Origin of the sequence: Mucilaginibacter sp. (assembly GCF_041660805.1) — a bacterium.
Taxonomy (GTDB): Bacteria; Bacteroidota; Bacteroidia; order Sphingobacteriales; family Sphingobacteriaceae; genus Mucilaginibacter.
In genome coordinates this window covers 1-105,160 of the sequence record NZ_JBAZVP010000018.1, presented here as the reverse complement: position 1 = coordinate 105,160, position 105,160 = coordinate 1, and the positions used below count along the sequence as shown (strand labels likewise).

The 105,160-nt window shown below is 41.9% G+C and carries 84 protein-coding genes; 41 read left to right on the top strand and 43 right to left on the bottom strand.

The window, feature by feature from the left end; all coding sequences use genetic code 11:
* Positions 1 to 2: 2 nt before the first annotated feature.
* The 10 genes from mraY to WC743_RS19345 all read left to right on the top strand — a co-directional run bounded on the left by mraY (position 3) and on the right by WC743_RS19345 (position 12,702).
* On the top strand, positions 3 to 1,220 hold the full coding sequence (gene mraY, locus WC743_RS19390) for a phospho-N-acetylmuramoyl-pentapeptide-transferase (protein ID WP_373014657.1): 1,218 nt from the start codon (positions 3 to 5) through the stop codon (positions 1,218 to 1,220).
* 41 nt (positions 1,221 to 1,261) lie between these two features.
* Positions 1,262 to 2,620 carry a UDP-N-acetylmuramoyl-L-alanine--D-glutamate ligase gene (gene murD / locus WC743_RS19385; RefSeq protein ID WP_373014655.1) on the top strand — a complete coding sequence of 453 codons (1,359 nt, stop codon included), beginning with the start codon at positions 1,262 to 1,264 and terminating at the stop codon, positions 2,618 to 2,620.
* A gap of 61 nt (positions 2,621 to 2,681) precedes the next feature.
* Positions 2,682 to 3,827, top strand: coding sequence for an FtsW/RodA/SpoVE family cell cycle protein (locus WC743_RS19380; protein WP_373014653.1), 1,146 nt, complete (start codon positions 2,682 to 2,684; stop codon positions 3,825 to 3,827).
* A gap of 114 nt (positions 3,828 to 3,941) precedes the next feature.
* Complete coding sequence (gene murG, locus WC743_RS19375) at positions 3,942 to 5,045, top strand: undecaprenyldiphospho-muramoylpentapeptide beta-N-acetylglucosaminyltransferase (RefSeq protein ID WP_373014659.1); 1,104 nt, start codon at positions 3,942 to 3,944, stop codon at positions 5,043 to 5,045.
* Positions 5,046 to 5,257: 212 nt separating this feature from the next.
* Positions 5,258 to 6,613 (top strand): UDP-N-acetylmuramate--L-alanine ligase, encoded by a 1,356-nt coding sequence (murC, locus tag WC743_RS19370; RefSeq protein ID WP_373014650.1) that lies wholly within the window; start codon positions 5,258 to 5,260, stop codon positions 6,611 to 6,613.
* Positions 6,606 to 7,610, top strand: a complete 1,005-nt coding sequence (locus WC743_RS19365; RefSeq protein WP_373014648.1) for a cell division protein FtsQ/DivIB — start codon at positions 6,606 to 6,608, stop codon at positions 7,608 to 7,610. The genes murC and WC743_RS19365 overlap by 8 nt, the downstream gene beginning before the upstream one ends.
* A 1-nt stretch (position 7,611) precedes the next feature.
* Complete coding sequence (gene ftsA, locus WC743_RS19360; RefSeq protein WP_373014646.1) at positions 7,612 to 8,958, top strand: cell division protein FtsA; 1,347 nt, start codon at positions 7,612 to 7,614, stop codon at positions 8,956 to 8,958.
* 127 nt (positions 8,959 to 9,085) lie between these two features.
* Entirely contained in the window at positions 9,086 to 10,681 is a 1,596-nt protein-coding gene (ftsZ, locus tag WC743_RS19355; protein ID WP_373014644.1) for a cell division protein FtsZ, read from the top strand.
* A 230-nt stretch (positions 10,682 to 10,911) separates the two neighbouring features.
* The gene (locus tag WC743_RS19350) at positions 10,912 to 12,156 is read left to right on the top strand and encodes an aminotransferase class I/II-fold pyridoxal phosphate-dependent enzyme (protein ID WP_373014641.1); all 1,245 of its coding nucleotides are present in this window, start codon (positions 10,912 to 10,914) and stop codon (positions 12,154 to 12,156) included.
* A gap of 369 nt (positions 12,157 to 12,525) precedes the next feature.
* Positions 12,526 to 12,702, top strand: coding sequence for a histone H1 (locus WC743_RS19345; RefSeq protein ID WP_373014639.1), 177 nt, complete (start codon positions 12,526 to 12,528; stop codon positions 12,700 to 12,702).
* A 158-nt stretch (positions 12,703 to 12,860) separates the two neighbouring features.
* On the opposite strand, the gene dapA is transcribed toward WC743_RS19345, so the two are convergent.
* Complete coding sequence (gene dapA / locus WC743_RS19340; RefSeq protein WP_373014637.1) at positions 12,861 to 13,739, bottom strand: 4-hydroxy-tetrahydrodipicolinate synthase; 879 nt, start codon at positions 13,737 to 13,739, stop codon at positions 12,861 to 12,863.
* 98 nt (positions 13,740 to 13,837) lie between these two features.
* The gene (locus WC743_RS19335) at positions 13,838 to 15,676 is read right to left on the bottom strand and encodes a UbiD family decarboxylase (RefSeq protein ID WP_373014635.1); all 1,839 of its coding nucleotides are present in this window, start codon (positions 15,674 to 15,676) and stop codon (positions 13,838 to 13,840) included.
* A 150-nt stretch (positions 15,677 to 15,826) separates the two neighbouring features.
* Here WC743_RS19335 and WC743_RS19330 point away from each other — a divergent pair, with 150 nt between their 5' ends.
* The 4 genes from WC743_RS19330 to dctA all read left to right on the top strand — a co-directional run bounded on the left by WC743_RS19330 (position 15,827) and on the right by dctA (position 18,698).
* Positions 15,827 to 16,138 (top strand): nucleotidyltransferase family protein, encoded by a 312-nt coding sequence (locus WC743_RS19330; RefSeq protein WP_373014633.1) that lies wholly within the window; start codon positions 15,827 to 15,829, stop codon positions 16,136 to 16,138.
* The gene (locus WC743_RS19325; protein ID WP_373014631.1) at positions 16,125 to 16,469 is read left to right on the top strand and encodes a DUF86 domain-containing protein; all 345 of its coding nucleotides are present in this window, start codon (positions 16,125 to 16,127) and stop codon (positions 16,467 to 16,469) included. The genes WC743_RS19330 and WC743_RS19325 overlap by 14 nt, the downstream gene beginning before the upstream one ends.
* A gap of 69 nt (positions 16,470 to 16,538) precedes the next feature.
* Positions 16,539 to 17,378, top strand: coding sequence for a sulfite exporter TauE/SafE family protein (locus WC743_RS19320; RefSeq protein ID WP_373014630.1), 840 nt, complete (start codon positions 16,539 to 16,541; stop codon positions 17,376 to 17,378).
* Between the two features lie 81 nt (positions 17,379 to 17,459).
* Positions 17,460 to 18,698: a C4-dicarboxylate transporter DctA gene (dctA, locus tag WC743_RS19315; protein WP_373014628.1), complete on the top strand. Its 1,239-nt coding sequence runs from the start codon at positions 17,460 to 17,462 to the stop codon at positions 18,696 to 18,698.
* Here the strand turns inward: dctA and WC743_RS19310 are convergent.
* A complete protein-coding gene (locus WC743_RS19310) occupies positions 18,695 to 19,468 on the bottom strand; it encodes a carboxypeptidase-like regulatory domain-containing protein (protein ID WP_373014626.1) in 774 nt (257 codons plus the stop codon). The genes dctA and WC743_RS19310 overlap by 4 nt on opposite strands.
* Positions 19,469 to 19,712: 244 nt before the next feature.
* On the opposite strand from WC743_RS19310, the gene sucD reads away from it, so the two are divergent.
* The 7 genes from sucD to WC743_RS19275 all read left to right on the top strand — a co-directional run bounded on the left by sucD (position 19,713) and on the right by WC743_RS19275 (position 28,139).
* Positions 19,713 to 20,591, top strand: a complete 879-nt coding sequence (gene sucD, locus WC743_RS19305) for a succinate--CoA ligase subunit alpha (RefSeq protein ID WP_373014624.1) — start codon at positions 19,713 to 19,715, stop codon at positions 20,589 to 20,591.
* A 227-nt stretch (positions 20,592 to 20,818) separates the two neighbouring features.
* Positions 20,819 to 22,336 carry a serine hydrolase domain-containing protein gene (locus WC743_RS19300; RefSeq protein WP_373014622.1) on the top strand — a complete coding sequence of 506 codons (1,518 nt, stop codon included), beginning with the start codon at positions 20,819 to 20,821 and terminating at the stop codon, positions 22,334 to 22,336.
* Positions 22,337 to 22,412: 76 nt separating this feature from the next.
* Entirely contained in the window at positions 22,413 to 23,189 is a 777-nt protein-coding gene (locus WC743_RS19295; RefSeq protein ID WP_373014620.1) for a TlpA family protein disulfide reductase, read from the top strand.
* A 166-nt stretch (positions 23,190 to 23,355) separates the two neighbouring features.
* On the top strand, positions 23,356 to 23,727 hold the full coding sequence (locus WC743_RS19290) for a methionine-R-sulfoxide reductase (protein WP_373014619.1): 372 nt from the start codon (positions 23,356 to 23,358) through the stop codon (positions 23,725 to 23,727).
* 655 nt (positions 23,728 to 24,382) lie between these two features.
* Complete coding sequence (locus WC743_RS19285; protein WP_373014617.1) at positions 24,383 to 25,354, top strand: ribonucleoside-diphosphate reductase small subunit; 972 nt, start codon at positions 24,383 to 24,385, stop codon at positions 25,352 to 25,354.
* A gap of 102 nt (positions 25,355 to 25,456) precedes the next feature.
* A complete protein-coding gene (locus tag WC743_RS19280) occupies positions 25,457 to 27,829 on the top strand; it encodes a ribonucleoside-diphosphate reductase subunit alpha (protein WP_373014615.1) in 2,373 nt (790 codons plus the stop codon).
* A gap of 109 nt (positions 27,830 to 27,938) precedes the next feature.
* The gene (locus tag WC743_RS19275; protein WP_373014613.1) at positions 27,939 to 28,139 is read left to right on the top strand and encodes a cysteine-rich CWC family protein; all 201 of its coding nucleotides are present in this window, start codon (positions 27,939 to 27,941) and stop codon (positions 28,137 to 28,139) included.
* Between the two features lie 238 nt (positions 28,140 to 28,377).
* Here WC743_RS19275 and WC743_RS19270 read toward each other — a convergent pair whose 3' ends face one another.
* The gene (locus WC743_RS19270) at positions 28,378 to 28,710 is read right to left on the bottom strand and encodes a hypothetical protein (RefSeq protein ID WP_373014611.1); all 333 of its coding nucleotides are present in this window, start codon (positions 28,708 to 28,710) and stop codon (positions 28,378 to 28,380) included.
* 185 nt (positions 28,711 to 28,895) lie between these two features.
* Here WC743_RS19270 and fabG point away from each other — a divergent pair, with 185 nt between their 5' ends.
* The 4 genes from fabG to WC743_RS19250 all read left to right on the top strand — a co-directional run bounded on the left by fabG (position 28,896) and on the right by WC743_RS19250 (position 35,315).
* Entirely contained in the window at positions 28,896 to 29,639 is a 744-nt protein-coding gene (gene fabG, locus WC743_RS19265; RefSeq protein WP_373014609.1) for a 3-oxoacyl-[acyl-carrier-protein] reductase, read from the top strand.
* Between the two features lie 502 nt (positions 29,640 to 30,141).
* Positions 30,142 to 32,256, top strand: coding sequence for a hypothetical protein (locus tag WC743_RS19260; RefSeq protein WP_373014607.1), 2,115 nt, complete (start codon positions 30,142 to 30,144; stop codon positions 32,254 to 32,256).
* A gap of 49 nt (positions 32,257 to 32,305) precedes the next feature.
* Positions 32,306 to 34,321 carry an NAD-dependent DNA ligase LigA gene (gene ligA, locus WC743_RS19255; RefSeq protein ID WP_373014605.1) on the top strand — a complete coding sequence of 672 codons (2,016 nt, stop codon included), beginning with the start codon at positions 32,306 to 32,308 and terminating at the stop codon, positions 34,319 to 34,321.
* A 16-nt stretch (positions 34,322 to 34,337) separates the two neighbouring features.
* Positions 34,338 to 35,315 carry a Gfo/Idh/MocA family protein gene (locus WC743_RS19250; RefSeq protein ID WP_373014603.1) on the top strand — a complete coding sequence of 326 codons (978 nt, stop codon included), beginning with the start codon at positions 34,338 to 34,340 and terminating at the stop codon, positions 35,313 to 35,315.
* 65 nt (positions 35,316 to 35,380) lie between these two features.
* On the opposite strand, the gene WC743_RS19245 is transcribed toward WC743_RS19250, so the two are convergent.
* Positions 35,381 to 35,557, bottom strand: coding sequence for a DUF6496 domain-containing protein (locus WC743_RS19245; protein ID WP_167516215.1), 177 nt, complete (start codon positions 35,555 to 35,557; stop codon positions 35,381 to 35,383).
* A 150-nt stretch (positions 35,558 to 35,707) separates the two neighbouring features.
* Here WC743_RS19245 and WC743_RS19240 point away from each other — a divergent pair, with 150 nt between their 5' ends.
* Positions 35,708 to 36,583, top strand: a complete 876-nt coding sequence (locus WC743_RS19240) for a nucleoside phosphorylase (protein WP_373014601.1) — start codon at positions 35,708 to 35,710, stop codon at positions 36,581 to 36,583.
* An 83-nt stretch (positions 36,584 to 36,666) separates the two neighbouring features.
* Complete coding sequence (locus WC743_RS19235) at positions 36,667 to 37,761, top strand: AI-2E family transporter (protein WP_373014599.1); 1,095 nt, start codon at positions 36,667 to 36,669, stop codon at positions 37,759 to 37,761.
* 12 nt (positions 37,762 to 37,773) lie between these two features.
* Here WC743_RS19235 and WC743_RS19230 read toward each other — a convergent pair whose 3' ends face one another.
* The gene (locus WC743_RS19230; protein WP_373014597.1) at positions 37,774 to 38,079 is read right to left on the bottom strand and encodes a hypothetical protein; all 306 of its coding nucleotides are present in this window, start codon (positions 38,077 to 38,079) and stop codon (positions 37,774 to 37,776) included.
* A 21-nt stretch (positions 38,080 to 38,100) separates the two neighbouring features.
* On the opposite strand from WC743_RS19230, the gene WC743_RS19225 reads away from it, so the two are divergent.
* The gene (locus WC743_RS19225; protein ID WP_373014596.1) at positions 38,101 to 39,135 is read left to right on the top strand and encodes an MBL fold metallo-hydrolase; all 1,035 of its coding nucleotides are present in this window, start codon (positions 38,101 to 38,103) and stop codon (positions 39,133 to 39,135) included.
* Positions 39,136 to 39,138: 3 nt separating this feature from the next.
* On the opposite strand, the gene WC743_RS19220 is transcribed toward WC743_RS19225, so the two are convergent.
* The 6 genes from WC743_RS19220 to WC743_RS19195 all read right to left on the bottom strand — a co-directional run bounded on the left by WC743_RS19220 (position 39,139) and on the right by WC743_RS19195 (position 44,693).
* Positions 39,139 to 39,735: a hypothetical protein gene (locus tag WC743_RS19220; protein ID WP_373014594.1), complete on the bottom strand. Its 597-nt coding sequence runs from the start codon at positions 39,733 to 39,735 to the stop codon at positions 39,139 to 39,141.
* 93 nt (positions 39,736 to 39,828) lie between these two features.
* Positions 39,829 to 40,089, bottom strand: a complete 261-nt coding sequence (locus tag WC743_RS19215; RefSeq protein ID WP_373014592.1) for an Ada metal-binding domain-containing protein — start codon at positions 40,087 to 40,089, stop codon at positions 39,829 to 39,831.
* A complete protein-coding gene (locus WC743_RS19210) occupies positions 40,086 to 40,793 on the bottom strand; it encodes a 2OG-Fe(II) oxygenase (RefSeq protein WP_373014590.1) in 708 nt (235 codons plus the stop codon). Before WC743_RS19210 ends, WC743_RS19215 begins: the two co-directional genes overlap by 4 nt.
* A gap of 1 nt (position 40,794) precedes the next feature.
* Complete coding sequence (locus tag WC743_RS19205) at positions 40,795 to 41,649, bottom strand: bifunctional helix-turn-helix domain-containing protein/methylated-DNA--[protein]-cysteine S-methyltransferase (protein WP_373014588.1); 855 nt, start codon at positions 41,647 to 41,649, stop codon at positions 40,795 to 40,797.
* Positions 41,650 to 41,869: 220 nt separating this feature from the next.
* The gene (dacB, locus tag WC743_RS19200) at positions 41,870 to 43,279 is read right to left on the bottom strand and encodes a D-alanyl-D-alanine carboxypeptidase/D-alanyl-D-alanine-endopeptidase (protein WP_373014586.1); all 1,410 of its coding nucleotides are present in this window, start codon (positions 43,277 to 43,279) and stop codon (positions 41,870 to 41,872) included.
* Complete coding sequence (locus WC743_RS19195; protein ID WP_373014584.1) at positions 43,257 to 44,693, bottom strand: APC family permease; 1,437 nt, start codon at positions 44,691 to 44,693, stop codon at positions 43,257 to 43,259. The genes dacB and WC743_RS19195 overlap by 23 nt, the downstream gene beginning before the upstream one ends.
* A 155-nt stretch (positions 44,694 to 44,848) precedes the next feature.
* Between WC743_RS19195 and WC743_RS19190 the strand changes: the two genes are divergently transcribed.
* On the top strand, positions 44,849 to 47,107 hold the full coding sequence (locus WC743_RS19190) for a sodium-translocating pyrophosphatase (protein ID WP_373014582.1): 2,259 nt from the start codon (positions 44,849 to 44,851) through the stop codon (positions 47,105 to 47,107).
* Positions 47,108 to 47,194: 87 nt separating this feature from the next.
* On the opposite strand, the gene WC743_RS19185 is transcribed toward WC743_RS19190, so the two are convergent.
* Positions 47,195 to 48,103, bottom strand: a complete 909-nt coding sequence (locus WC743_RS19185) for a DUF4440 domain-containing protein (protein ID WP_373014581.1) — start codon at positions 48,101 to 48,103, stop codon at positions 47,195 to 47,197.
* A gap of 230 nt (positions 48,104 to 48,333) precedes the next feature.
* On the opposite strand from WC743_RS19185, the gene WC743_RS19180 reads away from it, so the two are divergent.
* The 3 genes from WC743_RS19180 to WC743_RS19170 all read left to right on the top strand — a co-directional run bounded on the left by WC743_RS19180 (position 48,334) and on the right by WC743_RS19170 (position 51,711).
* On the top strand, positions 48,334 to 49,890 hold the full coding sequence (locus tag WC743_RS19180) for an amino acid permease (RefSeq protein ID WP_373014580.1): 1,557 nt from the start codon (positions 48,334 to 48,336) through the stop codon (positions 49,888 to 49,890).
* A gap of 75 nt (positions 49,891 to 49,965) precedes the next feature.
* Positions 49,966 to 51,138: an MFS transporter gene (locus tag WC743_RS19175; protein WP_373014578.1), complete on the top strand. Its 1,173-nt coding sequence runs from the start codon at positions 49,966 to 49,968 to the stop codon at positions 51,136 to 51,138.
* 3 nt (positions 51,139 to 51,141) lie between these two features.
* Positions 51,142 to 51,711 (top strand): MarC family protein, encoded by a 570-nt coding sequence (locus WC743_RS19170; RefSeq protein WP_373014576.1) that lies wholly within the window; start codon positions 51,142 to 51,144, stop codon positions 51,709 to 51,711.
* A gap of 132 nt (positions 51,712 to 51,843) precedes the next feature.
* Here the strand turns inward: WC743_RS19170 and WC743_RS19165 are convergent, their stop codons facing one another.
* The 4 genes from WC743_RS19165 to guaA all read right to left on the bottom strand — a co-directional run bounded on the left by WC743_RS19165 (position 51,844) and on the right by guaA (position 58,418).
* The gene (locus WC743_RS19165) at positions 51,844 to 54,240 is read right to left on the bottom strand and encodes an ABC transporter permease (RefSeq protein WP_373014574.1); all 2,397 of its coding nucleotides are present in this window, start codon (positions 54,238 to 54,240) and stop codon (positions 51,844 to 51,846) included.
* Positions 54,241 to 54,479: 239 nt separating this feature from the next.
* Complete coding sequence (locus WC743_RS19160) at positions 54,480 to 55,676, bottom strand: RsmB/NOP family class I SAM-dependent RNA methyltransferase (protein WP_373014573.1); 1,197 nt, start codon at positions 55,674 to 55,676, stop codon at positions 54,480 to 54,482.
* On the bottom strand, positions 55,673 to 56,932 hold the full coding sequence (locus tag WC743_RS19155; protein ID WP_373014571.1) for an ABC transporter substrate-binding protein: 1,260 nt from the start codon (positions 56,930 to 56,932) through the stop codon (positions 55,673 to 55,675). Before WC743_RS19155 ends, WC743_RS19160 begins: the two co-directional genes overlap by 4 nt.
* Positions 56,889 to 58,418, bottom strand: a complete 1,530-nt coding sequence (gene guaA / locus WC743_RS19150) for a glutamine-hydrolyzing GMP synthase (RefSeq protein WP_373014569.1) — start codon at positions 58,416 to 58,418, stop codon at positions 56,889 to 56,891. Before guaA ends, WC743_RS19155 begins: the two co-directional genes overlap by 44 nt.
* A gap of 82 nt (positions 58,419 to 58,500) precedes the next feature.
* Between guaA and WC743_RS19145 the strand changes: the two genes are divergently transcribed.
* Positions 58,501 to 59,370 carry a hypothetical protein gene (locus tag WC743_RS19145; protein WP_373014567.1) on the top strand — a complete coding sequence of 290 codons (870 nt, stop codon included), beginning with the start codon at positions 58,501 to 58,503 and terminating at the stop codon, positions 59,368 to 59,370.
* Positions 59,371 to 59,404: 34 nt separating this feature from the next.
* On the opposite strand, the gene WC743_RS19140 is transcribed toward WC743_RS19145, so the two are convergent.
* The 10 genes from WC743_RS19140 to WC743_RS19095 form a co-directional block, all read right to left on the bottom strand.
* On the bottom strand, positions 59,405 to 61,867 hold the full coding sequence (locus WC743_RS19140; protein WP_373014565.1) for a DUF5686 and carboxypeptidase regulatory-like domain-containing protein: 2,463 nt from the start codon (positions 61,865 to 61,867) through the stop codon (positions 59,405 to 59,407).
* A 141-nt stretch (positions 61,868 to 62,008) separates the two neighbouring features.
* Positions 62,009 to 62,998, bottom strand: coding sequence for an L-glyceraldehyde 3-phosphate reductase (gene mgrA / locus WC743_RS19135; RefSeq protein ID WP_373014563.1), 990 nt, complete (start codon positions 62,996 to 62,998; stop codon positions 62,009 to 62,011).
* 188 nt (positions 62,999 to 63,186) lie between these two features.
* A complete protein-coding gene (locus WC743_RS19130; RefSeq protein WP_373014561.1) occupies positions 63,187 to 64,482 on the bottom strand; it encodes a folylpolyglutamate synthase/dihydrofolate synthase family protein in 1,296 nt (431 codons plus the stop codon).
* Positions 64,483 to 64,772: 290 nt separating this feature from the next.
* The gene (locus tag WC743_RS19125) at positions 64,773 to 64,928 is read right to left on the bottom strand and encodes a hypothetical protein (RefSeq protein WP_373014559.1); all 156 of its coding nucleotides are present in this window, start codon (positions 64,926 to 64,928) and stop codon (positions 64,773 to 64,775) included.
* Between the two features lie 397 nt (positions 64,929 to 65,325).
* Complete coding sequence (locus WC743_RS19120) at positions 65,326 to 66,147, bottom strand: energy transducer TonB (protein WP_373014557.1); 822 nt, start codon at positions 66,145 to 66,147, stop codon at positions 65,326 to 65,328.
* A gap of 92 nt (positions 66,148 to 66,239) precedes the next feature.
* Positions 66,240 to 66,641: an ExbD/TolR family protein gene (locus WC743_RS19115; protein ID WP_373014555.1), complete on the bottom strand. Its 402-nt coding sequence runs from the start codon at positions 66,639 to 66,641 to the stop codon at positions 66,240 to 66,242.
* Positions 66,638 to 67,351, bottom strand: a complete 714-nt coding sequence (locus WC743_RS19110) for a MotA/TolQ/ExbB proton channel family protein (RefSeq protein ID WP_373014553.1) — start codon at positions 67,349 to 67,351, stop codon at positions 66,638 to 66,640. Before WC743_RS19110 ends, WC743_RS19115 begins: the two co-directional genes overlap by 4 nt.
* Positions 67,352 to 67,412: 61 nt before the next feature.
* On the bottom strand, positions 67,413 to 68,510 hold the full coding sequence (locus WC743_RS19105; protein WP_373014551.1) for an SPOR domain-containing protein: 1,098 nt from the start codon (positions 68,508 to 68,510) through the stop codon (positions 67,413 to 67,415).
* A gap of 37 nt (positions 68,511 to 68,547) precedes the next feature.
* On the bottom strand, positions 68,548 to 70,416 hold the full coding sequence (locus WC743_RS19100; RefSeq protein WP_373014549.1) for a hypothetical protein: 1,869 nt from the start codon (positions 70,414 to 70,416) through the stop codon (positions 68,548 to 68,550).
* Positions 70,417 to 70,427: 11 nt separating this feature from the next.
* Positions 70,428 to 73,589 carry a tetratricopeptide repeat protein gene (locus WC743_RS19095; protein ID WP_373014548.1) on the bottom strand — a complete coding sequence of 1,054 codons (3,162 nt, stop codon included), beginning with the start codon at positions 73,587 to 73,589 and terminating at the stop codon, positions 70,428 to 70,430.
* Positions 73,590 to 73,849: 260 nt separating this feature from the next.
* On the opposite strand from WC743_RS19095, the gene WC743_RS19090 reads away from it, so the two are divergent.
* Entirely contained in the window at positions 73,850 to 74,971 is a 1,122-nt protein-coding gene (locus WC743_RS19090; protein ID WP_373014546.1) for a hypothetical protein, read from the top strand.
* Here the strand turns inward: WC743_RS19090 and WC743_RS19085 are convergent.
* From WC743_RS19085 to WC743_RS19060, 6 genes are all read right to left on the bottom strand, one after another.
* Positions 74,968 to 75,336 carry a PleD family two-component system response regulator gene (locus WC743_RS19085; protein ID WP_373014544.1) on the bottom strand — a complete coding sequence of 123 codons (369 nt, stop codon included), beginning with the start codon at positions 75,334 to 75,336 and terminating at the stop codon, positions 74,968 to 74,970. The two genes, WC743_RS19090 and WC743_RS19085, sit on opposite strands and share 4 nt — an antisense overlap.
* A gap of 754 nt (positions 75,337 to 76,090) precedes the next feature.
* A complete protein-coding gene (locus WC743_RS19080; RefSeq protein WP_373014542.1) occupies positions 76,091 to 79,024 on the bottom strand; it encodes a M16 family metallopeptidase in 2,934 nt (977 codons plus the stop codon).
* A gap of 299 nt (positions 79,025 to 79,323) precedes the next feature.
* Complete coding sequence (locus tag WC743_RS19075) at positions 79,324 to 80,223, bottom strand: NDP-sugar synthase (protein ID WP_373014540.1); 900 nt, start codon at positions 80,221 to 80,223, stop codon at positions 79,324 to 79,326.
* Between the two features lie 57 nt (positions 80,224 to 80,280).
* Positions 80,281 to 81,396 (bottom strand): M42 family metallopeptidase, encoded by a 1,116-nt coding sequence (locus WC743_RS19070; RefSeq protein WP_373014539.1) that lies wholly within the window; start codon positions 81,394 to 81,396, stop codon positions 80,281 to 80,283.
* Between the two features lie 217 nt (positions 81,397 to 81,613).
* Positions 81,614 to 82,030, bottom strand: coding sequence for a GNAT family N-acetyltransferase (locus WC743_RS19065; RefSeq protein ID WP_373014537.1), 417 nt, complete (start codon positions 82,028 to 82,030; stop codon positions 81,614 to 81,616).
* 29 nt (positions 82,031 to 82,059) lie between these two features.
* Positions 82,060 to 83,601 carry an acyl-CoA carboxylase subunit beta gene (locus tag WC743_RS19060; RefSeq protein WP_373014535.1) on the bottom strand — a complete coding sequence of 514 codons (1,542 nt, stop codon included), beginning with the start codon at positions 83,599 to 83,601 and terminating at the stop codon, positions 82,060 to 82,062.
* Between the two features lie 150 nt (positions 83,602 to 83,751).
* On the opposite strand from WC743_RS19060, the gene WC743_RS19055 reads away from it, so the two are divergent.
* The 5 genes from WC743_RS19055 (at position 83,752) to WC743_RS19035 (ending at position 88,120) form a co-directional block, all read left to right on the top strand.
* Positions 83,752 to 84,042, top strand: coding sequence for a hypothetical protein (locus tag WC743_RS19055; protein WP_373014534.1), 291 nt, complete (start codon positions 83,752 to 83,754; stop codon positions 84,040 to 84,042).
* Between the two features lie 155 nt (positions 84,043 to 84,197).
* On the top strand, positions 84,198 to 85,796 hold the full coding sequence (locus WC743_RS19050; RefSeq protein WP_373014532.1) for a SulP family inorganic anion transporter: 1,599 nt from the start codon (positions 84,198 to 84,200) through the stop codon (positions 85,794 to 85,796).
* Positions 85,797 to 85,810: 14 nt separating this feature from the next.
* Positions 85,811 to 86,536, top strand: coding sequence for a carbonate dehydratase (can, locus tag WC743_RS19045; protein WP_373014530.1), 726 nt, complete (start codon positions 85,811 to 85,813; stop codon positions 86,534 to 86,536).
* 137 nt (positions 86,537 to 86,673) lie between these two features.
* Positions 86,674 to 87,414 carry a YoaK family protein gene (locus tag WC743_RS19040; RefSeq protein ID WP_373014528.1) on the top strand — a complete coding sequence of 247 codons (741 nt, stop codon included), beginning with the start codon at positions 86,674 to 86,676 and terminating at the stop codon, positions 87,412 to 87,414.
* A 31-nt stretch (positions 87,415 to 87,445) separates the two neighbouring features.
* A complete protein-coding gene (locus WC743_RS19035; RefSeq protein ID WP_373014527.1) occupies positions 87,446 to 88,120 on the top strand; it encodes a carbonic anhydrase in 675 nt (224 codons plus the stop codon).
* A 20-nt stretch (positions 88,121 to 88,140) separates the two neighbouring features.
* On the opposite strand, the gene WC743_RS19030 is transcribed toward WC743_RS19035, so the two are convergent.
* Together WC743_RS19030 and pruA are read right to left on the bottom strand one after the other, a co-directional pair.
* Positions 88,141 to 88,476 (bottom strand): hypothetical protein, encoded by a 336-nt coding sequence (locus tag WC743_RS19030; protein WP_373014525.1) that lies wholly within the window; start codon positions 88,474 to 88,476, stop codon positions 88,141 to 88,143.
* A gap of 133 nt (positions 88,477 to 88,609) precedes the next feature.
* Positions 88,610 to 90,247 carry an L-glutamate gamma-semialdehyde dehydrogenase gene (gene pruA, locus WC743_RS19025; RefSeq protein WP_373014523.1) on the bottom strand — a complete coding sequence of 546 codons (1,638 nt, stop codon included), beginning with the start codon at positions 90,245 to 90,247 and terminating at the stop codon, positions 88,610 to 88,612.
* A gap of 563 nt (positions 90,248 to 90,810) precedes the next feature.
* Here pruA and WC743_RS19020 point away from each other — a divergent pair.
* The gene (locus WC743_RS19020) at positions 90,811 to 91,158 is read left to right on the top strand and encodes an MmcQ/YjbR family DNA-binding protein (RefSeq protein ID WP_373014521.1); all 348 of its coding nucleotides are present in this window, start codon (positions 90,811 to 90,813) and stop codon (positions 91,156 to 91,158) included.
* A gap of 123 nt (positions 91,159 to 91,281) precedes the next feature.
* Here WC743_RS19020 and WC743_RS19015 read toward each other — a convergent pair whose 3' ends face one another.
* Positions 91,282 to 91,626, bottom strand: a complete 345-nt coding sequence (locus WC743_RS19015) for a hypothetical protein (RefSeq protein ID WP_373014519.1) — start codon at positions 91,624 to 91,626, stop codon at positions 91,282 to 91,284.
* 85 nt (positions 91,627 to 91,711) lie between these two features.
* On the opposite strand from WC743_RS19015, the gene WC743_RS19010 reads away from it, so the two are divergent.
* Entirely contained in the window at positions 91,712 to 91,996 is a 285-nt protein-coding gene (locus WC743_RS19010) for a hypothetical protein (RefSeq protein WP_373014517.1), read from the top strand.
* Here the strand turns inward: WC743_RS19010 and WC743_RS19005 are convergent.
* The 7 genes from WC743_RS19005 to WC743_RS18975 form a co-directional block, all read right to left on the bottom strand.
* Entirely contained in the window at positions 91,959 to 92,930 is a 972-nt protein-coding gene (locus WC743_RS19005; RefSeq protein ID WP_373014515.1) for a DMT family transporter, read from the bottom strand. The two genes, WC743_RS19010 and WC743_RS19005, sit on opposite strands and share 38 nt — an antisense overlap.
* Positions 92,931 to 93,008: 78 nt before the next feature.
* Entirely contained in the window at positions 93,009 to 96,269 is a 3,261-nt protein-coding gene (locus WC743_RS19000; protein ID WP_373014513.1) for a carboxypeptidase regulatory-like domain-containing protein, read from the bottom strand.
* A gap of 187 nt (positions 96,270 to 96,456) precedes the next feature.
* Positions 96,457 to 97,902: a hypothetical protein gene (locus tag WC743_RS18995; RefSeq protein WP_373014511.1), complete on the bottom strand. Its 1,446-nt coding sequence runs from the start codon at positions 97,900 to 97,902 to the stop codon at positions 96,457 to 96,459.
* Positions 97,903 to 98,014: 112 nt separating this feature from the next.
* The gene (locus WC743_RS18990; RefSeq protein WP_373014509.1) at positions 98,015 to 100,807 is read right to left on the bottom strand and encodes a TonB-dependent receptor domain-containing protein; all 2,793 of its coding nucleotides are present in this window, start codon (positions 100,805 to 100,807) and stop codon (positions 98,015 to 98,017) included.
* 117 nt (positions 100,808 to 100,924) lie between these two features.
* Entirely contained in the window at positions 100,925 to 101,293 is a 369-nt protein-coding gene (locus WC743_RS18985) for a helix-turn-helix domain-containing protein (RefSeq protein WP_373014507.1), read from the bottom strand.
* 121 nt (positions 101,294 to 101,414) lie between these two features.
* Entirely contained in the window at positions 101,415 to 102,746 is a 1,332-nt protein-coding gene (locus WC743_RS18980) for an MBL fold metallo-hydrolase (RefSeq protein WP_373014505.1), read from the bottom strand.
* 149 nt (positions 102,747 to 102,895) lie between these two features.
* Complete coding sequence (locus WC743_RS18975) at positions 102,896 to 104,965, bottom strand: M13 family metallopeptidase (RefSeq protein WP_373014503.1); 2,070 nt, start codon at positions 104,963 to 104,965, stop codon at positions 102,896 to 102,898.
* Positions 104,966 to 105,160: the final 195 nt, after the last annotated feature.

The following is a 105,160-nucleotide window of genomic DNA, read 5'->3' as shown; positions in this document are numbered from 1 at the left end:
ATCTGAATAAAAATTACAGCATCCCGGGTACAGGTGTATTCCAGTACTACACATTCCGTATGGCTATGGCGGTAATTGTATCGTTATTGGTAACTACTGTTTATGGCCGCAGACTAATTGATTACCTGCGTTTTAAACAAGTAGGCGAAACAGTAAGGAATTTAGGTTTAGAAGGCCAGATGCAAAAATCAGGTACGCCTACAATGGGCGGCCTCATTATTTTGTTAGGTATTTTGGTGCCTACGCTATTGTTTGCCAGGCTTGATAACATCTACATTATAATGATGCTGGTTACCACTGTTTGGTTAGGCGCTATTGGCTTTTTAGATGATTACATAAAGGTATTTAAAAAGAATAAAGAAGGCCTTGCAGGCAGGTTTAAAATTACCGGTCAGGTTGGTTTGGCCATATTTATAGGGTGGACAATGTACTTTAACAGTAACATTACCATGAGGCAGGAAGTTAAGCTGCCGGTTAAGTATGATGTGCCTGTAGATTTTCATATCCGTGGTGATAAACAGGTTTTGACCCAGGATATTAAGTCGACTAAAACTACCATTCCTTTTTATAAGAACAATGAATTTGATTATGGTAAGGTGCTGAAATTTTTAGGGCACGGCTATGAGCAGTATGCGCTGCTGGTGTTCATGTTCTTCGTGATCATTATTATCACCTTTATATCAAACGGGGCCAATATTACTGATGGTATTGATGGCCTGGCAACAGGTACATCGGCTATAATAGGGCTAACGCTGGCTATACTGGCTTATGTTTCGGGTAACACCCTGATAGCCGATTACCTGAATATTATGTATATCCCCAACTCGGGAGAGCTGGTGATTTTTGCCGGTGCATTTGTTGGTGCGTGCGTTGGGTTTTTATGGTATAACTCTTATCCGGCACAAGTATTTATGGGCGATACCGGCAGCTTAGCCATAGGGGGTATCATTGCGGTGTTTGCTATTGTGATCCGTAAAGAATTACTGATACCGGTGCTTTGCGGAATTTTCGTGATAGAGAACATGTCGGTTATTATACAGGTAGGTTGGTTTAAAATTACCAAAAAACGTTTTGGCGAGGGCCGCAGGGTGTTTTTAATGGCGCCCCTGCATCACCATTACCAAAAAAAGGGCTTCCATGAGTCAAAGATAGTGACCCGTTTCTGGATCATTTGTATTATGCTGGCCATTATAACGGTAATAACGCTGAAATTACGATAGAGATAAGAATCAAGATACAAGAATCAAGAGGTAAGACAAAAGTGAACAACAATAAAAACATATCAACCAAAAGGCTTGCCATTCTTGGCGCCGGCGAAAGCGGCGTTGGGGCAGCATACCTTGCCTTACAGAAGGGGTATGATGTTTTTGTTTCTGATTTTGGGCCGGTTGCAGATCATTATAAGCAACAGCTGCAAAGCTGGAATGTGAAGTTTGAGGAGAACGGTCATACCGAGGCGGAGATACTAAGCGCCGCTGAAGTAGTTAAAAGCCCGGGTATACCTGATAAGGCCCCGATTGTAAAGAAACTTGTAGAGAATAACATCCCGGTAATATCCGAAATAGAATTTGCAGGCAGATACACCGATGCCAAAATGATATGTATTACAGGATCAAATGGTAAAACAACTACCGCAAGCCTTACTTATCATATCCTGAAAAATGCGGGCTTTAACGTTGGCCTTGCAGGCAACATTGGTAAAAGCTTTGCCTACCAGGTAGCTACCGAAAAATATGAATACTATGTGCTGGAGATAAGCAGCTTTATGCTGGATAGCATGTATAAGTTTAAGGCAGATATAGCCGTATTGTTAAACATTACGCCCGATCATTTGGATAGGTATGATTATAAACTGGAGAACTATGCGGCATCCAAATTCAGGATAACACAGAACCAAACCGGCACCGATCATTTTATTTATTGTGCAGATGATGCCGAAACAATAAAGGTAATGGAAGGCAAAAAGATAGCGGCGCAGCAACTGCCGTTCTCGATACAAAAAAAGATTACAACGGGAGCATATCTCGATAAGGACAATATTGTCATAAACATACACCAACAACATTTTACAATGTCAATTAATGAACTGGCCCTGCAGGGAAAGCACAACATCTATAACTCTATGGCATCGGGTATCGTTGCCAAGGTGCTTGAGCTACGTAACGAAACGATGAGGGAGAGCATGGGTAACTTTCGCAATATTGAGCATAGGCTGGAGTCGGTTGGTAAAATATCTGGCATCAGCTTTATTAATGATTCAAAAGCTACCAATGTAAACTCTACCTGGTATGCCTTAGAAAGCATGACAACTGATGTAGTATTAATAATGGGCGGTGTCGATAAAGGCAACGATTACAGCATGCTTAAACAATTAGTTAAGCAAAAAGTAAAGGCCATAGTATGTTTAGGTAAAGACAACAAACGTATACACGATGCTTTTGAAGACGATGTAGAGGTAATAGTAAACACATCATCAGCTGCAGAAGCTGCACAGGTGGCGTATCACCTGGCAGAAAAAGGCGATACCGTGTTGTTATCACCCGCATGTGCAAGCTTTGATCTGTTCAAGAATTACGAGGACAGGGGCAGGCAGTTTAAAGAAGCAGTTAAGGAACTATAGTTTAAGAGGTTAGAGTCAGGAATCAAGAGAAGATTTGTGAGATCACAACAATAAATAAGGCATGAATCAAATACTCAATAATGTAAAAGGCGACCGGTGGATATGGCTTATTGTCATATTGCTATCGGTATTGTCGTTGCTGGCTGTTTACAGCTCTACGGGTACGTTGGCTTACAAACAAGGTAAGGCAAATGAAACGTATCTGATAAAGCACATGGCCATGATATTGGGTGGTATTGCGCTTATGTATGTATCGCACAGGTTAGATTATCGCTGGTACGCGGGGATCTCAAAAATACTGATGGTTATTACCATTCCTTTATTGCTATATACTTTGCTGTTTGGTAACCACGTGAATGATGCAAGCAGATGGATAGCTATACCAGGAACAGGTTTAACCTTCCAAACTTCTGATTTGGCTAAACTGGCATTAATTACTTACCTGGCACGTACATTATCGCGCAAGCAGGAAAATATTAAGAATGTAAAGCAATCATTCATCCCTATTATGGGGTCGGTTTGTGTGGTGTTTATATTAATAGCGCTGGCTAACCTTTCTACAGCGCTTATGCTGTTTGGTGTGAGCATTTTACTGCTTATCATTGGTCGTATCAGCATCAAACAAATAGCGGTGGTTTGCCTGGCAGGTGCCGTATTGTTAACAGGTGTTGTAATGTTAGGCCCGCGTCGTAAAACATATATTTCACGTATCCATGCGTTCATGCATCCGGAAACGGCTAATAAAGATAAATCGTTCCAGTCAGATCACTCCAAGATAGCTATTGCTACAGGTGGTGTATTAGGGAAGGGGCCTGGAAACAGCACAGAGCGTAACTATTTACCGCACCCATATTCAGATTTTATTTATGCAACCATTGTTGAAGAATATGGTTTAGTAGGTGGGTTTATGCTGGTAGGTATTTATCTGTTCTTGTTATACAGGTGTATAAAAATTGTCACCAAAGCGCCAAAGGCGTTTGGGGCATTGCTGGCAGCGGGGTTAAGCTTTAGCCTAACCATACAGGCCTTTGCCAACATGGCGGTTGCAGTAGGTTTAGGCCCGGTAACGGGTGTGCCATTACCACTTGTTAGCATGGGAGGTACATCTATACTATTTACGAGCATAGCGTTCGGTATCATATTGTCGGTTAGCCGTGATATTGATGAACCCAAAAAAGTACTTGTAGGAGAAATAAGAGAAGCGTAAGCCCCCTACCCCCTAAAGGGGGAATGGAATAAATGATTAAAGAGCAAATGAAGATATTAAATAGCCATAAAGTTGTTCAAAAACTCCCCCTTCAGGGGGCTGGGGGGCTACGTCGTGGGTAAACGTGTCATCATTAGCGGCGGCGGTACAGGAGGGCATATCTTCCCTGCTATTGCTATTGCCAATGCTTTAAAAAAGCTTGATCCTGCTATTGAGATATTGTTTGTAGGCGCAAGTGGCCGTATGGAAATGGAAAAGGTTCCGGCTGCGGGTTATAAAATTATAGGGTTAGATATCCAGGGGATCCAACGCAAGTCCCTCTGGAAGAATGTGATGTTCCCGGTAAAGTTATTAAGAAGTGTGCGCAAGGCCGTTCAAATAATTAAAGATTTTAAGCCCGATGCGGCGGTTGGTGTGGGTGGTTATGCTTCTGGCCCGCTTTTATACGCGGCCTCATTAAGGGGGATCCCTACATTAATACAGGAGCAAAACTCTTATGCGGGCATTACCAATAAATGGTTGGGTGCTAAGGCAAAGAAAATATGTGTGGCTTTTGATGGTATGGAGAAGTTTTTTCCGTACGACAGGATCATTAAAACCGGTAACCCCATCCGTAAGGAATCGGTAAATATTGCCGGTAAGCACATGCAGGCACTGGAGTTATTCAAGCTATCGTCATTTAAAAAAACGATACTGATAACCGGCGGAAGCCTGGGCGCACGTACACTGAATAACAGCATACTGGCAGGTATTGATAAATTGATAGCTGCCGATGTGCAGGTGATATGGCAAACGGGTAAGTTTTATTATAAAAGCATACTGGACGCTTTAGGCCCTAACCCCCACCCGGATATATGTGTGGTGGAGTTTTTAAGCCGTATGGACCTTGCTTTTGCTGCCGCGGATATAATTATATCAAGGGCGGGCGCCGGCACCATTGCCGAACTGTGTGTGATTAAAAAACCGGTGATACTGGTGCCATCGCCAAACGTGGCGGAGGATCACCAAACCAAAAACGCGCTTGCATTAGTAGAAACAAACGCGGCCATATTTGTTGCCGACAGGGATGCCGAAGCAAGACTGGTTGATAAAGCATTGGAGCTTTTAAATGATAAGGAATTACAAAGAAAATTAAGCAATAACATTGGCGCGCTGGCCCGTCCGGATGCTGATGAGATTATTGCAAAAGAAGTTATCCAAATAACAAACAACAATTAAGTAAGCTTCTCCGTCCGCGATGCGGGCGGAAAGCTTGTTATTAGTTGGATTAGTGAATGGAGAGTAGTTAGGATTAGTGAGTAGTTTATTAAGTGATTAGAGAGTAGTTAAGAATATACGGAATAATAAAAAATAAAAGCGTTGACGAGTTAATATAGCTGGCAAAAAACCACTCACCACTTAACTCAATCAACCATTCATCAAAATAACAAATGGAATTAAGCAACATACAAAGAGTTTACCTGGTTGGGATAGGCGGCATAGGCATGAGCGGCCTGGCACGCTATTTTCATCATTTGGGTTGCGTTGTATGTGGTTACGATAAAACGCATACTGCCTTAACAGATAGTTTGCAAAACGAGGGGATCCGGATAGTTTTTGAAGATAACCAGGACTGGATACCTATGAGTTTTCAACAACCATGCGATAGTACGCTGGTTATATTTACACCTGCTATTCCAAAAGATTCGGCTATTTTAAATTACTTTCAGAGAAAAGGCTTTGAACTGCAAAAACGCTCACAAGTATTAGGGTTAATTAGCCGGGGCATGTTCACCATTGCAGTAGCGGGTACACATGGTAAAACTACTACATCGGGCATGATAGCGCATATCCTCAAAGATTCCGGTAAAGATTGTTCGGCGTTTTTAGGTGGTATCTCATCTAACTATCAAACCAATGTGCTTTATGGCGATAACAACATTGTAGTGGTTGAGGCCGATGAGTATGACCGCTCGTTCCTAACCCTTAATCCGGATATTGCCATTATTACATCAATGGATGCCGACCATTTAGATATTTACGGCGACCATGCACAATTAACAGAATCATTCCAGCTGTTTGCATCGCAAATTAAACAGGGTGGGGTATTAATATACAAAAATGGTTTGACGTTGCCCCGAGGCCTAACCTACGCTATTGATGGGCAGGCTAATTCGGTAGCATCAAATATCCGAATTGAGGAAGGTAACTTTTATTTCGATTTTAAAAATGCCAGCACATCAATCCCCAATATAAAAATGGGCATTGCCGGGGTGCATAATATTGAAAATGCCACGGCTGCTATTGAGGCGGCCCTGCATGTAGAAGTATCGCCGGATGCGATACACGAGGCACTGGGTTCTTTTAAAGGCATTAAGCGCAGGTTTGAATATATAGTAAGGAACGACAGGCATATTTACATTGATGATTATGCGCATCACCCCGAAGAATTAAGGGCTGCCATAACATCGGTAAAAAGGCTTTTTCCTGATAAGAAGCTAACGGTTATTTTTCAGCCGCACTTGTTTACCCGCACGCGCGATTTTGTAGACGGCTTTGCCGAAGTGCTTGATATGGCCGATGAACTTTTACTGCTTGATATTTATCCCGCCCGCGAATTGCCAATAGAAGGGGTGACCAGTGAAATGATCATCAGCAGGATGAAATTAGCAAACAAGAGAATTTGCGGAAAGCAGGAGAGTATTGAAATAGTAAAGAGTGAAATGCCCGGGCTGTTGTTAACCGTGGGGGCAGGAGATATTGACCAATTGGTTGAACCTTTAAAACAAGCTTTAGAAAATGTTTAAGAAACGCATTTGGAAACCGCTGCTTGTTGGCCTTGGCTGGACTATCTGCCTGGCTGGCCTGGTGGTGCTTATGAGTTTCATTCAGGTAAAAAAATCTGAAGTGGTTTGCAAGGGTATCAAAGTGTTTATACCGGGTAACCAGTATTTTATTGACAGGCAGGAAATTGATAGAATTTTAGAGATGAGCAGCCACACATTAGTTGGCCGCCGTATTGATAATATTAATATCCACGAACTGGAAAACAAACTGAAGGTTAATCCATTTATTGAGTTTGCAAAGGTTTATGTTGATATGGACGGCACTATACATGTGGAGGTAAGCCAGCGCCAGCCCATACTTCGTATCATGAACCGGTTCGATCAGGATTTTTATGTAGATCAGCATGGATTGAAAATGCCGCTATCGCAAAACTTTACCGCGAGGGTGCTTGTAGCCAATGGTTTTATTGACGAGCTTTTTGCCAAGAAGGTAGATTCACTGCATACCGTTTTGGCAAAAGATATATTCCGTACGGCTGATTTTATAAGGCGGGATTCGCTTTGGGATGCCCAGATAGCACAGATCTATATTAACGAGCAGCACGAAATTGAATTGATACCACGGGTAGGCAACCAAAGGATCCTGTTGGGCAATGCCGATTCATTAAGCCTAAAGTTTAACAACTTAAAAGTGTTTTATAAACAGGCGCTGCCATTGGTAGGGTGGGATGCGTATAAGCTCATTAACATTAAATATTCAAACCAGGTAATAGGGGTTAAAAACGAAACCCTGCAAGATTCATTAAAGACTGCAGCGGCCCGTAAAGCAAAAACTGCCGATTCATTACAGGTGAGCATGGCCGCTATTAAAGAGAAGCGGGACTCTGTTATTACCTCGGTTATAAGCGATGAGGTTGATAAGCCCGAAGAAAGTAAACCGGCAACAGTGGATAAGCCAAAGGTTGAAAAACCAACAACAAATAAAACGGATAAGAAGACATCTATTAAAAAGCAATAATATGGACAAAAGTTCAACACAAGAAAAAAGCTCGCCAATTGTAGTAGGCCTGGATATAGGAACCACTAAAATTTGCGCTATTGTTGGCCGTAGGAGCAAAAACGGCAAAATTGAGGTTTTGGGGATAGGTAAAGCAGAATCGGCGGGGGTTACCCGTGGCATGGTATCAAATATCGATAAAACAGTACAGGGCATTACCCAGGCAGTAGATGTGGCCGGTTCCCAGTCAAACGTCGAGATAAGGATAGTGAATGTTGGTATTGCGGGGCAGCATATAAAAAGCTTACAGCACCGTGGCTTAATAACCCGTAAGGATTTAAACACCGAGATAAGCCGCAAGGATATTGATAAGCTTGTTGAGGATATGTACAACCTGGTAATGCCTCCGGGCGAGGAGATCATTCACGTGCTGCCGCAGGAATTTACTGTGGATAACGAGCCGGGGGTTAAAGATCCTATAGGTATGGCAGGCGTACGATTGGAAGCTAACTTCCATATCATATCCGGCCAGGTTACGGCTATTAAAAACATTGTTAAATGCGTTAACAAAGCACAGCTGGAAAGTCAGGAACTGATACTGGAGCCATTGGCATCATCAGAGTCAGTTTTAAGTGACGAAGAAAAAGAAGCCGGTGTAGTATTGGTAGATATTGGTGGTGGTACTACAGATGTGGCCATTTTTCACGAAGGTATAATCCGTCATACTGCCGTTATCCCGTTTGGTGGTAACAGCGTTACGGAAGATATCCGCGAAGGCTGTTCAGTAATGCGCAACATAGCAGAGCAATTAAAGGTAAGGTTTGGATCGGCATTGGCTGAAGAAAATAAAGAGAACGAGATAGTTTGTGTGCCGGGTTTACGTGGCCGCGAACCAAAAGAGATCTCTGTTAAAAACCTGGCTTTTGTTATACAGGCCCGTATGGAAGAGATTGTAGAACACGTTTACTACGAAATAAAATCATCAGGTTACGAAAAGAAACTGATAGCAGGAATTGTAGTAACAGGCGGCGGCGCGCAATTGAAGCACCTTACCCAGTTAATTGAGTACGTAACCGGTTTAGATTGCCGTGTGGGTTACCCTAACGAGCACCTGGCTAAGAATGAGGTACTGCCAAAGAATATTTACGAAGAGCTGCAAAGCCCAACGTTTGCAACCGGTATTGGCCTGCTGATTAAGGGTATCCAAAAAATGGAATACAATAATGTTGCGCAGGCACCAGCAATTGCGGTTAAGGCAGAAAAAGCTAAGTATACAGATGATCGTAAATTTGGCCTTTTAGGTAAAATTTTGGAGTCGGGAAAGAAATTTATCAAGGACGATATAAAGGATGAAGACTTCCTGAAATAGTTTATCCACAACGATAAATTTTTCCACATTGTTGACATTTGTGGAAAAAGGTTGTGGAAAAAGTGGTAATATTACAATAACAAAATCTATCTGATTATCAGATTACATTTAGCTGAAAACAAGGATTATGCAGTTTGAGATGTTAAAGGAAAAATCGTCAATCATCAAAGTAATTGGTGTTGGCGGTGGTGGCGGAAACGCGGTTAACCACATGTACAGGCAAGGAATCACCGGTGTTGACTTTATTATTTGCAACACAGATGCCCAGGCCCTGGAGTTAAGCCCTATCCCTAACAAGGTACAGTTAGGTGCAAGTTTAACAGAAGGTATGGGTGCCGGTTCAATTCCCGAAGTGGGTAAAAACTCGGCTATTGAAAATATAGACGATATTAAACTGATGTTGGGCTCAAATACCAAAATGTTGTTTATTACAGCTGGTATGGGTGGTGGTACTGGTACAGGCGCAAGCCCTATCATTGCCAAAGCGGCCCGTGAGCTTGATATATTAACGGTTGGTATTATTACTACCCCATTTTCTTTTGAAGGCAAGCGCCGTAAGATGCAGGCTGATGCGGGGATGGAAGAGTTGAAAAAATATGTTGATTCGTTCCTGGTGATATCAAATGACAGGCTGCGCCAGATATTTGGTAACTTAACATTAGGATCGGCATTTGCACAGGCCGATGATATTTTAACAACTGCCGCGAAAGGTATTGCTGAGATCATAACACTGCCTGGTTATATAAACGTCGACTTTAAAGATGTGCGTACTGTGATGAAAGACAGTGGCGTATCAATAATGGGTAGTTCAACTGCCGAAGGTGAGCACCGTGCTTTAAAAGCAGTTGAAGGCGCTTTATCATCACCGTTATTAAAAGATAATGAGATAGAAGGCGCACGTTATATCCTGCTGAACATTAGCTCTGGTGATAAAGAGGTAACTATGGATGAAGTGAGCATAATTACCGATTACATACAGGAAGAAGCCGGTTTGGCTGCCGACCTGATATGGGGTAACTGCCGCGATGAGAATTTGGGCGATAGTTTATCTGTAACGATTATTGCTACAGGTTTCCAAACTAAAGATGAACGCGAGAAAGAGCACAGCAACAAAAAGATAGTATCAATGCTGGTACCTGAAAGCGCGCCATTGGTAAAACCGGTAAATGAATTTATTACACCTGTTAATGCTGATGACACTGCCGCTGTACCTTTTATGAAATTAAAGGACGAGCCAAAACAGACCGGCTTGTTTGATCTGTTTGCCCGTGCCGAAGAACAGGACGCGCAGGATAAGGTTATCAAATACGATCTGAACGACGAGACCCCGATGCCGGAAGAAACAGAAGCATCAGAGTTTACCTTTAAGGTTACTGAAACGGTAATGAACTTTGAACCTGCAAAGGTTGAAGCTAGACAGCCTGAGCCTGAACCGGAGGTTGTTGTTAATGCCGACGAAAATAAAACGGATGAATCTATTGAAGAGCAATTGCGCAAATCACGCGAACGTATAATGCGTTTAAAAGACCTGAGCATGAAATTGCGCAATGGCAACATTCAGGAGATGGAAAATATACCTGCCTACAAGCGTAAAGAAATTGCCTTACAACAAACCCCTGCATCTGATGAAAGCCAGATCTCAAGGTTCTCCTTATTGCCTGATAACGAAGGCAAAACGGAAATAAGGAATAACAATTCTTTCCTTCATGATAACGTTGATTAGATTCAACATAAAAGAGTCAGGAACCAAGACAAATTTGTCTGGATAAATTAAAGAAAGCAGGCTGCTCCATAACCATGAGGCAGCCTGTTTGCTTACCCACATATCCAAAGTCTTGATTCTTGCATCTTTACTCTTTTGTCTCAAGGTTGTTATAATCTATTCTAAAAAGTAATAACGTTTGATAGAGGGCGTTTTAAGGGTTATATTTGCAATAAATTAATATTACCATTTTGGATTTATTTGATAAAATAACAAAAAACATGGGAGGCCCGATAGGGCAGCATCAAAAATGGTCGCACGGATATTTCTCTTTCCCCCGTTTGGAAGGTGAGATAGCTCCGCATATGATGTTTAACGGCAAGGAGCATTTGGTTTGGAGCCTGAACAATTATTTAGGCCTGGCCAACCACCCGGAAGTACGCGAGGCGGATGCAAAGGCGGCTGCCGATTACGGTATGGCATACCCAATGGGTGCCCGCATGATGTCTGGCAACTCCAAACACCACGAAGAACTGGAGGATAGCCTGGCGGAATTTGTTGGTAAAGATGCAGCTTTCCTGCTCAATTATGGTTACCAGGGGATGGTATCAATTATTGATGCATTGGTTGATAGGAATGACGTAATTATTTATGATGCGGAATCACATGCCTGTATAGTTGACGGTGTTCGCCTGCATATGGGTAAGCGTTTTGTTTACAAGCATAACGATATTGAAAGCTTTGAAAAGCAGCTTGAACGTGCCGAACGCATGACCGAGCAAACCGGCGGCGGTATCCTGGTGATAACCGAGGGTGTATTTGGCATGTCAGGCGCGCAGGGTAAGCTAAAGGAGATCATCGACCTGAAAAAACAATATAAGTTCCGTTTACTGATTGATGATGCACATGGTTTTGGTACCATGGGGCCAACGGGTGCCGGAACGCATGAAGAACAAAATTGTATTGATGGCGTGGATGTTTACTTTGGTACATTCGCAAAATCAATGGCGGGTATTGGCGCTTTTGTAGCTGCAGATACCGAGATAATTAATTACCTGCGCTATAATATGCGCTCACAAACCTTTGCCAAAGCATTACCTATGCCAATGGTATTGGGTTTAAAGAAACGTTTCGAACTTTTAAAATCAAACCCGGAACTGCGCGAAAAATTATGGGTAATTGCCCGCGCTTTGCAGAACGGCTTGGTTGAGCACGGCTTTGATATAGGTATAACAAACACCATGGTTACCCCGGTATTTTTAAAAGGCGAACTGATTGACGCAACCAGTCTTACTATGGACCTGCGCGAAAACTACGGTATATTCTGCTCTATTGTGGTTTACCCGGTTATCCCTAAGGGGCTAATTGAGCTGCGTTTAATACCAACCGCTATGCATACCCTTGAGGATGTAGAACGCACCTTAGATGCCTTTAGCGAGGTTGCCGCAAAACTAAGGGACGGTTATTATAAAGAGAATAAAATGGCTATTGCCTAACCGGCATTTTTAACAATAACTAAAGCCTTACGGATATCCGTAAGGCTTTTTTGCTCTTATTTAAATTATTATATGTTAAGTAGGCTGATTAATAGGTTATTGTAAGAATAATTGCGAATTCATTAAGCTCTAAGTAAATTATTTACATAAAATGCAACGAAAAGTGCATACTCATAAAATTAATAATAATTCCCTGAAATTTGTATGTTAAGAGATAGTGTGTTATCGAGGCATTTACACGAAAAATGTGGAAAAAAACCCCTTTAAAGGCGGTTTTTTTATGCTTTAAAAGTTTTTATTTATAAAAAAACACGTTAGATTAGCTTTAATTAAAACAATAAACCTCAAAAATTTAAAGGAGTAGTCACAATGAAAAAATTTAATGAAGTGAAAGAACTGGTTGCATCACTTGAAGCTGATGCCGACAAATTTTATAACAAAGGTAACAGCGCCGCTGGAACCCGCGTTCGAAAAGGTATGCAGGACCTTAAGAACTTAGCGCAAGCAATTCGACTTGAAGTACAAGAATCGAAAAACAAAGCGTAATAAAATAGTCGAAAGGTTATTTTACTTTGGAATAAAGAATCCGGTTAGCTCTCAACTAACCGGATTTTTTATATTTTAATTTGTCATGCTGAAGGCAATGAAGCATCTGTTCGCCAGTGCGATAGCGACAGATCCTTCGCTATCGCAACCCATGACAATTATTTTATAACTTCTATCTGCTCTTTGATCTTCCCGGCTGTGCTTTCACTTACCTGCACTAATGGCAAGCGTACTGTATCGCCGCAAACACCTAAATGTTTTAATGCCGATTTTACACCGGCAGGGCTGCCTTCGGCAAACATTAGGCGGGTGAATTCTATCAGGCTGTAATTTCCAGCATGTGCGCCTTTAAAATCGCCATTTAAACAAAGCCTTACCATATCAGAGAATTGCTTTGGCAGGGCATTGCCTATTACAGATATGACACCAACAGCGCCCATCGCAATCATTGGCAACGTAATAGGGTCGTCTCCTGATATCACCAGGAACTCTTGGGGTTTATCGCGCATTAACTGGTTAAGCAGCTCAAAATTGCCTGATGCTTCTTTTATACCAATAATGTTCTTAAAATCTTTTGCTAAGCGTACAGTAGTTTCGGCACTAACAGAGCTGCCGGTGCGGCTGGGCACATTATATAAAATAACAGGCAGCGGTGCAACTTCGGCAATGGTCTTATAATGCTGATATATACCCTCTTGCGTTGGTTTATTGTAATGCGGGCTTGCTGATAAAATGGCATCATAACCAGCGATATCAAAGGCCTTTATTTCGGCAGCGGTTTCATAGGTATTGTTACCGCCTATACCTGCAACCAGGTGAACACGTTTATTCACAGCCTGGGCAGTAAATTCCCAAACCTTCTTCTTCTCGTCCTTATTCAATGTGGCGCTTTCGCCGGTTGTACCTAATGATACAAGGTATTCTACCCCGCCATCAACCAGGTGATCTATAAGCGTTTTTAACGCGCTGTAATCTACCTGTCCATCTGCCTGAAAAGGAGTCACCATCGCTACTCCTGTCCCGTGAAATTTATTCATGTGTTCTGAAATATTAAAAAGGATGCTAAGATAGCAAATTCATTAATTAATGTGTAGGTATGTGGATATGCAAATGTGCCGATGCTGAATAAAGTGGACTATATGATCCCCTCCAACGCGCCGCCTTTAACCCCCATTGCATCAACCAGCTTCTCTATCGCCGGGTCTTTTTCCAGCACGGGTGCATGATGTGGCTTTATCAGGGCATCAATAATAAGGGGGCCCGTGCAGCCCCAATGCTTATGCTCAGTAAAGCTATTAATGCCATAAATATCATGTGAGGGGTTACTGCGGGTAAATGTTACCCATACAAAGTTATTGATGCTTTGCGCCGTAAATTCGGCATCGTTACATAAAACCATTAAAGGCATGCCACTTAAATCAGCCTCGCCTAAATGTTCCTGTAATATCTCTAACATTAAGGGCATATCGCTGGTGCGAATGTTCTTAGGCACTTCAACAGCCAAAACGCCGGGCATCACCATTTTATATTTGTTGAACGGGCGTGGTAAATTAAAATTAGCAGGCAGTTCGTTCCACAGCTCGCGTTTAATTTCACCGGCTACGGTAATGGCCACTTTGCTACCGGTGTTAAGGCCATCACCACTGTAATCAAGGGTGTCAATAGTTGTACGGGTATGGAAGTGGAGATCGCGGGTCAGGTCAATTCGCTGCAGGATGTGTTTTAAGAATCCGCCAATATCATTCACATTCAAATTCGGATCATCCTCTTTTGCAGCGATGAACAGGTATTTGGCCAGGCTTAGTTGCCCTTTGCCTAAAATATGATTTGCTATGGTAATGATCTCCTGCGGCCTGCGCTCTTTTACGTAGGGGGTATAACGCTCACTGCCAATGGCAAATAACAGGGGATGCACACCCGCCGCATCAACCGCGTTAACGGCATGCAGGCCCGGTATTTCTTTAGGGATGGCACTGCCGGTTATCTCATGTATGAGTGCGCCAAAGCTGGTATCTTCCTGCGGTGGCCTGCCCACAACAGTGAACGACCAGATGGCGTCTTTACGATGATAAACGTTATGCACCTTCAATAACGGAAAAGGATGTTTTAAGCTGTAATAGCCCAGGTGATCACCAAAAGGGCCCTCGGCTTTATTTTCCATCGGCATAACAGTGCCGGTTATCACAAAATCAGCATCCGCAGAGATACAAAACCCTTCATCATCATAAAAATACCGGAAACGACGGTTTCCCAACGCACCGGCAAAGGTCATTTCAGATAAGCCTTCGGGCAGAGGCATTACGGCCGCTACAGGGTGTGCCGGCGGCCCGCCTACAAATATGCTTACTTTTAAAGGTTGCCCTTTTGCATTTGCTTTAGTTTGGTGCACACCAATACCGCGGTGCAACTGGTAATGCAGGCCTATCTCCTGATTCTGCACATAATCATTACCGCCTAATTGTATACGATACATGCCCAGGTTGGCATTCATAATGCCAGGCAGATCCGCGTCTTCGGTATAAACCTGTGGCATGGTAACAAAGGGGCCGCCATCCATTGGCCAGTTAACTATCTGGGGCAACTCGCTTATATCTGTACGACCGAAGTTGACAGGTGCACCTTTACCTACTTTCATTGGCAAGGCCGATAGGGCGGTTAAAGCCGTATTAGCATATTTAAAAGGGTGTTTTATAGCCTTGATAGGGTCGTTTTTAATATCAACCAGGGTTTTGATCTTATCCAGCGTATCCCTGAAAATAAAACGCGAGCGATCCAGCGTGCCAAACAAATTAGATACGGCCGGGAATTTACTGCCTTTTACATTCTCAAACAAAATAGCAGGCCCTTCGTGCTCAAAAACACGCAGGTGTATAGCCGCCATTTGCAGGTAGGGATCAACCTCTTCTTTTATGCGGATAAGGTGATTATTCTTTTCAAGATCGGCTATGCAAGCCTGTAAACTTTTGTAACCCATTAGTGCTTCAAAGATATTACAGATTAATCATTTTATAGTTATTGTTCTTAAATCAAGTTATTATTGGTTGTATTAGGTTTAATAAGCTATGACATTTATTTTGGATTGTAAGTTAACACGATATTTACCGATTTTTGCTAAATTTACAGTATGATACGTAACATGGCTATTTTTCAATCTCCTGAATTTATAAACCTCTGCAAGGTTCATAAGGTGAAAGAATTATATGCTTTCGGCTCGGTAGGGAGAGGTACTGATACTGAAACAAGTGATATGGATTTGATTGTTGAAATAGATGAACCCAACCCTATATTTAAGGGTAAGCTGCTCTTAAGCCTTTATAATAAATTCGAAGCTTATTTTAATAAAAAGGTAGATCTTTTAACCTTTGATTCTGTAAAAAATCCGTTTCTTGAAGAGTTTATTGGTACTTCCAAACAAAAGGTATATGGAAGAGATTAAGCGAAAGGCTAAATTGTTTAATGATATTATTAGCAGTATAATTCTTATTGAACAATTTCTAGGATCCATAAACTTATTTGAAGAATATACTGTAGATGTAAAAACTAAAAGCGCTATAGAAAGGCAATTGGGGATTATAGGCGAAGCCGTTAAACGCATCAAAGATATCGACTCACAAGAGCTTATTCAATTCCATAATGATATTATTGGATTCAGAAATATTTTGATTCATAATTATGACGGTATAGATGATTCAATAGTATGGGCAATTATAAAACAGGACCTCGCCTTGTTGAAAGAAGAAGTGGCTAAAAAGCTGAATCTTGAATAGTATTCTTATTCTTCAAATCGTTTCTAAAAACTTATCTTACTTTTACGGCTTTAACCAAGTGCTTACCATATGTCGGTAATTGTATTTACTATAATAATTCTTATTGGCGCATATTTCGCGGGATTGCTGGGTTCACTAACCGGACTTGGTGGTGGGGTGGTGATCATTCCGCTGCTTACCGTTTTACTTGGGGTTGATATTCATTACGCTATTGGCGCGTCGCTGGTATCGGTAATAGCAACCTCATCAGGTTCGGCAGCGGCATATGTAAGAGAAGGGATAACCAACATACGGCTGGGCATGTTTTTAGAAATAGCCACCACCCTTGGCGCATTTGCCGGCGCCTTGCTTGCCATATATATTCCTGCCGAGTACATTGCTGTTTTATTTGGGGTGATACTCATTTTTTCGGCTTTAATGTCGTTAAGAAAGAAGGCGGAAAAGCTCATAACCGAACCCAGTTACCTTGCAGCTAAATTTAAACTTTATGGCAGCTACCCTGATGGTAACGGCAATGTGGTACAGTACGGCGTTACACGTGTAAGTGGCGGCTTTGTAATGATGCTTTTTGCCGGTGTAATAAGCGGTTTGCTGGGTATTGGATCAGGCGCATTAAAGGTAATAGCGATGGACAGCATCATGCGGATCCCCTTTAAGGTATCAACCACTACCAGTAATTTTATGATAGGTGTTACAGCAGCGGCAAGCGCGGTAGTTTATTTGCAAAGGGGCTATATAGACCCGGGAATATCCATGCCCGTTGTAATAGGGGTGCTGCTGGGTGCCATAACGGGTTCAAAAATATTGGTGCATACCAAATCATCGGGCTGGTTACGGTGGGTATTTGCCGTAGTAGTAACCGTTTTAGCCGCCCAAATGATCTATAAAGGCATTACCGGGAACGTTTAAGAAAGTTTAAAAGTGAAAAAGTTAAAGGTTTAAAGTTGATTTTGACTTTAAACTTTGTACTTTCAACTTTTAACTATCAACATGAAACGCCTTATCAGCAACCTCACTTTCCAGGTTATTATTGCCATTATATTGGGGGTGGTGGTTGGTTTGTACTTTAAAGGTTTCGCGCCAACAGCGCAACTTATCAGCAAAACATTTATCAGCCTTATAACGATGCTGATAGCGCCTATTATCTTTTTCACTATTGTACTGGGTATTGCCGGTATGAGCGATATGAAAAAGGTGGGCCGTGTAGGCGGTAAGGCGCTGCTCTATTTTGAGCTGGTAACCACCCTGGCGCTAATAATTGGTGTTACGGTAGCTAACCTGGTAAAACCCGGCGCAAATTTTATAAACAACCATGTTAAGGTAGATGCTTCCAAGCTTGCCGTGTATGAAAAAGCCGCGTCAGAAATGAAGTGGGGCGATTTTATAGCACACATAGTTCCTGGCAATGTGTTTGAAGCTTTTGCCAAAGGCGATATTTTACAGATCCTTTTCTTCGCAATATTATTTGGGTTTGGCCTGAGTAAAATGGGAGCGACTGGCCAGTCTGTTATTTCCACGTTTGATAAGTTATCCAAAGTATTCTTCAACATTATGAAGATAGTTATGCGGGTAGCGCCGATAGGCGCTTTCGGCGGGATGGCTTATACCATTAGCACTTACGGAATTGCAACCCTGCAACCTCTGGCATTGCTTATGGGATCGGTTTACCTCACTATGTTCCTGTTTATATTTGTAGTGCTAAACATAATTGCCTACCTGTTTAAGTTTAGCCTGTGGCAGTATTTGAAACATATTAAGGAAGAGATCCTGATTGTATTGGGAACCTCTTCATCAGAATCGGCCCTGCCGGGGATGATGGAAAAGCTGGAAAAATTTGGCTGTTCCAAGTCGGTGGTGGGCCTGGTGATCCCTGCCGGGTACTCTTTTAACCTGGATGGGACTACCATCTATCTATCCATGTCGGTAATATTTTTAGCGCAGGTTTTTAAGATAGACCTTTCTATAGAGCAGGAACTTACTATTATTGGCATCCTCATGATCACCTCAAAAGGGGCGGCGGGCGTAACCGGAAGTGGCTTTATCGTGCTCACATCAACGCTGGCAGCCATAAAAGTAATACCTGTTGAAGGCGTAGCGATACTGTTAGGCGTAGACAGGTTTATGAGTGAAGCCAGGGCAATTACCAATGTGATAGGCAACGGTGTAGCAACTATTGTAGTGGCAAAGAGCGAGAAGGAATTTATAAGCCGGGAGTTAACCGAAGCTTAATTATCCTCCAACGACTGCCCCGGTTTAAGCAGCGCGGGCAATGCTTTCAGTTCACCACCTTTTATCCTGAATTTTTCCAGGTTAGTTTTAATGTAGCGGATCAATTCATAATCGCTTAGCTTATCAAGTATAACAGGGGTAGGGCGATAACTGCTCATAAAGTTATCTAATGAATCGCCCTGCAGGTGGGTAATATCGGCAACCAGTGTTTTATTGAACCGGGCGTTTACATGGTTTTCCTGTTCGTCTCTGAGCAGTATTTGTTTCAATTTATAATTCGGGTTATGCTTTTTGGTGAGCGCTCTTACCAGCATGCCCACATCTATAGAAACAAAGGCGAACGGTACATAACTGGACATGGGCCTTAAAATATCTGTAAGTTTTGGCCCGGTAAAATTGAACTGCCTGGCAAACTCCTGCCGCAGGCTTACCGAATCTTTATAGTAATTCTTTTTAGCGGTTATCCGCACTTCACCTAACTGGATAGATTTTTCCTCCAGCGCAATCACTTTAACAAAACTTCCCCAACTACTAACCGGAAATTTATAGGGCAGATAGCCCATGGTTTTAATTCGGACAGTATCAAAAGGAGTAGTTATTTTAAGCGTGAACACACCATTATCATTAGTAAAAGCGCTGCCCGATGTGCAGGTTACAAAAATGTACTTCATTGGCAGCCGGGTATTTTTATCAATTACCTTACCGCTAATTACCTGGGCATTAGTTTTTAAGCAAAAAATTGTAAAGGCCGCGAACAGGTAGAGTTTCATGAGCTGCCATAAAATTAAGTGCTTATGTGCCTGTTATAAAACCGTTTAACAAATTTTAACAGAGAAGAGAAGAAGATAAATATAAATAATATAATGCACAGCAGTTTAGGCTAATCCTTCGAGGCCTTTGTGGTTAATTTACGGCTTCATTCATAACCCTAAAGTAAATTTTCAAAAATTCCCCCGTTAGGGGTTTATGGGGCGATTTTTTTTTTAGCTTTGCCATACAAAAACTAAAAAGCCGATGAGCGTTCTCGTAAATAAAGATTCCAAAGTAATAGTACAAGGTTTTACAGGTAACGAAGGTACTTACCACGCTACCCAGATGATTGAGTATGGCACGCAGTTAGTTGGTGGCGTAACACCGGGTAAAGGTGGTCAGACACATCTTGACAGGCCGGTTTTTAATACCGTTAAAGATGCGGTTGTTGAAACAGGTGCCGATGTATCTATCATATTTGTACCTCCTGCATTTGCTGCTGATGCTATTATGGAAGCTGCGGAAGCCGGTATAAAAGTTATTGTTTGTATCACCGAAGGTATCCCTACAAAAGATATGATCATGGTGAAAGAATATCTTACAGATAAGGATAGCCGTTTAATTGGCCCTAACTGCCCGGGTATTATCACAGCCGATGAAAGTAAAATAGGCATTATGCCGGGCTTTATCTTCAAAAAAGGTAATGTTGGTGTAGTTTCAAAATCAGGTACGCTTACTTACGAAGCAGTTGACCAGGTTGTTAAAGCCGGTTTAGGTATTACTACAGCAATTGGTATTGGTGGCGACCCTATTATTGGTACACCTACCAAAGAAGCGGTTGAATTATTAATGAACGATCCTGACACACATGGTATTATCATGATTGGTGAGATTGGTGGCAGCATGGAAGCTGATGCAGCCCGCTGGATCAAAGAAAATGGTACTAAACCAGTTGTAGGCTTCATTGCGGGCCAAACAGCGCCTCCGGGCCGTAGAATGGGCCACGCAGGTGCAATTGTTGGCGGTGCCGATGATACAGCTGCTGCAAAAATGAAGATCATGCGCGAGTGTGGTATCCGTGTGGTTGAGTCACCGGCAGAAATTGGTGCTGCCATGGCAGAAGAATTAGCGAAATTAGCATAATTGCAATAAGAGAATCAGGACAATAGGAGTCAGGATTCAAGATATAAGAGATCCCGGTCATTGACCGGGATTTTTTTGTTTATGAACCAGTCATGCCGAATTTATTTCGGCATCCCACCTGCAAAGTTGCGAACTGTCCTGAGAGATCCTGGAACAAGTTCAGGATGACAGCGGATTTATTTTAAAATTCTTAAATTCGTTTCATTCAGGTTCAGACAAACACTACTATGCACAAATACCTTTACCTCCTGCTTTTTATCTCCAGTACCACATTAGCTCAATACAAACCCGCTGCCTTCACTGATCCCGACAGGCTTAAGAAGATAGAAGCTACCTACCCGGTGATAGACGCGCTGTACAAAAAGTACGCGGAAGATAACCATTGGCCCGGATTGGTATATGGTATTGTGGTTGACGGTAAGCTGGTGCACACAGGCGGTTTAGGTTATACCGATATAGCAGCGAAAACGCCGGTAACTTCTAAATCTGATTTTAGAATAGCCTCCATGACCAAAAGCCTTACTGCCATGGCTATTCTTAAACTGAGGGACGAGGGTAAATTGAAGTTGGATGACCCGGCATTTCTCTACATCCCCGAGATGAAGAATAACAAGTATCTGACTAAAGATGCGACGCCAATAACTATTCGCCACTTGCTTACCCACGCGGCAGGTTATCCCGAAGATAATCCCTGGGGAGATCGCCAACTGGCAGTTACAGATGAAGAGCTGATCGCTATTTACAAAAAAGGTGTTTCATTTTCTAACAATCCGGGGCAAGGGTATGAGTATAGCAATCTTGGCTTTGCAACATTGGGTTACATTATTAAAAAGGTTTCGGATAAAACCTACCAAAACTATATCAACGATAACATATTAAAACCACTGGGCATGACCCACACCTATTGGGAGTATAGTAGAGTGCCCAGAGAGCAGTTAGCGCTGGGTTACCGCTGGCTGGATGGAAAATGGGTGGAGCAGCCTCTGCTGCATGATGGCGCTTACGGCGCTATGGGCGGTTTAATTACCACTATTGAAGATTTTAGTAAATACATGGCCGTGCATATGAACGCCTGGCCCATGCGCGATGATGCAGAGACCGGCCCGGTTAAGCGAAGTTCTGTTCGGGAGATGCAATATCCCTGGGATGTTAATTATTTGACGGTTAATGCCAAAACAACAACAGGCAGGCCTTGTCCAACGGTATCAGCTTATGGTTATGGTTTACGCTGGGCTAAAGATTGTGATAGCCACGTTTACATTGGGCACAGCGGCGGTTTGCCGGGATTTGGGAGTAACTGGAACATACTGGCAGATTATGGGGTAGGTGTAGTATCATTTGCCAATTTAACTTATGCAAATGGGGGTAGGGCTAATGCTATTGCTTTAGACACGCTGCTGGCTTTGTCTGGCATAAAGCCTCGTCAGTTACCTGCATCGCAAATATTAACGCAACGCCGGGATGAATTGGTGAAGCTGCTGCCCAACTGGGGCAACCCGCAAGCCACCGGCATATTCGCCGGTAACTTTTTCATGGATTACTTCCCCGATAAATTAAAGGCCGAAGCTGTGGATATTTTCGCCAAAGCAGGCAATATTATGAGTATAGGAGAAGTGATACCAGAAAACAATCTGCGCGGTTATTTTATTATGAAAGGCGAAAAGGCAAACATCAAGGTATCGTTCACATTAACACCAGAGAATCCGCCGCTAATACAGGAGTATCATATTGGGCTTGTGCCATAGTGCAATAAATACAAGCAGTATGTTATCGTAAAGAGATTAAGAATTTATATCTTGTATTAACCAATCACCATCTCTTATGAAAAAGTTTTTTGTCCTTCTCGTATTTACTTTTTTGCTTGCGGATGCTTCTTTTGCAACGTCGGCCAATCCCGGATCACCACTGGTAAAACCTGATGTGATACTTAAAAACAGAGATAATTTTGATGAGTATCTGGTTAACCATTTTTTTATTTTAACCCGTGATATAATAGCATATGACCTTGCTTCAAAAGTTATCAGCAAAAAAGCATTTTTTGAAAAACTTACCACCGGCAAATATTTGCCGCTTAGGTTAAGCTCCACTGATGGCAAACTGTATTATAAACTTTATAAAATAGGTGCCAGGGTGCCTAAAGGAATGGGCTCATATATTCAGAGTTATTCAGCTATATTTTTAGAGCATTATAATAGACAGGGGAAGCCGTTTCCCAATTTTAATTTTGTTGATATCAAAGGGAATAAATATACAACGGCAAGTACCAAGGGTAAAACCGTTGTGCTAAAGTGCTGGTTCATTGGCTGTACCCGTTGCGAACAGGAGATGCCCGAACTGAATATATTAATGGCACAATACAAAAACCGAAAGGATATTATATTTTTAAGCCTTGCTATTGATTCAAAACCCAAGCTCGAAGCATTTTTAAAACGCAAACGGTTTGATTATCCTATAGTAGCGGATCAGGAGGGGTTCATGAGCAAAAAAATGCAGGTTGATGCTTACCCAACACATTTCATTATCAATAAAAACGGCGTTATTGTAAGCGTGGTTGATAACCCCGATGAGATTGAATATGCTCTGAAGAATAAGATTTAACTTCCATTTTCACTTGGTCAAACCTGTGTAAATATCAACTTTCAAAACAAAATTAACGGGCAAATTGTCGTATATTTATGTAAGGAGCTGAAAGGTTATAAGGCAAAAACTAAAAGGTTTTTAGCCGTTAATCACTAATTCGCTAACTCATAAATCACTAATTAAAATGTACAATCAATTAACCCCCGAGGAAGAATATATAATACTGCATAAAGGAACTGAGCGCCCGTTTACCGGCTCTTTGCTTAATAATGATGCGCAGGGTGTGTATGTGTGTAAACGCTGCGATACGCCTTTGTATACATCCGAATCTAAATTTGAATCGCACTGCGGATGGCCGAGTTTTGATGACGAAATACCAGGCGCGGTAAAACGCGTGCCGGATGCCGACGGCCGCAGGGTAGAGATAGTTTGTAATAATTGCGGCGCGCACCTGGGCCACGTTTTTGAAGGAGAATATCTTACGCCAAAAAACACCCGCCACTGCGTAAATTCGGTCTCTATGAAATTTGTTCCCGTGGCAAAATTAGAGAAATGAAACTTTGCGATTCCGGCAAAAGAAAATTAATAATTATTGTTTTCCACATATTATATTGTTAACAATAATATCATATTCTCATAACATTTTTCGGGTCTGAAAACCGTGTTTCTGAGCCTGTTTACCTTAAGGATTTGTACCTGTTTTGTCGTGTTTAAGTAAACTAATTGCATCCTCAAATTTTTTAAAAAACCCATTAATAAAAAGCAGCAACTTTAATTTTAGGTCAGTAATATGCTGTATATAAGATGATTGAATTTTAACTGGTAACTCAAAATATTTCTATCAAAAAAATAAAGTGTTCATAACTTATAGGTGATGTTAAAAACTTAGACTAACATACAATCAACACATGCCCTATCTTTGAATCATAAGTTCTTTTAACGCTATCTGATTTGCCGGTGTTTCTAACCGGTATTTTAAAGAAAAACCCCATTTAAAAAGTGGGGGCTAATGTGCAAATAAAATAGTTTAGCAGGGATTAGTGGGGGTAATTGAAGCGAGTAAAATTAAGGTGAAAATGAGGATTTTCGCCATAAAAGAAAAAAACTCGCATTGTATACCTGTCTGCTATTGTCTCGTGCACAAAAGGCAATATTAAGATAGTGTTAATGGATAAAGAATTATAATTATTTAATATAACAGGAGAGTCGTCATGCAAGAGGAAACCGAATTACTGCTAAAGGAAAACAAAGACCGCTTTGTGATCCTGCCCATTAAGTACCCCGCTATTTGGGAAATGTATAAAAAAGCTGAAGCCAGCTTTTGGACGGCAGAAGAGATAGATCTTTCTGACGATATGAAGCACTGGGAAAATCTAAACCCTGGCGAGAAACATTTTATATCGCACATACTGGCGTTTTTTGCCGCCAGTGATGGTATTGTGAACGAGAACCTGGCCGTGAACTTCATGAGTGAGGTACAGTTGCCTGAGGCGCGTTGCTTTTACGGGTTTCAGATAATGATGGAGAACATCCACTCTGAAACTTACGCCTTGCTGATAGATACTTACATTAAAGACCCGGCCGAGAAAGACCGTTTGTTCCATGCTATTGAAACCGTGCCATGCGTAGGCAAAAAAGCCGAGTGGGCCCTTAAATGGATCAACAACGGAACATTTGCAGAACGTTTAATAGCTTTTGCCGCTGTTGAAGGGATCTTCTTCTCAGGTAGTTTCTGTTCTATATTCTGGTTAAAGAAACGCGGTTTAATGCCGGGTTTAACCTTTAGCAATGAGCTGATATCACGCGATGAAGGTTCACACTGCGAATTTGCCTGCCTGCTGTACCGCATGTTGGAGAACAAGTTATCAAAAGAAGCAGCAACCAAAATTATTACCGATGCGGTTGAAATAGAGAAAGAATTTGTGAGCGATGCGCTGCCGGTAAGCCTTATTGGTATGAACGCCAAAATGATGGGCCAGTACATTGAATTTGTTGCCGACAGATGGCTGGACGAATTAGGTTACGATAAAGTATACGGCGCATCAAATCCGTTTGATTTTATGGAGATGATAAGCTTGCAGGGTAAAACCAACTTCTTTGAAAAAAGGGTGGGCGATTATCAGAAAAGCGGCGTAATGAACTCAGCAGAAAGCAAAGCGTTCTCGCTGGATGAAGACTTCTAACCAATTTGTATGATCTCTCCACAAGAGAGACTTGAATAAAAAGATCAATTAAAAACATTTAATAAATTAACCCCGCCGGTTGGCGGATTAAGGAGGTGGCTCATGTTCGTAGTAAAAAGAGACGGTAGAAAAGAAAGCGTAAAGTTCGACAAGATCACGGCACGTATTGAAAAATTGTGCTATGGCTTCAAATTGGTTGACCCAATTGATGTGGCAAAAAAAGTAATTGAAGGTTTATTTGATGGTGTTACCACATCAGAGCTTGATAACCTTGCTGCAGAAACGGCGGCTTCGTTAACCATTAAGCACCCTGATTATGCATTGCTGGCATCGCGTATAGCGGTATCTAACCTGCATAAAAACACAATTAAATCATTCTCTGAGACCATGCGTCACCTGTATGAGTACATTGACCCTAAAACAGGCAAAAATGCATCATTATTGGCTGATGATGTTTTCGAGGTGATCCAGAAGAATGCCGAACTTTTAGACAGTACCATTATTTATGACCGCGACTTTGGTTTTGATTATTTCGGGTTTAAAACCTTAGAAAAATCATACCTGTTAAAGCTTAACGGTAAAATAGCCGAACGCCCTCAGCACCTGTTTATGCGTGTATCAGTAGGTATCCATAAAGAGGATGTGGAAAGCGCTATCAAAACCTACCACCTGATGAGCGAGCGCTGGTTTACACACGCTACCCCAACCTTATTTAATGCCGGTACCCCAAAACCACAAATGTCGTCATGCTTTTTATTAACCATGAAAGATGACAGTATTGAAGGTATTTATGATACGCTTAAACAAACCGCTAAAATTTCACAAAGTGCAGGTGGTATAGGTTTAAGCATCCACAATGTAAGGGCTACAGGCTCATACATCAGCGGTACAAATGGTACCAGCAATGGTATTATCCCAATGCTTAAAGTGTTTAATGATACCGCACGTTATGTTGATCAGGGTGGTGGCAAACGTAAAGGTGCCTTCGCTATATACCTGGAGCCATGGCATGCAGATATCTTTGAATTTTTAGATCTGCGTAAAAACCACGGTAAAGAAGAAATGCGTGCCCGCGACTTGTTCTACGCCCTTTGGGTAAGTGACCTGTTCATGAAACGTGTAGAAGCGAACGAAGAGTGGACATTGTTTTGCCCGCATGAAGCACCAGGCCTGGCAGATTGCTTTGGCGCTGAGTTTGAAGCTTTATATACTAAATACGAAAAAGAAGGCCGTGGCCGTAAAACCATTAAAGCACAGGAACTTTGGTTTGCAGTGTTAGATGCCCAGGTTGAAACCGGTACACCGTACCTGCTGTATAAAGATGCTGCCAACTCAAAATCAAATCAGCAAAACTTAGGTACTATTAAAAGCTCAAACCTTTGTACCGAAATTATGGAGTACACATCAGCCGATGAGATAGCTGTTTGTAATCTGGCATCACTGGCATTGCCACGTTATGTAATTGATGGTAAATTTGACCATGAAAAACTATATGAGGTAACCTACCAGGCTACTTTAAACCTGAATAAGATAATTGACCGTAATTACTACCCGGTTAAAGAGGCTGAGTATTCTAACCTGCGCCACCGCCCAATAGGTTTAGGTGTACAGGGTTTGGCTGATGCCTTTATCCTGCTGCGTTTACCGTTTGAAAGCGAAGAGGCAAAACAACTGAATAAAGAGATCTTCGAGACCATTTACTTTGCAGCCATGACGGCTTCTAAAGACCTGGCTATAAAAGATGGTGCTTACGAAACCTTTAAAGGTTCACCATTATCAAAAGGCAAGTTCCAGTTTGATCTATGGGATGTAAAACCGGATAGCGGCCGTTGGGATTGGGAAAACCTGCGTTTAGATGTAATGAACCATGGTGTGCGTAACTCACTGTTAGTAGCGCCAATGCCAACCGCATCTACCTCACAAATATTGGGTAACAACGAGTGCTTTGAGCCATATACCTCAAACATTTACACCCGCCGTGTACTAAGTGGCGAATTTATTATCGTAAACAAATTCTTGTTGCGTGACCTTGTTGACCTTGGCTTATGGAACAATGGTATGAAAGATAAGATCATCACTGCAAATGGGTCAATACAGGATATTGCAGAAATACCTGCCGATATCAAAGAACTGTACAAAACCGTATGGGAAATTAAGATGCGTAACATTATAGATATGGCTGCCGACAGAGGTGCTTATATCTGCCAGTCGCAATCATTAAACCTGTTCATCAACTCGCCAAATGCGTCAAAACTAACTTCAATGCACTTCTACGCATGGAAGAAAGGCTTAAAAACAGGTATGTATTACCTGCGTACACAAGCGGCATCGCAAGCGGTTAAATTTACCGTTGAGAACCAGGGTGGCAGAAACATGGATCCGGTTATACCAGAAATGGTTAACCAGGTTGCAGACGAAATACCAGAGGGCCCATCTTGCTCAATGGAAGAAGGTTGCGTTACTTGTTCAGCATAATTTTGCCTAATCCACTATAGATAGAAAGACCGGACGCTGTAAAGCTCTCCGGTCTTTTACGTTATAATGATTAATTTGATAATAATCTTTCCGACTTTCGGGATAACAAATGACCAAACACGAGATCATCCGTTGCGACCGCTGCAGTACCAGCATTGAATGTAAGGCAAACTCTTACACCAAGTGCCAGTGCAGCGTAGTACAACTGAATTTGAACGAGGTGCAATACATCAGCGAGAACTACGAAGGCTGTATGTGCGCCAAGTGTTTATTGGAACTACAGAAAGAATATCAGGAAAGTTTAGCCTAAGGTTGGTGTTATCACTACAAGTGTTCGGATAATTAAAAAGAAGCGGCGGGTTGTGCGATTCCCCTCTTGAGAGGGATGTAGGGGTGTGTCCCTTGTGCATGAATAACACACCCCTGCAGCCGCACCGCCGGACACGCCCCCTCTCTAGAGGGGAATTTTGTTGTAATATCAATCTTCCGACTTCCGAACACCTGTGGTGTTATCACCAAATTTTCTTTTATCTATCCCTCCTTTATCCTTATTCCTTCAAATACACCTCGCCTTTATATGGGTCTATAGTTGAATGGAAACTATACCCAGCCACATGCAGGAGGTAATAGGTCATGATATCGCACCAGCAGATCTCGTCATGAAACATAGGCACTTTGGGGAATGTACCTTCCTGTTTACTTTCCTCTTTGTTGTAATTATACTCGCCATCGTGTTTTCGTATCCATTCTTTAAACAGATCCATCTCAGTCGGTTCAGAAAAAACGATCTTGAAGAATGTTTCCTCGGTGACTTCTTTCAGGTCATCATTCAAATAATGGTGGTACTTATGGCGATGGCGGATTATTTTGGCTGTAAACATGCTGCGGGACTATTGTGTTGTAGACTAACACAAAACAAGGCCGTGCGTTTTAAATATCATGAAAATAAGTCTACAATTTGCAGGCTCGTGACTCGTTGCTTTTTCTGCTATATGCTATGGTCTGCCACTTTCGGACTTTCCTACTAATTTCCTATCTTCGCCAGCTTAGAATACCACACTAAACTATGAAACTTTTAGAAGGAAAAACCGCACTGATTACCGGTGCATCAAAAGGCATTGGTCGCAAAATAGCGGAAAAGTTTGCCGAGCACGGCGCCAATGTGGCCTTTACGTATTTATCATCTGTTGAAAAAGGCCAGGCGCTTGAGCAGGAACTGCAAAGTTTTGGTACACAGGTAAAAGGCTACCGCAGCGATGCATCAAAATTTGATGAGGCCGAAAAACTGATCAATGATATAGTTGCCGATTTTGGCACTTTACATATAGTGGTTAACAACGCTGGTATAACCAAAGATGGTTTACTAATGCGCATGACCGAAGAAAATTGGGACGAGGTTTTAAACGTAAACCTTAAATCTATATTCAACGTAACCAAGGCGGCATCAAAAATTATGATGAAAAACCGCCAGGGTGTGTTTATTAACATGAGCTCGGTAGTAGGTGTACAAGGTAATGCCGGTCAGGCTAACTATGCGGCCTCAAAATCTGGTATTATTGGTTTTTCTAAATCGATAGCTAAAGAATTGGGCTCACGTAATATCCGTACCAACGTGGTAGCACCGGGTTTTATCCGTACCGAAATGACCGACGTATTAGACCCTAAAGTGGTTGAAGGCTGGGCAGCAGCTATTCCCCTTAAACGAGCCGGCGAGCCGGAAGATGTGGCAAATGCCTGCGTTTTCCTTGCGTCAGACATGGCAACTTACATCACCGGCCAGGTAATACCTGTTGATGGTGGAATGTTGTAGGGCTTGAGTTGAAAGTATAATGTTGAAAGTCAAAATCCAATCGTCATCCTGAACTTGTTTCAGGATCTCTCAGGACAAGTCACTCGCTTGATGTGCACTTAGCATGCCGGGTGGCGAAATGAATAGGTATGAAAATAAAACAAAAAGGCAAGCTTAGCTTGCCTTTTTGTTTTATTTCAGGTTGACAAAGTCAGAAAGTCAAACATTGTGCTGGAATATTAATGGTGACACTGTTTTGTCAGGTGCGTTTTTATCATGTATCTGATTATGAGATATTTAATGATGTTCACGGTTTGTGTGTAGCGTGAACATGAACACTACCATTTATTAATGATCGACAAATTCATCCCCCAAACCATCCTGACCCGTAGATATCGACCATATAAAGGGTCTAATCGGCATAAAAATTAATTAAATCTGTATCACAATAATTTTGCATTTTGCGGGTAAGGTTTATGATGGTCTATAATTATAACTCAAAACGCATTTTTTGCTGCTAAATATGTCAATCACCTGGGGATCGGTTTCGGGATGGTGGGTACCTGCCTGCCTGGTGCTGGGCTTATTATACGCCTGGCTCATGTACCGCCAACCGGTGCAACTGGCTAAAGGTCCTCGTAATGCCTTGTTTGCCTTTAGGGCCATTGTGGTGACGCTGTTGGCGTTGCTGCTTGTTTCGCCGCTCATCAGGTCGGTTAGCTATCAGCCGCAAAAACCGGTGATATTAATAGCGCAGGATAATTCGGCATCTATAAAGTTATTTGCCTCACCTAAACCCTCTCCAAAGGAGAGGACTTTTAAAGAGACAAATAATAGCTCCCTCCCCCTTGGAGAGGGTTGGGGTGAGGCTCTCAAAAAGCAATTAGGAGATGGCTATGAAGTTCATGAGTTTAATTTTAGTAAGGATCTGCAGGACGGGTTAACCAATAGCTATAACGGAACACAAACCAACATCTCCAATGCCCTGCAAAAGTTGAACGAACGCTTTGTGAACCGTAATATTGGCGCGCTGATATTGGCTACAGATGGCTTGTATAACCTGGGGAGCGACCCGCAATATGAGGCACGCAACATTAAAGCAAATATTTATACCATTGCCCTCGGCGATACCATCCCCCGCCGGGACTTGCTTATTGGGAACGTAAACTATAATAAAACAGCCTTCCTGGGGAATGATTTTGAGGTAGAGTTATTAGCCGAAGCATACCAAAGCAACGGTGAGAACATGCGCTTATCGGTTACGGAAGATGGCAGGCAGGTGCTTTCGCAAAACATCAGTATTACATCCGGCTCGTTTAAAAAAGTTATTCCGCTAAAGCTAAATGCTGATAAAAAAGGCATCCGTAAATTCACTTTCAGTCTGGCCCCGGTAAAGAATGAGCTATCGGTACAAAACAACTCCGAAACCATTTATATTGAAGTACTGGATGCCCGCCAAAAAGTATTACTGCTGCATGATAACCCACACCCGGATATCAGCGTAATAAAACAAGCTATAGAAACCAACAGGAACTTTGAAGTAAAAACAAGCCTGATCGCTGATCTGCCATTAATTAAGGCAACAGATTATACACTGGTAATTTTATACCAGCCCGGGGCAGCCGGTTACAGTAGGGTACAAACCTTGTTAGAAAGCAAGATGCCTTTATGGTTCATTGCCGGCACACAAACCGATTTGCAGGGCTTAAACACAACTCAAAAAGCGGTTAAGGTTTCAGCAGGCAGGCAGGAGGTTCAGGAAGCGTTTGCGCAGCCTGTAACCAGCTTTACGGCGTTCACCCTGTCAGATTCTACATTAACTAAGCTGGGCAAATTACCGCCGTTGCTGGCACCGTTTGGCAGTTATGAGGCAGTGCCATCGGCTTCTGTTTTGCTCAAACAAAAAATAGGGAACGTGGCAACCAATTATCCGTTGCTGGCCTTTAATGATGAGGGTGGCCGCAAAATAGCCGTACTTACCGGCGAGGGTATATGGCGCTGGCAACTGGCCGAGTATCGCGAATATGGTAACCACCATGCGGTTGAAGAATTATTTAGCGAAAGTGTGCAGTACCTTACTGCCAATGCTAATCGACAGCGTTTTAGGGTGTATCCATCAAAAAATGTATTTGACGAGGGGGAAAACATTTTATTAAATGCCGAATTGTATAACGAAGCCCTTGAACTGGTGAACACTCCTGATGTAAAAATAGATTTGAAGAATAGCTCAGGTAAGAGTTATAGTTTCCTGTTCACCCGTAGCGGCCAGAGCTATCAGCTTAATGCAGGCGTTTTGCCTATTGGCGAATACACCTGGTTGGCCACAACAAAAAATGGCAAGCAACAGTTCACGGCCAACGGACAATTGACGGTTAAACAATTGAATCTTGAAACCCGTCAAAGCACAGCCAATCATCAATTACTCAAAACCATTGCCGAACGCTCCGGCGGGCAAATGCTGCAGCCATCAGAAGTTAGTAAGCTTGCCGATCTGATCCGTAAGAATGAGAAAATAAAAACTGTTGTTTATGAAGACAAACGCTATAGCGATATCATAGACATAAAATGGATCTTTGTACTGATTTTGCTGCTGCTGAGCGCCGAATGGTTTTTAAGGAAAAGAGAAGGAGAGGTGTGAGTTTGATTTGTAACCGTGAACTAAAAGCAAAATAACTATCTTCGCTATCATGTCGCCTAACGAAGCCAAAGACCAAATTCAGGCCCTTACTGCCGAGCTAAGACAGCACACTTACAACTATTATGTGCTGGCAATGCCTACAATTTCTGATTACGATTTCGATAAAAAACTGGAGGAATTAAGCGCCCTTGAAAAACAGTTCCCTGAATTTGCCGACCCTGAATCGCCTACGCAAGTTGTTGGCGGCGACATCACCAAGGAGTTTGTAACAGTAAAGCACAGATGGCCAATGCTATCATTGGGCAATACCTATAACGAGCAAGAACTGATAGATTTTGATCAGCGTGTTCGTAAAGCAATAGGCGATAACTTTGAATATGTATGTGAATTGAAGTTCGATGGCTTATCCATGAGCCTTACTTATGAGAACGGCAAACTGGCCCGGGCTGTTACCCGTGGCGATGGTACACAGGGCGACGAAGTGACCACTAATGTGCGTACTATTCATAGCATCCCCAAAAAACTGGCAGGGGGTACTTACCCTGATCTGTTTGAGATCCGCGGCGAAGTGTTTATGCACCTGAAAGCCTTTGAACGCCTGAACAAGGAACGTATTGATAATGGCGAAGTGCCTTATGCTAATCCCCGTAACTTTGCATCAGGTACCATAAAACTGCAGGACTCGGCAGAAGTTGCACGTCGCCCGCTTGATTGTTTTCTGTATGGCTTATATACCGAAAAAACCCTTTTTAAAACCCATTGGGAAAGCCTGGAAGCTGTGAAAAGCTGGGGCTTTCATGTAAATGATAACAGCCGTTTATGCAATAATATCAATAGCGTGCTGGAGTTTATTAATCATTGGGATAAAGAACGCTTTGGCTTAAGTTATGATATTGATGGCATTGTTATAAAAGTAAACAACTATTCGCAGCAGCAGGAGCTGGGTTTCACGGCCAAATCTCCCCGTTGGGCCATATCCTATAAATTTAAGGCGGAGCGGGTTGAGACCGAACTATTAGCCGTTACCTATCAGGTAGGCCGTACAGGTGCTGTTACTCCGGTAGCTAATTTAAAGCCGGTGTTGCTGGCGGGTACCACTGTAAAGCGTGCCACCCTGCATAATGCCGATGAAATAACAGAACGCCTTAAACTGCATGAGCATGATACGGTATTTGTAGAAAAAGGCGGAGAGATTATCCCCAAGATAATCAGTGTGAATCTGGACAAGCGTAAGCCTGATGCAAAAGCTATAGCATATATAACCCATTGCCCCGCCTGTAATACGCTATTATTAAGAACCGAAGGCGAAGCTGCCTGGTATTGCCCTAATGACGAAGGCTGTCCGCCGCAAATTGTGGGCAAGATGCAGCACTTTATTGGTCGCAAGGCTATGAATATTGACGGCCTGGGCGATGAAACCATCGAAACTTTGTACAGGCAGGAGTTTATAAAACACATCAGCGATCTGTATACTTTACATGAACGTGCCGATGAATTGAAAAAACTGGGTCGCTTTGGTGAAAAGTCTATCAACAACATGCTTGACGGCATTGAAAAGTCAAAACAGATGCCATTTGAAAAGGTGCTGTTTGGTTTAGGGATCCGTTATGTAGGCGAAACCGTTGCCAAAAAATTGGTGGCACATTTCAAAACCATTGACAACCTGATGGCCGCCACTGTCGAAGAATTAATTGCCGCCGAAGAGATAGGCGGCCGTATAGCACAAAGTATTACCGAATATTTTGAGGATGAGAGCCACAAGCAGGAAATTGAAAAATTAAAGGCCAGTGGCTTACAATTTGTTGCCGAAGAAAAAGAAGTAACCTTTGCAAGCGATAAATTAAGCGGGCAAAGTTTTATCATATCCGGTGTTTTCGAGAAATACTCACGCGATGAATTGAAAGACCTGATAGAGCAAAACGGAGGCAAGATATTGAGTAGCATATCGGCTAAGCTCAATTACCTGGTTGCGGGTGACAATATGGGCCCGGCCAAATTAGAGAAAGCTAGTAAATTAAACATCCCCATTATCAGCGATGAAGAATTGCTGGCGATGATAAGCTAATCACATAGAGAGAAACATGACGACAATTCAATGGGGTATAATTGGCTGCGGTAACGTAACCGAAAAGAAAAGCGGACAAGCCTATAATAAAATAAATGACAGCAGCCTGGTAGCGGTAATGCGCCGTGATGCTGCCAAAGCTGCCGATTATGCAAGGCGTCATAACGTGGGTAAATGGTACAGTGAGGCCGAAAAACTAATGGACGACCCGGATGTAAATTCTGTGTCAATAGCTACCCCGCCGGCTTATCACCTGGAATATGCTTTAGCGGCCATAAAAAAAGGTTTAAACGTTTATGTTGAAAAGCCTGTTACACGCAACGCGCAGGAAGCCATTGAAATGGCCGAAGCCGTAAGAAAAAGCAATGCGAAGTTAGTAGTGGCCCATTACCGCCGCGCCTTGCCAATGTTTTTGCATGTTAAAAACTTATTGGAGACTGATGCTATTGGCGAAGTAAGAACGGTACAGATAAGGATGTGGCAAAATCGCGAACCTAAATTGATAGCCGATAGCGAAACCAATTGGCGCTTAAATCCGGAATTATCTGGTGGTGGTTATTTTCATGACCTTGCACCACACCAGTTGGATCTGATGCTCTATTACTTTGGCGACCCCGAACATTATAATGGCTACAGCCTTAACCAGGGCGAATTTAGTGCTGCGGATGACCATGTTTGCGGGCAGATAGTATTCAGGAATAAGGTGGTTGTAAATGGTTCGTGGTGCTTTAATGTGGCCGAGAGCGAAAGAACCGACACCTGTGAGATCATCGGCACAAAAGGAAAAATAACCTTTCCATTCTTTGGAACATGGGTTACCTGCAAGAATGAAGCCGGTGAAGAAACCACCAACTTTACCCATCCCGAGCATATCCAGCAGCCTATGATAGAAAAGATAGTAGCCTATTTTAAAGGCGAGGGGCCAAACCCCTGCACTATTGACGAGGCAGTTGTATTGATGAAGGTGATGGACTCATTTGCGAAATCTGTTTAAACCCATAAGAGAGATATTATAATCTTATCATGTTATAATATCTCTCCCGCTTCGTGTCAACAAAATTAACTTTTCTTCTTAGGCACTTTTGCCCCTTCTTTGCGAGCCTCTGACAGGCCTATTGCAACGGCTTGTTTTTTACTGGTAACTTTTTTACCACTGCCGCTTTTCAGTTTCCCTTCTTTCATTTCGTGCATGGTTTTTTCAACCTTTTCACCTGCTTTTTCTGAATATTTTGCCATGGTTTATATATTTGTTTATACCAAATCATAGCAAAGTTTTTGCCAAAAAATAATTGATTATAATGCCGATTAGAACATTTGGAGAATTGATTTGGATGTGAAAAGTTTAAAATTATTGAACTATAATGTGTTTCAAAGGTTCAATAAGAGATGAAATCAATTTCAGAAACCGATCTTATACTTAATGCCGATGGCAGCGCATACCATTTGAACCTGCTGCCGGGTGATATTGCCGATACTATTATTACCGTTGGCGACCCGGGCAGGGTAGGCGAAGTGAGCAAGTATTTTGATAGCATTGAGCTGAAAAAAGGTAAGCGTGAATTTATAACACACACGGGCCACATCGGCAAAAAAAGGATCAGTGTGCTCTCAACCGGTATAGGGACTGATAATATTGATATTGTGTTTAATGAACTGGACGCGCTGGTAAACATTAATTTTGAAACCCGCACACCTAAGGTTAAGCTTAAAAAGTTGAACATTATCCGCATTGGTACTTCCGGCGCTATACAGCCTGATATAAAAGTGGATAGTTTGCTGGTATCATCCGCAGCGTTTGGGCTGGATGCACTGGCCGGGTTTTACAGGCAAAATTACAACGAGGAAGAGAAGGAGCTATTGGCGCAATTTGCAGCAGCCTTTGATGATGAAATGATGATTAACCCCTACATTGCCACAGCCGATAACGGGTTATTAAATACACTGGCAAACGACATACAACAGGGTATTACTATAACGGCTCCCGGCTTTTATTCGCCGCAGGGCAGGCAGGTAAGGGCTTATCCTGCTATACCGCAATTAATGGATATTGTAACCAACTTTAGGGCTGGTGGCAAGCGTATAACCAACATAGAAATGGAAACGGCAGGTATTTATGACCTGGCTAAAATATTGGGCCATTGTGCAATATCATTTAACGTGATACTGGCTAACAGGGCAATTAAAAAATTCAGCAAACAGCCCGCAAAAATCATGGATAGTTATATAAAGCAGCTTATTGAAAAAATAAGTAGCATTTTATAAGTATTTATTGCACATTTATATGTGAGTGCGAAAACATACAAAATACATTTTATGTTGAGCAACTAACACATTACCCCTGCAGTATGCCCACAAAAAAACTAATAGCTCCCTTTTACGAACGCCTGGCCCTTATATTGATTGGCTTCTGTATGCTTGGCTATCTTGTAATGGTAGCCAAAGACATTATTGATCCGCTGATATTTGGGTTTTTGTTTGCTGTTTTGCTGCTGCCGGTTTCAAATTTTCTGGAAAGAAAGTTACGTTTACCACGCAGCGCGTCATCATTTATCTCTATTTTATTATTAGTTGCTTTTGTTGGTGGGGTACTTTACCTGGTGGGTGCCCAAATATCTAACTTATCTCATGACTGGCCCATGCTGCAAAGCCAGATAAAGCAATCAATAGATAGTTTGCGGGAATGGATACAGGGCGCGTTTCATATTACGGCAAGCAAACAAATGATATATGTTGAGGATACGGGGCGTAAAATTATGGCCTCGGGCGGGGCTGTTTTAGGAACCACTTTCGGGGCCATATCATCATTAGTGTTGTTTTATATATTCATACTTATTTTTACCTTTTTTATATTGTTTTACAGGCGCTTATTGCTGCGTTTTATATTAAGTGTTTTTAATGGTGACAGCTCACATATAGTGTTAGATATTGTAGAGAATATCCAGAAGATATTAAGACAATACATTTTTGGTTTGCTCATTGAAATGGTTATTGTAGCCGGCGTTGCCATTGCGGCGTTCTTTATTATCGGCATTAAATACGCGGCCTTATTGGGCATAATTGTTGGCTTATTTAACATTATACCATACCTGGGTATCTTTACTGCATTACTGCTTAGTACTTTAATAACCTTTGCTACCGGCACCCTTACAGATACCATAACCGTAGGTATGAGTGTTATTGCTATTCATGCAATTGATGCTAATTTTTTACTGCCTGCGGTTGTAGGCTCAAAAGTAAGGTTGAATGCATTGATCACCTTTATTGGGATTATTATGGGCGAAATGATATGGGGCCTTTCGGGAATGTTTTTATCTATCCCTATAATCGCTATTTTTAAGATCATATTTGATCGGGTTGAAAGTCTTAAACCGTGGGGTTACCTGCTTGGCGGCGATTATGAGTACAAGGAATCGGCACAGAAAAAAATGAAGACGGAATAACGGCTTTTTTCTTTACTTGGTGAGCTGGTAAATGCGGATGTACAGCGTAACCGCATAAGCAATCAGCACTACGGTATTAATTACCAAAAGCCAATTCAGATCCTGCTTGCTATACTTTTTGATAGAACAGATCACCAGCAAGGTAATAAAACCCAATATCAGCAGAATTGGAAATGCCAGCGACCATATATTTTTTGGCATCAGGTAAAGGTGCTCCAGTTTGGTGTTATCGCCTTGCAGGAATGGAATAAGCGCCATTAATAGCAAAAAATAAAAAACGCGTACTACTGCTTTTGCTGCTATCTGACTAACTTTCATTATGTCGCAAAGTAAAAACTTTTGACCGGAATTCCGCTCACAAAAAATTCCCTTTGTGTAAAACGGTTTAGTACTTTTGATGAATTGAAACCTGTGAACATGCGTTTGTTACCTAAATTTTTCCTGTGGATATTGCTATGCTCCTTATCAGCATCATTGTTTGCCCAAACTAAAATTGCACCTTCATTCAGGGTGGTGCCTTTAGGAGTTTTAGGGGGAATTGACGAGAGCAACCTATCGGCTTATATGATAGCGCCTGCGGGCTCAAACAACTATATCTGCATGGATGCAGGTACATTGCATGCCGGTATTGAAAAAGCGGTAGCCAATAAAGTTTTTACTACATCGGCAGAACTGGTGCTTAAAAAATATATCAAAGGTTATTTTATATCACATGCGCATCTTGATCATATTTCCGGGTTGATCATTAATTCGCCTGACGATAGCACCAAGACCATTTACGGGTTAAAAAGCACTTTGGAAACGGTTAAAACCCATTACTTTACCTGGGAGAGCTGGGCCAACTTTGCCGATGATGGCAGCGCCCCGCAATTAAAGAAATATCATTACAAAGCCCTTGAACCAGGTAACGAAGTAGCTATAGATAACACTACCATGCAGGTACAGGTGTTTCCGCTGAGCCACTCAAACTTAATAAGCACCGCTTTTTTGGTGCGAAGTAATGATAGCTACATTTTGTACCTGGGAGATACAGGTGCCGATGAGATTGAAAAAAGCAACAATATGCAAAACCTGTGGCAGGCCGTAGCCCCGCTGGTAAAAACAAATAAGCTGAAGGCTATTATGATAGAAGTTTCCTTCCCTAATGAGCAACCGGATAAAACGCTGTTTGGCCACCTCACACCCCGCTTGCTAATGAACGAAATGAGTACATTAGCTAAACTTGCCGGGTCTGTTAAAGGATTGAATGTAGTGGTAACCCACTTAAAACCCCCTGCAGCAAGCATTATTAAAATAAAAGCACAGCTTAAAGCCAATAACCCGCTTGGGCTAAACCTGATATACCCGCAGCAGGGAAAAGCGCTGGTATTTTAGGGACTATTTATCAGTTAACAGATCCACGCAATTTTTTGCCATGGTAGCCAGGCGGCTATTCAGCGTGTTTAAACCATTATCGTCCTTAATATTTTTATAGAGCATTTTAATAAGTGTTAGCGTATCCTTATCAGGGTCGCAGGCCTGTGCTTTCTCTAAATGCGGCAGCGCTTTTTTAACAGCAATGGCATATAAATCGGTCAGGCGTTTATTTTCGGCAGCATTTGTTTTAGCGGCGTTTAGTTTGGTTGCAATATCTTCAACCTGCTTCATATACATATATCCCAGCGCACGCTGTACCACGTAATAATTGGGCACGGCGGCAGCCACTTTTTCATACAGGGGTAAAGCCTTTATCGACTGGCTATCGTTTTCATATAAGTTACCTAATGAGTAATAAAAGCTAATTTTAGCCTTGTCTGTAAGCTTATCCGCATTGGGCATTAGTTGCTCACCCAGGTCTAAAGCATTCTCAGTTCTTCCTTCAAGGCGTGCCAGGTTAAAATCAAGGTAAGAATTATATACCTCTTCTGCTGTTTGTGCTTTGGTAGTTGTTGCTGCAAATGCGATAAGGAGAAACAGGATAGCCTTTTTTAACATGGTAGATATTTATAATAACGAATATCGAATTTTGGTTGTAGAATTACGAAGCAAAAATTATTCGTAGCAGCTATTTGACAAATCAACAGTCATTTAGTTTAATGCCTTCCATTTTTGATATACGTCTTTCATACAATGCCCGCAGGGGCGGTAACCTGTAGCTATAGCCTCTGTTTCATTTTCAAAAAATAACCTGTTTTCGGTTTTTATTCTTTTACCTGATGAACAATTTAACGTACCATATATTTTAAGCTTACGGTTACCTGCCAGTTTTATGCCACCGCTATTCAACAGTTTTTTCAATTGCCTGCTGCGGGCAAATGCGGTTTGCCCAAGATCACTATGCAATATCATGCGGCATCATGAAATATGATCCCTACTGTATGGCGCTCACCACTTACCAACCCGCTAACACCGTGTTTCATATTTACCCTATAATAACCCTTGCTTCCTTTAACGGGGCGATAGTTAGTCGTAAAAAGCAGTATATCGCCTTTGCCGGGTTTTAATACAATTGCTTTTGACTGCGCCCTTGGCCTTTGTTCTATCAACACAAATTCACCGCCCTTGTAGTCAGTTTCCGGTTCATTCAGGAAAACAACCAACTGCATAGGAAAGAAAATATCGCCATACAGATCCTGATGCAGGGTATTATAGCCCCCTTTGCCATATTTTAATATTAATGGCGTTGGCCGTGTTTGGTTATGCTGATGGCAAAGTGTTGTTAATTCCTTTAAATTATCAGGGAATTGCTTGTCTGTATTTAGTACACGCATCCATGTGTTAGCAATAGGCGCAATAAGCGGATATATACCTTCCCTCAACTGCTGTACTATAGCAGGTAATGGATAGTTATAATATTTGTACTCACCTAAGCCAAAACGGTAACGCTCCATCTGTATGGTTTTACGATAAAGTGCCTCATTACCGTATTGCTCTTTCAACATGTCGCATTCCTCATTTGTTAAAATGCCGGGGATACATGCATAACCGTTATCATTCATCTCACCGGCAATATTTGCCTGGTTCAATTGTTCAATTCGTTGTTGCAGGTTCATATTATACCGCCTTTAAAATGTCCATCCTTGCAGCCTCCCAACCAATCATAGCTGTTTTGCGGTTAGCACCCCAATGATACTGGCCAAACTCGCCTGTAGATTTAATTACCCGGTGGCAAGGGATCAAAAAGGCAACCGGGTTAGCACCTATCGCACTTCCTACGGCCCTGCTGGCATTTGGTAACTTTACTGTATTAGCTACGTTTGAATAAGTGTTTAACCCGCCGGTTGGTATTTTTAGTAAGGCTTCCCAAACCTTCAATTGAAAATCGGTACCCTTTAAGTGCAGTTTAATTTGAGATAACTGCGACCAGTCTGATTTAAATATATTGAGGGCGTTCTGCTGTGCCATATCTACCACCTGGTAATAGCTTGCATTTGGGAACTGGGCATATAATTCGTTAAAGGCTGTATCCTTATCATCAGCAAAAGCCATATAACAAATACCTTTTGGGGTTGATGCTACTATAATATTGCCAAATGGTGTTTCGGCATAGCTGAAATTAATGGAAAGGGCTTTGCCACCGTTCTTATACTCGGCAGGGGTCATGCCCTCAATGTTAATGAACAGATCATGCAGGCGGCTGGTACCTGATAGGCCGGTTTCATAGGCTGCATCAAACAATGTGGCTTGCTGATCTTTTAAAATGCCTTTAGCATATTCCAAACTCAGGTATTGTAAAAACTTTTTGGGGCTAATGCCTGCCCATTCAGTAAACATCCGCTGAAAATGGAAGGGACTAAGGTTTACTTTTTCGGCTACTTCATCTAAATTAGGCTGGCTTTTAAAGTTCAGCCTTATATAAGCTATTGCCTCGGCAATACGTTCATAATTAATGTTGTTTTGTGTTTCCATGATTAAATATTATAAACACAAATGTACAGGCAACACTAAGGGTAAAGAACCCGAAACTTGCGGAATTTAACCGTGATTAAACAGATTAACTGATTTTAATTGTAGAAGTTAAACGATGACAGCCTTACGGAATTGCCATGTCGTTTGACTTTTCGCAATAACATTTAGTTGATGTGATGTTTGTCTTATATCTTGATTCTAGCCTCTTGACTCTATTCTGTTACTTCAACTCATTCAGCACCCTAAACATTTTCTCCCTGATCCCACTTCCCGTTCCGTTATAGTTATTTACCATTATTGAGAAACAAAGCTCGCGGCCGTTGTTTGTTTGAAAACCAGCGTAGGCCTGCACATTACTAATGCTGCCGCTTTTCATTTTCATGTCGTTATACACGGGCAGGCTTTCATAAAAATCGTCAAACCATTTTTCTTTTTTGGCCGATTGCAGTATGCGGGCCATAGTCAATGTCGTTATTCTGTCTTGTGGTGAAAGGCCGCTGCCATCAAAGGTATTCATTGATTTTTTGTCTATACCTTTCTGTTCCCAGTAAGTTTTTAGTACATCAATACCATTGGTTGTTGTTGGCTGTTTATTTGCGTTGGCGGCAATGGTTACCAGCAATTGTTCGGCATACAAATTCACACTTTTTTGATTGAGCCAATAAACTATTTTGCTTAATTCGGGCGATAGAATTGTAATAAGTGATTTTGTTGCCTGCGGTATGGGTTGCCCTTTATCATTTAACGATATGGAAGAAATTGGTTCGTTGCTCACAGTAATACCTAAAGCCTTAAGTGTGTCTGTTAGGCGTAGAGCGGCATCATAGGCAGGATCAGGGATGGCGGCGGAGATCCGTTTTTTGATTTGATCAACAGCATAAGTACCGCGCAGGTACATTATCTTGCTGTTAAAGGCCGGCAAATACGAATAGGCCAGGTCGCCGGTATGGGCAGCGCCATTGGTTACCTCGCTTTTAAATTGCAGGTAAGGCATTGCAGGGATAGTACCTGAAACGCTAACGGGGCTGCCGACACTCCCCGTATTCAGGGTGATATCAAACTGATTCTCGCGCCAGCAAAGGCCGGTTATGCCTGCGCCGTAGTAAGTGCCCAGGTCTTGCCAGATCCACGCGTCGGGAATGGATTGACCATTAAAAATACCATTGTCGCCAATAATGCGGCCGTTTATTTTTTTGATGCCCGCCTTTTTCAAAGCGCTCACCAGGGTATTCAATACAACGCCCTCTTTGGTCGATGTCCACCGCCAGCTGCCCAGGGTGGGGTCGCCGCCGCCTTTTATGATCACATCACCGGTAAGTGTGCCATCTTTACTAATAGCACCGGTATAGCCCAGTTGAGTTTGAAACCGGTAATCCTTACCCAAAACATTAAAGGCGGTTATACTGGTAACCGTTTTTAATGTTGAGCCAGGCGCCAAGCCCATGTTAGGATTGGCGGCAAAAACCTGCTCGCCTGTTTTGGCATCTAGTACTGTCAATGATACCGATGCATACTGGCACTGGCTATCCTGCTGCAGCTTGCCAAATGCCGATTGCAATTTTTGCTGAAGGGTTTGCGCACTGGCAAACCCCGATATAAATAACAGACTAACTAACCAGGTCTGCTTCATCCTCATTCTTAACATTCCGTTGCGATATATAATAGATAGGGATACCTATCAAAACGATAATTAATCCCGGCCAGGTAAATTCGGGTTTGTAAATAATTAACAGGGTGCAAAATGCCAATCCCATTAATATATAAATGGCAGGTAATACCGGGTAGCCAAATGCTTTGTAAGGCCTTTCAGCATCCGGGTGTTTTTTGCGTAATATGTAAATACCGATAATAGTAAGTACATAAAATAATACTACAACAAACGAGATCATATCCAGCAGATCGCCATATTTGCCGCTTAAACACAATACAGATGCTACTGCGGCTTGTATCCATAAACCAAACTCAGGTACACCGGATTTATTTAAAGTGCCGGTTTTTTTGAAAAATAAACCGTCTTTAGCCATAGTATAATATACCCTTGCCCCGGCTAATATTAAACCATTGTTACAGCCAAAGGTTGATATCATGATCATGATGGCGATAACAAACGTGCCTGTATTACCAAATATTACGTGCGATGCTGCAACTGCTACACGGTCTTTATCAGCAGTGGCAATATCATGCAGCGACAGAACGCCTGTATAAACCACATTTGCGGATACATAAATAATGGTTACGATCATGGTGCCGAAAAACAAGCTTAGCGCTACATCGCGCTTAGGGTTTTTCATTTCGCCGGCTATAAAGGTTACGTTGTTCCAGGCATCGCTGCTAAAAATAGAACCTACCATTGCTATGGCAATAGCACCTAATGCAGCACTTATGGTATAGCTGGTGGTAGAGCCATCCGGACTTAATTTATGCATATCCCAGGCGTTTGTCCAGTTGGCGTTCCATATATCGCTTTTAAAAGCAATGAAACCAAAAATGATCAAACCAAATAAACTCAACAGCTTGGTTAAGGTAAAAGTGGTTTGGATCCACTTACCACTTTTAACGCCCTTTGTATTGATGTAAGTAAGCAGGAAGATCAATACGATGGAAACCACTTGCGCCGCGCTTATTTTAATAGAACCTGCATTAAAAAGAATATTATCCTCGCTAACAGCGGGGATCAAATAGGCGGTAAACTTAGAGAAGGCTACTCCAACGGCGGCTATCGTCCCGGTTTGTATCACCGCGAAAAAGCTCCATCCATATAAAAAGGCAACCAGTTTGTTGTATGATTCTTTCAGATATACGTACTGCCCGCCTGCTTTAGGGAACATGGCGCTTAGTTCGCCGTAGCTTAATGCCGCGGTTAGTGTCATAAAACCGGTGATCAACCAAACGGCTATTAACCAGCCCGCCGAACCCACATTGCGGGTAATATCAGCACTTACTATAAATATCCCCGAGCCTATCATTGAACCTGCTACCAGCATAGTGCCGTCAAGCAAGCCCAGTTCGTGCTTCATTTTAGTTTGTTGCGTATCTTTTGTCATCAGCAATAATTGTTTAAGTGCTTAAACATAATTCAAAAACTTTATAATTGGCATACTATTGTAAATAAATTAATTTACTATTTTGCGGATGCCAATTATTATTGCACACCTTTGTGCGCATTCAAAACCAGCAAATTATAAACTAACTAATTAATATGGATCTTTTGAACAATTACTTAATTTACCTGATTCCGGTGTTTGGCCTTATAGGCATACTCGTAATGGCGATAAAATCGGCATGGGTAACTAAACAGGAAACCGGTGATGCATCAATGAACCAGCTTGCGGGCTACATTGCAGATGGGGCAATGGCATTTCTGCGCGCCGAGTGGAAAATTCTAAGCTACTTTGTAGTAGTAGCCGGTTTGTTACTGGCCTGGTCTGGTACTACCGTAGCTACTTCAAGCCCGGTTATTGCCATTTCATTTCTAATTGGTGCATTCTTATCGGCCTTTGCGGGTTATATAGGTATGCGTATTGCTACAAAAGCAAACGTACGTACCACACAAGCCGCCAAAACCAGTTTGGCCCAGGCGCTAAAAGTATCATTTACAGGCGGTACGGTTATGGGCTTAGGTGTTGCAGGCCTGGCTATTATTGGTTTAGGATCATTGTTCATTGTATTTTACACCGTATATGTTAAAAACGTTACCGGTGCTACTGTTAATGGCGAAGCTATGGCAAAAGCGCTTGATGTTTTAGCCGGATTTTCATTAGGTGCCGAGTCTATTGCGTTATTTGCCCGTGTAGGTGGTGGTATTTATACCAAAGCTGCAGACGTAGGTGCTGATCTTGTGGGTAAAGTTGAAGCCGGCATCCCTGAGGATGATGTGCGTAACCCTGCTACCATTGCCGATAACGTAGGCGATAACGTGGGTGACGTTGCCGGTATGGGCGCGGATTTATTCGGGTCATATGTTGCAACAATGCTGGCTACTATGGTATTGGGCCGTGAAATTGTTGGACAAGATGGTAAAGCAATACATGATAATTTTGGAGGTATAGGTCCGGTTTTATTGCCTATGGTTATTGCTGGCTTAGGTTTAATCTTTTCTATCATAGGTGCATCTATGGTTAAAATTAAAAAAGAAACAGATAGTGTTCAGAAAGCATTAAATATAGGTAACTGGACATCGATCTTGTTAACCGCGGTTGCTACCTATTTTGTAGTACAATGGATGTTGCCAACTGGTGAATTTCGTATGTTAAGAGATATTGATCATAATGATGTTTTAAAATCCGGGTCAATGCAGTTTAACAAAAATGGTGTGTTTTCCTCCATCCTGGTAGGTTTAGTTGTAGGTACACTAATGTCTATGATTACTGAATATTATACTGCTATGGGCAAACGCCCTGTAATGAGCATTATCAGGCAGTCGTCTACAGGGCATGCTACCAATATCATAGCAGGTTTAGCAATCGGTATGGAATCAACTGTGTTTCCTATACTGGTATTGGCATCAGGCATTTATGGTTCATACTTTTTTGCAGGTTTGTACGGTGTGGCCATAGCAGCAGCAGGTATGATGGCAACAACAGCTATGCAGTTGGCTATTGACGCGTTTGGCCCGATAGCAGACAACGCGGGTGGTATCGCAGAAATGAGCCGCCTGCCTGAAGAGGTACGTGGCCGTACAGATAATTTAGATGCTGTAGGTAATACTACCGCTGCAACGGGCAAAGGTTTTGCTATTGCATCAGCAGCGTTAACCTCACTGGCCTTATTCGCGGCTTTTGTAGGCGTTGCAGGTATTGAGCATATTGATATTTATAAAGCCAATGTTTTGGCGGGCTTATTTGTAGGTGGTATGATCCCTTTTATCTTCTCGTCATTATGTATTTCGGCAGTGGGCCGTGCGGCAATGGCAATGGTAGAAGAGGTAAGGCGCCAGTTCCGCGAGATACCGGGCATTATGGAATACAAAGCCAAGCCGGAGTATGAGAAATGTGTTGCCATATCTACAAAGGCATCTCTTCGTGAAATGGTTGCCCCGGGACTGATCGCTTTGATCACCCCCATCATTATCGGCTTTGCATTTGGCCCGGAAGTATTGGGTGGATTGCTGGCCGGTGTAACCGTATCCGGTGTGCTGATGGGTATTTTCCAGAGCAATGCCGGTGGCGCGTGGGATAACGCTAAAAAATCATTTGAAAAAGGTGTTGAAATAAACGGTGAGATCTACTATAAAAAATCTGAACCGCATAAAGCATCGGTAACAGGTGATACCGTGGGCGATCCGTTTAAAGATACCTCGGGCCCGTCAATGAATATTTTGATCAAGCTGATGTCGATTGTTTCACTGGTTATTGCACCACATTTAAACCAGGCTGATAATACTAACAAGTTTATTCAAAAACAGGAAAAAGTACAGTCTATTAATACGCATACCATTAAGGCAGATAAGAATTTTTAGTAAATTTCAACATTTACTAAAAGAGGGATCCCCGCCGGGGATCCCTCTTTTGTTTTGAATGATAAAGAATGAATGCTTAACCGCGCGTTAGTCGTGGCAAACCATCTGCCGGTAAAGTAAGAGCCTGCCTCCGGGTTCACGCTTCCAGATATTAATACTTTTGCCGGTAACAGTACCGTTTGCTTCTCCGGCACGCCAGTTTACATCATAATAACCATTTACTAAAACATAAGCGCCCAGATCAGTGATCCCCGAAGCATTGATCGAAACTTTGTCGATACTAACCTTTGGGTCTTCGTGCTTTACATAGTAATCTTTAATGGTGTTAAAACCGGTAAGCATGGGCATGTAATAGGGCATATAAATGGCATCCCTGGCATAAAAATCGGCCATTGAGGCTCCATCTCTTTTAACGATCAGGCTGGCCAGGTGCTTGTTACGGGCAGTAACAGCAATTAATGCAGGGGTAACTGCCGGGCGAGGGAAATTTGCCGTATCAGGCACAATGAATTGTGATAAGGGTAAGCTGGCACGGTCAATATTATCAACAGCGCCCCATATTTCTGATATCAGGCTTAATTCTTCACCTTTCCCAATCTTCCAAACCTGTATATATTTGCCTTTATAAACAAAAGGGGCACGCCCGGTTTTGGTAAATTCCTCGTTAAAAGTGCCGGAAGTTAGCAGGAAGTTTTTCACCTGCTTTATCTCATGAATCTCTTTTTGGAAGCGGCTTACCGTCGCCGAATCAAGCCATTTGCTATAATATTTACGAATATCCTCTTTCCCAAATAGGGTATTATGATACTCGGGCATGCAAACCGCATTGGCATCATAGCCGGCCAACAGCGTATTGATATCCTTTTTTATTACCGCTTGTGTTAGCTTTGCATTAACCGCGGTCAGAATTTTTTTGTAATGTGCCGTGTTCTGTGCTCTTACAGTGCTATTTAGCAGAATAAGCAAGGTAAGCAATATTAGCCTGCGATTTTTCATGGGTTTGGGGTTTTTAATGCAATTTAACCAACCAAAATCGCATAAGCAAATTGGATGTTTGGTAGCATTACCCATAATGCAAAAAGTTCAGTATCAGCGGGAAATGCCATCAGATATTCGCTGTAATCGCGTTTCACCGTTGTTACATTCTGCTCTTTAACTTTTCAATAAATTTAAGTACGTTTGGGCAACACGATTTTAACTATTACTGATCTTACTAAAAAATTAAAATGAAGTTATTTATCAAGAAACCGATTGCTCAACTGATGGCAGCATCGGCGGAAACGGAGAAGACACTAAAACGAACGTTAGGCGTTGGGTCGCTTATAGCGCTGGGTATTGGAGCCATTATTGGTGCTGGTATTTTTGTGCGTACAGCTGCAGCTGCTGGTGAGCATGCGGGCCCTGCTGTTACTATTTCATTCCTTATTGCAGCCGCCGGTTGCGCGCTTGCCGGTTTATGCTATGCAGAGTTTGCCAGTATGATCCCTATTGCGGGCTCGGCCTATACCTATTCTTATGCCACCATGGGCGAATTTATAGCCTGGATAATTGGCTGGGATTTGGTGCTGGAATATGCATTGGGTGCCGCTACGGTATCTATTGGCTGGTCGCAATATTTTAATGAATTCTTGCATACGTTCTTTAATGTGCATGTCCCTTATATCTGGTCGCATTCGCCGCTTGAAGTTTCAAACACTGCAACAGGCATGTACGCCGCCGAATTTGGACAGCATGGTATTGTAAACTTACCTGCCATTTTCATTTTACTGATGCTTACCTTATTATTGATACGCGGTACTGCTGAATCTGCAGTGGTGAATAACGTAATTGTTGTAATAAAAGTGGCTATTGTATTAATGATAATTGGTTTTGGCTGGCACTTTATTAACCCGGCTTTACACACACCTTACATGATCCCTGCTGATGCCGGTACAGTAAAGGTTAGCGCAGGCACAGTTAATTATGGCGATACATTTAATCACGGCTGGCTGGGCGTACTGCGCGGCGCCAGTGTGGTGTTCTTTGCTTTTATTGGTTTTGATGCAGTATCTACCGCCGCACAGGAAGCTAAAAATCCGCAAAGGGATATGCCTAAGGGTATATTGATATCATTGGCTATTTGTACCGGACTTTACATTTTATTCTCGCACGTATTAACCGGTTTAGTATCCTACAAAGAGTTCCTTATCCAGGGTAAAGAAGCATCTGTAAGTTACGCTATTAAGGCGGCAATGCCGGGCTATGGCTGGTTAGCGTCATTTGTTACAGTATCTATCCTGGCCGGTTTTTCATCAGTTATCCTGGTGATGTTAATGGGCCAAACCCGTGTGTTCTACACTATGAGTACTGATGGTTTAATCCCTAAAGTATTCTCAAAACTTCATCCAAAACATCGTACCCCTTATAAATCACAATGGTTATTCTTTGTGTTTGTATCCTTGTTTGCAGGTTTTATACCTGATAAATATGTAGGCGACATGGTGAGCATTGGTACACTGTTCGCATTCGTACTGGTATGTTTAGGTATCTTCATCCTGCGCAGAACAGACCCTCTTTTGGTTCGTCCGTTTAAAACACCATGGTACATGGTAGTTTGCCCGCTGGGTGCCGTTATTTGTTTATGTATGATAGCAAGTGAAGGCTGGGAGAACTGGGCAAGGCTTATTGGCTGGTTACTAATAGGTTTTATTATCTACTTTGGCTACAGCATTAAACGTTCGCACGTTCGTAAGGGTGTGGTTGAACCGGCTGTTGACCCAATCAACCCTAAATATGTTGAATAAGTAACATTAATATTATAAATACAAAAAGGTTCTGTGCAAACAGAACCTTTTTTGCGTTTATCCCTTTTGTATGGAATGAAGTTGAGCAGAACCCTATGGGTGCTTGTATTTATTTCGATAATAAATTCCCTGGGGTTTGGCATTATCATACCGCTGTTATACTCATATGGCAAAAAATTTGGGGTAACAGAGCAAACCATCGGGCTGCTTACCGCTGCTTTTTCCATTTCCCAGTTCTTTGCTACACCTGTATTAGGGTCACTATCTGATAAGTTTGGCCGTAAGCCCATTCTTGTGCTCAGTCTTGTAGGCACCTGCGCGTCATTTATCCTGTTTGGTTTTGCCAACAGTATCATTATGTTATTTGCCGCGCGGATATTAGATGGGTTAACCGGCGGTAACATATCGGTAGCCCAGGCCATGATATCAGATATGTCATCGCCAAAAGAACGGGCTAAGAATTTTGGGATACTGGGTTCCGCTTTTGGGTTTGGCTTTGTAATAGGGCCCGCTATTGGCGGGTTGCTGAGTGGCTTTGGTGCTCAGGTGCCTTTCTTTTTTGCGGCCGGTATTGCATTCCTGGGTGTCATGCTCACGCTTTTCCTGTTAGAAGAAACCAACAAAAACAAAAAGGGAAACAACGGAGAGAAATCCAACAACTTCAAATTTAAATCACTTATCACCGTGCTGCAAAAGCCGGTAATTGGTACCGCTATATTTATTGGTTTTTTGCTAACCATGGCGCAGTTTACCATGCTTATTGGTTTCCAAACTTTTAGTGTAGATAATTTAAAGCTGAACCCTACCCAGATAGGCCTGTTTTACGCCGGTTTCGGTGTCACCGGGATACTAATGCAACTGGCCGTGCCGCTTATTAAAAAGGTAATATCATCACAGGCGCTTATATTATTGATCTCAACATTGTTTTGTTTGGGGATGATGGTACTAACGGGCTTTGCAACCGGGTTAATACTCTTCGCGGTATCTATTGGTATTTATGGTTTGTTTAATGGGTTGCGTAACCCTATGCTAAATACTATAATAGCCGATAGGAACGAAGAAAATGAACGGGGCAAGGTAATGGGCGTTAACCAGGCATACGCGTCAATAGGGCAAACGCTTGGGCCGGTTACCGCCGGACTAATTACTACTATATCAGTACATAGTATATTCTTTTTATCATCTTTATATATTTTAATTGCATTTTTGTTTAGTATCCGCTTAAAATCAAAAGAAAGTAAATCCTAACCTATGCATCCACTCATATTTAAAGAGGTATTGTCAGTAACCATGATCCTCTTCGCCATCATTGATATATTGGGCGCCATACCCGTAATAATACAATTGCGCCAGCGTGCCGGGCATATCGAATCAGAGAAGGCCAGTATAGCGGTGTTAATTCTAATGATCGCTTTCCTTTTTGTGGGTGATGAACTGCTGGCCGTAATTGGGCTGGATATATCCTCATTTGCCATAGCAGGTTCCATAGTGATCTTCATTATTGCACTGGAGATGGTATTAGGCGTTAACTTCTTTAAAGAAGAAGCCCCGGAAGCTGTTTCTATAGTGCCGCTGGCTTTCCCCCTTATTGCGGGTGCAGGTACCATGACAACCCTTTTATCCTTAAAATCGCAATATCAAACACAAAATATTATTGTAGGCATTCTGCTGAATACGTTGTTTGTTTACCTGGTGCTAAAAAATGTACAATGGCTTGAGAAACTCTTCGGTAAAACTGGCCTGCATATTCTGCGTAAGGCTTTTGGTGTAATACTATTGGCTATCGCGATAAAGCTATTCAGGAGTAATTCGGGATTGTAGGAGCATTTTTTAATGTCATTGCGAGGAGCGTAGCGACGTGGTAATCTCGTAGCTGATGTATGAACGTAATGTAAACGACGAGATTGCCACGCTATCGCTCGCAATGACATATTTGTAATGTATTGGTCCTATCTACTCTGCTCTTAAACTCTCTACAGGGTTAGCTAGTGCCGCTTTAATGGTTTGGATACTAATGAGTACCGCGGTAACTATGGTTAATGATATAACTGCAATAATAAATGGAATGGGCGTAAGGCTAATTTTATAGGCGTAATCATTTAGCCAATGCTGCATTAAAACATATGCTAACGGGCAAGCCACCAAGCCTGCAATAACTACTGTCCCTAAAAAATCCTTCATAAATAATAATATTACATTATTAACCGACGAACCCAACACCTTTCGGACCCCTATTTCTTTTGTTCGTTTTTGTATGCTTAAAGAGATAAGCCCGAGTACACCCAGCAGTACGATAATAATGGCTAAACCACTTGCCAGGTACGCCGCCTTCTTTAGCTGGATCTCGGTTTTGTACATCTTCGCCAGGGCATCATCCATAAAATTATATTCAAACGGGGCGCCTGGCATTACTTCTGCCCATTTCTTTTCTATCGCAGCAAGGCTTGTTTCCATATTGCCGGGCTTTATTTTGATGGAGAAATAGCGATAAAGCGGCGTGCGGTTAACATTCATAAAGGTTACTGGCAATATCCGGCCCGTCATTCCCCCGAAAACAAAATCGCCTACTACACCACAAATGGTTAACGGGGGCATGTTTACTGAATTAAACTGTTTGCCTATAGCATCTTTAGGAGAAGCAAAACCAAGGGCTTTAGACTGTGTTTCGTTAATCACCACCTTACCCGAATCGGCCTGCATATACTGCGGCTTGAAAAACTCCCCTGCTTTTAGCGGGATACCATATACCGCGGCGTATTGATTATCGGTTAATAGCATTTGCGATGAAAATGCCTGGCTGGGATTGTCGGACATTTTATAAGCCTGCAGGTTGCCGCTGTTACCGCCATCAGGAATCTCCCATGATAAGCTTACTGTTTTTATTTGCGGTAGTTGAGCCAGGCGGTAACGGATATCCTCCATTTTTTGAACCCCCGGTTTTGACCAATCACGTGGGAGCTGGGCATAAACCACATAATCTTTATCATACCCCAGACTTTTACCAAAGAACAGATTTATCTGTTTTGAAATAATAATGGCGCTGATAAGCACTATAGCTGCCGTAACAAATTGAAACGCGATTAGTCCCTTGCGGAATAATACATTGTGTTTCACCCTGTCCAGTTTACCTTTTAATGAATCTACTGATTTTAAGGATGACAGTACAAGTGCAGGATATAACCCGGCCAATAAACCAATAACCAGCGCCAATACAAACGGCAAAAAGTAAAAGTAAATAGGGAAGGAGAGCAGGCCGATTATATCTGAATTTAACAGATCAGAAAAAAATGGCCTTGCTAAAGCATATAAACCCAAAGCAATAAAGGTTGATAACAATACCATCAGCACAGATTCGGTTAGGAACTGCCAGATCAGTTGTTTCCTTAAACCGCCGAGAACCTTGCGGATACCCATTTCTTTCATGCGTTGCGATGACCGGCTGATACAGATATTTACAAAATTAATTATCGCCATCAGCAGAATAAACAAGGAGATAATACACAATGTGTAGATCATCTTTTTTACCTGTGCATTTAGATAGTATGCTTTTAACGATACAATATATGGCGTAAGATTATTTGCTATTTGTGGTGGTGCGTTTCTCTTGATCAGGCTTTTCATGGGCCCAACCAGATCTTCGGGTTTTACGCCTTTGCGTAATTCGAGCAGCCCCACCACTACCGTATTATTCCATCCATCCAAACTGCGGCCAAGGAATTTTGCCGCTGCTGCCGGTAAAAAGAAAGTGCTGTTGCTTTGGTCAATAACGTTGGTTACAGAGTTTTTATTCAGTTTTTCCAAAACACCGGTTATGATAAAATCATGCTTCGTGCCCGTAAAGTTTTCAATACTAACCGTTTGCCCTATCACGTCTGTTTTGCCGAAATATTTGATAGCCCTATCTTGGGTAAGAACCACTGAAAATGGGTCATTTAACGCGGTATTAGCATCGCCATGTATTAGCTTAAAACCATACATGGTTAAAAATGTACTGTCGCCAACTTGTAGGCCTTCACGAAAATGTTTGTTGCCCTTTGAAACGGTGGAAGTTACCCCATCCCAATGATAAAAATTGGCAACCAGGTTTGGGTATTCATCTTTTAAAGCTTTAGGCATAGGCGCAAGCGCAGTAAGTACGTAACCCATATTAGGATCTTTCCACTTGCTTTGAATGATGTACTGGTTATCTGCATTCTTCAGATCGGAGTTGATGCTGGTTTCATGCCACACGTAGCCGGCTATCAGCAATGTAAAAGCAATACCTACCGAAAGGCCGAAGATATTAATGAGCGAAAAAAGCTTATGTTTCCAGATGTTGCGCCAGGCAATGGTGAAGTAATTATGCAGCATAGGTGTGTGTTTAGTTAAACTAATGTAGCACCCTAATTGTCAATAAATGAAAAGATTAACACTTTTTAACTAATGCCTCTATTATTCTGAAAAATAAAGAAATCTAAAGATGATGATATATGGCCGGGTCATCCTGAGCCTGTCGAAGGACGTGTGCAACGGCCTCGCCCGCAATGCTTCGACAGGCTCAGCATGACCCAAATCCTCAAATTTTGTGATGAGTAATTTGCTTCATGACACTACTCGATACTTTTTTCAGTGGATTGTCGGTTTTCCGGTGCCACCAGCCTTGCTACAAACATTGTGTCGGCTTTGCGGCCATATCCCTTTAATACCCGGGTTTCTTCTAATTTCAATCCCAGTTCTTTTACCATAAAATCAACTGCGTCCTCGTTTTCGGCTTTAAAAACAGAGCAGGTAATGTAGATAATAGGGGCACCCGGCTTAAGGTGTTTAGTTACGTTAGGGATAATGTTTTGCTGCAGGCGTTTAAAAAAATCTGTTCTGTACTGATCAAACTGACTGATCATTTCAGGCGTTCGGCCCCAGGTACCCGATCCGCTGCAGGGGGCATCCAATATAATGCCGTCAAACTCGTAGTTAAATAAAAGCTGTTCGTTGTTCTCGGTTAGGTCAAGTAGTTTCTTTTGATACTTGTGGATGCCGGCTTGCTGAAAGCGCTCATCCAAATTAGATAGGATAGATTCACGAATGTCTGATACAACCAGCTTAATATCGGGCTGCAAACTATGCAGTAATAATGATTTACCGCCTGATGCCGCGCAGGCATCCCACCAGCTATCCCATTTATGGGGTTTAAAAAATTGGGCTGTTTGCTGTGATGAATAGTCCTGCACCTCAAACCAGTGCTGTTTTGGAAATATAGCATCAAGCCGGGTACCATTTGGCAAAGACAGGCAACCATTGCCCTCGTCTTTAAATATTACTTCGGCTTTGTTTAATTCAGCCTTTACCTGAGCCTCAAAACCTTTGTTCACCCTGATATACAAATCGGGCTGAATAAAAAACGACTTTAAGAACGCGTCCCGGTCAATTCCGTTGGATAGTTGCGCCACCCAGGGGAAAACATCATCCAGCTTAAAATCCGGGTAGGTTGATTTAACCAGATTGATCTTTTCATCAATGGTAAAACCTATACACGCGGCCCATTCAGGTTTAAAATGTTGCAGAAAAGAGTTGGTTTGGGTATTGCACAAAAATTCGGCAACCATTAGCCTTTCATCGGCAGGTAAATTGGGCAATGCCCTGCCCAGGCGAAAATAGTTGTAAACCAAACGCCCGGCAACCCGCCTGTCTGTAGAACCCATTTGTTTATTTTGGCGATAAAAGCCGGGTAGAAATTTGCCTAAAGGCGTATCAGCCGGATATTCATCCAGTATGCGCTGAAATGTTTTAAGCTGGTTTATGGCCTTCATTCTACCTTTTTAAGATCAAAGTTTTCGTATCGTAAAATATCAACATGGGTGTTTATCCAGCCCTGCCCCGGCTTTTTTATAAAGTGGAAGCTGTTATGTATCCCTGTATAGTCTTTTTTCTCCGGGTTTTTAAAACCGTCTTCATCCTTAGCCAGCAATTCTCCAAAATACATTCCCTGGTCAAAGCCTTTAATGGCAAAATCGGTTGGCTCGGTATGGTAAGCCTGCCTATAGCTGCGTAAGAACATATTGGTTTGCCCCAATTTGTAATTTACCTTGTCGGTTGATGTAATATGCGTTTTTAAACGCTGTAACTGAGCTGCTTTTAAAAAGCTGAATTTTTCCCAGTTGGGGTGACCAAATACCGTAATCGGGTATTTTCTTGACAAGGTATCTAATGAGTGCAATATAACCAACAGAAAGGCTTGTTTGGTTGATGGCACAATAAATATGTTTTGTTCTTTATTATTTAGCTGCGGTATAAGCGGGGTTAAATTACCGCGAACAATGGTTGTGTTCACTACCTGTATTTTCCGTTTGCTTAAGCTGTCAATAGTATATTTGAACGGGGCAGTGTAAAGCTTTTCATCACTAAAACCGGAGTTGAGGATAAATACTTTTTTAGGTTTAACCCGATTGGCAATATATGTTGCCGCGCCTTTTGCATGATACTCCAACGGAGGGGTCATGGTAACCAGGTTTTGATTCTTGAATGTTGCCGGCGACGCCGGCGATAATGGCGATACAATAGGTTTTCGTGCGGCACTTAAAACAGATGTAAAAGCCTTTACATCTTCAGGGAATATTGGTCCTACTATCAGGTCGCCATCCTTTATCTGCGGATTATTGGCCAGGCTGTGTGCTTGTGCTACATCATCCTTGCTGTCAAATATCTGCAGCTTATAATTTGCACCTATGCTGGTAAGCGAATCCAGGGCCAGCTTAAAGCCCTGGTAATACTCAACCGACATATTGGCCTTTTTCAGATCATCCGCTGTATATGTTTGTTTAAATGTCGCATGATCAAGCCCCAAAGGGAGTATCATTGATATAACAGAAACCCTGGCGTTTGATACTTCAGATTTAATGGGTGGTTTTTCATCCGGGGTAACGGGTGGTTTTTCAGTTTTTGTTTTTACAGACGGCTGGGGTGCAGGCCGCAACTTGGGCGAACATGCACCAACTATCAGCGCTAAAAAAACAATTAACCACTTATTCCCACTCAATGGTGGCCGGTGGTTTCGAACTAATGTCATATACTACCCGGTTTATTCCTTTTACGTTATTAATGATCTCGTTTGAGATTTTTGCAAGCAGATCATAAGGCAAATGGCACCAATCAGCCGTCATTCCGTCTAATGATTCTACCGCACGCAGGCATATTACATTTTCGTAAGTACGCTCATCTCCCATAACACCTACTGATTGTACGGGCAAATATATAGCGCCCGCCTGCCAAACTTTATCATAAACACCGCCCGACCGCAAATTGTTGATATAAATTGCATCGGCCTGCTGTAATATATCAACTTTTTCCGGAGTTATCTCACCTAATATTCTAATAGCTAGCCCCGGGCCCGGGAAAGGGTGGCGGCCTAGTATGTTTGGATCAATACCTAATGCTTTACCAACCTTACGTACTTCGTCTTTAAACAAGGTATTTAGGGGCTCAACAACCTTTAGCTTCATAAAATCAGGCAAGCCGCCAACGTTATGGTGCGATTTGATAGTTGCAGATGGCCCTTTAACCGATACCGATTCAATAACATCCGGATAGATAGTACCCTGGCCTAACCAGCTTACACCTTGTACCTCATGCGCGGCATCATCAAATACCTCAATAAACACACGGCCAATGGCTTTGCGTTTTTTCTCCGGATCGCTTATGCCTGCCAGCGCATCATAAAAACGCTGTTTGGCGTCGATCCCTTTTATATTAAGGCCCATGTGCTTGTATGAATCTAAAACAGATTCATATTCATCTTTACGCAATAAACCGTTATCAACAAATATACAGTGCAGGTTAGTGCCAATAGCCTGGTGCAGCAATACTGCTGCTACAGATGAATCAACACCGCCCGAAAGGCCTAATACTACTTTATCGTTACCTAATTTTGCTTTTAATTCGGCAATGGTAGTTTCAATAAATGAATCGGGTGTCCAGTCCTGGCTGCAACCGCAAATGTCAACTAAAAAGTTTTGCAGCAATTGTTTACCGTCAGTACTATGTGTAACCTCCGGGTGGAACTGGATACCGTAAGTTTGTGTTCCGGTTATCTGGTAAGCGGCAACTTTTACGCTATCTGTACTGGCAATTATTTCAAAATCATCAGCTATACGTGCAATGGTATCGCCATGCGACATCCAAACCTGTGAGCCTGCCGGCACATCCTTGAATAAAAGGTTATCTTTTTTTACGTAATCAAGGTTTGCACGGCCATATTCACGTGTGCTTGAAGCTAAAACTTCACCACCATGAAAATGAGCAATATATTGTGCACCGTAACAAACGCCCAAAATAGGTAGTGTTTTATGATGCTTATTAAAATCAAAATGAGGTGCATCTGCCTGGCGTACTGAATAAGGGCTGCCCGAAAGGATGATACCTTTTACGCTGCTGTCAATATCAGGAACTTTGTTAAAGGGGTGGATCTCACAGTAAATATTGAGCTCCCTGACACGGCGCGCTATAAGCTGGGTGAATTGCGAGCCAAAGTCAAGAATGAGGATTTTTTCTTGCATGGGCAAAGATAGGTTTTGAAAAGGCAAAAGTCAAAAGTATAAAGTCAAAAGTTTTGTACTATATTCATATTTTAGTTTTAATATGTCATCAAAATCAAAAGTAGAAAAGTTTATTAAGCCAATGTGTGGTTTGGTAATGCCAATTTCAGAAGGTAATGGATATACTTCAGATCATTGGTTAGAGGTTAGATCAATAATTGAAGAGTGTTTGAATGATTTAAATTTTGACTCGCGAATAGTAAGCGAAGGTCAAGAAATAGGGATTATACATGGTAGGATTGTTGAAAATCTATATCAAGACCCATTGATAATATGCGATGTGAGTTCTCGAAATCCAAATGTTATGTTTGAGCTAGGGATGCGCATAACCTTTGACAAACCTGTGATTATTATTAAAGATGATGAACCAAGTAAAATATTTGATACCGACATAATAGAATTTATTTCATACCCTAGAAGTTTGAAATATAATAAAATTAATGATTTTAAAAATTTGCTGAAAGAAAAAATATTATCAACCTATGAGGCTGGGCAGTCGGGTAACTATTCAGTCTTTTTAAAACATTTTAAAGATATTAAGCCTACTAAATTGCAAGAAAAAGAAGTAGAATTTGAGGATATTATAAATAAGAAATTTGATGATTTTTATTCATTATTGCAAAAGTCATTATTTCAAAAAGATTCGGAGGGACAAAAGCAGACTCAAAGTAAAATAACACCAGAACAACAGAAAATTTATAATATGGGCTTAGCTCTAGTAAATAATTATATTACAAATTATGTGTTAGATAAAAAGACATTTTTAGATAAAACGTACGAAGAACAGATGCTTTTGATAAAAAAGGAATTTGACAATGATGAAATGTTACTTAGTATACCATCATCAGAGCTTCGAACGGCCATTGTTTACGGCGTAGCCTATAATAGAATTGTTCTACCAGTATCAAACTGAAAATAGATTTAGTTTCCATAAAAAAATAAATAGACTAAAAACTCACCCCAATTCTTATAGCTGAATTTACCTTGCCGCCTAAGTTATTATATGATGTACCATACATTACCCTTAAGCCAATATTAGTTTGTAAGCCAACACCTAATTCGGTGTAGTTTTTAAATGCCGGCGTAGTTAAATAATTAACATCTACAATTTCCTGTAGCTTTAACTTACGGATAAGGGGGATCTTATTCAATATAAAGCCCGAGAAGTTATGCTCCAGATGAGCTTCCAGGTACTGATTGCCGGTGCTAAAGTTGTAATAGTCTAATAACAGGAACTTGCTGCTACCGGCTGTATAAAACAATGCTTCGTTACCGGAGAAGTGCCTGTAATCGGTATAATAGATGTTTTTAGCATTGAGGAATTTACCTGCGGCTACGGAAAAAGATGTTTTGCCATACATGCCCAATGATATATTGTCCTTCGCAATATCGGCCGCTACCAGGTTGTAATCCGCATCAGATCCAAACACATTTTTAACAGCTTTTGTAAATGTTAAACCAATTGTTGGGTATTCTGAGGGTATATAGCGCTTCCCTGTTGGGTAAGTTTCATATTTGTTGCTAAAGTTGTAGGTGGTACGAACGCTCAGCTTAAACGCCTGGTTCTCCGGGAAAACAGGAATATCCTGGTTCGGCGAGAATGGGTTGTTAGAGGTAAAATCAGGGCGGTTAGCCGGATGAAAGATGCTGAAATCAGAACTGTTTGCCAGCCATTTACGGTTGCTCCACTCTGCGGATGCACTTGCCTGCCAACCACCGCTTATGCGGGTTGAGGCATTAAAGCTTGCATACTGTTTTTGGTAAAGCTTTTGATAGTTCTGCCTGGCCAGTAAGCTGTGTATGGTGTTAGTAAAGCTGGTAATTGGCGACCGGTTGTTCATATCAAGCACATCAGACCCGCCGCTTACATTCAGCATGAATTGCCCAGCCGGAAAACTTACACCGCCATTGGCATTGAATAAATGATTGGAGAAGCCGTACCTGGCTTTACCGTAAACAGATAGGTAACGATTGTTTACACTATCAATTTGTTTGGTGAACGATGCGCCGTAGTTAAGTGCAAAACCCTCAACCGTGTTGTACAAAATTGAGGTTAAGATAGGATCGAAGTTGTAATATTCTTTATCGTAACGGTTGCGGTGGCTGTAGCCGCCTAATAATAGTTTGCCCGGGTTGAATTTATTGTTTACCCTATCAAGCGAATCCAGGTAGGGTTTTGACTCCCGCTTGGCGGCCAATACAGCCTTCTTTTGATAATCTGTTTTTTCTTCTTCGGTTAGGGGGATAGGCCTTTCATTTTGCCAGTAAACCGAATCTTTTTTGTTAACGCCCTTAGTAATGCGCAATACCTCGGCAAATTGTTTCTTATCCAGCTTAGGGTCTATATCGTAATCTTTATAAAGCGAGATAAAATATCCGCCAAATTTAAAGCCGAACAGGCCCCCTGTAAACTCAAACTTAATAGAGGCCGGCATCCACGCCTTAGCGTTAACCGGGAAAAACTCCTGGTTAACCTTTACGGTATCTACAAAGTTAATATTGTTCTTTTTTGTAAGATAAAGGCCTACGCCCTGCAATCGCCAGCTATCTTCTAAAATATAAATGTATCCGCTAAAGCAAGGGTCATGCTCACGGCGTGGTGTAACCAGTATTTTGTTAATAGTTTCGCCATTCTCAATACTGATGCCCATCCATTTGTAGCGGTAATAGAATAAGGCATTATCAGCAATTGGTGATACCAGCGGGCGCGGACTAAGACCTTCCCAATCCTGCATGTTCTCGTAAAAGTTTACCTTAAGATCTGAAGCACGGTTAAAACTAAATGCCCTGTTACTGCCCGATACTTTTGATGAGATCAGCTCTTCGTGCACCAAATTTGGCCGCATAAAGGTGTATTTTGATTGCGACTCGGATAGGTAAATAATACCTCTGCGGTTGGAATCTAACCCATTTTCGCGGGCTATCTTTTGTACATCAACCCCTAAAAATTTCTTTGGTGCCGATAATAACTTTTGCAATCCTTTAATATAAACCTCACAGGTATAGGCATTAACCTCGTTTAAATAGGTTTTTCGGTTTTTAATTGCCTTACGGATAATGGCATAAGCCGGATCTTCGGCACCCGCGTGTATAGCTACTTCTTTTAATTCGTATAACTCAGTCTTTAAAACTATATTGATAGACTGGCTTGTGCGCAGTTCAATTTTGCGGCTTTCCTGCTTGTAACCAACTGCTTTGTACTGCACCTCGTACTGGCCGGGTTTTAAGTTCAAACTATACTCACCTTCGCTATTAGCCGATACACCTTTGGTTGTGTTTTTTATATAAACTGTTGCAAACGGAACAGGGTTGCCGCCATCGCCGGTAATTTTACCGCTTATGGTAGTCTCCTGTGCTAATAAATTATTACTTAATATAAAAAAGAAGAGTGCAGTTAAGGTTAATTTCATTAGGGTGTGATAGTTTCTGCTAAGATGTATGTTATTTGCCAAAACTTTTAGATGCACAATGTTAATTTTTGTTAAAGCAAAAGGGCATAAATAAATTTTTACATTTAATTATGCCCTTTAATACAGTTGAAAATGAAGACTTTATTTCAGTATGGCTTCAATTTTTTCTAATTCGTCTGCAGAAAAATCAATATTATCAAGTGCTTTTAGTGAATCTGCCAGTTGCTCTGGTTTACTTGCACCAATCAGTACCGATGTTACACGGGTATCCTTTAGCAACCATGCCAGCGCCATTTGAGCAAGCGTTTGTCCGCGTTGTTCTGCAAGGCTGTTCAGTCGTTTAATTTTGCCTATCACTTCATCTGTTACCTGGCTCTCTTGTAAAAAGCCGGTTGATTTTGCCGCCCTTGAATCCTGAGGGATGCCATGTAAATATTTATTGGTAAGTAACCCCTGCGCTAAAGGCGAGAATGGGATACAGCCAACTCCGTCTTTTTCCAAAACATCCAGCAGGCCTTGCTCCGCATCGCGTACAAACATAGAATATTTGGGTTGATGGATCAGGCAAGGTGTGCCCAATTGTTTTAAAATGGCAATAGCCGCATCTGCTTCTTCGGCGTTATAGTTTGATATACCCACGTATAAAGCCTTTCCCTGGCGAACGATCAGGTCGAGCGCGCTCATGGTTTCTTCAAGTGGCGTTTGTGGGTCGGGGCGGTGATGATAGAAGATATCTACATAGTCAAGCCCCATGCGTTTAAGGCTTTGATCAAGGCTGGATACCAGGTATTTTTTTGAACCCCAATCGCCATAAGGGCCATCCCACATAGTGTAACCCGCTTTGCTTGATATGATCATTTCATCGCGGTAGCCGCTAAAATCTTCTTTCAGGAGCTTACCAAAATTTGTTTCGGCCGAGCCCGGAGGCGGGCCGTAATTGTTGGCCAGATCAAAGTGGGTAATGCCGCTGTCAAAAGCCAGGTGCAGGATCTTACGGAAGTTTTCCATCACATCCACATGGCCAAAGTTGTGCCACAGGCCCAGTGAAATAGCAGGCAGTTTTATTCCGCTTTTACCGCAGCGGCGGTATTGCATTTTATCGTATCTGTTTGGAGAGGGTAGGTAGGTCATTTGATGTTTTTTGTTTCGATAAAAGTAGGGTTTTAAAATAAAAGCGAAAGGTAAGAAAGCTCTAAATATTTCTAATTTCATCTAAAATATGTTGTTTTCTCTGTCTGAAACACCGATAATTTCAACCCGTTAAAATCAATCCAAAATATCAGGTTGATTGTCTACCGAAAATACAAATTCTGACACCGCTACATCACCTCCGCAACTACAAAAGTACTGCCACCAATAAATACCAGATCCGTTTCGCCGGCATTTGCCCGGGCGGTTTTAAACGCGGCAATAACGGATGGATAAGCCTCGCCATGCAGCCCAAAACTTTCTGCTTGTTGCTTTAAGTTTTCCGCATCCAATCCCCGGGGGATATCCGGCTTGCAAAAGTAATAAGTGGCATTGGTTGGTAGCATGGCGAGCACCTTGCTCAAATCCTTATCGTTCACCATGCCTATTACAAAATGCAGTTGCTGATAGGGTACGGTGGCAATGTTTTTTAACACCTCGGTAATACCTTCGGGGTTGTGGCCGGTATCGCAAATGGTTAAGGGGTTATGGCTTAAAACTTCCCAACGGCCATGCAAACCGGTTAGCGTTTTAACTTGCTTTAAAGCGGTAGTTATATGTTGATCGGTGATAATAAATCCCTGCCTGCGCAGTTCATCAACGGCAGATAAAACGGTTTTAAGGTTTTTTAACTGATAAGTGCCGGGCAGGTCAAGTTGCAGGTTATAAGTATTTAAGTCTTGCGCAGTAACAGCCACATCCAACAGATCCAAAGAACTACCTTTCAACTTTGTACTTTCAACTTTTAACTCCTCCTCAGATGCGAAGGTTATTTCAGCATTTTCGAGCTTTGCCTTTTCTATGAAAACGTCTGCAATTTCTGACTGAAACTCGCCGATAATTACGGGGGTGGATGGCTTGATGATTCCCGCTTTTTCTGCGGCTATCAACTGTAGCGTGTCGCCCAGCATGTTCATGTGGTCCCAGCCAATGTTGGTGATAACGGATAGGAGCGGGGAGATAACATTGGTAGAATCCAGCCTGCCGCCTAAACCAACTTCTATAACAGCTACATCTACTTTTTCCTTCGCGAAAACATCAAAGGCCAAAGCAACGGTCATCTCAAAAAAAGAGGGTTCTATAGCCTCAAAATCAGGCTTGTATCGGGCAACAAAATCAACAACGGTTTGCTCGCTTATCATTTGCCCGTTTATACGGATCCGTTCCCTGAAATCTTTTAAATGCGGCGAGGTATATAACCCGGTTTTATATCCGGCTGTTTGCAATATGGCCGCCAGCATATGCGATGTTGAGCCTTTACCATTAGTGCCACCCACATGCACACTTTTAAACTTATCCTGCGGGTTATCAAGCAGTTCACATAAAGCCAATGTATTGGTAAGGTCCTTTTTAAATGCGGATGCCCCCACCCGGGTGAACATAGGAAGCTGGGTGTACAGGTAGTCGAGGGTTTGCTGGTAGTTCATTATAGTAGCAGTTTCCAGTTGGCACTTATAAGGTGCAAAGCTATATAATTTGCTAAGCAAAGTGCAAGGGATATGAACAGTTTACAACTTGTACAGGAAGTAAGCTGAAAGCTTACCTTAGTTTAGGTCGAAGTTGTAAACTTCGACCAGTGGGGGCTTTGCTTGTTGGTTACCTGTGCTGCGGGCCACAAGCCGGGGACGCTTGCGGCAGCGACAGAAAAGCTCTTGCGGTAGCGTGGGTTATTCAATATTTCTGTTACATAACAATGGCCTCTATACGTGTATTACAATCATTTAGGAAATGGGTACTCCTTAATTTGTTGTATCACCTTTAAGTATTCTTCCCTTCTGTCTTCTTGATTAATGGTAAAATCGATTAGCTCAAGTTCACCCTCTATGCTTGTTAAAAACGATCTTACTTCGTGAAGAGCGTCCTCCGTACTCATTGGTATAATAGATTCAACGATCGAATGGAACTCATGCTCACTCAATTCATTTACCTCGTACTTCTGAATTGCTAACCTTATATTATCAACCATTTCCAAATTTTAATATTATTTAGTTATTACCGTTACCCCCTCCCTGGTCGAAGTTTACAAACTTCGACCTAAAATGTGTTAAGCTTTCAGCTTAACCATTTCGGAAGCTGGAAGCTTTAAAAATTTTAGGTCTAAGTTACGCTATGCTAAACTTAGACCAGTGGGGGGCTAAGTAATCCGTTTTCATGTAACCAAGTGATATGTTGTCATAAGCAATGTAAACTTAGACCAGGAGGCTGGCACTTATAAGGCGTAAAGCTATTGAATTTGGAATGCCAACTGCAAACAGCGTACTGCCAACTGATCAGTTTACTTTAAACACAAAAACGACTGTGCCTATCTGCGTTTCGGGGGCGTTTTCAAGGGCGTTTAACTTGGAGTTTTTAACGGCGTCTTCACATTTATCTAACAGGCCCGCATCTGTGATAGTAGTGCCACGCGCACCTGCACGAGCATATACTACGTTACCATCTTTATCCACGCGGATGTCAACCACAACTTTACCGTTATGTCTGCCATTATCGTCTATTGCAGGCTTGCTTGTAAAATTACGTGACGGCATCCCTGTTAGGTTACCGCCATTACCGCTTCCTGTTCCGTTATAGTTGTTGGTTAAGGTTGTACCTGTGGTTTTACCCTGATTGCCGGGAGTAGAGCCTGTGCCATCACCTTCGCCTGTACCGTTATTGGTTTTGCCCTTATAAAGCGCGTTTTGATTAACGGTTGGTTTAGTAACAGTTTTAGTGGTTGGTTGCGTAGCTACCGTAGGACTTGGGGTTTTACTGTTGGCAGTAACTTCCGGCGCATCCTCAGTGTTTTGTGTAACCACATTTTTGTCGCTGTTATCTGCCTGTACTTTTTCTTCGGTAGGCGGGGCGGGTGTAACTTTGTCCGGTTTAGTTTTGTTGGCGTTTTCGGCTACCGAAGGCTCTTCGGTGCTCATATAATCGCTGCCCATACCTTCATCAACCGTACCATAATTTACCAGGATACCACCTGTACCATCCTCATGCTTAACCGGCGATTTGAACACAATAAAATAACACAGCGCCATTACCACGGCCAGTATTATAGCCGTTGCAGCAAACGCTTTAGGATAGTTATTTTCTTCTGTTGTGTAGTTCATTTTTGTTCAGTTTGCAGTTGCCGGTAGGCAGTTTGCTGTAAGAAGGCTGTTTTAAGATATGCAAACTGCAAACTAAAAACTGCCAACTCCAATTATCCCTTCGGTTCGGTAGCTAATACCAGTTTAATATTCAGTTTTTGGGCTATATCCATTATTTGTACCACATCTTGTATGGCCACGGTCCGGTCTACATATAAAACAATGGTTAACTCGGTTGCCAGGGTTTTATAGTTGGCCAGCGTAGGCTGCAGATCGGCTACCGCTACTTCTTTCTTATCAACGTAATATTTTAATTCTTTTGTTACCGATACCGTAATTGTTTTTTTTGATACCGATTGCCCGCTTGATGATTTTGGCAGCATCAGTTTTATAACGTTAGGGTTAGTAACCGTTGATGCGATCAAAAAGAACAATAGCAGGAAGAACATGATATCATTCATGGCCGAAGTATGCACCTCTGCCGATGCGCCTCTATTCTTTTTTCTTAAATTCATTTGCTTGGCTCCTCTAACAGGTCAATAAATTCAATAGCATCGGTTTCCAGCTTCAAAATTACCTTATCAACCATCATATTTAAAATGTGATAGCATACATAAGCAATAATACCTACAAATAAACCCGCGGCTGAGGTTACCATTTTTACATATAAACCACCAGATATAACGCCCATACTAATGTTATCTGTTTTAGATATATCATAAAATATTTTTATTACCCCGGCAATTGTACCCAGGAAACCAAACATGGGCGCTATACCGGCTACTATACCAATAATGCCTATGTTCTTTTCAAGTTTTGATACCTCAAGCTTACCTATGTTTTCAATAGCGCCTTCAATATCTTTAATGGGCCTGCCAATACGCAGTAAGCCTTTTTGAAGCATACGGCCAAGCGGCGAATTACTGTTTTTGCACAAGGCGATAGCGGCTTCTAAATTACCGGTAACAATACTGCTGCGTACCTGGGTCATTAAGTGCGCCTCATTTTGTGCAGCCTTACGGATGGTAAAAAAGCGTTCAAAAAATATGACCAGGCCCAATACAGCCAGTATACCAATAGGTATCATTACCCAACCACCTTTTAGCAGCAGGTCGCCAAATCTTAATTCTTCAGTAGGTATTTGTGCTAACTGTTGAGTGCCTTTAGCTGCGGTATCTATAAGTTTTGCGGTAGTATCTGCTGCAACCTGCAATAATAACATCATAATTATATCTATTCTTAGTGAGTACTATATTGTAAACGTTAACTGATTTATATATACTTTATTATTTTATATTATAAGGTTGTATATAAATGCTCGAAGCTTTTATCTTTTTGGTAGCTAATATTTTTTGTTGGGCGGCAATCGCTTCGGCCCTTGTAGCATATGAGCCAAGTGTAACTTTGCGTTTTCTGCCGGGGACATTTTGTAAAATGTGGGCCTCGAACCCCAACCTTTTGTAATTGCCTATTGCTGTGTTAGCCTCTGCTACGTTACTGAATGAGCCGCCCAGTATTTCATAATGCGGGCCTGTCATTGTATCTTTCACAACAGGTGCCACGGTTGTAGCTTGTTTAATAGCTACGGTATCTTTTTGAGGCACCAATTTCTTTTTGCCCGAATCAAATTTTACAATTTTTATCGTATCGTCAGGTTTGGCATTTGCCGAATCGGCAACTACCACAACATTTGCAGGTTTAGCCGAAGTATCTGCTTTAGGCCTGCTTGTTGGTTCTTCTAAACTCAATGCCGGTCTGTCGTACTTATTGTATAAAAAGTATATAAGCCCGGTAAACAAAGCTGCTAATCCAATAAACAGAATTATGTTTGTTGAGCGTTTCTTTTTAGCAAGCGCAATCAAATGATCTTCGTGCTCCTGGTCGATTGCAAATTGCTGTGTTGTTTTTTTCGGCTCATAATTGGAGCCGGCTGCCGCGGTAGAATAACTACTCTGCTGTGTAACTGCCGCTTGTTTGCCCAGCCTGTGCATTTTAATTGCCGGGTAACCAAAAAATTCGGGGTCGGTGTTTAGTTCGTTGTTTGATTTGAAGGTTAATTTAAAATCTTCAGTATAAAACCACCCCAGGTTTGAAATAGGAACCTTACCCGTAGCTGCCAGGTGTTTAAGGTTGGCAACATATTTTTCTGTAAAATACTTGGACGATGCCAGTGAGATATGCTTACTATCGGCAATGTGTTGCGACAACGAATCGTCCTCAACCAGTCGCGGATCAAAATGTACACTGTAGCCCGGTGGGTAAAACTTTTCTTCGGCCTCATTATAATAGCCATTTACACGTGTGTGTGCAAAATAGCCCAAACCCGGTACACTTACATCACCATGTTGCCCCAGCAGTTCGCTTATAAAGTAGCCTACATCCATTCGCTAAAAGTACAATAATTCTAAAACATCAAAAACCCTAAAAAGCATACCCTACGCCGCCAAATATATTAAACCAGTTGTTTGGGTAATATAGATATGTTTGACTTTTTGTGTTTAAAATATTATTGGCCTGTACAAATACAGATACCTTTTTATTTACTTTATAGGTAACGCCACCACTTAAATCAGCATATGATGCAATTGAAATAGGTACAGATGGTATTGACGATGCAGGGTTAAGCGTTCTTTCTTTAGTACTGCCACGAATTAACAATGAACCGTTAACATCAACCTTATCATTAATATGGATGGTTGTACCCGCGGTAAGTAAAAACTTAGGCAGGTTCCACGGCTGTGCTTCGCTGGCCAATTTGTAATCTTTAAATTCAACACGGCCAAACAGGTCAAAATCATCAGTTGCTTTAAAATCAAGTTCGCCGTTAAAGCCGCTGATGCGCGCATTGCCATTATCGTATATCACTGTAAACTTGTTAAAGTCTGTAGCGAAGTTGTTTACGATAAGAGGCAGGTTTTTAACCGTATTTCGGTATACAGATGCCTTAAAGCCAAGCCCCGGGGCCAGGGTTCCTTTTAATCCGACAGATACATCCAACTTATCAACCGAGTTGGTAATGGCTATGTTTTCGCCCAGGAAAGGGTTCATCTGTGTAAAATCCTGTATTGATGACCTGTTTACATCACCCTTAGCTTCGGCAAATAAACGCACGTACTTAGGTATTACCTGCACCTCCAGCTTAGCGGCTGGGAATATGAAGAAACGGTCTGAAAAGCCAAACTCTTTTGCAATGTTCACCCCGGCATCGATCTTATAATTATCGCCTTGGAACTTTATGTAAGGGTTAGCCCTGAGTATACTATTGTTTAATGAGTAAAGCACATCTTTTTGAGTGCTCAGATCCAATGAACCACTTAAGCCCGCGTAAAATTGCTTAACCGTTTGGTTTAAAAATCCGCTCAATACTAAATTGTTTTCTTTTGCGCTGAATGCATTGTTAAACATATAGCCCTTTAGTTTTACGGCATAAGTAAAGTCGTTCTCTACATCCTTAAAGTTTTTTGCAAGTTCAGCTTCGGCACCTATGGTGTTAAAGGTTTGTTTTGCCGGGTCAAAGCCTGCTGGCGGCGGGTTAGTTTTGTCGAAACCATAAAAGTATGTACCCCTGCGTTTGTAAGTTATACGCCCGCTAATGGTGTTTTCATCATTTATGCTTTTACCAAATACGCCAACTTCCTGCCTGCTATCGTTTTGTTTATTGTATTGCCCTCCTTGCTGTGCAAAGTGTTTGGCATAACCGCCAAGCTGCAATGCCTGGTCGCGGCCATTGCCAAAATAAGCTTCGCCAAATGTGGTTTTTAAGCTTCCGGCACCAACTTTAACATAGTTGTTTAACAGGGCCGAGTCTTGTTCCTGCGGCCTTTGCATAGGGTCTAAAGCGCGGATGTTATTATCCTGCTCCAGTTTTTTATCTAAAGGCGCGTAAACCAACGGCGCTTTAAAAGGCGTTTTGTCTTCCAGATCGGGGTTGCGGCGTATTTTTACCGCTTCGGCCAATACTGGTTTGTAAGATGTGGTCACCACTATCTCCTCTGAGAGGCTTCCGCCGTTATCCGGGGTATTTGCCCCGCCTTTTTTTGTAGTATCTGCAGCAGGTACTTTAGCAGCAGCATCACCTAACGTTTTAGCGTTAGTTTTTTGCTGTACGGGAGCTTTAGTTACTTTTTTGGTAGGAGCAGGTGTTGTTTTCTTTACAGTTTTTTTAACTACAGGTTTTTGCGTTGTTTTTGCCGCCGGCTTTTTAGCCTTACCCTTTGTTTGTGCTATAGCAGGAACAAAGTAAAATACCATTAACAAGGTAAGCAGCGTGAAGGTGTATTTTTGATTCATTTGCTTGTCTTCTATTGTTCTTTGTTATCCTGTTTAGTTTCTTTAATTGCCGGTTTTTCTTCGGTCGCCGGTTTTTCTTCTGTTGCCGGTTTATTTTCTGGCGCCGGTTTGTTTTCAGTTGCCGGTTTTTCTTCAGTTGCTTTTTGAGGCGATATCGCGTTTAGCTTTTGTTTTGCTATACTCAAAATATCATCGTCGCCTTTGTAGTTGTCAACAATACTTTGCAGGGTTGCTTTTGCCTGGAAATCGTCTTTTAAAGCGGTGTAATTATCTGCCAGTAAAATGTAGGTTTTAGCTACCCAGTAATCATAGTTTGGTAATCCTTTAACCAGATCAAAGCAGGTTTTTTGTGATGCCTTGTACTTGCCTTTAAGGTACTCTATATTGGCAACGTTGTATTTAGCTTCGGCTGCTGCAATGGTTTTGGTATTGGTTACCGTATAACTAAATTCGTTTACCGCGGCTGTGGTATCCCCTTTTATAAGGTAAGCCTTACCTGCATATAAACCGGTTTTGAATTTGTCTTCCTGTGCCGATTTTTCGTTATCCCTTACCAGTTTTACATACTTAATTACATCATCGGGCATGTTTATCATGGAGTAGCATAACAGCAGGTTGTTTATAGCGAAGGTATAATCGGCCTTGTATTCAGAGTTGGTCTCCAGCCTTTTCAGAAACACAATGGCATCGTTATACTTCTTTTGGGCAATGTAAAGTTTAGACATGCTTATAAGGGCTTTTTCGCTGTATGCGCTTGTCCAGTCGTTCAGTATCACGTTGTAATCAACTACAGCTTCGTCATACTTGTTCAGGTTAACCAAACTTTGCGCACGAATAAACCTTGCCTGTTTCTCAAAGATCTGTTTGGTTGGGAACTTATCAAAATAAGCATTGATAGCGTTTACTGTTCCCTGCCAGTCTGATCGCAAGTAAAGGTTGTTAGCAGCCGCGAACATGATGTTCTCCTGATCGGCGGTTGAGTAATTACCAATTGAGGTAGTGTTGGCGTAATTGATAAATGTTTGCGCGTCGCCTTTATCGGTGTAGATCTTTTCTATTTGCTTAAGCGCTGTTTTAGCTTCGTCGCTTGATGAGTAGTCCTGCACCACGCGTTTAAACGTGGCAACCGCCTCTTCATCATTGCCGCCGGCATTGTAATCAATTAAACCAATGGTAGTTAATGCACGCGGGATGTAGCTGCTGCGCGGATATTTCTCGATCATAGCCAGCAGATCAGTTTTTGCACGTGCGCCGTCATTCTTTAAGAAATAGGTATAAGCAATTTCAAATGAAGCATCATCAGCATAATCTGAATTTGGGAACGTGGCTAATACACTGTTCAGGGTACTGATCTTGGTATCCAGTGATCCCTGTAAGCCCTGGATAATGCCGCGCTGAAACAGTGCGTAATCTTGTCCCTGACTTTGCTGCGCGATAATTTTGTTATAGTTCTCTAAAGCTTTACCGTAGCTTTTTAACACAAAGTAGCTATCGCCTAAACGGCTTACGGCATCGTTCTCGGTGTATTTGTCTTTTGCATCACCTTGTAAAAACCGCTCAAAATAGGTAGCGGCTGTTCTGTACTCTTCGCCGCCGAATGCCGCATAAGCCAGCGCGTAATTCGCATAATTGTAAACATCGGTTTCCCTTGATTCCGGCATAGCCAAAAACGCCTTAAAGGTATCTACCGATTCGCTGTACTTACGTACCTCATACATTGATTCGGCCATCCAGTAATTGGTTAGGGCCTGTGTTTTGATATCGATAGGATATTTTAACGAGCGAAGGAATATACCAATGGCATTTTCAAACGCGCGTTCGTTATAAAATTCTAATCCGCGGTAATAGGTCACTTTTTGATACGCGGCTTGTGCACTTGCCGATTTATTAGGGATAGGTTCCAGTATTTCAACAGCCTCTTTATAATTACGAGAGGTAAGTAACTCTTCGCCCAGTAAAATTTTAACTTCATCGGTACGGTGGGCGCGTGGATAGTTCTTTAAATATAGGCGGGTAGCCTCAAGCGCCTGCGTGTTAAAATCAAGCTCATATGATAGTTTGGCGTATTGGTACAAGGCATCTTCCTGCAGTTGTTTATCAAAGCTAAGCCTTGATGCTACCAGGAACGCGTTACGTGCGCTTTGCTTGTTGTTCATCTTCAGGAAAACATCTCCTAAAGTATAGCTACCGTTTTGGCTGTAATTATCATTTTGTGCAACCAGTTTCTCCAATACCGATCCTGCTTTGCCGTAATTGCCAATTTTATAGTAGGCATATCCTATCTGGTAGCTGTCTTGCGAGTTTTGTGTTGCGCCACGGTCGGCTTCTTCAAAACGACTGTAATATTTTACCGCGTTATCAAAATTGCCTTTTGCAAAATAGGATGCGCCAATAATGCGCAGCATTTCTGTTTGATGCTCCTGTTTGGTGCTGTTAATAATAGGAATGGCATAGTTGATAACATCGTTATACCGCTTATCTAAAAAGTAAACCGCGGTAATATAGTAGGGGTAGCTGTTCTCGTATTTTTTAGAATTTTTTAAACGCTCAAAATTTACAAGGGCCAGCTGGTAATCTTTATTTAAATAGGCAATATAGGCAAAGTAATAAACAGCGTCATCCGTAAACGGCGACCTTTTATTTTTTACCTCGCTGAATAATGATTGCGCGTTCTTATAGTCTTTAGTAATAAAGTAAGCGTAACCTTTCCTGAATTTGTACTCGGTATTTTGGCTGCCATTCAGGTCAACCGCGTTAACCTTATTAAACCAAACCAGGGCTTCGGCAAACTTGCCCTGCTTAAAGTATGATTTACCTACCTGGAAAAATGCCAGCTTGGTAAGCGGGTTTTCGGGGTGTTCTTTAATAAAGCGTAAGAACATGCTTTCGGCATCGTCATTACCCAACTCTAACGCGCACAGCGCTTCGTAATATTGTGAGTTTTCTTTTAACTGGCTTAACTCCGATTCGAATTTTGATTGCTGTGAAGTTTTAAGCCTTGATTGCTCCACCAGGCGGTATTGCTCTGCAGCGGCGGCAAATTTCCCCTTGTTCATCAGCTCGCCCGCGTTTTGATAAATGCGGTTAGCATGAAAAGAAGGACTTTGCTGCGCCAGTACCGGTAAGGCTAAAAATATGGATGCAAAAACTGTGATGTATCTAAGTTTGATCATAAAGCGCGTACTAATGATGGTGCTAAAATAGCTAAACGCAAAAATGCAATCCACATTAGTAATTAACAAATGTGGAGAACGCTTTTTTAACGGTTATTATAAACACGTTGGTATGGCTGTGGAAAACTTTAGGTTAAAACAGGTAAATTAGATATTTAAATAAGGCTCTTAAATTTCTGTCTTAACTTGTAAATCAAGCTGAAGCCACAAAATATAGCCGGTTTAAAAACGTTTTATGAACATGCAACCAAATTGACAAGTTGAACAATAGAAACCGTAATTTATTTATTTTATTATTTGCTGCACTGAGCATATTATTTTCGGGGTATAAATTTTATAGCCAGACCAGTTCATTTGTTGAATTAAAAAATGAGCGGTTGCCTGTTACACCCAAAGAATTTTACATTTCCGGTGTTACCGACACACGCAGTGATAATACCATTATAGGCAATTTAGCACCGGCTGTTGTTGTACCCGGTAATAAAACCGATGCTATAAAGATTGAATTGAAAGGTGGCATTACAGCCATAAGAAAATTGATTGACTATAGCTTGCCGGTTAACAAAAGCCTGCGCCCTGTTATTATTAAACTAAAAAACCTTAAAGTAACAGAAACCGCATTAGCGGGGGGCAGGGTAAACGGGCAGGTTACACTATCGGTTTCGTTTGGGTTGCAACAGGATGATGATATTGTGCACCTGACAGATTATACCGGCAATGCGAACTATCAGCGCGCTGCCGGGCCTGCCCAACAAATTGAGCCCCTGTTAAGAAGCACTATTACTAACAGCCTGATCTATTTAAACAACTGGATGAATGCCCAGGCCGATAACAATATTAAACTGGCAAAGAGTGTTCAGGTAAAATTTAGTGATTATTTTGAACCTGTTGAGGGCGATACTATTTATTACAGTACAAACCGGCCTTTAAAGTGGACTGATTTCCAACAAAAAGCACAACCAGGCAATAACCATGGTGCCGAGATCTTTGCAAGCCTGGGTTATAACGAGCATGTAGAACTTGTAAAGGGGGTAATTAACGTTAAGCTTGAGTTGAAAGTGTATGCACCTAAAAGTGCTTGTTGGGTTAGGGGAGGGGTTAATGACGCCTATAGCTTAAACCATGAACAGCGCCATTTTGATATTGTTAAGCTGGTTGCCGAACACTTTAAGAAAGCCGTTTTGGCCGAAAAATTGAGTGTTACCAATTACGACGGACCTATAAATGTAGCTTATTTTGATGCGCTGAGAGAAATAGATAAACTGCAAAAGCAGTATGATGGCGAAACCCGCCACAGTATGAATACTTACCAGCAACAGCTGTGGAACAATAAAATTGATCAAGAGCTGCAGGAGTTAGGTATAAAACCCAATAATATTTAAGCCGCTCTATTTAGCTGGAATTTTATCTTGCTAAGCAGGTTGCTAATATCAAAAGGCTTAGCTATAAAATCATTTGGGCCGCCCTCCTGGTTCATTGTGTTTGGAACACTGTGGCTTGCCGAAATCATAATAACCGGAATATTATGTGTGCTGCCCTCTTTTTTAACGGCTTTGCAAAGTTCGCGGCCATCAAGGTTGCCCAGCATAATATCCAGTAATATAAGGTCGGGCATTTTCTTCCTTATTGTTTCCATTAAATTGTGGCCGTCTGAGAGGGTATCTACCTCATATCCTGAATCTTCAAGTATGAATTGCAATACCTCCAATATGTCATTGTCATCATCCACTGCCAGTATCCGTCGCATATCTTTGTTTATTAAATTTAGTATCAGCTCTTGCTATACAAATACAGGTACTATAGCATTTTAATAACAATTGTCAATATTTATACCAAAATTTAAAAAACATACATTTTGTTAAATATTTTTCATAACATATACATCTTTATCGCAATTTTCACAATTATATTTTCTGAGAGGTAAAAAGAAAAGGAAGGTTTTTACAGACCAGCTTCTGTGGAGTTTTTTATGAAACAAATTGCCGCAATTAGGGCAAAACATTGTAATAGGTTTAGCTTTTTTTTCCAATTTTAGGTTTAGTTTTTGGTTTATTGCTTCAATATAGCAAAATATTGCAACAACAAGCAAGTGTACTTATTTGCATTAATAAGCAACCGGGTTTTTTAGAAATAAAAATGCTGATTTTAGTTATTGCTTGATCCACACATATTGGCCGCGTTTACATTTGTAGCACATGTATTTGCGGATGGGCAACCAAAAGAGTAGCTTTTTAACAAAAAAGCCGCGGTGCACACGATCCTCAAGGCTGTTTTTGCATTTTGAGCATAAAGCCACATAGCTTCGCTCATTTGTTTTGTTATTTGGCGAAAATGCAGCGGTCATACAATTAGGGGTTATTGTATTGATAAACAATTAATTAAAAAACAAATATATCATAATTGCACACATATACTATAGATAGTACGGTACAATTTTTACACAATAAAGGCGGATGGGAATAAACTCATCCGTCTTTATAAGATCTTGTTCGTATTGATTTTTAGTAGCCAAATATTTGCTTCATATCCGGCTTAAATAATTCTCCGTATTTTTTCAGGTCTTCGTCTGTAACGCGTTTGTCTGATGCTACAACACAATAAGTAAAAGGTTTACCTTTTAACTCGGTAGTGGCAAAAGCTTGTACATCGGCAAAGCCTAATTTGCTAACGGCTGTGAACGTATTTTTACGCTCGTCATAATCCAGGCCTTTGCGTTTTGCGGCCAGGTAATTAAACAAGATGCCATCCTGCGTAATGCGTTCCGTCTCAATTGATTTACGGATGTTATCCTTGGCTGCTAACACACCCTTTTCAGATTCGGGCATGTTGTTTAACAGCTCATTCATGGCTTTAATAGCATCGTTCATTTTATCAGACTGTGTACCTATATAAGCTACAAATATATTGTCGTCATCCTTTTTAGGCGGAGCTACATAGAACGCGTAAGTAGAGTAAGCAAGTGCTTTTGATTCGCGAATGTTCTGAAACACAATTGAGCTGATACCCGATCCAAAGTAGTTATTGTATAATTCAATTAAAGGGGCCTTGGCCGGGTTGTAAGCATCCTCATTACGGATCCATTGAATTTCGGCCTGTACCATATCAAAATTGCTAAACAAAACCATGTTTTTATCCATCTTAGAACGTACAAAAACCTTCTTTTCGGGGTAAGCTGTGAAGCTAGCCGGTGTTTTGTGCAACTTAGCCAATGCAGTGCCGGTTTGTACAGCGGTTTGCGGGCCATAATATAATATGGTGTGCTTATAGTTAACCAGGTTATGAAGTATCGCTATCAGGTCCTCTGCTTTTAATTTTTCAATTTCATCATCTGTTAATGTATAATTGAAGGGGTTGTTTATACCATACTGGGCATAGTTAACCAACCCCTGCATAATGGCGGCCTTATTCAATTTTAGGTTTTCCCTTGATTTTTTTAAGCGGGCTTTAAGACCGGTTAATGCAGTACTGTCGGCTTTGCAATTTGCCAGCAGGTTTTCAAACAAGGTAACTGACGCGCCAAAATTTTCCTGTAAGCCATTAATGCTAATGGTGGTTACCTCGGTGCTTGCAGTTACATTAAAGGTTGATGCCAGTTTGTAAAAAGCCTTGCTGATATCTTCCGAGCTCATTTTATCGGTACCTAAAAATTGCAGGTATTGTGCTGCTACAGGCAATAGCTTATTATTCCAGCTACCCATGTCATAGCGGTAGTATAACCTGAAGATGCTGTTATCTTTATTCTGGATAGACAATACATCAACCGGGCCGGCAGTAGCACGCTGAATATCTTTAGTATAATCAAGCCAAACGGGTTGTACAGCGTTTGCCGGCATAGCGTTAATGGTTTTTACAAAAGCAGACTGCTCACCGGCGTTTACCTCAACAGGGGTAATGGTTGGTTTATCAACTTTGATAATGTTTTTATCGGTTCCCTGGTGTTTGTAAACAATTACAAAGTTGTTATCCTTTAAATATTTGTTAGCAAAAGCAACAATCTGCGCCTTGGTAACTTTTGAAAGCTCATTAATAGAAGCTACATCAGTACGCCAGTCAACACCCGAAGTAAAATCATCCATCAGGTTGCTTGCACGCTGGTTGTAGCTTTCGTCCTGCTCAATTTTACTTTTTTTGTAGTTGTTAACGATAGATTGGATCAGGTCATCAGAAAACTCACCTTTTCTTAATTTATCTATTTCGCCAAGCATTAAAGTCTTCACATCATCTAACGACTGACCTTTTACCGGGGTACCTCTTAGCATCAGCACACTATAATCTTTTAAGGTATATGGCGATGCAAAGGCGCTAAGCAGCTTTTGTTTTTTAGTAAGGTCTAAATCAAATAAACCCGCTTTTCCGTTGGTTAATAATGAACCCATCAGGCTCAGTAAACGTGCATCACGCGTGCTTGCCCCCGGGAAACGGTAAGCAATGGTAAGGTTCTCGGGGGTTGGCCCGTAAACGTCTCTTTGGATAGGTGCCGCGATAGGTTTTTCTGGCGCGAATGTATAAGCCGGAACCGCATTGGTTGGCATGTAGCCAAAATTTTTCGCTACTTTTTTGATCATTACATCAGGGTTAAAATCTCCTGAAAGGATCACGCCCATATTGTTGGGCACATAGTATGAATAGTAATACTTGCGGATAGCTTTTAATGACGGGTTCTTTAAATGCTCAATAGTACCAATGGTAGTTTGTTTGCCATAGTTGTTATTAGGGAACAATGCTTCAAACATAGCTTCCTGCACTTTATTGGGGTCGCTGTCTAAACCACGGTTCTTTTCTTCATAAACAGCTTCCAGTTCGGTATGGAAGATGCGCAGCACCGGCGCGCGGAAACGTTCGCCCTGCATGGTCAGAAATTTATCTACAGACGAGCTTGGGATATCTTCAGTATAAACAGTTTGCTCAAATGAAGTGAACGCATTACTGTTTTGACCGCCCATGGCGCTCATCATTTTATCATACTCATTTGCAATTGCAAACTTGGCCGCCTCACCAGATGTTTTGTCTATCTGCTTGTAAATCTCTTTACGTTTAGCCTCGTCTTTGGTAGAGTTGTATTGCTCGTACAGGTCGTCAATTTTATCAAGCAACGGTTTTTCTTTAGTCCAGTTTAATGAACCAAACTTGTCGGTACCTTTAAACATCATATGTTCAAGGTAATGCGCCAAACCGGTATGGTCGGCCGGGTCTGTTTTGCTGCCCGCTTTTACAGCTATGTATGCCTGTATGCGTGGCTGCTTATCGGTTGGACTTAAAATAACGGTCAGTCCGTTTTTAAGCGTATAAAAGCGGGAGTGAGTAGGGTCGCCGGTTACATATTTATAGGTATAGCCCCCGGATGTGGCCTGTTTCCACAAATTTGTAGTTTGTGCTGATATCTGGATAGCGTAACTGCTAACCAGTAACAGAAGAAGTGATAGTTTAAGTTTCATAGCATTGTTTAAGCTATAAATATATCACAAAAAGCAAAATAATATATCTGTTTATCAATATTTAACAAAACAAAAAATGCCGCGCAAGGCGGCATTCATTATGTATTTATGGCTGTATTGCGACCACACGTGTTGGGGACATTAAAAAGAAGCGGAAGGTTGTGCGATTCCCCTCTTGAGAGGGGTGGAGGGGTGTGTCCTTTGTATGTGAATAACACACCCCTGCAGCCGCACCATCTACGCTCCCCCTCTTGAGAGAGGAATTTTCTTAGCAATACCAACTTCCAACACCAATCGTATTACGACCAAAGATTGCTTGGGTAAACACCGTTATTCACCAGTTCTGAAATACTTTTCTGAACAATTGGTTTATCCTCTTTGTAAGTAACACCAAACCATTTTGCATCGGTAGGGATTACTTCAAAAGAAGCTTCGCCGCTTTTGATCAATTCATCGGCCACTAAAGGGATAAAGAATTCAGATTTAGGGTTATCCTTATTAGCTTCAACAAACTTCTTGAACATAGGTTCGCTTTGTTTGAAAACAGCCGGTGTAAAGCCCCAAAAGTTCATGGATACGCGGGTATCAGACGGCAGCGGGAACTCCTGGCCTTCATCTTCATAAGCTACGGTGCCATCTTCTTTAAAGTACACTTTTAAGCGCTCGTCAATAGCTACCATTTTACCATCAACAACTTTACAAACCCCACGTGATACCGAGCCATGGTCTGATAATGTCCTGTCAACCTGGTATCCTATAATGGAATATTTATCGTCGGCAACCTCGGTAGTTAAAAAGTCGGCCATCTTTTTAAATGCGTCATAACCATAAAAGTCATCAGCATTAATAACACAAAAAGGTTCATTTACCTGGTTACGGGCGGCCAAAACGGCGTGTGCTGTTCCCCAAGGTTTTGCACGTTCAATTTTTTCGGTAATGCCAAAAGGCTCCAGGTCAAAGCTTTGGAAAACGTAATCTGTTTCTACACGGCCTTTTAGCTTGGGCTCAAATATGCTTTTAAAATTATCGGCAAACTCTTCGCGAATGATAAAGCTAACTTTACCAAAGCCGGCCTTTATGGCATCGTATATGGAGTAATCGATAATTGTTTCGCCATTAGGCCCAAATCCGTCAACTTGCTTCATGCTGCCGTAACGGCTGGCCATACCTGCGGCCAGGATTAATAGTGTTGGTTTCATAGTTGAGATGGGGTATTTTAAGTTTGTGTTTGTGTGAAAAGCAATAAATATGTTAAATTATTTGATGTATCTGAAATCCTGGCCGGCCTGTATGTTTAGCAGGCATTCATAAATAAGGCGGATAACATTATCTACATCCTCTTTGTGGATCATCTCTACCGTGGTGTGCATATAGCGCAGTGGTAAGGAGATAAGTGCCGATGGGACGCCATCATTTGAGTAAGCGAACGCGTCAGTATCAGTTCCGGTTGATCTTGATGATGCCTGGCGTTGAAAAGGGATATTAGCTTTTTGTGCCGATTCTATCAGCAGTTTGTTCAGGTTGTTTTGTACCGCCGGGGCATAAGAAATTACCGGCCCTTTTCCGCATGACAGGTCTCCCTGGGTGATCTTGTTGATCATAGGGGTGCTGGTATCATGGGTAACATCGGTAACAATAGCAACGTTTGGTTTAATACGGTGGGCAATCATTTCTGCACCGCGTAAGCCAATTTCTTCCTGTACGGCGTTTACAATATATAAGCCAAAAGGTAATTTAACTTTGTTCTCTTTAAGCAGGCGGGCAACTTCGGCTATCATGAAACCACCGGCACGGTTATCAAGCGCGCGGCCAACATAATAACGGTTGTTTAATACCATAAATTCATCCTCGTAAGTAATAACACAACCTACATGGATACCCAGTTTTTCTACTTCTTCCTTACTGGTGCAACCGCAATCCAGAAAGATATTTTTAAGGGTAGGGGCTTCTTCTTTTTCGCCTCCTAAACGGGTGTGGATGGCCGGCCAGCCAAAAACTGCTTTAACAATGCCATTATCTGTATGGATATTAACACGTTTTGAAGGGGCTATCTGGTGATCTGATCCGCCATTGCGGATAACGTAGATCAAGCCATCATTTGTAATATAATTTACAAACCATGATATCTCATCGGCATGTGCCTCAATAACTACCTTGTAATCTGCCTGCGGGTTTATAACACCAACCGCGGTGCCGTAATTATCTGTATAATAGTCGTCAATGTAGGGTTTTAAATAGTCAAGCCATAGTTGCTGGCCTTTCCATTCAAAGCCGGTAGGCGACGGGTTATTAATATATTTTTCGAAAAACGATAGTGATGTTTCATTAACTATAGTAGTTTTTTGTTCTGCTTCGGGTTTCTTTTTAGCCATTTGTTTAAAATACAGCTTTGTTAGCCATATATGCAAATATAATAAAGCTCATGATATGAAGGAATAGGAATTACGCTGCCTTTAAAGATTATTGATTAGTTAATATATACTTAATAAGGTAACAGCACCTTTGCGGCGTCTTAATAATAAGATCAGTTAGTTAAAATTAGTTAAAGTTAGTTATGAAGGATCAGTTTGCGCAAGGCGGACTGATCTTTTATTTTGATAGCAGATCCTTTTCCATAATGATATAATCGACACCATTTTTATGGAATATTTCACCGGTTTCAGTAAAACCATACCGGGCATAAAACCCTCTTGCCGATAGCCGGGCGTTGCACCAAAGGCGCATTCCGTTCTCCCGTTCAACAAAGTTTATAATATAACTTAACAGTTGTGTGCCGATGCCCTGCTTCTGTACTTTATCGCTCACCGCGAATTTGCGAAACTGCCAGTTATCATCTTTTTGAAACAGCGATACCACCCCAACTAAAGCATTATCCATAAAGGCGCCAAAATGATAACCGTGGTTATCTTCTTCCATTTCCATAGCATGCAGGGGCTCGGCAGGGTATAAGGCTTCCCTACGCAGGCGCCAGGTAAGCTCAGGGCGGATTTGTTCGATGGAGAGCATGGGGTCAGTGGTTTTTTATCTTAATTCCTTTACAGTGGGATATTCCCGTGCTTCTTTTTCGGGTTGTTCACTACTTTGTTTTCCAGCATTTTAAAGGCATGGATAAGCTTGACGCGGGTTTCTGCCGGGGCTATAACCTCGTCAATAAAACCCCGCTCGGCAGCGCGGTAGGGGTTGGCAAATATGGTAGCGTATTGCTGTTCCTTTTCGCGCCATTTGGCCTCAGGGTCTTCGGCAGATGTTATTTCACGTTTAAAGATGATCTCGGCCGCACCTTTAGCACCCATCACCGCGATCTCGGCACTTGGCCAGGCGTAGTTCATGTCGGCACCAATATGTTTGGAGTTCATTACATCATACGCGCCGCCATATGCCTTGCGGGTAATAACCGTAATACGCGGAACGGTAGCTTCGCAGAAGGCGTAGAGCAATTTTGCACCGTTGGTAATAATGGCGTTCCACTCCTGGTCTGTACCAGGTAAAAAGCCCGGTACATCTTCAAAAACCAACAATGGTATATTAAAGCTATCGCAAAAACGTACAAAACGTGCGCCCTTTTGTGATGAATGGATATCTAAAACACCCGCTAAAAACGCAGGCTGATTAGCTACAATACCAATACTGCGGCCGGCCAGGCGGGCAAAACCTACAACAAGGTTTTCGGCAAAGTCTTTATGAACCTCCAGGAATGATCCACTGTCTATCACCTGTTCAATCACTTCGCGGATATCATAAGGCTGCGAAATATTCTCTGGTAATATATCTGTTAATGCGGGGCGTTCCTCGTTTTTAACCTCGTAAGGCAGGGCAGGGGCACGGTCCTCACAATTTTGAGGCATATAGCTTAGCAGTTTCTTTACATGCTGTATAGCCTCTATCTCATTAGCACAGGCAAAATGTGTTACGCCTGATTTGGTGGCATGCGTATTTGCGCCACCCAGTTCTTCTGATGTTACTACCTCATGTGTAACGGTTTTTACTACGTTAGGGCCGGTTACAAACATATAGCTGGTATGCTCCACCATCAAAATAAAATCGGTAATGGCCGGCGAATAAACAGCACCGCCCGCGCAGGGGCCCATAATGGCCGATATTTGAGGTATTAGCCCCGATGCCATGGTATTGCGATAAAATATATCGGCGTAGCCACCTAAAGAAACCACTCCTTCCTGTATCCGTGCACCACCAGAGTCGTTTAGACCAACAACTGGGGCGCCATTTTTCATGGCCAGATCCATTATCCTGCATATTTTTTCGGCATGGGTTTCAGAAAGCGACCCTCCAAAAACGGTAAAATCCTGCGAGAATACGTAAATCAAACGGCCATTAACAGTACCGTAGCCGGTAACCACACCATCGCCGGGATACTTTTCTTTCTCCATACCAAAATCGGTAGATCTGTGCGATACCAGCATGCCTATTTCCTGAAACGAGCCCTCATCAAATAAGAAATGTAAACGCTCACGTGCGGTAAGCTTTCCTTTTTTATGCTGACTTTCTATACGTGCCCGGCCGCCACCTTCAAGCGCCTGATCTCGTTTTTTTTGAAGTATCTCTAACTTTTTATTCACAAGCTGGTATAATTGGTAATTGGCTAAAAATAGTAATTATATTGTAAGATTACGTTTAAAGGCCCTTTACTTGTCTTGCTTAAACAAAAATTTCTATATTTGTAACGCATGAGAACAAGGGATTTCAAAATTTCTGTAACCGTATTATTTATGAGCATCTTTATGGTAAAGATGGTTATATCTATTGCACCGGTGTTTTTATGCATGGATAACAAAACCGTTAAAGCGGTTATAATGCAACTTGAGAACGAGTCTAAAACAGAAAAAGATGACCTTGAAAAGAGTTCTTTTAAGGATAAAAAATCTTTTGATGAGAACATCAATCATATAATTGCCTACACTGCTTATATTACTGAAACCAATGTTCTTCATAATTTAGAAAACTCGCTTTACAAGCAGGTGTATCATCCTGTTGTTCCTACCCCGCCTCCCAACGCATAATTTATTGGCGCCTGGTTTTCTGAACCGGGCCGGTTAGCTTATCTGTATCTTTTTTGAGGTATGGTTAGCACCGCTTTGTGCTGTTTACATCTTAATGGAGAAGATGTTATGCCCCTGTTTATTCAAAAACTTCATTTTTTTCTAAATTCTCAATTATGCAAATTAAGCAAGGAGGGATGTCTGCGGACGGTCTGAACCTAAAAAAGTATTTTCTCGCTAAAAATTTAAAAAAGGATCTGCCTGCCGGATTAGTAGTATTCCTGGTGGCGTTGCCATTATGTTTAGGGATCGCCCTGGCATCAGGCGCCCCGTTATTTTCAGGTATATTATCGGGTATAATTGGCGGTATTGTAATAGGTACGCTCAGTGGGTCGCAACTAAGTGTTGCGGGGCCGGCTGCCGGCCTTACCGTAATTGTACTGAACGCTATTACTAACCTGGGCTCGTTTGAAGCATTTTTGCTAAGCGTTGTTATAGCAGGTGCTTTTCAAATAATATTAGGGTTGGTAAAGGCGGGTACAATTGCCAATTACTTTCCATCAGCAGTAATTGAAGGGATGCTGGCCGCTATCGGGATCATTCTGATAATGAAACAATTCCCTCACGCGGTAGGCTTTGATTCTGATTTTGAAGGCGATGAAGGTTTTCAAACACAAACCGGTAATACTTTTTCAGGAATACTAAACGCATTAAATAAAATCAATTATGGTGCGGTAGTTATCAGCATTGTTTCGCTTGCGCTGATGATATACTGGCCAAAAGTTAAAAAGCTTGCTGCCATACCCGCCCCGCTAATGGTGGTGGTTATTGGTGTGGTTTTAGGATACGTTTTTACAGGCACCGAGTTTGCCTTATTGGATAAACAGTTTGTACAGATACCATTAGTAAGCAGCACAAAGGAGTTTTTTGGACTATTTAAATCTCCGGATTTTAGCGCTATAGGCAACAAGGCGGTTTGGATAACAGCATTTACCATTGCTGTTGTAGCCAGCCTTGAAACGCTTTTAAGCCTTGAAGCTGTAGATAAAATAGATCCTATTAAAAGAATATCGCCTACAAACCGCGAACTTGTTGCTCAGGGGGCTGGCAATGTAGTGAGCGGTTTACTGGGCGGTTTACCAATGACGGCAGTTATCGTACGGTCATCGGCTAATGTAAATGCCGGCGGGCGCACAAAAATGAGTGCCGTTTTCCACGGGTTTTTATTGCTGATATGTTTGCTTGCTATACCATCATTGTTAAACAAAATACCATTATCATGCCTGGCCGCAATATTATTAACGGTAGGTTATAAACTGGCCAAGATAACGTTGTTTAAACACATGTGGCATAAAGGGCTTGATCAGTTTATACCGTTTGTAGTAACCATTGTTGCTGTGGTGCTTACCGACCTGCTTATAGGTGTGGGTATTGGTATGCTGGTAGGTGTGTTTTATATACTCCGTACCAACTTGCGTAACCCTTACTTTTATACCATAGCGCCAAATGGCGAAAAAAACACCATCCGTATAAAGCTTGCCGAAGAGGTGTCTTTTTTAAACAAAGCTGCCATACAAATTACATTAACCAGTCTGCCAAAAGGTAGTGATGTAATTATTGATGGGTCGCACTCCCGCTATATTGACCCCGATGTATTGGAAATAATTGAGAATTATAAGCATAATGCTTATACCAAAGGCATTATTGTGCAACTGCAGGATATTAAAGAGCGGTACGATATACCCCCATTGAAAGATTTAATTTACAAACCTTAAAAAAACAATCTGCCATGTCTGTCAACGAAAATAAAAAAAATGGATCAACACCGGCTATAGATACCGGTAATATAAAACTGGCTCAAAAACAAAGCTATAATGCCTTAATACAGGGTAACAGTAATTGGGTAGCCTCAAGAGTAAAGGAAGACCCCGAATACTTCACCAAATTGGCAAAGGGCCAATGTCCCGAAGTATTGTGGATAGGCTGCTCTGATAGCCGTGTGCCTGCAAACGAAGTAACCGGCACCAAGCCCGGCGAAATATTTGTGCACCGTAACATTGCCAACGTTTGTGTACATTCTGATATGAATATGCTTAGCGTGCTTGATTATGCCGTTAATGTGCTTAAAGTAAAACATATTATTGTAGCCGGCCATTACGGTTGCGGTGGCGTAGCTGCTGCATTAAGCAACAAGCAATTTGGACTGATTGATAACTGGTTGCGCCACATAAAAGATGTGTACCGCCTGCATAGCCATGAGCTTGACCGTATTACGGACGAAACTCAAAAAATAAACCGTTTGGTTGAACTGAACGTGAGCGAGCAGGTATATAACCTTTGCAAAACATCTATAGTACAAAACGCGTGGATGGAACGCGCCGACCTGCAGGTACATGGTTGGATAGTGAACCTGAGCACCGGCCTTATCAAAGATCTGGGCGTTTCAAGCAGCAGCCCTAATAACCTGGGTTATGTTTATGAGCTGGATGGCCTGGAAACAATAGCAGTACATTAATTACCCCTGCATCTACCTGTATATTTAGTTAATTGATGTGTAATTTCCCCGGCTGTATTTATACAGTCGGGGTTTTTATTAAAAAGCAGTATATATTTGCTATGTTTAAAAGCAAATGTTATTGTATTGATACATCAATGTTAAGACAATCTAAAGAGCACCGTACACTCCAGGGTAATTTAATGCTCGCTTCATCAACGGCATTGGTATCTGGTATTACAAATGTTGCCGGGCTGGTGGCTTTTTTAGCATTTTCATCAAATATTACGGGGCATGTGGCAAACCTTGCCCGCAATATGGTTGAGCAAAACCTGAGCGAGATAGTGGTTTTTGCTATCTGGCTTGCCATGTTCTTTATCGGAGCGTTTTTATCCACCTATATTGTGCGGTCTTTTGAGGGTAAAAGTTACTACCGGGCGCATGCTACCCCAATAATTATAGAGATTGTTATCCTGTTTTTTGTTGCTATTTATGGCCACAACTTTTACCGCGAAACCCAGTTAGAGCGCGAGGTTGTTATAGGCGCCATATTGTTTTCAATGGGGATGCAGAACAGCCTGGTATCAACCATATCAGGAGGGTTGATCAAATCATCGCACTTAACCGGTTTATTTACAGATTTGGGTGGCGACATAGCCGACTGGATCCATGCCAGATCACGCGCAACAGATACTATAAAGCATAAGGTTTACATCCGCCTAACGGTACTTGGTTTTTACTTTTTTGGCTGTATAGCAGGCGGATACCTGTTTAACCTGTATGATTTTGCTATATTTTATTTTATACCTGCAATACTTTTAACAATTTTGTACTATGATCTGTCGCCATTGGCCTTACATAAGCTAACGCGATTTTTTTCAAGAAAAACTACTACATAATAACGCATCAATCTTATAAAAATATAAACCTATGTGTGCAACAACCTTAATACATGATACCAGCCATATAACTTATGACAGTTTGCTTGATGGCAACAAGCAGTTTGTTGAGGATACGCTAAAGGAAGATCCGCAGTATTTTGAAAAACTGGCCAACGGACAAAAGCCTCCTGTTTTATGGATAGGCTGTGCCGATAGCCGTGTACCGGCCAACCAGATAACCAATACCAACCCGGGCGAGATATTTGTGCACCGTAATATTGCCAATATGGTGATACATACTGATATGAGCATGTTAAGTGTGCTTGATTATGCCGTTAACGTATTGCAGGTAAAACATGTGATAGTGGTAGGCCATTACGGCTGCGGCGGTGTGCTGGCTTCCATGACTAATAAGCAATATGGCTTAATTGATAACTGGCTGCGCAACATTAAAGATGTTTACCGTATGCATGCCCATGAACTTGACAGGATAACAGACGAAAAAGCCAAAGGCGACCGCCTGGTTGAGCTGAATGTGATAGAGAACGCAAGCAACCTTTGCAAAACATCAATAGTGCAAAATGCGTGGCAAAATGGGCGGGAATTGAATGTGCATGGTTGGGTTTACAGCCTGGCCACCGGTATTATAAAAGATATGAAGGTAAGCACAAACAATAACTCTAAAATGGATGAGGTATTTAGGTTTGAGCAGTCGCCGGGATAGTACCCGATAAGTTAGGGCGGCTATTTCTTATCGTCGTTGAAAATATTTTTACTCCAGCCTCTAAATTCATAATACCTGGCTTTTGGCTCACCTGTCCACCCGTTTATTCCTTTTTTAGGGAGCATAATGGCATGAACATACAATACCGGTATTATAGCAAGCCCGAGTATAAGAAAGGCGTAGGTTCTTCCTGCCAAAACAGATATAGCTACGACAATAATAACCGTAAATACGTATTTAAGTAGCTTCCTCCATTTAGGGCTCCGCTCTTCAAAGTGCCCTAAAAAAATGTGCCCAAGCAAAAACATGATAGTTACTATCGCTATTTCAAACCATAATGTATTGGTAGCCCACATAACTGAATGCTTTAAAGGTTTATATTTAGTTAAGGTTGTAAGAAAGGAATAACACTACAAGATCGAAATATTTATTCATAAAAAAGCCGGGAACAATATATTACTGCTCCCGGCTTATATTTTACAAAGAATTTTATTGCTCTTTCTGCAAGAATGAGTACCTGTAATCTTTAGGCGGATCAAAGGTTTCTTTGATGGTTCTTGGAGATACCCACCGCAGCAGGTTAATCATTGAACCGGCTTTATCATTTGTACCCGAGCCACGGGCGCCGCCAAATGGCTGCTGGCCTACAACCGCTCCGGTTGGCTTATCATTTACATAAAAGTTACCGGCAGCGTTGCGCAGGCGATAAGTAGCTTCGGCAATTGCATAACGGTCTTGTGATATAATGGCTCCTGTTAAAGCGTAAATAGATGTTTTATCAACAATGTTCAGGATCTCGTCCCATTGGTTGTCTTCATAAACATAAACCGTAAGTACCGGGCCAAACAGCTCGTTACACATGGTTACATAATAAGGATCGGTTACTTTTAAAACAGTTGGCTCAATAAACCAGCCTTTTGATTTATCGTAATTACCGCCGGCTACCAGTTCTACACTGTCATCGGCTTTGGCATCATCAATATATTTAGCCAGTTTATCAAACGATACCTCGCTGATAACAGCATTAATAAAGTTTTCAAAATCTTCAACCGGGCCCATTTTAAAGCTGGCCATTTCGCGCTGAACGTGCTCTTTTACAGCAGGCCATAACGAAGCCGGGATGTAAGCCCTTGAAGCGGCAGAACATTTTTGCCCCTGGTATTCAAAAGCACCACGAAGCAAAGCAACGCTAACCACATCGGCATTGGCGCTTGGGTGGGCAAGCACAAAATCTTTACCACCGGTTTCGCCCACAATGCGCGGGTAAGTTTTATATTTATGAATGTTAGTACCAATGGTTTTCCAGATATTTTGGAACACAGCGGTCGAACCTGTAAAGTGGATACCTGCAAAGTCAGGGTGGTTAAATACTACATCGCCAACCACAGGGCCATCGGCATAGATCAGGTTGATCACGCCATCCGGAACGCCGGCTTCTTTAAACACCTGCATGATCACGTTAGCGGCATATATCTGCGTATCGGCAGGTTTCCAAACCACAACGTTACCCATCATGGCAGCGCTTGATGGCAGGTTACCCGCTATAGCCGTAAAATTAAATGGCGTAAGCGCGAACACAAAACCCTCCAGCGGGCGTTGCTCCACACGGTTCCAGATACCTTTGCCTGATACAGGTGGCTGTTGCTGGTAAATTTCGGTCATGTAAAGCACATTGAAGCGCAAAAAATCTATGAATTCGCAAGCCGCGTCAATCTCGGCCTGGTAAGCGTTCTTGCTTTGGCCCAGCATAGTAGCCGCGTTTATTTTAGCACGGTAAGGACCGGCCAATAGTTCGGCTGCTTTTAAAAATATGGCTGCACGCTGCTCCCATGGCAGGTTCTCCCAATCGGCCTTAGCGGCAAGGGCAGCATCAATGGCAGCGGTTACATGGGTTTTATCTCCCCAGTGGTAAGTAGCCAGTAAATGCTGATGATCATGCGGCGGGCGCAATTCGCGCAGGGTGCCGGTACGCACCTCTTTGCCGCCAATGTACATAGGTATATCTATTTGCTGGGCGCGGCCTTCCTGTAAGGCTGCTTTAAGCGAAGCACGCTCTAAACTGCGCGGGCCGTAGTTTAAAACCGGCTCGTTAACAGGCTCAGGAACATTAAAAAATCCTTTTAACATAGGTGTATAATTTAAAGGTGCAAAGATACGGGGAAATGTGCAGATGAGCGAATATGCAGATATGCAAAATGTATTTGTGACGCAGGCTTGATGGGGTGATAATTTGTTGATATTTTATTTTTCGTGCCTGTTGGGTGACAACAGCAGCAAAGGCAAAGCGGTGGATATGTGCGATTCCCTCCCCACGGGAGGGTGCAGGGAGGGGTTATGAAATAAGCATTAACGTAATAACCCCTACCCGCCACTTCACAGGCAGCCGCACCCTTCCCGAAGGAAGGAGTTATTCAGCCTTTAGCCTATGGACGGTGATAACACTATGGGTGTTGAGAAGAAATAAAATGAGGGGTCATGCCGATGTATATCGGCATCTCTCTGGCAAAGTAAAGTACATGCTTAGCTATGTGCCTTTAAATGGGTAACCTTTCTGATGGGATGCTGAAATAAATTCAGCATGACCTAGTTGTTTTTTTAAGAAAATATAATCCTATGGTATTATCACCCATCATCTACATTGTTGGTATAATTGGCTAATAAAACTACCTTAGCTCACAATTTTATCACTCATGACCATAGAAACCCTCCAAACCATTTGCCATAGTTTACCGGGCGTAACAGAAGACATAAAACTGGGCGAGCACTTGTGCTTTAACGTGGGCGGTAAAACATTTTTGTTTACCTATCCGGATGGCGTACCGCCTTCGGCATCATTTAAGGTGCCTGCCGAAGATTTTGAAGAGATCATTTCAAGAGAAGGGCTGGAACCGCAGCCTTATATTGCCCGCTACAAATGGGTGCTTGCCCGCGATATCAGCAGCCTTACGGAGCAGGAGTGGACACAGTATATTAAACAATCGCACCAGCTTATTGCAGCCAAATTACCGGGTAAAATCAAAAAAGAGTTAGGCTTATAACCTTTATATTCAACAGCCATATTATACCCGGTGTTCCGGTACTGTTCCGCTTTTAGCGGGACGGAACACTGCGGGAGTTATTCCAATTCTTGTCTCTTGATGCTAAATTCTTGTCTCTGATATTTACTGTTTTAACGGCCACAAACCGGGGTGATCTCGGTAATGCGATATGTTTTCTATGATCTCCTCTATTTCGGTTGCTGATAGCACATCATGGCCGTCGGCGGTGTAAGTGAATACTTTGCCGGGGTCTTCAAAGGTGATATAGCCAAGGTAATTGGGGTCGAGTTTATGTTCAAGCAGTAGTTCGCTTTCTTGTCTGCGCAGCGTGGCTTTGTTATCCAACCCGCCATTCTTATAAATATTGTAGGTATAAGTTAATACCGGGTGCCCGTTAACCTGTGCTTGTGTGTTAGGGATAATTTTAACGGACTTTCCATGTCCCACAGTGAAAAATATCGGTGTCATATGTATCTGCGAAATATGTATTTAGGACAAACGATAAGTTAAAAAGTTTCAGAGGTTTATGAAATGGTTGTATAAATAATTTTGTATGTTAGATAGTAATATGATGCAATTAAAACTCTCTTATGGTTTGTTCCTGTTGTTTGAGCCGCAGGATAAAAAATTACGCCTCATTATAACAGATGGCCACAACGAACTGGCCTGCCGTAAAGAAACCAGATCGGTACTTAAGCACTTCCTGTCATCAGCCCAAAGCCAGTTATTTAAAGGCCGGCTGCAATTACATAAAAGCGATGAAGTTTTAACCGTGGTATTGAAGGGTAAACCTGTAGGTGCTATAAACCTGCCTGATCTTGAAAAGGTATTGACTTAAGCCGCTTTTTTTTAAACTTTTTGAAATCTATCCTGGTTAAATATACGCCGCTTAAAATAATAACGAGGCAGCCTATTTGGGCTATAGTAACGGTTTCGCCATAGAACCATCCCCATCCAAAAGCTACAAACGGGACGCCATAGCTTGAGGTAGAAGTAAAAAGCACACTGGTGCGCTGTACTAAAGCATAAAATAACATCCACGCCAGGGCTGTACCCATTATACCCAAAGTACATACCGCAATACATGCTTTTATATATTCATGATGATATAAGGGTAAGCTAAAAAAACCTGTTCGCCATAAAATAAACAACGATGGCAAACTAACTGATATTAAAGAAAAAGCCGTAATAACCAGCGGACTCACCCCATTAAGGTATCGCCTTACTACTATTATGTTAATGCCATAAAAAATGGTGGCCAGTATCACCAAGGCGCCGTAGCTTACTTGTCCGTACCCGGTATGCTTTTGGATAAGATATAGCAAAACTATACCGCCAAAACCAATAATTATGCCTGCTATCTGGCTCAATGGTATCTTATTGCCAAAAAATATAAACCCGAAAATAATAGCGAATATGGGGGTAAGCGAATTAAGTGTACCGGCCAGTGCGCTGTCTATTTTAGTTTCGGCTATGCAGAATAAAAATGCGGGCAAAAAACTCCCGAATACACCTGAGAATATCATCCACCATGAAAGTTTGAAAGGTATTTTATTACGATGCCTTATCAATACGGGTGTAAGTACAATGCCCGCGGTTATAATGCGTATTGCCGCTACTTGCGAAGCGGTGAGTAAAGGTTTTCTGGCATCGTCATACAACCCAAGTTTCATTAAAATAAATGAGCTGCCCCATATTAAGCAGATGGAGATAAACATTAACCAGTTAATCACTTTTGGAGGTAAAATTGTTGACCAGCGGGTTTGTTGCATAGGGCTGCAAAATAATCAATATAAACAAAAAACGCCCCGAAAATTCGGAGGCGTTGTATTTTATTAGTGCTTTTTTGTTTAGAATGCGTAACGCAAACCAAACTGCATTTGCCAGCGCGAAGCAAATAAATCAACAGAGTACGGTACACCCGGGTTTGTGAAGGTATACTTAGGATAGGTTGTACCGGCGGCAGTGAAAGCCGGGGTTGTGCTTGGTGTTAAACCAATGCTTGATGTTGAGTTAAATGTATTAGCCGAGAAATAATACTGGCCCCAACTTTTGTTTAGCAGGTTGGTTAAGTTAACAATATCATAAGTAAAGGTTATAACCTGTTTATGCTTACCGTTGCCAAATTTAAAGTCTTGTGCAAAACGGAAATCAAGGTTATTGTTCCATGGCGTAAATGCCGCGTTGCGCTCTGTAAACTGACCACGACGTGAGTTTAAGTATTTGTTATTATTGATATAGCTATCAAACGCTGCGGCTTGTTGTACGGCTGTGGCACCACCAGCAATATCGCTAAAGAAATTAGCTGTTTCGCCAACTTTAGGAATATACGCTAAACTAACCTGTTGGCCTGTGCCGTCAATAGCACTTGGTAAAAAACCATAAGTAAATGGATTACCTGATTGTGCGCTCAAAAAGAAAGTAAAGTTAGCGGTGTAGTTTTTCTCTTTATCCCAATTAACCATGTAGTTAATATTTGATACAATGCGGTTGCGGATATCAAAGTTTGAGTTAGCTAAACCAGGGTTGTTTGGGTTAAGCGCCTGATTTAACTGCCAGTTTGATTCCATTGAGTTACGGATACCGTTGGTAACATCTTTAGAATGCCCGTAAGTGTAAGCTACAGATGCGTTCAGGCCAAAAGGGAAATTTTTGGCTATCTGCGCGGTTAAGCTGTAACGGTAACCCTGGTTGGTATTTGATAAAAGGTAGGCATTTGTATATGATGGATTAACTGGTTGGTTAACAAATATTGGCTGTTGGTGCTGGGTATCATAAGGGTAGTAAGTAACTTGGTCCTTAGTATTTACCTGTTGGAATTTTAAATCGTGAACAACCTTGGTGTAAATACCTTCTAACGTAAATTTCCACCTGTTGGCTGTAGTATAATCATACGCTAAGTTGGTACGCCATACCTGTGGCATTTTAAAGTTATTGTCTATCAAATCCACTTGGGTTGGGCCATTTGCTGATGTATTAACAGCAGGATTGTTTTGTTGTAATACATAGCCTAAGCCACCATTAGCCGGTGCCTGCACAGGGTTGGTGCCGGGCGTGATAGGTGCTGTCGCACTTGGTTTTTTGTCATAAGCCCCGTAAGTATTCCCATTGTTATAAAATGCATAACCAAACCATGCAAAAGGCACACGGCCGGTAAATAACCCGCTGCCACCGCGTAATACCGAGGTTTGGTCGCCGTTAACATCCCAGTTAAATGATACGCGGGGGTTAATCTCTAAATTACCTAAATAATTTTGTTTAATATCACTTGGCTTGGTATAAGTAAAGGTTGTACCGTAGTTAGGATCAACCGGCGCGCCTGTTGTTTTTGCGCTTAGCGGCTGTTTGTTAGGTACACCTGCATAGTCGAAACGCACGCCTGCGGTCAAATTAAAATTATCTGTAAGGTGTATCTCATCCTGCCCGTATAAGCTAAGCAAGTCAACGTTAAATTGTGCAGAAGGGTTTGCGAATATATAATCGCGGGTGTTGTTGATATAGTTGTAGTTGGCACGCGTACGCGATGGGTTGTTAGCTAAAAAATTATCTATGCTGCTGTAAGCTATACGGCCGTTCCATGAATTTACAAAATTATAAGTGATGTTGTAAAACTCATTGTGTGTACCAAATGTGAAGGTGTGTTTGCCTTTGGTTAAGGTCAAATTATCTGTAAACTCGGTAGTTTTCTGGTGCATATCAAATATAGCAGCCTCACGGTCAGTACCTAAAAATATGGTTGTACCCGGAGTGCGGCCTGTAATCTCTATCTGGGGCAGGGCAGGGTTAGAGTTAGGGTCGCGGTAATCATGTACGTTAGAGTAACCAACAACCAAACTGTTGTGCAGATTATTGCTTAACCTGCTTTTTAATTCTGCAACAGTTGAGCTGGAATTGTTATGCGAGGTGTAATCAATACCGCTGAAACGGAAGTTCTGCTGATCGCGTTCCAGATTAGTAGCGGTTGATGTGATGGTGTTATTACGGATAGTTAACTGGTTATTGTCGTTAATGTTCCAATCTAAACGGTTGAAAAATTTGTTTGAGCGCGAAAAGATGGAAGTATTTCCATATGTGCCGGCATCAAAACCGTAACTGGCCATTTTGTCCTTAATATTGATAGCATCCTGCAGGGATAATATCTTTGCAGAACCATCACTACCGGCTGCAGAAATAACAGGGTCCTGCCTGCGGGCAAGCTCCTCGTTAGTGAAAAAGAATAATTTGTTTTTGATTAGCGGGAGACCCACACGGATACCTGTTTGATAATCATAGAAAGTTGACGGCAGTTTTGAACCGTCGCCACCTGATGCCCTGTTAGCATTGTTTGGGCCTACCATGAAAGCGCCGCGACCAAAACCGTAAACAGAGCCTGTAACATCATTTGTACCGCTACGGGTAACAGCGTTAATGCTACCACCCAATACGTTGCCAATCTTAATATCATAAGGCGCTACCAGCACTTGTATATCCTGTATAGCATCTAATGATACCGGGCTGGTACGTGTACTGCTGCCCACCTGGCCCGATGCATTGTTTTGGCCACCCAATGATGGGCTAAAGCCAATAGCATCATTATTGATAGCACCATCAAGCGTTACGTTGTTGTAACGGTAGTTGGTACCCTGAAAAGAGTTGTTGTTGCTTTGCGGCGTGGCGCGGGTTAAATCCTGCAAGCTGCGGTTAATGGCGGGCATATTACGTATCTGGCTTTGGCTAATACGGGTGCTTGCACCTGTTTTAGTAGCACCACCGTTTGCAACTACCCTAACTTCTTTAAGGGCTGTGGTGGCATCGGCCAGTATAAAGTTGAACGATGCGCTACCCAATGTAAGAGTAATATCACTGTGTTCGGCTTTATTATAACCAATAAATGTAGCGGTTATAGTATAAGGGCCACCCGGATTAATGTTGGGGATGGTGTAACGCCCATCGGCATTGGTTTGTGTGCCGTAGCGGGTACCAGTGCTTGTATTTACTACTGATACGGTAACGCCTGGCATGGTAACACCTTTTTGGTCAACAACCTTACCGCTGATGACGGATGTGGTGATTTGGGCATTGGCAGCCAATGCAACCAACGTTGTGAGAATGAAGAGGCAAAACTTTTTCATTTTTTGGGGGATTAAATCCCTCCAAAAGTCAAGCTTGTATATTATGTTTGTGTTAACAGATGATTAGAATGGGATTAGAATTATTTGATAAGGATAATTATAAGCGTTTATAAGCGCCAAGCTTGTATAAAACAAAAGCGGCTACCCATGTGGGTAGCCGCTTTTGTATAGAAAATGTTTGTTTATATTATTTTACAGCACCTGGGGTAGTGTATGGTAAGTTTTGAGGATCAAAATTAGCCCAACCGCTTGTCCAGTCAGTTGTACCGAAAGCACCTTTGTAAGCAACTTTTTCAAAGAATGCATCAGTAACTTTAGCATCTGTGTAAACTGCACCGGTTAATGCTGGTGAAGTTGCAACCTGTAAGAAGTTAGGAACACCAGCTCTTGCAGCAGGGGCAATATCAGCGCTGAACTTATAAGGATCAGTATAGATAGCTGCAGCATACACATCAGGAGAGAAGGTATTGTTTGGAGTTAATTTAGCAGTAACTAAACCTAAAGTAGCAGCATTTGTTGCTTTGATCTGATTGCTTTTGCTATTGCTGGCTGCTATCAGGTTATTAGCGAATACTGAGCTACCAGAAAGTAAATTGGTTGATGAATTTACTGTGCTGCCTGCAGGTAAGGCATCATCATAAAATACGCCTTCAGTATAACCAACAATTACCGAGTTAAGGATGCTGATAGATGAATTGCGACGAATTTGTGCGCCATGCTGGAAGTTAGCATTGATAGCAGTGAAAGATGCAGTTTCTTTTGGACCTAAAATAGTCATGTTAGAGAATGCAGCGCTTGTTTGCGGAGTAGCATTTGTACCTGTAGCGTTGTTGTCAGACTCGAAACCGTTTGAACCAGATACATCGGCAGTTGCAGCTAAACGCTGAGCTAAACCAAACTGAATTTTACCAGAGAAACCGTTATCTGTATCAAAATCATCATCCCAGGTATCAATAGCTAATAAGTGTTTAGCATTTACTGTACCGCCAAACCATTCGAAAGCATCGTCACCAGAACGGTAAACTTCAACATAATCAATAGTAGTACCAGAACCAACACTACCAAAAGTTAAACCGTTTATTTCATTATCAGGGCTCAATGGAATACCTGCGTACTCAATACGTACATATTTTATTGTACCTGAGTTATCAGCAGCATCACTACCACCGTGTTTCCCTTTATCGGTAGCATCAGAGATACCTTCAATAGCGATAGCAGTACCTGCATTATTAGGAGCTTTACCCAAAAGGATAACACCACCCCAGTCGCCCTGGGAACGTGCACCAACAGCTTGGCTTGATGTAAATACGATTGGTTTATCTACAGTGCCTGTTGCATCAATTTTTGAACCGCGTGTAATGATCAAAGCACCTTTAGTAGCTTTATCACCTTTAATGATAGTACCCGGCTGGATTGTTAATGTTACGTTACCTGTTACAAACACGTTACCTTTTAACAGGTATATTTTATCTGCTGTCCAGGTAGTATTTGCAGTAATATCGCCTGTAACTGCGACAGCAGTTTCAGTACCACCACCACCGCCACCACCATTATCAGGGTCTACAGTGTTTTTAGAACAACTTGTTACTAAAATGCTTACACTAAGTGCAGCAAATAATAGAATTTTTTTCATTTTCAGTTTTTTAATTTTCTTTACAAAGAAACGTACGCCCCTTGAACTTAATGTTAGCAAGCAGTTATGTATGTGTTAAATAATGTTAACCGTTGTTAATACTGTGTTAATGTTATAGTGTGTAAGTGAACGACATAGTGTAGGTAGAACCTTGTTTGTAGCTGCTTTGTGTATAATCGCCGGTATCGTACTTTTTGTTATTGTTTTGATCGTAATAAAAGGAGATGCGCTGGTTTAAGATATCGCCGGCGTTGAACTTCAGTTCGCCTTTACCTTTTAAAACTTTAACACCCAACTGGGCATCTATTACGCTGCGCGGAACTTCATATACGTTTGCATACTGACCGCCTGCGGCAATGCTTAACCTTTGACCAACGCGGTTAAACAAAGCGTTGAATGTTAAATTGTTGTTAAAGAAATTATGCTGTAAGCCGGCGTTGACAACGTAGGGTGCCTGGCCAATCAGCGGGCGATCTGCAAACTGTAAATTCAGACCGGAGTTTACAGGGTTATGCGCTACAGATTTAGCTATTGCAATGTTTGCATAAGCGGTAGTACTCTTTAAAAATGCTGTCGGCATAATGAAATCAAGTGATTTGCGCACCTCTAACTCTGCACCATAAACATTGGCGTAATCGCTGTTAAAGTAACGGATAACGCGTGTAGAGGTAGCATCATCATTATAAGCCTCAATGGCGTTATTGAATTTTTTATAGAAACCTGAAACCGAAAAGATTTGGCCTGCTGATGGGAATAACTCAAAACGCACATCAAAATTATCAATGTTTGTACGTTTTAAGTTTGGCGTACCTTGCTGGAAAGCCAGCAATTCATAATCGTAGTATGATGATGTCGCCAACTCTCTAAATTCGGGCCTTGCCAGCGTACGGGAGTAAGAAGCACGCAGGTTAATTTTATCAGTAAGATTGTAAGTAAGGTTGGCTGATGGTAATATATCGGTATAGTTCTGATGAACTTTATCTGTAGCGTTACTGTAAACCAGCGGGGTTACATTTACATTGAATTGTTCTACACGGGCACCCCAAACCAAACGCAGTTTTTCTGTAAGCTTGTTATCAAGCATTAAATAACCTGAATTGGTAAGTGAATTTGCGGTGTATGAGTCTGAAGGTATATTGCTGATCTCGTTAAGATCGTAAACACCTGCATCTATCAGGTCTCTTGAGAACAACCTGTTAAGCGGGCGCCTTGATATTTCATTAACGCGATCAGGGTCATTTAAAACCTCCTGGCTAAACAATGGGCCGATAAATCGCACATCATAATTTCTGTCGCGGTAAAGGCTTAAAAGTCCGGCTTTTAAAGTTGATTGTGTAAACAATTTTATCGGTGTGCTGTAATTTACACCGCCCGAATAAGAGTCTTCATTTAACTTACCAAATAAGGTGGAGTTTTCCTTGGTAAGAGATGACAATACGGCCTGGTATGGATTATCGGTACCAGATGCACGGGTGTAAAGCGCTTTGCGCTGGCCAGGCTGGTCGTTCAGCACGTTTCCATAGCTTACCTCCCAGTTAATTTTGGCTCCCTTTTCACCGATAGGGTGGTTACCTTCCAGTGTCGATTTTAAAAGGGCTTTTTGTTGCAAGTCGAACGCATAGTAGTTTACATCAAAACCTGAGTTATTATGACCTGTACGGCCAAGGTACTGGTCGTCGAATATCCTGTTATAAACATTCTTAAAGGTGATCTTATTTTTGCCAAAGGTATAACCCAGGTTTAACAAGGCACCCACACTTGTACTGAATTTATAGGCGTCATCGCTGTAATCGTAACCGTAAAAATCGCGCTTAATATCGCTGTAAATGTTTTGCTGGTTACGATATGTAAGCGCAAGGATAGCACCGAAACGGTTGCCGCTCTTTTCACTCTCTTTTACCTTGCCGATTGAAAATTGATAGTTTTGGGTTGGCAACGCAGTATTAATATATCTGTTCCAATCATTAGGCAAGGCACGCAAATTGTTAAGATTCTGCTGGTCAGTAAGGCCATTGGCGATTTGGGTTGACGATGCAAAGCCGTTTGGCAATTGGCGGCGGCCGTTATCAAAACCAAGATAATCGGTAGCGTTACGCGGGCCGCTTATGAAATCTTTAAAGGTTGAAGCGGTATTATAACCCTGGCTGATACCAAAAGAGATAAAGTTTTGATCAGGAAGATCTTTTGTGAAAATTTGTATCAAACCGCCGGCAAAATCGCCCGGCTGATCTGGTGTTGCAGTTTTGGTGATAGTTAAGTTTTCAACCAGGTTTGATGGCACAATATCAAAAGAAAAGGCTTTGCGGTTGTTCTCGGTACTTGGTAACGATGCACCATCAAGCATAGCCGTATTGTAACGATCGCTCAGCCCGCGGATAACAACAAATTTGTTGTCCTGAATGGTAGCGCCGCTCACACGTTTTAATACATCGGCAGTGTTCCTGTCTGGTGATTTTTTTATTACCTCAGATGAGATACCGTCAGATATAGACACACTGTTTTTTTGTACCGCATATAACGAAGCTACTGATGCCTGCCTGTAGGTAGAGCGTACTACAACTTCATTAAGTGCTTTAGATGTTGACGCGGCTAATGCAATATCAAGGTCGCTAACTTCGCCTGCTTTAACAACTATATCTGATATAGATTTGGTTTGGTAACCAATGTACCTAACTTCAATGGTGTACTTACCGGGGGCCAGGCCACCTAATAAATATTTACCTGCAACATCGGTAGCAACGCCCTTGGTGGTGCCTTGTATGCTAACGGTTGCGCCTATTAAAGTTTCGCTTGTTTTTGAATCAATTACTTTACCACCAATTTTGCCTGTAGTTTGCGCAAATAATTGAATAGTAAATAATGAACTAACAAATAAAATAGAAAGTGCTGATAATAATTTTTTCACGTGACTTTTTTTAATCAGTGCAAAGCTATTATCCAAATGTTAGTTAAATGTTACCGTTAAATTAACATAACAGACTATAAATATTAAGCCAATGTTAAGTGCTAATAGAAAATGCTCTCAACCAGCCTTTTGCTTGTCGCTATTGGCATGGTGCTTTATTTCCTGCAGTTCCAATTCGTAGGCACGCATACGTGCATGTAAAATATCAACTTCAGTGCGCAGCATTTGTATCTCGGTAATGAGTTTGGCCGATTCGGGTTTGTGGATCTGTTTTTCGCCGGTGCCCAAAATAAGCCACTCGGGAGAGTATTTGAGCTGGAAACATAGCTTACGGATAAGGTAGTAGCTAATATCCTGCTTTTTATTAATAACCTTACTAATAAAGCCCTGGTCAACCCCAATAGCGTTTGCTAAAGCCAGCTGGCCGCCATGCTCTTTCACTATAACTTTTATCCGTTTTACAACTGCGTCGTCAGATTTATTCACATGGCAATTATAGTAAATAGTTCATGGATTATGCAAAAGATCATAGACATAGTAAATAGTTCTTCACAAGTCTGAAATTCTCTTCGACTATTAACCGTTGTCCATTATCTATCAACCAAATCTAAAACTGCTTTATCGCATCGCTCAGGTCATACACCGGTACAGCTTTTATTTGTGCCGATATAATGCCGGCGGCAGCAGCCGACCGGTAACCCGCCGCGCAGTGTACAACAATGGGTTTATTGGCAGGGATCTCACTTATACGCTCCCTTAATTCGGGCAGGGGAATGGTAAGTGCGTCTGTGAACAGTTTGCCTGAATTTATTTCGGCCCAGTTGCGGGCATCTATTATAGTGTAATCTACTTTATGTGCTTTAAAGTCTTCCAAATTTATTGCCGGAGATTTTTCTGTAGCATTTGAAGGTATAAGCAAAGCCGCTTTTATATTTCTTTCGTAACCAATTTTAGCCGTTTTTTTGATAACTATATCTAAGGCCTCATCAGTTTCGGCCAGTAAGTAAAACGACTCATATGGTGCAACAACAGATCCTAACCATGTCTCAAATTTCTCGCCATCCTGCAAATTAATACTGCCTTTAATATGCCCATTGCGATAATCTACTGAAGGGCGGGTATCGATAACTAATATATCATGCTCCAAAGCAATATCTGCATCGGCTTTTATTACCGCGTTAACGCTTTGAATAAAGCCCGGCGCCCCCATTTTGTTCAGCTCTACATCATAACCAAAGTATTTGGGCATAAAGGGCTGGTCGGCCATTAGGGTTTTAACAAAGGCCAGTTCGTCCATTAATTGTAGTGCATAGTTCTCGCGCAGTTCTTTACCAATGGTGGTTTGCAGATCAGGGCTCATACTTTTACCGCATAATGATCCGGGGCCGTGGGCAGGATACACAATTACTTCTTTTGGTAACACCATTAACTTATCGCGGGTGCTGTGGTACATATCACGCGCCAGTTCCTCTTTCTTAGCGGTGATGTTACCTGCACTTTCGCGCAGATCAGGCCTGCCTACATCGCCGGCAAACAAGGTATCGCCGGTAAAAATAGCGCAATCCTTACCCTTTTCGTCTTCCAGTAAAATACAGATGGAATCCGGCGAATGACCAGGGGTATTAATGGCTTTTAGTTTAATATCGTTGATCTGAATAACATCGCCATCATCAAAAGTTTCGTGCGGGTATTCGGCGCCGGCAAGCTTGCTTACGTAAATTACCGCGCCGGTTGTTTGGTGGATCTCCAGGTGCGAGCTCACAAAATCAGCATGTGGGTGGGTTTCTATTACACCTGTAATATCAGCACCGTGCATATTTGCAAATTCATAGTAAGGCTGCGGGTCGCGTGCGGGGTCAATAACTATCATGCGGCCGGTTCTAATAACCGCGTAAGATGCATGGGCCAAACCCTTATCGTAAAATTGATGAACTATCATATCTGTATTAGCTACAAAGATAATCTTTCAGCCCGAAAGTGTTGGGGTCAGTAAGTCCGGATGATATTTATTACAAATAGTAAACATAACAACAAAGCCCGGCTATATGCCAGGCTTTGTTGTTATACTAAAAAATTACTTGCTACTGATTACCACACCCTTATTCTCTCTTCCGGCTTTTTGTAAAGCTTATCGCCGGGTTGTATACTAAAGGCTGCGTACCATGCATCCATATTAGTTATAGGCGCATTGGTGCGGAATTCTTCTGGCGAGTGGGGGTCTGTTAAGATCCTTTGTGCAGCAGCCTCGGGGCGTTGCGACCCGCGCCAAACCTGTGCCCATGATAAAAAGAACCTTTGATCGGGCGTAAAGCCGTCAATTTTTGTGGTAGACTGGCCCTGTTTGGTTTTCTTGAATGCTGCGTAAGCTACGTTCAATCCGCCCAGATCGGCAAGGTTTTCGCCTAAGGTTAAGCGGCCGTTTACGTGCATGGTATCCAGTACGGTAAAGGCATTATATTGGTTTACTACCTGATCTGCACGACTCTTAAATTTATCGGCATCGTCTTTAGTCCACCAGTCACGCAGGGTACCATCAGCATCAAATTGGCGGCCCTGGTCATCAAAACCGTGGGTCATTTCGTGGCCTATAACAGCACCAATACCACCGTAATTTACGGCATCATCCGCACCAAAATCAAAGAATGGGAACTGTAATATTCCCGCGGGGAACGTAATATCGTTATTAGTTGGGCTGTATGAAGCATTAACCGTTGGCGGCGTCATCCCAAAACGGTTGCGGTCAACAGGTTTGCCTAAACGCGTTACATTGAAATTGTATCTCCATTTAGAGATGCGTTTAAGGTTGCCATAATAATCGCCACGCTCAATAACAAGGCCCGCATAGGTTTCCCATTTATCCGGATAGCCAATTTTTACACGGAAGGCGGCAAGCTTTTTAAGGGCGCGTGCTTTTGTAACATCGCTCATCCAATCTAAGTTCTTTATACGGTCGCCCAGGGTGATCTTTAGGTTGTTCACCAGGTTTATCATGTATTGTTTAGCAGCCGGGGTAAAGTATTTCTCTACATAAAGCTGACCTAACAGTTCGCCAAGTGAGCCATCTATCTGGCCGCTTAAACGCTCGCTGCGCGGTGTTTGTGTTTGTTGACCGCTAAGCGCGCTGTTATAAGCAAAGCTTGCTTTTACAAATGGAGAGCTCAATGCTGAGGCCGATCCTTGTAAAACATTCCACTTTAAATAAGTTTTCCAATCATCAACAGATGTTGCAGCCAACAGGGCATCAGCATCTTTAAAAAACGCGGGTTGCCCAACCAATAAAGTATCCTGGCCGGTAACCTTAAGCATAGGTAATAATTTTACCCAGTTTAAATGCGGGGTGGTTTTGCTAAAATCGGCAACAGAAAATTTATTGTAGGTAACATTTGGGTCGCGCTGTGCAACACGGCTTAGTTGTGATTTAGCCAATGATTTTTCAAGCTCATATATAATGCCCGCGTTTTTGGCGGCTGCATCGGCATTAGTACCAGTTAAGGTGAACAAAGTAGTGATATAGGTTTTTAACGCGTTTTGGATCTTTTTTGAACGGGCGTCATCCTTTAAATAGTTATCCCTATCCGGCAAACTTGTGCCGCCTTGTCTTAGGCTAACAATGTATTTTTCTACATGCTTTGAATCCTGGCCAACGCCAAAACCAAACAACGGGCTGCCAATACCGTTAACACGTTCGTAAACCATTTCGTTTACTACATCATCAAGGCTGCTTATCTTATCTATCCGGGCCAGTTCAGGCATAATAGGGGTATAACCTTTTTTCTCGATGGTAAGGCTGTCCATACCGCTGGCGTACATATCGCCCACACGTTGTTTCAGGCTTCCTTTAGCGTGGCCTGCTGTGCCGCTAACTTCTGTAAGCAGCTTTAATAGCTTATCGGTATTGCTTTGTCTTAAAATGTTGAAGCTTCCCCAGCGGGTTTCTTTTGCCGGTATGGCATTCCCTTTTATCCAATTGCCGTTAGCATAGTCAAAAAAGTTATCGCCGGGCTTAACGGTGGTATTCATGTTTGCCGGGTCAATGAATTTTTTAGGGGGATCGTTTGGTGATTTACCTTTTACAGGTTTGCCGCCCTCAGCAGCAAAAACATTGGCCGACAGGCACAATGCACCCATCAGCATTAAGTTAGTTAGCTTCAATTTCATAGTTAATTAGTGAAAAATTAAAGATAATTAATTATCCGCTACACCTGCAAATTGGAGAACAGAGGAACTAGCGATTAAACCACTTAATTAAAAATGCTAACCTCGACATTTTGAGGATTGTAGCAAAAAAACGATTAACAGGCAATGCTTTCATAGCCGGGCTGGGTATTTATTTTAATATAACGGCCTATTGTA

Excerpts from the sequence above, each read along its gene's own strand:
- WC743_RS19380 (WP_373014653.1), top strand. The coding sequence starts at position 2,682 with ATGAATCAAATACTCAATAATGTAAAAGGCGACCGGTGGATATGGCTT.
- murC (WP_373014650.1), top strand. The coding sequence starts at position 5,258 with ATGGAATTAAGCAACATACAAAGAGTTTACCTGGTTGGGATAGGCGGC.
- WC743_RS19365 (WP_373014648.1), top strand. The coding sequence starts at position 6,606 with ATGTTTAAGAAACGCATTTGGAAACCGCTGCTTGTTGGCCTTGGCTGG.
- ftsA (WP_373014646.1), top strand. The coding sequence starts at position 7,612 with ATGGACAAAAGTTCAACACAAGAAAAAAGCTCGCCAATTGTAGTAGGC.
- ftsZ (WP_373014644.1), top strand. The coding sequence starts at position 9,086 with ATGCAGTTTGAGATGTTAAAGGAAAAATCGTCAATCATCAAAGTAATT.
- WC743_RS19345 (WP_373014639.1), top strand. The coding sequence starts at position 12,526 with ATGAAAAAATTTAATGAAGTGAAAGAACTGGTTGCATCACTTGAAGCT.
- dapA (WP_373014637.1), bottom strand. The coding sequence starts at position 13,739 with ATGAATAAATTTCACGGGACAGGAGTAGCGATGGTGACTCCTTTTCAG.
- WC743_RS19335 (WP_373014635.1), bottom strand. The coding sequence starts at position 15,676 with ATGGGTTACAAAAGTTTACAGGCTTGCATAGCCGATCTTGAAAAGAAT.
- WC743_RS19330 (WP_373014633.1), top strand. The coding sequence starts at position 15,827 with ATGATACGTAACATGGCTATTTTTCAATCTCCTGAATTTATAAACCTC.
- WC743_RS19325 (WP_373014631.1), top strand. The coding sequence starts at position 16,125 with ATGGAAGAGATTAAGCGAAAGGCTAAATTGTTTAATGATATTATTAGC.
- WC743_RS19320 (WP_373014630.1), top strand. The coding sequence starts at position 16,539 with ATGTCGGTAATTGTATTTACTATAATAATTCTTATTGGCGCATATTTC.
- dctA (WP_373014628.1), top strand. The coding sequence starts at position 17,460 with ATGAAACGCCTTATCAGCAACCTCACTTTCCAGGTTATTATTGCCATT.
- WC743_RS19310 (WP_373014626.1), bottom strand. The coding sequence starts at position 19,468 with ATGAAACTCTACCTGTTCGCGGCCTTTACAATTTTTTGCTTAAAAACT.
- sucD (WP_373014624.1), top strand. The coding sequence starts at position 19,713 with ATGAGCGTTCTCGTAAATAAAGATTCCAAAGTAATAGTACAAGGTTTT.
- WC743_RS19300 (WP_373014622.1), top strand. The coding sequence starts at position 20,819 with ATGCACAAATACCTTTACCTCCTGCTTTTTATCTCCAGTACCACATTA.
- WC743_RS19295 (WP_373014620.1), top strand. The coding sequence starts at position 22,413 with ATGAAAAAGTTTTTTGTCCTTCTCGTATTTACTTTTTTGCTTGCGGAT.
- WC743_RS19290 (WP_373014619.1), top strand. The coding sequence starts at position 23,356 with ATGTACAATCAATTAACCCCCGAGGAAGAATATATAATACTGCATAAA.
- WC743_RS19285 (WP_373014617.1), top strand. The coding sequence starts at position 24,383 with ATGCAAGAGGAAACCGAATTACTGCTAAAGGAAAACAAAGACCGCTTT.
- WC743_RS19280 (WP_373014615.1), top strand. The coding sequence starts at position 25,457 with ATGTTCGTAGTAAAAAGAGACGGTAGAAAAGAAAGCGTAAAGTTCGAC.
- WC743_RS19275 (WP_373014613.1), top strand. The coding sequence starts at position 27,939 with ATGACCAAACACGAGATCATCCGTTGCGACCGCTGCAGTACCAGCATT.
- WC743_RS19270 (WP_373014611.1), bottom strand. The coding sequence starts at position 28,710 with ATGTTTACAGCCAAAATAATCCGCCATCGCCATAAGTACCACCATTAT.
- fabG (WP_373014609.1), top strand. The coding sequence starts at position 28,896 with ATGAAACTTTTAGAAGGAAAAACCGCACTGATTACCGGTGCATCAAAA.
- WC743_RS19260 (WP_373014607.1), top strand. The coding sequence starts at position 30,142 with ATGTCAATCACCTGGGGATCGGTTTCGGGATGGTGGGTACCTGCCTGC.
- ligA (WP_373014605.1), top strand. The coding sequence starts at position 32,306 with ATGTCGCCTAACGAAGCCAAAGACCAAATTCAGGCCCTTACTGCCGAG.
- WC743_RS19250 (WP_373014603.1), top strand. The coding sequence starts at position 34,338 with ATGACGACAATTCAATGGGGTATAATTGGCTGCGGTAACGTAACCGAA.
- WC743_RS19245 (WP_167516215.1), bottom strand. The coding sequence starts at position 35,557 with ATGGCAAAATATTCAGAAAAAGCAGGTGAAAAGGTTGAAAAAACCATG.
- WC743_RS19240 (WP_373014601.1), top strand. The coding sequence starts at position 35,708 with ATGAAATCAATTTCAGAAACCGATCTTATACTTAATGCCGATGGCAGC.
- WC743_RS19235 (WP_373014599.1), top strand. The coding sequence starts at position 36,667 with ATGCCCACAAAAAAACTAATAGCTCCCTTTTACGAACGCCTGGCCCTT.
- WC743_RS19230 (WP_373014597.1), bottom strand. The coding sequence starts at position 38,079 with ATGAAAGTTAGTCAGATAGCAGCAAAAGCAGTAGTACGCGTTTTTTAT.
- WC743_RS19220 (WP_373014594.1), bottom strand. The coding sequence starts at position 39,735 with ATGTTAAAAAAGGCTATCCTGTTTCTCCTTATCGCATTTGCAGCAACA.
- WC743_RS19215 (WP_373014592.1), bottom strand. The coding sequence starts at position 40,089 with ATGATATTGCATAGTGATCTTGGGCAAACCGCATTTGCCCGCAGCAGG.
- WC743_RS19210 (WP_373014590.1), bottom strand. The coding sequence starts at position 40,793 with ATGAACCTGCAACAACGAATTGAACAATTGAACCAGGCAAATATTGCC.
- WC743_RS19205 (WP_373014588.1), bottom strand. The coding sequence starts at position 41,649 with ATGGAAACACAAAACAACATTAATTATGAACGTATTGCCGAGGCAATA.
- dacB (WP_373014586.1), bottom strand. The coding sequence starts at position 43,279 with ATGAAGCAGACCTGGTTAGTTAGTCTGTTATTTATATCGGGGTTTGCC.
- WC743_RS19195 (WP_373014584.1), bottom strand. The coding sequence starts at position 44,693 with ATGACAAAAGATACGCAACAAACTAAAATGAAGCACGAACTGGGCTTG.
- WC743_RS19190 (WP_373014582.1), top strand. The coding sequence starts at position 44,849 with ATGGATCTTTTGAACAATTACTTAATTTACCTGATTCCGGTGTTTGGC.
- WC743_RS19185 (WP_373014581.1), bottom strand. The coding sequence starts at position 48,103 with ATGAAAAATCGCAGGCTAATATTGCTTACCTTGCTTATTCTGCTAAAT.
- WC743_RS19180 (WP_373014580.1), top strand. The coding sequence starts at position 48,334 with ATGAAGTTATTTATCAAGAAACCGATTGCTCAACTGATGGCAGCATCG.
- WC743_RS19175 (WP_373014578.1), top strand. The coding sequence starts at position 49,966 with ATGAAGTTGAGCAGAACCCTATGGGTGCTTGTATTTATTTCGATAATA.
- WC743_RS19170 (WP_373014576.1), top strand. The coding sequence starts at position 51,142 with ATGCATCCACTCATATTTAAAGAGGTATTGTCAGTAACCATGATCCTC.
- WC743_RS19165 (WP_373014574.1), bottom strand. The coding sequence starts at position 54,240 with ATGCTGCATAATTACTTCACCATTGCCTGGCGCAACATCTGGAAACAT.
- WC743_RS19160 (WP_373014573.1), bottom strand. The coding sequence starts at position 55,676 with ATGAAGGCCATAAACCAGCTTAAAACATTTCAGCGCATACTGGATGAA.
- WC743_RS19155 (WP_373014571.1), bottom strand. The coding sequence starts at position 56,932 with ATGACATTAGTTCGAAACCACCGGCCACCATTGAGTGGGAATAAGTGG.
- guaA (WP_373014569.1), bottom strand. The coding sequence starts at position 58,418 with ATGCAAGAAAAAATCCTCATTCTTGACTTTGGCTCGCAATTCACCCAG.
- WC743_RS19145 (WP_373014567.1), top strand. The coding sequence starts at position 58,501 with ATGTCATCAAAATCAAAAGTAGAAAAGTTTATTAAGCCAATGTGTGGT.
- WC743_RS19140 (WP_373014565.1), bottom strand. The coding sequence starts at position 61,867 with ATGAAATTAACCTTAACTGCACTCTTCTTTTTTATATTAAGTAATAAT.
- mgrA (WP_373014563.1), bottom strand. The coding sequence starts at position 62,998 with ATGACCTACCTACCCTCTCCAAACAGATACGATAAAATGCAATACCGC.
- WC743_RS19130 (WP_373014561.1), bottom strand. The coding sequence starts at position 64,482 with ATGAACTACCAGCAAACCCTCGACTACCTGTACACCCAGCTTCCTATG.
- WC743_RS19125 (WP_373014559.1), bottom strand. The coding sequence starts at position 64,928 with ATGAGTACGGAGGACGCTCTTCACGAAGTAAGATCGTTTTTAACAAGC.
- WC743_RS19120 (WP_373014557.1), bottom strand. The coding sequence starts at position 66,147 with ATGAACTACACAACAGAAGAAAATAACTATCCTAAAGCGTTTGCTGCA.
- WC743_RS19115 (WP_373014555.1), bottom strand. The coding sequence starts at position 66,641 with ATGAATTTAAGAAAAAAGAATAGAGGCGCATCGGCAGAGGTGCATACT.
- WC743_RS19110 (WP_373014553.1), bottom strand. The coding sequence starts at position 67,351 with ATGATGTTATTATTGCAGGTTGCAGCAGATACTACCGCAAAACTTATA.
- WC743_RS19105 (WP_373014551.1), bottom strand. The coding sequence starts at position 68,510 with ATGGATGTAGGCTACTTTATAAGCGAACTGCTGGGGCAACATGGTGAT.
- WC743_RS19100 (WP_373014549.1), bottom strand. The coding sequence starts at position 70,416 with ATGAATCAAAAATACACCTTCACGCTGCTTACCTTGTTAATGGTATTT.
- WC743_RS19095 (WP_373014548.1), bottom strand. The coding sequence starts at position 73,589 with ATGATCAAACTTAGATACATCACAGTTTTTGCATCCATATTTTTAGCC.
- WC743_RS19085 (WP_373014544.1), bottom strand. The coding sequence starts at position 75,336 with ATGCGACGGATACTGGCAGTGGATGATGACAATGACATATTGGAGGTA.
- WC743_RS19080 (WP_373014542.1), bottom strand. The coding sequence starts at position 79,024 with ATGAAACTTAAACTATCACTTCTTCTGTTACTGGTTAGCAGTTACGCT.
- WC743_RS19075 (WP_373014540.1), bottom strand. The coding sequence starts at position 80,223 with ATGAAACCAACACTATTAATCCTGGCCGCAGGTATGGCCAGCCGTTAC.
- WC743_RS19070 (WP_373014539.1), bottom strand. The coding sequence starts at position 81,396 with ATGGCTAAAAAGAAACCCGAAGCAGAACAAAAAACTACTATAGTTAAT.
- WC743_RS19065 (WP_373014537.1), bottom strand. The coding sequence starts at position 82,030 with ATGCTCTCCATCGAACAAATCCGCCCTGAGCTTACCTGGCGCCTGCGT.
- WC743_RS19055 (WP_373014534.1), top strand. The coding sequence starts at position 83,752 with ATGAGCATCTTTATGGTAAAGATGGTTATATCTATTGCACCGGTGTTT.
- WC743_RS19050 (WP_373014532.1), top strand. The coding sequence starts at position 84,198 with ATGCAAATTAAGCAAGGAGGGATGTCTGCGGACGGTCTGAACCTAAAA.
- can (WP_373014530.1), top strand. The coding sequence starts at position 85,811 with ATGTCTGTCAACGAAAATAAAAAAAATGGATCAACACCGGCTATAGAT.
- WC743_RS19040 (WP_373014528.1), top strand. The coding sequence starts at position 86,674 with ATGTTAAGACAATCTAAAGAGCACCGTACACTCCAGGGTAATTTAATG.
- WC743_RS19035 (WP_373014527.1), top strand. The coding sequence starts at position 87,446 with ATGTGTGCAACAACCTTAATACATGATACCAGCCATATAACTTATGAC.
- WC743_RS19030 (WP_373014525.1), bottom strand. The coding sequence starts at position 88,476 with ATGTGGGCTACCAATACATTATGGTTTGAAATAGCGATAGTAACTATC.
- pruA (WP_373014523.1), bottom strand. The coding sequence starts at position 90,247 with ATGTTAAAAGGATTTTTTAATGTTCCTGAGCCTGTTAACGAGCCGGTT.
- WC743_RS19020 (WP_373014521.1), top strand. The coding sequence starts at position 90,811 with ATGACCATAGAAACCCTCCAAACCATTTGCCATAGTTTACCGGGCGTA.
- WC743_RS19015 (WP_373014519.1), bottom strand. The coding sequence starts at position 91,626 with ATGACACCGATATTTTTCACTGTGGGACATGGAAAGTCCGTTAAAATT.
- WC743_RS19010 (WP_373014517.1), top strand. The coding sequence starts at position 91,712 with ATGTTAGATAGTAATATGATGCAATTAAAACTCTCTTATGGTTTGTTC.
- WC743_RS19005 (WP_373014515.1), bottom strand. The coding sequence starts at position 92,930 with ATGCAACAAACCCGCTGGTCAACAATTTTACCTCCAAAAGTGATTAAC.
- WC743_RS19000 (WP_373014513.1), bottom strand. The coding sequence starts at position 96,269 with ATGAAAAAGTTTTGCCTCTTCATTCTCACAACGTTGGTTGCATTGGCT.
- WC743_RS18995 (WP_373014511.1), bottom strand. The coding sequence starts at position 97,902 with ATGAAAAAAATTCTATTATTTGCTGCACTTAGTGTAAGCATTTTAGTA.
- WC743_RS18980 (WP_373014505.1), bottom strand. The coding sequence starts at position 102,746 with ATGATAGTTCATCAATTTTACGATAAGGGTTTGGCCCATGCATCTTAC.
- WC743_RS18975 (WP_373014503.1), bottom strand. The coding sequence starts at position 104,965 with ATGAAATTGAAGCTAACTAACTTAATGCTGATGGGTGCATTGTGCCTG.